Annotated in this window: 106 protein-coding genes (1 of these 106 only partly in view); 44 read left to right on the top strand and 62 right to left on the bottom strand. The window is 67.9% G+C overall.

Features of this window, described 5'->3' with window-relative positions; genetic code table 11:
* From HWX09_RS14570 to HWX09_RS14550, 5 genes are all read right to left on the bottom strand, one after another.
* Positions 1-130, bottom strand: partial view of a GNAT family N-acetyltransferase gene (locus tag HWX09_RS14570; RefSeq protein WP_027781680.1) — the 5' end (the start) only. 2,228 nt of this gene lie to the left of the window's left edge; the window shows 130 of its 2,358 coding nt (coding positions 1-130); the start codon lies at positions 128-130; the stop codon falls past the left edge of the window.
* Positions 131-710: 580 nt separating this feature from the next.
* On the bottom strand, positions 711-1,007 hold the full coding sequence (locus HWX09_RS14565) for an H-NS histone family protein (RefSeq protein WP_027781681.1): 297 nt from the start codon (positions 1,005-1,007) through the stop codon (positions 711-713).
* A gap of 102 nt (positions 1,008-1,109) precedes the next feature.
* Complete coding sequence (locus tag HWX09_RS14560) at positions 1,110-1,382, bottom strand: hypothetical protein (RefSeq protein ID WP_063831192.1); 273 nt, start codon at positions 1,380-1,382, stop codon at positions 1,110-1,112.
* A 61-nt stretch (positions 1,383-1,443) separates the two neighbouring features.
* On the bottom strand, positions 1,444-1,971 hold the full coding sequence (locus HWX09_RS14555; RefSeq protein ID WP_027781683.1) for a BON domain-containing protein: 528 nt from the start codon (positions 1,969-1,971) through the stop codon (positions 1,444-1,446).
* Positions 1,972-2,025: 54 nt separating this feature from the next.
* The gene (locus tag HWX09_RS14550; RefSeq protein ID WP_027781684.1) at positions 2,026-3,513 is read right to left on the bottom strand and encodes a sigma-54-dependent Fis family transcriptional regulator; all 1,488 of its coding nucleotides are present in this window, start codon (positions 3,511-3,513) and stop codon (positions 2,026-2,028) included.
* 316 nt (positions 3,514-3,829) lie between these two features.
* Between HWX09_RS14550 and HWX09_RS14545 the strand changes: the two genes are divergently transcribed.
* Together HWX09_RS14545 and HWX09_RS14540 are read left to right on the top strand one after the other, a co-directional pair.
* The gene (locus tag HWX09_RS14545; RefSeq protein WP_027781685.1) at positions 3,830-5,233 is read left to right on the top strand and encodes a GntP family permease; all 1,404 of its coding nucleotides are present in this window, start codon (positions 3,830-3,832) and stop codon (positions 5,231-5,233) included.
* Between the two features lie 309 nt (positions 5,234-5,542).
* On the top strand, positions 5,543-5,794 hold the full coding sequence (locus HWX09_RS14540; protein WP_027781686.1) for a DUF4148 domain-containing protein: 252 nt from the start codon (positions 5,543-5,545) through the stop codon (positions 5,792-5,794).
* Positions 5,795-5,842: 48 nt separating this feature from the next.
* On the opposite strand, the gene HWX09_RS14535 is transcribed toward HWX09_RS14540, so the two are convergent.
* Both HWX09_RS14535 and HWX09_RS14530 read right to left on the bottom strand, forming a co-directional pair.
* Entirely contained in the window at positions 5,843-7,441 is a 1,599-nt protein-coding gene (locus HWX09_RS14535; protein ID WP_027781687.1) for a thioredoxin family protein, read from the bottom strand.
* A gap of 255 nt (positions 7,442-7,696) precedes the next feature.
* Positions 7,697-8,197, bottom strand: coding sequence for a GNAT family N-acetyltransferase (locus HWX09_RS14530; protein WP_027781688.1), 501 nt, complete (start codon positions 8,195-8,197; stop codon positions 7,697-7,699).
* A 549-nt stretch (positions 8,198-8,746) separates the two neighbouring features.
* Here HWX09_RS14530 and HWX09_RS14525 point away from each other — a divergent pair.
* The 3 genes from HWX09_RS14525 to HWX09_RS14515 all read left to right on the top strand — a co-directional run bounded on the left by HWX09_RS14525 (position 8,747) and on the right by HWX09_RS14515 (position 12,789).
* Positions 8,747-11,098, top strand: a complete 2,352-nt coding sequence (locus tag HWX09_RS14525) for a phospholipase C, phosphocholine-specific (RefSeq protein ID WP_027781689.1) — start codon at positions 8,747-8,749, stop codon at positions 11,096-11,098.
* 271 nt (positions 11,099-11,369) lie between these two features.
* Complete coding sequence (locus tag HWX09_RS14520) at positions 11,370-11,639, top strand: hypothetical protein (RefSeq protein WP_006480304.1); 270 nt, start codon at positions 11,370-11,372, stop codon at positions 11,637-11,639.
* Positions 11,640-11,793: 154 nt separating this feature from the next.
* Positions 11,794-12,789, top strand: coding sequence for a DedA family protein/thiosulfate sulfurtransferase GlpE (locus tag HWX09_RS14515; protein WP_027781690.1), 996 nt, complete (start codon positions 11,794-11,796; stop codon positions 12,787-12,789).
* Positions 12,790-12,841: 52 nt separating this feature from the next.
* On the opposite strand, the gene HWX09_RS14510 is transcribed toward HWX09_RS14515, so the two are convergent.
* From HWX09_RS14510 to HWX09_RS14480, 7 genes are all read right to left on the bottom strand, one after another.
* Entirely contained in the window at positions 12,842-14,323 is a 1,482-nt protein-coding gene (locus tag HWX09_RS14510) for an OprD family outer membrane porin (protein WP_027781691.1), read from the bottom strand.
* Positions 14,324-14,488: 165 nt separating this feature from the next.
* The gene (locus HWX09_RS14505; protein WP_027781692.1) at positions 14,489-15,508 is read right to left on the bottom strand and encodes an oligopeptide/dipeptide ABC transporter ATP-binding protein; all 1,020 of its coding nucleotides are present in this window, start codon (positions 15,506-15,508) and stop codon (positions 14,489-14,491) included.
* Positions 15,505-16,497, bottom strand: coding sequence for an ABC transporter ATP-binding protein (locus HWX09_RS14500; RefSeq protein WP_027781693.1), 993 nt, complete (start codon positions 16,495-16,497; stop codon positions 15,505-15,507). The genes HWX09_RS14505 and HWX09_RS14500 overlap by 4 nt, the downstream gene beginning before the upstream one ends.
* An 85-nt stretch (positions 16,498-16,582) precedes the next feature.
* The gene (locus HWX09_RS14495; protein WP_027781694.1) at positions 16,583-17,485 is read right to left on the bottom strand and encodes an ABC transporter permease subunit; all 903 of its coding nucleotides are present in this window, start codon (positions 17,483-17,485) and stop codon (positions 16,583-16,585) included.
* A gap of 13 nt (positions 17,486-17,498) precedes the next feature.
* Positions 17,499-18,437, bottom strand: a complete 939-nt coding sequence (locus HWX09_RS14490; protein WP_027781695.1) for an ABC transporter permease subunit — start codon at positions 18,435-18,437, stop codon at positions 17,499-17,501.
* Positions 18,438-18,448: 11 nt separating this feature from the next.
* Complete coding sequence (locus HWX09_RS14485; RefSeq protein WP_027781696.1) at positions 18,449-20,062, bottom strand: peptide ABC transporter substrate-binding protein; 1,614 nt, start codon at positions 20,060-20,062, stop codon at positions 18,449-18,451.
* Between the two features lie 179 nt (positions 20,063-20,241).
* Positions 20,242-20,820 carry a cupin domain-containing protein gene (locus HWX09_RS14480; RefSeq protein WP_027781697.1) on the bottom strand — a complete coding sequence of 193 codons (579 nt, stop codon included), beginning with the start codon at positions 20,818-20,820 and terminating at the stop codon, positions 20,242-20,244.
* Positions 20,821-21,317: 497 nt separating this feature from the next.
* Here HWX09_RS14480 and HWX09_RS14475 point away from each other — a divergent pair, with 497 nt between their 5' ends.
* Positions 21,318-22,835, top strand: a complete 1,518-nt coding sequence (locus HWX09_RS14475) for a peptide MFS transporter (RefSeq protein WP_027781698.1) — start codon at positions 21,318-21,320, stop codon at positions 22,833-22,835.
* Between the two features lie 120 nt (positions 22,836-22,955).
* A complete protein-coding gene (locus HWX09_RS14470) occupies positions 22,956-23,162 on the top strand; it encodes a hypothetical protein (RefSeq protein WP_027781699.1) in 207 nt (68 codons plus the stop codon).
* Positions 23,163-23,205: 43 nt separating this feature from the next.
* Here HWX09_RS14470 and HWX09_RS14465 read toward each other — a convergent pair whose 3' ends face one another.
* From HWX09_RS14465 to HWX09_RS14455, 3 genes are all read right to left on the bottom strand, one after another.
* Positions 23,206-24,330 carry an OpgC domain-containing protein gene (locus tag HWX09_RS14465; protein WP_027781700.1) on the bottom strand — a complete coding sequence of 375 codons (1,125 nt, stop codon included), beginning with the start codon at positions 24,328-24,330 and terminating at the stop codon, positions 23,206-23,208.
* A 409-nt stretch (positions 24,331-24,739) separates the two neighbouring features.
* A complete protein-coding gene (gene rarD / locus HWX09_RS14460) occupies positions 24,740-25,639 on the bottom strand; it encodes an EamA family transporter RarD (RefSeq protein ID WP_027781701.1) in 900 nt (299 codons plus the stop codon).
* A 16-nt stretch (positions 25,640-25,655) separates the two neighbouring features.
* Entirely contained in the window at positions 25,656-25,952 is a 297-nt protein-coding gene (locus HWX09_RS14455; protein ID WP_027781702.1) for an acylphosphatase, read from the bottom strand.
* Between the two features lie 152 nt (positions 25,953-26,104).
* On the opposite strand from HWX09_RS14455, the gene hpnA reads away from it, so the two are divergent.
* Entirely contained in the window at positions 26,105-27,112 is a 1,008-nt protein-coding gene (gene hpnA / locus HWX09_RS14450; RefSeq protein ID WP_011659815.1) for a hopanoid-associated sugar epimerase, read from the top strand.
* A gap of 108 nt (positions 27,113-27,220) precedes the next feature.
* Positions 27,221-28,627 (top strand): hypothetical protein, encoded by a 1,407-nt coding sequence (locus HWX09_RS14445; protein WP_027781703.1) that lies wholly within the window; start codon positions 27,221-27,223, stop codon positions 28,625-28,627.
* A 109-nt stretch (positions 28,628-28,736) separates the two neighbouring features.
* Here the strand turns inward: HWX09_RS14445 and HWX09_RS14440 are convergent, their stop codons facing one another.
* A complete protein-coding gene (locus HWX09_RS14440) occupies positions 28,737-29,924 on the bottom strand; it encodes a glycosyltransferase (RefSeq protein WP_027781704.1) in 1,188 nt (395 codons plus the stop codon).
* 401 nt (positions 29,925-30,325) lie between these two features.
* Between HWX09_RS14440 and ispH the strand changes: the two genes are divergently transcribed.
* Positions 30,326-31,267 (top strand): 4-hydroxy-3-methylbut-2-enyl diphosphate reductase, encoded by a 942-nt coding sequence (ispH, locus tag HWX09_RS14435; RefSeq protein ID WP_027781705.1) that lies wholly within the window; start codon positions 30,326-30,328, stop codon positions 31,265-31,267.
* A gap of 12 nt (positions 31,268-31,279) precedes the next feature.
* A complete protein-coding gene (gene hpnH / locus HWX09_RS14430; protein ID WP_027781706.1) occupies positions 31,280-32,440 on the top strand; it encodes an adenosyl-hopene transferase HpnH in 1,161 nt (386 codons plus the stop codon).
* Positions 32,441-32,589: 149 nt separating this feature from the next.
* Here the strand turns inward: hpnH and HWX09_RS14425 are convergent, their stop codons facing one another.
* The 3 genes from HWX09_RS14425 to HWX09_RS14415 all read right to left on the bottom strand — a co-directional run bounded on the left by HWX09_RS14425 (position 32,590) and on the right by HWX09_RS14415 (position 34,096).
* Positions 32,590-32,850, bottom strand: coding sequence for a hypothetical protein (locus tag HWX09_RS14425; protein ID WP_027781707.1), 261 nt, complete (start codon positions 32,848-32,850; stop codon positions 32,590-32,592).
* A gap of 165 nt (positions 32,851-33,015) precedes the next feature.
* Positions 33,016-33,495, bottom strand: coding sequence for a hypothetical protein (locus HWX09_RS14420; protein ID WP_027781708.1), 480 nt, complete (start codon positions 33,493-33,495; stop codon positions 33,016-33,018).
* A gap of 223 nt (positions 33,496-33,718) precedes the next feature.
* Positions 33,719-34,096, bottom strand: a complete 378-nt coding sequence (locus tag HWX09_RS14415) for a hypothetical protein (protein ID WP_027781709.1) — start codon at positions 34,094-34,096, stop codon at positions 33,719-33,721.
* A gap of 495 nt (positions 34,097-34,591) precedes the next feature.
* On the opposite strand from HWX09_RS14415, the gene HWX09_RS14410 reads away from it, so the two are divergent.
* The 3 genes from HWX09_RS14410 (at position 34,592) to HWX09_RS14400 (ending at position 36,917) form a co-directional block, all read left to right on the top strand.
* Positions 34,592-34,945: a DOPA 4,5-dioxygenase family protein gene (locus HWX09_RS14410; RefSeq protein WP_027781710.1), complete on the top strand. Its 354-nt coding sequence runs from the start codon at positions 34,592-34,594 to the stop codon at positions 34,943-34,945.
* Positions 34,946-35,064: 119 nt separating this feature from the next.
* Entirely contained in the window at positions 35,065-35,508 is a 444-nt protein-coding gene (locus HWX09_RS14405) for a nuclear transport factor 2 family protein (RefSeq protein ID WP_027781711.1), read from the top strand.
* On the top strand, positions 35,505-36,917 hold the full coding sequence (locus tag HWX09_RS14400) for an MFS transporter (RefSeq protein ID WP_027781712.1): 1,413 nt from the start codon (positions 35,505-35,507) through the stop codon (positions 36,915-36,917). The genes HWX09_RS14405 and HWX09_RS14400 overlap by 4 nt, the downstream gene beginning before the upstream one ends.
* A gap of 59 nt (positions 36,918-36,976) precedes the next feature.
* On the opposite strand, the gene HWX09_RS14395 is transcribed toward HWX09_RS14400, so the two are convergent.
* The 4 genes from HWX09_RS14395 to HWX09_RS33625 form a co-directional block, all read right to left on the bottom strand.
* On the bottom strand, positions 36,977-37,597 hold the full coding sequence (locus tag HWX09_RS14395) for a hemolysin III family protein (RefSeq protein WP_027781713.1): 621 nt from the start codon (positions 37,595-37,597) through the stop codon (positions 36,977-36,979).
* Between the two features lie 208 nt (positions 37,598-37,805).
* On the bottom strand, positions 37,806-38,012 hold the full coding sequence (locus tag HWX09_RS14390) for a YbdD/YjiX family protein (RefSeq protein ID WP_027781714.1): 207 nt from the start codon (positions 38,010-38,012) through the stop codon (positions 37,806-37,808).
* A 12-nt stretch (positions 38,013-38,024) separates the two neighbouring features.
* A complete protein-coding gene (locus HWX09_RS14385) occupies positions 38,025-40,103 on the bottom strand; it encodes a carbon starvation CstA family protein (protein WP_027781715.1) in 2,079 nt (692 codons plus the stop codon).
* Between the two features lie 133 nt (positions 40,104-40,236).
* On the bottom strand, positions 40,237-40,500 hold the full coding sequence (locus HWX09_RS33625; RefSeq protein ID WP_230469105.1) for a hypothetical protein: 264 nt from the start codon (positions 40,498-40,500) through the stop codon (positions 40,237-40,239).
* Between HWX09_RS33625 and dapF the strand changes: the two genes are divergently transcribed.
* The 7 genes from dapF to HWX09_RS14350 all read left to right on the top strand — a co-directional run bounded on the left by dapF (position 40,393) and on the right by HWX09_RS14350 (position 45,822).
* Positions 40,393-41,184 (top strand): diaminopimelate epimerase, encoded by a 792-nt coding sequence (dapF, locus tag HWX09_RS14380; RefSeq protein ID WP_230469048.1) that lies wholly within the window; start codon positions 40,393-40,395, stop codon positions 41,182-41,184. The genes HWX09_RS33625 and dapF overlap by 108 nt on opposite strands.
* The gene (locus HWX09_RS14375; protein WP_027781717.1) at positions 41,181-42,065 is read left to right on the top strand and encodes an RNA polymerase sigma-70 factor; all 885 of its coding nucleotides are present in this window, start codon (positions 41,181-41,183) and stop codon (positions 42,063-42,065) included. Before dapF ends, HWX09_RS14375 begins: the two co-directional genes overlap by 4 nt.
* A gap of 191 nt (positions 42,066-42,256) precedes the next feature.
* Positions 42,257-42,736, top strand: a complete 480-nt coding sequence (locus tag HWX09_RS14370; protein ID WP_027781718.1) for a carboxymuconolactone decarboxylase family protein — start codon at positions 42,257-42,259, stop codon at positions 42,734-42,736.
* A 64-nt stretch (positions 42,737-42,800) separates the two neighbouring features.
* Entirely contained in the window at positions 42,801-43,205 is a 405-nt protein-coding gene (locus HWX09_RS14365) for a cupin domain-containing protein (RefSeq protein ID WP_027781719.1), read from the top strand.
* Between the two features lie 110 nt (positions 43,206-43,315).
* A complete protein-coding gene (locus HWX09_RS14360; protein WP_027781720.1) occupies positions 43,316-44,320 on the top strand; it encodes a LysR family transcriptional regulator in 1,005 nt (334 codons plus the stop codon).
* Between the two features lie 205 nt (positions 44,321-44,525).
* Positions 44,526-45,281 carry an SDR family oxidoreductase gene (locus tag HWX09_RS14355; RefSeq protein WP_027781721.1) on the top strand — a complete coding sequence of 252 codons (756 nt, stop codon included), beginning with the start codon at positions 44,526-44,528 and terminating at the stop codon, positions 45,279-45,281.
* 25 nt (positions 45,282-45,306) lie between these two features.
* A complete protein-coding gene (locus HWX09_RS14350) occupies positions 45,307-45,822 on the top strand; it encodes an Ohr family peroxiredoxin (protein WP_027781722.1) in 516 nt (171 codons plus the stop codon).
* 61 nt (positions 45,823-45,883) lie between these two features.
* Here HWX09_RS14350 and HWX09_RS14345 read toward each other — a convergent pair whose 3' ends face one another.
* The 3 genes from HWX09_RS14345 to HWX09_RS14335 form a co-directional block, all read right to left on the bottom strand.
* Complete coding sequence (locus HWX09_RS14345) at positions 45,884-46,312, bottom strand: PRC-barrel domain-containing protein (protein WP_027781723.1); 429 nt, start codon at positions 46,310-46,312, stop codon at positions 45,884-45,886.
* Positions 46,313-46,740: 428 nt separating this feature from the next.
* Positions 46,741-47,871, bottom strand: coding sequence for a 3-deoxy-7-phosphoheptulonate synthase (locus HWX09_RS14340; protein ID WP_027781724.1), 1,131 nt, complete (start codon positions 47,869-47,871; stop codon positions 46,741-46,743).
* Between the two features lie 194 nt (positions 47,872-48,065).
* Positions 48,066-49,382, bottom strand: a complete 1,317-nt coding sequence (locus HWX09_RS14335; protein ID WP_027781725.1) for a lipase family protein — start codon at positions 49,380-49,382, stop codon at positions 48,066-48,068.
* Positions 49,383-49,785: 403 nt separating this feature from the next.
* Here HWX09_RS14335 and HWX09_RS14330 point away from each other — a divergent pair, with 403 nt between their 5' ends.
* Positions 49,786-50,340, top strand: coding sequence for a hypothetical protein (locus tag HWX09_RS14330; RefSeq protein WP_027781726.1), 555 nt, complete (start codon positions 49,786-49,788; stop codon positions 50,338-50,340).
* Position 50,341: 1 nt separating this feature from the next.
* Positions 50,342-50,794: a hypothetical protein gene (locus HWX09_RS14325; protein WP_230469049.1), complete on the top strand. Its 453-nt coding sequence runs from the start codon at positions 50,342-50,344 to the stop codon at positions 50,792-50,794.
* Between the two features lie 77 nt (positions 50,795-50,871).
* Here HWX09_RS14325 and HWX09_RS14320 read toward each other — a convergent pair whose 3' ends face one another.
* Positions 50,872-51,579, bottom strand: a complete 708-nt coding sequence (locus tag HWX09_RS14320) for a YceH family protein (protein ID WP_027781728.1) — start codon at positions 51,577-51,579, stop codon at positions 50,872-50,874.
* Positions 51,580-51,981: 402 nt separating this feature from the next.
* On the opposite strand from HWX09_RS14320, the gene HWX09_RS14315 reads away from it, so the two are divergent.
* The gene (locus tag HWX09_RS14315; protein WP_027781729.1) at positions 51,982-52,743 is read left to right on the top strand and encodes an SDR family oxidoreductase; all 762 of its coding nucleotides are present in this window, start codon (positions 51,982-51,984) and stop codon (positions 52,741-52,743) included.
* A gap of 17 nt (positions 52,744-52,760) precedes the next feature.
* Here the strand turns inward: HWX09_RS14315 and HWX09_RS14310 are convergent, their stop codons facing one another.
* The 3 genes from HWX09_RS14310 to HWX09_RS14300 are packed head-to-tail and all read right to left on the bottom strand — an operon-like array spanning position 52,761 to position 55,188.
* A complete protein-coding gene (locus HWX09_RS14310; protein ID WP_027781730.1) occupies positions 52,761-53,465 on the bottom strand; it encodes an MOSC domain-containing protein in 705 nt (234 codons plus the stop codon).
* Positions 53,462-54,358 carry a dihydrodipicolinate synthase family protein gene (locus HWX09_RS14305; protein WP_027781731.1) on the bottom strand — a complete coding sequence of 299 codons (897 nt, stop codon included), beginning with the start codon at positions 54,356-54,358 and terminating at the stop codon, positions 53,462-53,464. Before HWX09_RS14305 ends, HWX09_RS14310 begins: the two co-directional genes overlap by 4 nt.
* 47 nt (positions 54,359-54,405) lie before the next feature.
* Positions 54,406-55,188: an aldolase gene (locus HWX09_RS14300; protein WP_027781732.1), complete on the bottom strand. Its 783-nt coding sequence runs from the start codon at positions 55,186-55,188 to the stop codon at positions 54,406-54,408.
* A 133-nt stretch (positions 55,189-55,321) separates the two neighbouring features.
* Between HWX09_RS14300 and HWX09_RS14295 the strand changes: the two genes are divergently transcribed.
* Entirely contained in the window at positions 55,322-55,864 is a 543-nt protein-coding gene (locus HWX09_RS14295; protein WP_027781733.1) for an XRE family transcriptional regulator, read from the top strand.
* A 31-nt stretch (positions 55,865-55,895) separates the two neighbouring features.
* A complete protein-coding gene (hutC, locus tag HWX09_RS14290) occupies positions 55,896-56,633 on the top strand; it encodes a histidine utilization repressor (RefSeq protein WP_027781734.1) in 738 nt (245 codons plus the stop codon).
* A gap of 78 nt (positions 56,634-56,711) precedes the next feature.
* Here the strand turns inward: hutC and HWX09_RS14285 are convergent, their stop codons facing one another.
* Both HWX09_RS14285 and HWX09_RS14280 read right to left on the bottom strand, forming a co-directional pair.
* On the bottom strand, positions 56,712-57,560 hold the full coding sequence (locus HWX09_RS14285) for a phytanoyl-CoA dioxygenase family protein (protein WP_027781735.1): 849 nt from the start codon (positions 57,558-57,560) through the stop codon (positions 56,712-56,714).
* Between the two features lie 39 nt (positions 57,561-57,599).
* Entirely contained in the window at positions 57,600-58,403 is an 804-nt protein-coding gene (locus tag HWX09_RS14280; RefSeq protein ID WP_027781736.1) for an ABC transporter substrate-binding protein, read from the bottom strand.
* A 544-nt stretch (positions 58,404-58,947) separates the two neighbouring features.
* Here HWX09_RS14280 and HWX09_RS14275 point away from each other — a divergent pair.
* Entirely contained in the window at positions 58,948-59,811 is an 864-nt protein-coding gene (locus HWX09_RS14275) for a LysR family transcriptional regulator (protein WP_027781737.1), read from the top strand.
* A 54-nt stretch (positions 59,812-59,865) separates the two neighbouring features.
* Here HWX09_RS14275 and HWX09_RS14270 read toward each other — a convergent pair whose 3' ends face one another.
* The 3 genes from HWX09_RS14270 to HWX09_RS14260 all read right to left on the bottom strand — a co-directional run bounded on the left by HWX09_RS14270 (position 59,866) and on the right by HWX09_RS14260 (position 62,847).
* Entirely contained in the window at positions 59,866-60,339 is a 474-nt protein-coding gene (locus tag HWX09_RS14270) for a nuclear transport factor 2 family protein (RefSeq protein ID WP_027781738.1), read from the bottom strand.
* 56 nt (positions 60,340-60,395) lie between these two features.
* The gene (locus HWX09_RS14265; protein WP_027781739.1) at positions 60,396-61,580 is read right to left on the bottom strand and encodes an amidohydrolase family protein; all 1,185 of its coding nucleotides are present in this window, start codon (positions 61,578-61,580) and stop codon (positions 60,396-60,398) included.
* 67 nt (positions 61,581-61,647) lie between these two features.
* Positions 61,648-62,847 (bottom strand): amidohydrolase family protein, encoded by a 1,200-nt coding sequence (locus tag HWX09_RS14260; protein WP_027781740.1) that lies wholly within the window; start codon positions 62,845-62,847, stop codon positions 61,648-61,650.
* Between the two features lie 538 nt (positions 62,848-63,385).
* Between HWX09_RS14260 and HWX09_RS14255 the strand changes: the two genes are divergently transcribed.
* Both HWX09_RS14255 and HWX09_RS14250 read left to right on the top strand, forming a co-directional pair.
* Positions 63,386-64,036 carry a glycine zipper 2TM domain-containing protein gene (locus HWX09_RS14255; RefSeq protein ID WP_027781741.1) on the top strand — a complete coding sequence of 217 codons (651 nt, stop codon included), beginning with the start codon at positions 63,386-63,388 and terminating at the stop codon, positions 64,034-64,036.
* 266 nt (positions 64,037-64,302) lie between these two features.
* The gene (locus HWX09_RS14250) at positions 64,303-64,812 is read left to right on the top strand and encodes a GNAT family N-acetyltransferase (RefSeq protein ID WP_027781742.1); all 510 of its coding nucleotides are present in this window, start codon (positions 64,303-64,305) and stop codon (positions 64,810-64,812) included.
* Between the two features lie 63 nt (positions 64,813-64,875).
* Here the strand turns inward: HWX09_RS14250 and HWX09_RS14245 are convergent, their stop codons facing one another.
* Positions 64,876-66,873, bottom strand: a complete 1,998-nt coding sequence (locus HWX09_RS14245) for a glycoside hydrolase family 28 protein (RefSeq protein WP_027781743.1) — start codon at positions 66,871-66,873, stop codon at positions 64,876-64,878.
* 357 nt (positions 66,874-67,230) lie between these two features.
* Here HWX09_RS14245 and HWX09_RS14240 point away from each other — a divergent pair, with 357 nt between their 5' ends.
* The gene (locus HWX09_RS14240) at positions 67,231-68,589 is read left to right on the top strand and encodes an aspartate aminotransferase family protein (RefSeq protein ID WP_027781744.1); all 1,359 of its coding nucleotides are present in this window, start codon (positions 67,231-67,233) and stop codon (positions 68,587-68,589) included.
* A 55-nt stretch (positions 68,590-68,644) separates the two neighbouring features.
* On the opposite strand, the gene HWX09_RS14235 is transcribed toward HWX09_RS14240, so the two are convergent.
* Together HWX09_RS14235 and HWX09_RS14230 are read right to left on the bottom strand one after the other, a co-directional pair.
* Entirely contained in the window at positions 68,645-69,829 is a 1,185-nt protein-coding gene (locus HWX09_RS14235; RefSeq protein ID WP_027781745.1) for a M20 aminoacylase family protein, read from the bottom strand.
* Between the two features lie 29 nt (positions 69,830-69,858).
* Positions 69,859-71,091, bottom strand: a complete 1,233-nt coding sequence (locus HWX09_RS14230) for a diaminopropionate ammonia-lyase (RefSeq protein WP_027781746.1) — start codon at positions 71,089-71,091, stop codon at positions 69,859-69,861.
* Positions 71,092-71,269: 178 nt separating this feature from the next.
* Between HWX09_RS14230 and HWX09_RS14225 the strand changes: the two genes are divergently transcribed.
* The gene (locus tag HWX09_RS14225) at positions 71,270-71,746 is read left to right on the top strand and encodes an Lrp/AsnC family transcriptional regulator (RefSeq protein ID WP_027781747.1); all 477 of its coding nucleotides are present in this window, start codon (positions 71,270-71,272) and stop codon (positions 71,744-71,746) included.
* 63 nt (positions 71,747-71,809) lie between these two features.
* On the opposite strand, the gene HWX09_RS14220 is transcribed toward HWX09_RS14225, so the two are convergent.
* The 15 genes from HWX09_RS14220 to HWX09_RS14150 all read right to left on the bottom strand — a co-directional run bounded on the left by HWX09_RS14220 (position 71,810) and on the right by HWX09_RS14150 (position 91,280).
* Positions 71,810-73,534 carry a tannase/feruloyl esterase family alpha/beta hydrolase gene (locus HWX09_RS14220; RefSeq protein ID WP_027781748.1) on the bottom strand — a complete coding sequence of 575 codons (1,725 nt, stop codon included), beginning with the start codon at positions 73,532-73,534 and terminating at the stop codon, positions 71,810-71,812.
* Positions 73,535-73,567: 33 nt separating this feature from the next.
* Positions 73,568-74,716, bottom strand: coding sequence for a porin (locus HWX09_RS14215; RefSeq protein ID WP_027781749.1), 1,149 nt, complete (start codon positions 74,714-74,716; stop codon positions 73,568-73,570).
* A 61-nt stretch (positions 74,717-74,777) separates the two neighbouring features.
* Positions 74,778-75,983 (bottom strand): 3-(3-hydroxy-phenyl)propionate transporter MhpT, encoded by a 1,206-nt coding sequence (mhpT, locus tag HWX09_RS14210; RefSeq protein ID WP_027781750.1) that lies wholly within the window; start codon positions 75,981-75,983, stop codon positions 74,778-74,780.
* Between the two features lie 221 nt (positions 75,984-76,204).
* Entirely contained in the window at positions 76,205-78,109 is a 1,905-nt protein-coding gene (locus tag HWX09_RS14205; RefSeq protein WP_105132657.1) for a feruloyl-CoA synthase, read from the bottom strand.
* Positions 78,110-78,120: 11 nt separating this feature from the next.
* Positions 78,121-79,569 (bottom strand): aldehyde dehydrogenase, encoded by a 1,449-nt coding sequence (locus tag HWX09_RS14200; protein ID WP_027781752.1) that lies wholly within the window; start codon positions 79,567-79,569, stop codon positions 78,121-78,123.
* 71 nt (positions 79,570-79,640) lie between these two features.
* Positions 79,641-80,471: a p-hydroxycinnamoyl CoA hydratase/lyase gene (locus tag HWX09_RS14195; protein ID WP_027781753.1), complete on the bottom strand. Its 831-nt coding sequence runs from the start codon at positions 80,469-80,471 to the stop codon at positions 79,641-79,643.
* Between the two features lie 232 nt (positions 80,472-80,703).
* Positions 80,704-81,207, bottom strand: a complete 504-nt coding sequence (locus HWX09_RS14190; RefSeq protein ID WP_027781754.1) for a MarR family winged helix-turn-helix transcriptional regulator — start codon at positions 81,205-81,207, stop codon at positions 80,704-80,706.
* Between the two features lie 178 nt (positions 81,208-81,385).
* The gene (locus HWX09_RS14185) at positions 81,386-82,288 is read right to left on the bottom strand and encodes an SMP-30/gluconolactonase/LRE family protein (protein WP_027781755.1); all 903 of its coding nucleotides are present in this window, start codon (positions 82,286-82,288) and stop codon (positions 81,386-81,388) included.
* 48 nt (positions 82,289-82,336) lie between these two features.
* A complete protein-coding gene (gene araH, locus HWX09_RS14180) occupies positions 82,337-83,356 on the bottom strand; it encodes an L-arabinose ABC transporter permease AraH (protein ID WP_027781756.1) in 1,020 nt (339 codons plus the stop codon).
* A 30-nt stretch (positions 83,357-83,386) separates the two neighbouring features.
* Entirely contained in the window at positions 83,387-84,934 is a 1,548-nt protein-coding gene (gene araG, locus HWX09_RS14175; protein WP_027781757.1) for an L-arabinose ABC transporter ATP-binding protein AraG, read from the bottom strand.
* Positions 84,935-84,955: 21 nt separating this feature from the next.
* Complete coding sequence (locus HWX09_RS14170; protein ID WP_027781758.1) at positions 84,956-85,960, bottom strand: arabinose ABC transporter substrate-binding protein; 1,005 nt, start codon at positions 85,958-85,960, stop codon at positions 84,956-84,958.
* Positions 85,961-86,053: 93 nt separating this feature from the next.
* The gene (locus tag HWX09_RS14165; RefSeq protein WP_027781759.1) at positions 86,054-86,983 is read right to left on the bottom strand and encodes a Gfo/Idh/MocA family oxidoreductase; all 930 of its coding nucleotides are present in this window, start codon (positions 86,981-86,983) and stop codon (positions 86,054-86,056) included.
* 25 nt (positions 86,984-87,008) lie between these two features.
* The gene (locus HWX09_RS14160; protein ID WP_027781760.1) at positions 87,009-87,938 is read right to left on the bottom strand and encodes a dihydrodipicolinate synthase family protein; all 930 of its coding nucleotides are present in this window, start codon (positions 87,936-87,938) and stop codon (positions 87,009-87,011) included.
* A gap of 49 nt (positions 87,939-87,987) precedes the next feature.
* A complete protein-coding gene (locus tag HWX09_RS14155; RefSeq protein WP_027781761.1) occupies positions 87,988-89,346 on the bottom strand; it encodes an MFS transporter in 1,359 nt (452 codons plus the stop codon).
* A gap of 182 nt (positions 89,347-89,528) precedes the next feature.
* A complete protein-coding gene (locus HWX09_RS14150) occupies positions 89,529-91,280 on the bottom strand; it encodes an IlvD/Edd family dehydratase (protein ID WP_027781762.1) in 1,752 nt (583 codons plus the stop codon).
* Positions 91,281-91,394: 114 nt separating this feature from the next.
* Here HWX09_RS14150 and HWX09_RS14145 point away from each other — a divergent pair, with 114 nt between their 5' ends.
* Positions 91,395-92,345, top strand: coding sequence for a LysR family transcriptional regulator (locus HWX09_RS14145; protein WP_027781763.1), 951 nt, complete (start codon positions 91,395-91,397; stop codon positions 92,343-92,345).
* Positions 92,346-92,363: 18 nt separating this feature from the next.
* Here HWX09_RS14145 and HWX09_RS14140 read toward each other — a convergent pair whose 3' ends face one another.
* A complete protein-coding gene (locus tag HWX09_RS14140; protein WP_027781764.1) occupies positions 92,364-92,840 on the bottom strand; it encodes an OsmC family protein in 477 nt (158 codons plus the stop codon).
* Between the two features lie 130 nt (positions 92,841-92,970).
* Here HWX09_RS14140 and HWX09_RS14135 point away from each other — a divergent pair, with 130 nt between their 5' ends.
* Positions 92,971-93,612: a GntR family transcriptional regulator gene (locus tag HWX09_RS14135; RefSeq protein WP_027781765.1), complete on the top strand. Its 642-nt coding sequence runs from the start codon at positions 92,971-92,973 to the stop codon at positions 93,610-93,612.
* A 105-nt stretch (positions 93,613-93,717) separates the two neighbouring features.
* Here the strand turns inward: HWX09_RS14135 and HWX09_RS14130 are convergent, their stop codons facing one another.
* Complete coding sequence (locus tag HWX09_RS14130; RefSeq protein WP_027781766.1) at positions 93,718-94,752, bottom strand: LacI family DNA-binding transcriptional regulator; 1,035 nt, start codon at positions 94,750-94,752, stop codon at positions 93,718-93,720.
* 189 nt (positions 94,753-94,941) lie between these two features.
* Between HWX09_RS14130 and ugpC the strand changes: the two genes are divergently transcribed.
* The 5 genes from ugpC (at position 94,942) to HWX09_RS14105 (ending at position 101,289) form a co-directional block, all read left to right on the top strand.
* Positions 94,942-96,099 (top strand): sn-glycerol-3-phosphate ABC transporter ATP-binding protein UgpC, encoded by a 1,158-nt coding sequence (gene ugpC / locus HWX09_RS14125; RefSeq protein WP_027781767.1) that lies wholly within the window; start codon positions 94,942-94,944, stop codon positions 96,097-96,099.
* An 8-nt stretch (positions 96,100-96,107) separates the two neighbouring features.
* On the top strand, positions 96,108-98,099 hold the full coding sequence (locus HWX09_RS14120) for a beta-galactosidase (protein ID WP_027781768.1): 1,992 nt from the start codon (positions 96,108-96,110) through the stop codon (positions 98,097-98,099).
* A gap of 61 nt (positions 98,100-98,160) precedes the next feature.
* Positions 98,161-99,420 (top strand): extracellular solute-binding protein, encoded by a 1,260-nt coding sequence (locus tag HWX09_RS14115; protein ID WP_027781769.1) that lies wholly within the window; start codon positions 98,161-98,163, stop codon positions 99,418-99,420.
* A 54-nt stretch (positions 99,421-99,474) separates the two neighbouring features.
* Positions 99,475-100,416: a sugar ABC transporter permease gene (locus tag HWX09_RS14110; RefSeq protein WP_027781770.1), complete on the top strand. Its 942-nt coding sequence runs from the start codon at positions 99,475-99,477 to the stop codon at positions 100,414-100,416.
* Positions 100,417-100,437: 21 nt separating this feature from the next.
* Positions 100,438-101,289: a carbohydrate ABC transporter permease gene (locus HWX09_RS14105; RefSeq protein ID WP_027781771.1), complete on the top strand. Its 852-nt coding sequence runs from the start codon at positions 100,438-100,440 to the stop codon at positions 101,287-101,289.
* A gap of 189 nt (positions 101,290-101,478) precedes the next feature.
* On the opposite strand, the gene HWX09_RS14100 is transcribed toward HWX09_RS14105, so the two are convergent.
* Complete coding sequence (locus HWX09_RS14100; RefSeq protein WP_027781772.1) at positions 101,479-101,877, bottom strand: nuclear transport factor 2 family protein; 399 nt, start codon at positions 101,875-101,877, stop codon at positions 101,479-101,481.
* Positions 101,878-101,959: 82 nt separating this feature from the next.
* On the opposite strand from HWX09_RS14100, the gene HWX09_RS14095 reads away from it, so the two are divergent.
* Complete coding sequence (locus tag HWX09_RS14095; RefSeq protein ID WP_027781773.1) at positions 101,960-102,901, top strand: LysR substrate-binding domain-containing protein; 942 nt, start codon at positions 101,960-101,962, stop codon at positions 102,899-102,901.
* A 79-nt stretch (positions 102,902-102,980) separates the two neighbouring features.
* Here the strand turns inward: HWX09_RS14095 and HWX09_RS14090 are convergent, their stop codons facing one another.
* The 4 genes from HWX09_RS14090 to glcC form a co-directional block, all read right to left on the bottom strand.
* Positions 102,981-103,364 carry a hypothetical protein gene (locus tag HWX09_RS14090; RefSeq protein ID WP_027781774.1) on the bottom strand — a complete coding sequence of 128 codons (384 nt, stop codon included), beginning with the start codon at positions 103,362-103,364 and terminating at the stop codon, positions 102,981-102,983.
* A gap of 174 nt (positions 103,365-103,538) precedes the next feature.
* Positions 103,539-104,981: a DEAD/DEAH box helicase gene (locus HWX09_RS14085; protein ID WP_027781775.1), complete on the bottom strand. Its 1,443-nt coding sequence runs from the start codon at positions 104,979-104,981 to the stop codon at positions 103,539-103,541.
* 35 nt (positions 104,982-105,016) lie between these two features.
* Positions 105,017-106,519 carry a nitronate monooxygenase gene (locus HWX09_RS14080; protein WP_027781776.1) on the bottom strand — a complete coding sequence of 501 codons (1,503 nt, stop codon included), beginning with the start codon at positions 106,517-106,519 and terminating at the stop codon, positions 105,017-105,019.
* Positions 106,520-106,715: 196 nt separating this feature from the next.
* Positions 106,716-107,486, bottom strand: a complete 771-nt coding sequence (glcC, locus tag HWX09_RS14075) for a transcriptional regulator GlcC (RefSeq protein WP_027781777.1) — start codon at positions 107,484-107,486, stop codon at positions 106,716-106,718.
* Positions 107,487-107,709: 223 nt separating this feature from the next.
* On the opposite strand from glcC, the gene glcD reads away from it, so the two are divergent.
* Genes glcD through HWX09_RS14050 form a run of 5 tightly spaced genes read left to right on the top strand, consistent with a single transcriptional unit; the run spans position 107,710 to position 114,171 of the window.
* Entirely contained in the window at positions 107,710-109,209 is a 1,500-nt protein-coding gene (gene glcD / locus HWX09_RS14070) for a glycolate oxidase subunit GlcD (protein WP_027781778.1), read from the top strand.
* The gene (gene glcE / locus HWX09_RS14065; protein WP_027781779.1) at positions 109,209-110,285 is read left to right on the top strand and encodes a glycolate oxidase subunit GlcE; all 1,077 of its coding nucleotides are present in this window, start codon (positions 109,209-109,211) and stop codon (positions 110,283-110,285) included. The genes glcD and glcE overlap by 1 nt, the downstream gene beginning before the upstream one ends.
* 24 nt (positions 110,286-110,309) lie before the next feature.
* A complete protein-coding gene (gene glcF, locus HWX09_RS14060; RefSeq protein WP_027781780.1) occupies positions 110,310-111,530 on the top strand; it encodes a glycolate oxidase subunit GlcF in 1,221 nt (406 codons plus the stop codon).
* A gap of 22 nt (positions 111,531-111,552) precedes the next feature.
* Positions 111,553-111,957 (top strand): heme-binding protein, encoded by a 405-nt coding sequence (locus tag HWX09_RS14055; RefSeq protein ID WP_027781781.1) that lies wholly within the window; start codon positions 111,553-111,555, stop codon positions 111,955-111,957.
* 39 nt (positions 111,958-111,996) lie between these two features.
* On the top strand, positions 111,997-114,171 hold the full coding sequence (locus tag HWX09_RS14050) for a malate synthase G (RefSeq protein WP_027781782.1): 2,175 nt from the start codon (positions 111,997-111,999) through the stop codon (positions 114,169-114,171).
* Positions 114,172-114,373: the final 202 nt, after the last annotated feature.

The following is a 114,373-nucleotide window of genomic DNA, read 5'->3' as shown; positions in this document are numbered from 1 at the left end:
CGGGCCCCTGGAACGCACCGTCGAGCACACGCGACCACACCATCGCGCCGATACTGCCCGCGCGCGACGACGCGCCGACGACCGCAACGGACTTGGGCTGGAACAACGCATCGAGATGGCGAACGGTCACATCGGCTCCCTGCGGTGACGAAAGACGACACGATCGGCATGCGGCCACGCAGGCCGTGCGCCGATCGACGCGAACCCCAAGCATAGGCGAAGCGCCTGCGACTGCCTATATGCCGAACGGCCGACTGTTCGACGAGCGTCAATGCTCGCACCATGGACTGCAACCCACGCGGGCAGGCATCGCCGCGCCGCTCGCACGATGCACGCAACGCGGCACGACGCTGCAGCCGCTTTCTCAGAGGTGAGGATTTACAGGAGCCATGGTGAGTATCTTCGGGAATCGCACGACACACTGCGCAAACACGCGAAAGGTGATGAAAATCCGCGTCGGGCATGCACCGCGAAAAACGCGAATGCCAATGCGCGTGCATTGCGCCATTACGCGGTTGTTTACGGGAATTCCCCGCAATATGCGGCCGGATCGCAGCGAATTCGCAAAACGGAATCCGTCAATTGCGCGGCATCGCACTTCCATTCGCCAGGGAAAATCGCATGACGATTGCGCCAAAACAAAACGGTGCGAACGCCGCATGGCCGTTCGCACCGTCAGTCGGCACACGAAAGGTGAGGATTTTCGGGAGTCAGTCCTTGATCAGGAAACGTCCGCGATTCTTGCCCAGCCATGCCGGCGCCCGCCCGCGGCCGCTCCAGGTTTCGCCCGTCTTCGGGTTCAGGTACTTCGGCGGCAAGGTCCGCTTCGGCTTCGCGGCGGCGGCCGATCCTGCCGGGAGAAAACCGAGCTCTTCCGGCGTAATGTCGTATTCGTCGATTTTCGCGCGGATATCCGCAATCGCGTCGGCAATCGCCTTTTCACGTTCCTTGTCGATTTTTTGCTGGAGCCGTTCGAGCTGCGCGCTCAGTTGCCTGTAGGTCGCCATATGGATGGGACTCCGTGAGTGTTATTCGTGAAAAACAAGTGACTCAAAGCAAACAGAAAAGCGCTTCCCCGATCGTGGTCTCCTCAGCCGGTCATTTCGGGATCAATAGCCGCTCTTCTTCTTGCATGCGAAGAGAAGATTTCGCACGGCGTCATCCGTCGATTGCTGGATCACTTCGAAATCGCCGTTGCACATGGCCCGGGCATTGTCCGTGCAATTGCTCCAGTCGCTGCCGGTGCATTGCACCTGAGTGGTCGGGCGCCCGTCCGAAGTGAACAGCGGAGCACTGCCACCGCACCCGCCGAGCCCTGCAACCAGAGCCAACATCACGGCCGCCCGAGGCCACCGACAGACCGACGCAAGCATGTGTTTCATTGTTCTTCCCGTCAACCTTTTTTTGAATGTCGCGAGTATGCCATGGGCAGCCCTTCGGCCGTCAGTCCGGCGTGCGGTCGGGTTGCCCGCGCGCCTTGTACGGCAAGCGCTTGCGCGGATCATCGGTGATGCGAACGAAAACCTGCTCGACGTCCGGAAGCGCCTCGAATTCGCGTTGCAGCGCCTGGCTATCGAACGTCGTATTCGCGCATCCTTCGACGTAGATAAACCGTCGCTGCACGGTGATCCACAGGCTCGTGCCGCGCAGGCGATCGGAACCGGCGAAGCGCGCCTTCGCCGCCTCGGCGATCGACGCGTCATACATATACGAGTTCGGCTTCGTGCAGCGATGGGCGAGCCAGCAGGTCGTGCCGCGTTCGGCGCGGTAGTGCGCATCGTCCGTCATCTCGGCGCGCGTCATCCACGGGCCGAGCGGCAACGGGCATTCGGCCACGTCCTGCGACAGCGCGACGAACGGATCGTTGTACCAGTTGCGCCGCGCTTCGGGCGCATCGGCGTCGCCGGCCTGAGCGAGTACGGAACTCGCCAGCAACATGGTGAGCCATCCTGCAATGCCGATCCGCTTCATCGTGACCTCCTGTTCGATGCGTTACGTCGAGCCGCATCGGCATCGCCGATCGGCCTACCGGTCGATACCGAGCGCCGCCAGTTTCTTGTACAGCGTCGCGCGGCCGATCCCGATACGCGCGGCCGCTTCAATTACCTTCCCGTCACAGGCCGCCAGCGCATCGGTCAGGAACTGGCGCTCCCACGCCGCCAGTGCATCGGCATACGACGCGGCCGACGCACCGGATGCCGTCGACGCATCGCCCGCGCGCTGCTCGGCCGGCACCGCGGCAACCCGCTGTGCCGGCCCCGCGCCGTCCGGCGAGACACGCACCGGCCCGAGAAACGGCGCGAGCGCGCGCGCATCGATCACCGAACGGTCCGACAGCATCAGCGCGCGTTCGAGCGTATTGCGCAACTCGCGCACGTTGCCGGGCCACGGATACGCGCACAGCATCCGCAGCGCATCGTCGGTCAGCTCGCAGTGCGCGGCGCGCCCGTGCTGGGCCGCCAGCTCCTCGAGCGTCGCGTAGACGAGCGCCGCGATGTCGGAGGCGCGCTCGCGCAACGGCGGCGCATGAATCGTCAGCACGTTCAGCCGGTAATAGAGATCCGCGCGAAACCGCCCGGCCGCCACGAGCGCCGGCAGGTCGGCCGACGTGGCGGCAATGATGCGCACGTCCGCGCGCACGATCCGGTTCGAGCCGACCGGCTCGAACTCCTTGTCCTGCAGCACACGCAGCAGCTTGCCCTGCAACGGCAGCGGCATGTCGCCGATCTCGTCGAGAAACAGCGTGCCGCGATCGGCCAGCTCGAATTTTCCGACGCGCCCCTTGCGATCGGCGCCGGTGTACGCACCGGGCGCCGCGCCGAAGAATTCGGTTTCGAGCAGCGTGTCGGGAATCGCGGCGACGTTGACGGTCACGAGCGGCTGGAGCGCACGCGCCGACGCCGCGTGAATCGCGTGGGCGAGCAGCTCCTTGCCGGTGCCCGTCTCGCCGAGCAGCAGCACCGGCGAATCGACCTGCGCCGCGCGGCGCGCCTGGCGCTTGGTCTCGAGGCTCGCGGCACTCGTGCCGACGAAGCTCGCGAACGTGTATTTCGCGCGGCGCGCCTGGGCGAGCGAGCGCTGCGTCGCGATCAGTTGCTGCTGAAGCTGCGCGTAGCGGGAAAAAATCGGCGTGAGCGTCTTCAACTGGTCGAACAGCGCGAAGCCAATCGCACCGACCGTCTCGCCGGCCTCGTTCTTCAACGGCAGGCGCGTGACGACGAGCGGCTCGCGGCCCGTCTCCATGATGTCGAGCAGGATCGGCTGCCCGGTCGACACGACCTCGCGCATCAGGCTGTTCGGGATCACGGCCTCGCAGTCGAGGCCGACGGCCTGCTGCGGATCGGCGAAACCGAAGCGTGCCGCGTAACGCTCGTTCATCCACACGACGCGCGCGTCGCGATCGACGACCACCGTGCCCGCACTCGAATCCTCGAAGGTCCGGAACAGCGACTCGGCAGCGCGCCGCAGCACGTCGCCGTAGTTCACGGGCAGGCGGATCCAGTCGTTCATCATCGTGTCTTCGTCTCCATGTATCGTCGGCCGGATGTCTCCGGAACGAGACGGATTATCTCACTCTGGAGACTCGCCGCAATGCGTTGTCCGGGAAAGCCCGGCACGATTTCGACGGGTGACCGGACGGCTAAAACGTCTCCAGATGGAGACGTTTTATGTAGAATCGTCAGACCTGCACCGGCGCGGGCCCGCCGGCTGCCGGCGGACCCCTGTCCGGCGGCGCAATCCGGCCGATGGCACGAAACCTGCACTAACCTGAGCTGGTCCGCGACGCACCGCGCGATCGAACAACAACCAAAGCCATTAGGAGACTCCCTTGTCTTTCGTGATCGTCCTCGCCGCGCTGGCGTTCCTGATGTTTGCCGCGTATCGCGGCTACAGCGTGATCCTGTTCGCGCCGATCGCCGCGCTCGGCGCGGTGCTCCTGACCGAACCCGCCGCCGTCGCACCGGTCTTCTCCGGCATCTTCATGGAGAAGATGGTCGGCTTCGTCAAACTGTATTTCCCGGTCTTCATGCTCGGCGCCGTGTTCGGCAAGGTGATCGAACTGTCCGGGTTCTCCGAGTCGATCGTCCATGCGGCGATCCGCTACATCGGCCGCTCGCGCGCGAATGCGGTGATCGTCGCGGTGTGCGCGCTGCTCACCTATGGCGGCGTATCGCTGTTCGTCGTGGTGTTCGCGGTCTATCCGTTCGCGGCCGAACTCTATCGTCAGAGCAACATCCCGAAACGGCTGATGCCCGGCGCGATTGCACTCGGCGCGTTCTCGTTCACGATGGATTCGCTGCCCGGCACGCCGCAGATCCAGAACATCATCCCGACCACGTTCTTCAAGACGACTGCCTGGGCCGCGCCCGCGCTCGGCACGATCGGCTCGCTGTTCATCATCGTCATCGGCCTCACGTATCTCGAATGGCGCCGCCGTTCGGCGATGGCGAAGGGCGAGGGCTACGGCACGTCGCTCGTCAACGAGCCGGAGCGCGTCGAGGCAAAGGCGCTGCCGCACCCCGCGCTGGCGATCCTGCCGCTGATCCTCGTCGGCGTGTCGAACTTCGCGTTCACGAAGCTGATCCCGCAGTGGTACGGCGCCGCGTCGTACACGGTCGCGCCGGAAGTGCTGCCGGGCGTGCATGCGCCGATCACGACGTCGATCAAGACGGTCGTCGCGATCTGGTCGGTCGAGGCCGCGCTGCTGCTCGGTATCGTGCTGGTCTTGCTGACCGCGTTCAAGCGCGTCAGCGGCCGCTTCGCGACAGGCTCGAAGGCCGCCGTCGCCGGCGCGCTGCTCGCCGCGATGAATACCGCGTCGGAATACGGCTTCGGCGGCGTGATCGCCGCGCTGCCGGGCTTCCTCGTCGTCAGCGACGCGCTGAAGAGCATCCCGAACCCGCTCGTCAACGCAGCCGTGTCGGTCAGCTCGCTCGCGGGCATCACGGGCTCCGCGTCCGGCGGCATGAGCATCGCGCTCGCCGCGATGTCGGACCTGTTCATCAAGGGCGCGCAAGCGGCCAACATCCCGATGGACGTGCTGCACCGGGTCGTCGCGATGGCGAGCGGCGGCATGGACACGCTGCCGCACAACGGCGCGGTCATCACGCTGCTCGCCGTCACGGGCCTCACGCACCGCGAGTCGTATCGCGACATCTTCGCGGTCACCGTCATCAAGACGCTCGCGGTATTCTTCGTGATCGCCGTGTACTACGCGACGGGGCTCGTGTAAACATTGGCATCAGGGCGGCGTTTCGCGCGCCGCCTTCTCGTCTTTCGAGATCGGACCGCATGCGCACCGGAACGGATTCCGGCACGCGCATCCGGTCCGATTTCATTTCCCTACGCCAAATCGACACGCCGGCAGTCGTCCGAGCCGTCACTCGCCCGGCCGCCACCCATTGTTGCCCGCAGCAAAACACTGCGTTGGGCGCGATCGCATTTTTCGCACGCCCGCGCCGGCCTACACTGGTTTCGACATCGCGCGACGCTTCGACGAACGACGCGCCGCGATTCACCGGAAATCGTGGAGGTCCGCATCATGAAGCGCCTGATCCAAGCCATTGCCATCGCCCTGGCCGTCTCGGCCCCGTTCGCCGCGCAGGCCCAGTCGAACCCGCCGCTCACACGCGCGCAGGTCCACGCCGAAGTCAAGGCGCTCAAGCAGGCCGGCTTCCAGTCGAGCGACTGGTTCTATCCGGCCAGCATCGTATCCGCCGAAGCGAAGATCGCCCGTCAGCACGATGCCGGATACGGCAGCGATCGCGGCGCGTCGTCGGAGTCGGGCCGCTAATCCGGCGTCGGCCCGCTCGACGCTCCCTCGGCCCCCCTCGGCGCGCCGTTACGCCTTCACGGGCTGGATCAGCTTCGCGCACGCCGCCGCCTGCGGATCGCCCGTCGGCAGCTTCCCGCACACGCCGTCGAACTGCTTCACGACCGACCTCACCGACGCATCGTGCGCGCCGCTGCCACGCCAGCGGTTCAGCTGCGTGACGACCTTGGTCAGCGCGCGCAGGTTCGCACCGTAGAACGCGTCGCGGGTCTTGTCGGCCTGCGCGAGCACACTGGCCGCAATCCCTTCGATGCGCGCCGAATCGTCCGGCGCCAGTTCGACCGCATTCGCAAAGTAAGTCGCGCCCCAGCGCAGCTTCGTCGCCGGCCCGCTCGCCGCGTCGTACGCCTTGCGATACCAGTCGAGCGCGGCCGCCTTGTCGCCGCGCGCCTTCGCGTTCGCGGCGAGCCCCGACATGAAGTAGTACGGCGTGGACGAACGCGGCAGCTCGGCCTTCAGCAACGCATCCGATTCGTCGTACAGCCCCGCGTCGGTGAGCGTGTCCGCGCCTTCGCTGACGAGCGCCTGCCGCTCGTACGCGTTCGCCGCGCCCTGCACCGACGCGGCGATCTGTTTGCGCGCGGTTTCGGCGAGCGCCGGTGCGGCGGGCGGTGCGCCCTTGCGGGCGTCGCCGCGCGCGAGCAGCACGCGGCCGTGCAGCGCCATCAGCCGGTCGATCGACGACAGCGTGCCGTCGGTCGACAGGCGCGCCAGCGCCGTGTCGTACGCGCCGCGCAACTTCGTGCGCTGCGCGTCGCCGCCGCCGCCGAGATACGCGACCACGCGTGCCGGCGCCGCGACCAGCACGTCCGAATCAGCCCGCGACAGCGCGGGATCGTGCAGCACCGCGCGCAGCGAATCGGCCAGCGCGGCCTTGTCGAGCGCACCGGCCTGCGCCGGGTCGTCCGACGCGGCGACCACCGCCGACTTCAGCGCGAAGCGCGCCGATTCGGCTTTCGCCCCCACCGCCCGTGCGCGTTGCGCGAGCGACTGCAGCGTCTCGGCGACGCGATCGGCCGGCACCGGCAGCGCACCGTCGGTATCCCATGAATAGTCGGCCAGCAGGCGCCATTCGTCCGGCGTCAGCGACGCGCCGTTCTTCAGCGCCGTCGCGAGCGTCTGCCGCACCGGATGCGCGGCCGTCATCCCGAGCGACAGCGCCTGCATGTAGCGGTCGAGATCGGCTTCGCCCGGCAGCCGCGTGACTTCGGTGCCGTCGGGGCGGAACAGGATCATCGTCGGATAGCCGTGCACCTTGAACCGCTCGCCGAGCTTCTGCGCGCTTTCGGTATCGCCGTCGAGATACACGGGCACGAAGAACGACGAACGTGTCTTGAATGCCTGCTGGCTGAAGATCGTCGACTTCACCTGGTTGCACGACGGACACCATACCGCGCCCCAGTACAGCAGCAGCGGCTTGCCCTCGCGCTTCGCGAGCGCGAACGCGGCATCGACGTCGCCGTGTTGCCACGCGATGCCGGGCGGCAGATGCGCACCGTCGGGCGATGCGTTCGCCACCGGGGCGCCGGTGGGCGCGGCAGCGGCAAGCGCCGCACCGGCGGCAGCGAACAGGCAGGCGGCGGTGAGATTGCGGAGTACGGTTTTCATCGAAGCGGGTTCCGTTGAAAAAGACGGTTTCAGGGGATGCCGCGTACGCAACGAGGGCCGTGATGCGACGACGATGAAGCCGGCCGACATGCGGTGCCGCGCATGCATCGATACGGAAAACGAAGCCGGCCGCGGCGACCGGCAAATCGTTCGACGATACGACGGGTACAGCCGAAGGAAAACGAACGAATTCTCGATTGAATATGACGCGCGGCGTCGCGGCCGCGTGCCGTCACGTCCGCGACGGCCAGCCCTTCATTGCCGCGCCTTGATCCGGGCCATGTGATACACGGACGCATGCACGCCGTCGCGCAACGCGTAACCCGGCGATTCGCCTTCGATGCGGAAACCGTGTTTCTCGTAAAGCGCGATCGCCGCGCGGTTGTCGACAAACACGGTCAGCTCGAGACGCGTGATGTTCAGCCAGTTCTCCGCGAGATCGATCGCGGCCGCGAGCAGCCGGCCGCCGATGCCGCGCCCATGACGAGTCGCGTCGACCATCATGCCGAGCGCCGCCGCGTGGCGCCGGCGGGGATTCGGCTCGGGATGCAGGCCGAGATGGCCGACCACCGTGCCGTCGATGTCGGCGACGAGGCTCACGCCGTGCTCGCGCACGTCGTCGAGCCGCTTCCGCCATTTTTCGAGCGACGGAAAAGGAAGCTGCAACGTATTCATGTACACCGCGGGATGCGCGGCGATCTGCCGGATCGCGTCGACGTCGTGCGTCTCGCTGTGCCGGATCCTGATATCGGTCATGGGTGGGCCGGTTCCGAAAAGTCGCGCCACAGGCGCGGACTGCGCAGGCGCGCAGCAATGCATCGAGCTTAGCCGATTTCACGCATTCGAAACACGGGTGTCACACCGCCGCCCGTCAGGTTGCATCCGCAACGAAACGCGCACGCGCCACCCCCGCAAAATCCGGAAAATTCTGACCGATCACATCTGCGAAGATCGGTAATTTCTTACCATTTTCGACCTCGCATTCGCCCTTGAGCGAATCGTTGCGCGCGCAACGTCACGTACGCGACATGCGATGTCATTTCTTCATCATGTCGACGTCATGCCGCCTCCCTAGACTGGGCGCCGCCCCAGCCCGGCATACGCCGGCCCGATGTGTGCCGCCCCTGGCCCGCGCATCACGAGCGTGCGGTGCGCAGGATCGCGACGGCGAGGCCGCTGCATCCGCGCGACGCGCAGCCGATGCCCCGAACGCGCACGCATCGCGAATCGTCCCGGGGCGGGACGACGCCCGGGCGCCGCCAGACGAACTCACGAACGCTCCCACCCTCACAGGATCCGAACGCCATGACGTCACGCCGCAAATTCCTTCAGCAGACCGCCGGCTCCGGCCTCGCCGCCGCCGCGCTGTCCGCGTTTCCGCCGAGCATTCGCCGCGCGCTCGCCATTCCCGCCTTCCACGAAACGGGAACCATCCAGGACGTCAAGCACGTCGTGCTGCTGATGATGGAGAACCGCGCGTTCGACAGCTACTTCGGCACGTTCAAGGGCGTGCGCGGCTATGGCGACCGTTTCGCGGTGCCGTCGCCGAACGGCCGCGACGTGTTCCATCAGGCGTACACGAAGGCGACGCCCGCCGCGATCGTGACACCGTATCACCTGGACGCGCGCCAGGGCAACGCGCAGCGCGCGGGCGGCACGCCGCACACGTGGGCCGATGCGCAGGCCGCGTGGGATCACGGCCGGATGAACCGCTGGCCCGACGCGAAGACGCCGCTGTCGATGGGCTATTACGACGCGGCCGAAGTGCCGTTCCAGCGCGCGCTCGCCGATGCGTTCACGCTGTGCGACCACTACCACTGCGGGATGCACACGGGCACGATCGCGAACCGCCTGTTCTACTGGAGCGGCACCAACGGCCCGAACGGCGTCAGCCCGGCCGACGGCAACCGCGTGAAGATCGCCGCGCTGAACAACCAGTTCAACGGCGGCAACGACATCGGCCCGTCGAGCCAGGGCTGGACCTGGACGACCTATGCCGACCGGCTGCAACAGGCGGGCGTGAACTGGAAGGTCTACCAGAGCCTGATCGACAACTTCGGCTGCAACGAGATGATGAGCTTCCGCCACTGGCGCGCGGCGATCGAGCAGATGCCGGCCGCGCGCCGGCCCGCGTACGTCGCGTCGACCGATATCACGCAGCCGGTGACGGCGGCCGGCGCGTTCTACGACCCCGCGATCGACGATCCGCTGAGCCCGCTCGCGAAGGGCTTCGGCAACACGATGCCGTACGGCTTTCTCGAAACGTTCCGCGACGACATCCGCGACGGCAAGCTGCCGGAAGTGTCGTGGATCATCCCGCCGTCCGCGTACAGCGAGCACCCGGGGCCGTCGAGCCCCGCGCAGGGCGGCTGGTACGTGCAGGCCGTGCTCGACGCGCTGACGGCGAACCCGGAGGTCTGGAGCAAGACCGTGCTGCTGGTCAACTACGACGAGAACGACGGCTTCTTCGACCACATGCCGTCGCCGGCCGTGCCGTCGCGCAACGCCGACGGCACGCTCGCGGGCGGCCATACGCTGTCGGCCGCCGACGTCGCGGTCGAGTACCACGACTTCACGCCGGCCACGTCGAGCCAGCCGGCAGCCGACGGCCGCCCGTACGGCCCCGGCCCGCGCGTGCCGATGTGGATCGTGTCGCCGTGGAGCCGCGGCGGCTGGGTCAACTCGCAGGTGTTCGACCATACGTCGACGCTGCGCTTCCTCGAGACGCGCTTCGGCGTCGCGGAGCCGCAGATCAGCGCGTACCGCCGCGCGGTGTGCGGCGACCTGACGAGCGCGTTCAATTTCCGCACGCCGAACGACGAGCCGCTGCCGACGCTCGCGGGCCGTACGACGAAAAGCCAGGTCGACGCGCTGAGCGCCGCGCAGCAAACCGCGCCGAAGATCGTGCCGCCCGCCACGCCCGCGCTGCCCGCGCAGGCAACCGGCGTGCGCCCGTCGCGCGCCCTGCCGTACGAACTGCACGCGAGCGCGCGCACCGATGCCGGCGCCGGCACGGTCACGCTGAAGTTCGCGAACACCGGCCGCGCCGCCGCCGTGTTCCACGTCTACGACAAGCTGCACCTCGACCGGCTGCCGCAACGCTACGTCGTCGAGCCCGGCAAGACGCTGCACGGCGACTGGGCCGCGCGCGCCGACGACGGCGGTAAATATGACCTGTGGGTGCTCGGTCCGAACGGCTATCACCGCCGCTTCACCGGCGACCTGAGCCGCCTGGCCGGCGCTCGCGCGCCGCATCCGGAAGTCCGCGTCGGCTATGCGGGCGCGAGCGGCAACCTCCACCTGCGGCTGCGCAACGACGGCGGCGGCACGGTGCGTTTCACGGTGAAGTCGAACCAGGTCTACGGGCCGCTGTCCGGGCGCGGCGGAAACGACGGCCACGGCCATGGCCACGACAATGAAAACGATCACGCCCAGGACCAGGGCAACGGCCATGGCACCGGCACCACGTGGACCGTCGCGGTGCGCGCCGGCGACCAGTCCGAACTGCACTGGAAGCTCGACTCAACCGGCCACTGGTACGACTTCATCGTCACCGCCGACAGCGACGCGAGCTTCTCGCGCCGCGTGGCCGGCCGCGTCGAAACCGGCCGCCACTCGGTCAGCGACCCGGCGATGGGGCTCGCCGACCGCTTCTGACGCCGCCGCGGCGACGCGCGGCGCAGCGCGTGTCGCCGCCCGCGTCGGCGTGGCCGCGAACGCCGCTCGGGCACCGGTTTCGGCCGGCGCCCGATCCGGCGCAGACGCCCGCCCGGCGCGGCTCAAACATCAGAAGGATCGGTGGTTCAGCCCTCATTTCACCCCCTCGAAAATGCTCCGTTTTGCGGCCTGTTCGCGTTAAACTGCGTCAAGCTGTATTCAACAAAGACATCCTTGCCGCCAAGGCACCCACGACACGAGGATAGGTTCGATGCGCACTACCGGCTCATCCGGGGCAATGACCCTGCTCACCGAACACGACGCGGCCGACGGCCGCGAACTGCGCTCGCTCCGGCTCGAAGCGACCGGCGACGGCAAGAGCGTGCTGCTGATCGAGATCGACGAACGCAAGCCCGGCATCCACCGCGAGGTCCGCTACGAGATCACGCCGGCCGAACTGATCGCGGCGATCCGCTCGCACGGCGCCGAGCTGCCCGGCGAAAACCACGGCGCCGCATCGCTCGCCCGCACGCCCTCGTGATTCCGAACGGTGAGCCGCGCGCCATGCGCCGGCTCACCCGCATCTCCCTGCCGCCGTCAGGCGCTTTGCATCATTCCCGCCGCTGTGTCGAAAAAGGCCGATAATCGGCCCATCTGCATTTCCCGCCCACGCGTTTCCTTTTCGGCCAGCCGTCATGCTCCTACGTGACCTCGTCGCCCAATACGGGCCGCTTCTCGTGTTCGCCAACGTGCTCGCGGCGGCGATCGGCCTGCCGGTGCCCGCGATGCCGACGCTCGTGCTGTTCGGCGCGATGTCGGCGATGCATCCGGCGATGATCGGCTCGCAGCTCGTGACGGTCGTGGTGCTGTCGGTGCTCGGCGCGCTGATCGGCGACACGGTCTGGTACGTCGCCGGGCGGCGTTACGGCGGCACCACGCTGAAGACGATCTGTCGGCTGTCGCTGTCGCGCGATACCTGCGTGAAAAAGACCGAACGCTTCTTCGGCCGCTACGGCGTGCGCGTGCTCGCGGTCGCGCGTTTCATTCCGGGATTGTCGCTGGTGTCGGTGCCGATGGCCGGTGCGCTCGGCACACGCTATCGCACGTTCGCCGGCTACGACGCGCTCGGCGCCGCGCTGTGGACGATCGTCGGGCTGCTGGCCGGCCTCGTGTTCTACCGGCAGATCGACTGGCTGTTCGCCGGCGCGAGCCGTCTCGGCCGTGCGGTGCTGCTGATCATCGTCGCGCTGCTCGCAATCTATGCGGCCGTGCGGTGGATGCGCCGCCGTGCGCTGATCCGCCAGCTCGCGAACGCGCGGATCGGCGTCGACGAGCTCGACGTGCTGCTGCGCGACACCGCCGCCCCGGTGGTGCTCGACGTCCGCTCGCCCGAGCACCGCAAGCTCGACCCGTTCACGATTCCCGGTGCGCAGTTCGCCGACGAGCGCCGGATCGCCGACATCGTCGCGCGCTATCCGCTCACGCAGAAGTTCGTCGTGTATTGCTCGTGCCCGAACGAGGTGACGGCCGCACTGATGGCGAAGCGCCTGCTCGATGCAGGGTTCACCGACGCGCTCGCGCTGCGCGGTGGCCTCGACGCATGGCGCGATACGGGTCGCCAGCTCACGTCGCTCGTGGAGGAAACGCCTGCCGCGAGCGAGCCGGTCGCGGGATGGCACAAACCGGCCTGATCGCACCGATCGCGGGCCGGCTGCGAGACAGGGGGCATTGCGCCCCCTTCCATCAGAACGCGTGCAGCGGCAGGTTCACGACCAGACGGTACTCGGTGTTCGTCGCGTCCGAGTAGTGCGCCGAACCGGCGTGCCACATCGCGATGAACGTGACCTTCGTGTTCTTCAGCTTGCCGCTCTGGAACGTGTACGACGGGATGAAGCCGAACTCGTGGTGACGGCCCTGCACCGGCGCACCGTTGCTCCAGTAGATGCTCGACTTGCTCGGGTCGTTCGCCGCGCCGGCGCTGCCGTCCGCACCCCAGCCCGTCACGCCCCACACCATCGCCTTGAAGCCCGGCAGGCCCGCTTCCTTGCCGTAGAACGTGTAACGCAGCTGCAGCGATTTTTCGTGCGGCGCGTTGTAGTCGACGTCCATCGAGTTGGTCAGGAAGATGCCGTTCGTTTCGTTCAGGTAGTCGAAGAACTGATCGCCGAGCACCTGCTGGAAGCCGAGCAGCAGCTCGTGCGGGCCGTGCTGCGCGGTCAGCGACAGGCTGTACGCGTTGTTGTTGATCTTGCCCTGCAGCGCATCGCCCGTGTCGTGCGTCGAGTAGACGTTGCCGAAGCCGGTCCACTTGATCGTCTGCGGGCTGCCGATGCTGTGCTTCACCGACGCGTAGTACTGGTGCCACACGTCGTCGGCCTGGTTCGCGTACAGCGCGACTTCGCCGTTCGGCGAGTAGTCCCACGTGCCGCCGACGTAAGTCAGGCGATTGATGCGCGTGCCGCCGTATTGCGTCGTCAGGTTGGTGAGCGTCGTATGGCCGCGCGCGTCGGTCTTTGTGAAGCTGCCGCCCTCGAGCATCACGTTCTTGAATTCGTTGCTGACGATCGTCGCGCCGAGGAACGTCGGCGGCAGCGCGCGGTTGTCGTGCTGCTCCATGAACGGGTTGTCGACGGCCTGCAGACCGTACTTGACCACCGTGTTCGAGATGCGCGCCTTGATGTCGTAGATGCCCGGATAGGCCCACGCGAGCTGGTTGCCGCCGCCGCCACCCTTCGCGATGTGCACCATGCTGCCGGCGCCCTGCCCGCCGTCGAGCTTCAGCGCCGCATACAACGACGCATCGAAGCCGATCCCGATCAGGCCGGTCGTATAGCCAGACTCGAAGTTCGCCATCGCGCCCTGGACCCACGCATGGCGATGCGGCCCGCCCTTGTTGTCGAGCACGTCCGCATAGTTGCGGAACAGGAAGTCGAGATGGCTGTCGGCAATGAAGCCGTTCGATTTCGACTGCGCCGACGGCTCGTCGGGTGGCGTGACGGCCTGGGTCGCCTCGGCGTTGACAATGGCGTTCGGGGTCGTTGCCTGCGCAACGGTTGCGCCCGATCCGGCGGCCGGCGCGGCCGGCGCGGCCTGCGCGACCGTCAGCGGCGCCGGCGCCGCGTCGTCGGCGTGCGCGACGCCCGTCAGCGACACGCCGGCGAGCGCCGGTAGTCCCCATGCAAGCAGCATCTTCGATGCCGTCCCGATCGTCTTCTGCTTTTTCATCGTGATTCTCGTCTTGTGTTGATGTCGTCCACGCCGGTTGCGATCCGCTTCCAGCCCCCCGGCGAGCCCGGCTAAGGACGCGCCTGTACCCGCGGCGCGAAGATCGTTCGCGCCGCACCTACCCCTGTTGACCTGCCTTGGTTATGTTTGCTGCGTCACTTCAAATCACGCCGCGCCCGCGCGGATACACGCGACGCGCGCCGCCGACCCCTGCCGCACTTCCGGCAGCGGCACGTCCTGCGCGCACGCGTCGATCGCGACCGGACAGCGCGTGCGGAACGCGCAGCCGGACGGCGGGTTGAGCGGCGAGGGCATCTCGCCCGCCAGCAGCATCGGACGGCGAGCACGCTCGCGCGCCGGCTCCGGCGTCGGCGCCGCATCGAGCAGCGCCTTCGTGTACGGGTGTTGCGGCACGCCGTACACGTCATGCCGCGTGCCGAACTCCATCACGCGGCCGAGATACATCACGAGCACGCGCTGGCTGATGGCCTTCACCACCGCCAGGTCGTGCGCGACGAACAGATAGGACAACGACAGGTCGCGCTGCAGATCGCGCAGCAGGTTCACGATCTGCGCCTGGATCGACACGTCGAGCGCCGATACTGGCTCGTCGCAGATCACGAGCTTCGGCTCGCCGATCAGCGCGCGCGCGATGCCGACGCGCTGGCACTGCCCGCCGGAAAATTCATGCGGGTAACGCAGCAGGTGATGCGCGTTCAGGCCGACGCGTTCGAGCATCGAGACCACGCGGCGGCGCACTTCGGCGCGGCCGAGGCCGGGCTGGTGCGTGACGAGCGGCTCCGCGACGACCTGCTCGATCGTCATGCGCGGATCGAGCGACGCGAGCGGATCCTGGAAGATCATCTGCACTTCGCTGCGCATCGCGGTGCCGCGCAGGTGATCGGGCGCCACGGCCTGGCCGCGCCATTTCACGGTGCCGGCCGTCATCGGCACGAGGCCGATCAACGCGCGAGCGAGCGTCGATTTCCCGCAGCCCGATTCGCCGACGAGCCCGACCGTCTCGCCGCGCCTGACGTCGAACGACACGCCGTCGACCGCGCGCAGCGTGCCCTTCGGCGACCACGGATAGCCGCCGAGCGGCACGCGAAAATGCACCTTCAGATTCTCGACGGACAGCAGCGTGTCGTCCGTCGCGCCGGCTTGGCGGCGTTCATCGACGCTCATCGCAGACCTCCCGTCAGATCGGCCACGGGCCGGTGGCACGCGCGCACCGCGCCCACGGCGCCATAGGTTTCGAGCGCGGGGCGCGCGGCGCCGCAGCGTTCTTCCGCATACGTGCAGCGCTTCGCGAACGCACAGCCGGCCGGCGCGGTGCCGGGCATCGGCGGGTTGCCGGGAATCGCGACGAGCGGCGCATCGTCCGCGTCGGTCAGGCGCGGCAGCGCGTTGAGCAGGCCGATCGTGTACGGATGCGACGGCGCCGCGAAGATCGATTCGGCCGGCGCGTATTCGACGGTGCGGCCCGCGTACATGACCATCACGTCGTCGGCGAGGCCGGCGACCACGCCCATGTCGTGCGTGATCAGCACGATCGCGGTGCCGCGCTCGCGGTTCAGCTCGCGCAGCAGGTCGATGATCTGCGCCTGCACGGTCACGTCGAGCGCGGTGGTGGGCTCGTCCGCGATCAGGATTTCCGGCTCGGACAGCAACGCCATCGCGATCATCACGCGCTGGCGCATGCCGCCCGAGAACTCGTGCGGATACATGCGGATGCGGCGCGCCGCGTCGGGAATGCGCACCGATTCGAGCGCCTCGATCGCGCGCTTGACGGCTGCCTTGCGCGACAGCTTGCGATGCAGCTGCAGCGTTTCGGTCATCTGCCGCTCGATCGTCAGGAACGGATTGAGCGACGTCATCGGATCCTGGAAGATCATCGCGATCCGGTCGCCGCGCACCGCGTTCAGCGCGCGCGTATTCATGTCGAGCAAGTTGTCGCCGCGATAGCGCGCGGTGCCGGTCGTCGTGCCGTTGGCGGCCAGGAGGCCGAGCATCGCCATCACGGTCTGGCTCTTGCCCGAGCCCGATTCGCCGACGATGCCGAGCGTCTTGCCGGCTTCGACCGAGAACGACACGCCGTTTACGGCATCGATCGGCGGGGCGTCCTTGCGCGTGAAGCGCACGCCGAGGTTGTCGACTTCGAGTAGTGCGGTCATGTCAGTCTCCGCCGGGCCGCCCCAAGGAGGCTGACCGCCCCTTCCGGGGGCAGCGAGCAACGTGAGCGTGGGGGTTGTTTCATAGTCAGCGATCCTTCGGGTCGAGCGCGTCACGCAGGCCGTCGCCGACGAAGTTCACGCAGTAGAGCGTCACGCACAGCATGACGGCCGGGGCCAGCAGCAGCCACGGCATCGATTCCAGTTTCTGCGCGCCGTCCTGGATCAGCACGCCCCAGCTCGTCATCGGTTCCTGCACGCCGAGGCCGAGGAACGACAGCACCGATTCGGTCAGCACGATATTCGGCACCGAGACCGTCGCGTACACGACGACCACGCCGAGCAGGTTCGGCACGACGTGGCGCCGCACGATCGACGCCGGCGACACGCCGATCGCACGCGCCGCATCGACGAACTCGCGATTGCGCAGCGACAGCGTCTGGCCGCGCACGACGCGCGCCATGTCGATCCACGAGAACGCGCTGATGGTCAGCACGACCAGCATGAACGAGCGGCCGAACAGGGTCATCATCAGGATCGCGATCAGCAGGTACGGGATCGCGTACATCATGTCGACGACGCGCATCATCACGGAGTCGACGCGGCCGCCCGCGAAGCCCGCGGTCGCGCCCCACGCGACGCCGAACAGGCCCGACACGAGCGTGCCGAGCAGGCCGACCTCGATCGATACGCGGCCGCCGATCAGCGTGCGCACCAGCAGGTCGCGGCCGAGCTCGTCGGTGCCGAACCAGTGCTGGTTCGCCCAGGTCGGCGGCAGGCTGATCGAGCCCCAGTCGCTCGCGGCGGGATCGGCCGCGAGCAGCCACGGGCCGGCGAAGCAGGCGAGCGTGATCAACGCGAGCAGCACGAGGCTGAACACGGCCGCGCGGTTGTGAAGGAAGCGCGCGAACGCCAGCTCGAGCGGCGAGCGCGAACGCGGCGGCGAATCGGTCTGCACGGGCAGACCGACGACGGGAGTGGTCGGAGTCATCGCTATGCCTCGCTCAATAACGGATGCGCGGGTCGAGCCACGCGTACGCGAGGTCGACCAGCAGGTTGAACAGCACCGCGAAGACGGTCGTCAGCACGACGAGGCCGAGCACCAGCGTGTAGTCGCGGTTGATGGCGCCGTTCACGACGAGCTGCCCGAGGCCCGGCAGCGCGAACACCGATTCGGTGACGACGGCCGCCGTGATCGACGTGATGCAGACCGTGCCGAACAGCGACACGACCGGCATGAGTGCGGGCTTCAGCGCGTGGCGCAGCACGATCGTCGAGCCCGGCAGGCCCTTCGCGCGCGCGGTGCGGATGTAGTTGCTCGACAGCGTCTCGATCATCGAGCCGCGCATCACGCGCGCGAGCAGCGACACGTTGATGAAGGTGAGCAGCACGATCGGCAGCAGCCGGTACTGCCAGCCGCCATCGCCCCAGCCGCCCGCCGGCAGCCAGCCGTTGCCGGCCGACGTCTTCAACAGGATCGCGAAGATCCACACCAGCACCGGGCCGAGCACGAACGGCGGCACGACGTTGCCGAAGTTGCCGATCAGCATCACGAAGCGATCGATCACGCTGTCGCGGCGCACGGCCGCGACGGTGCCGAGCAGCACGCCGACCACGATCGAGATCGGGATCGACACGCCGCCCACGCCGAGGCTCACGGGCAGCGCCTTCTTCACGAGATCGTTCACCGACCAGTCGACGTAGCGGAACGACGGGCCGAGATCACCGTGCAGCAGCGAACCGAGATACAGCAGGTACTGCTTCCACAGCGGCTCGTCGAGGTGGTACTTCGCGTTCAGGTTCGCGAGCGTCGCGGCGGACAGCTGCTTCTCCGTATCGAACGGGCCGCCGGGCGTGAAATGCAGCAGCAGGTAGCAGACGGTGATGACCGCGAGGATCGTCGGCACCGCCCACAACGTGCGCCTCAGTGCGTAGGCCAGCATGATCGCTCCGCTCAGTGCTTGATCAGGTACAGGTCCTGCGAAGCACGCATGTCGATCACGTTCTTCAGCGAATAGCCGCCCACGTAGGGCTTCACGAGACGGTCGGCCGAATACTGGAACAGCGGCACCATCGGCGTGTCGTTCATCGCCATGTCGTGCGCCTGCGTGAGCAGCGCGGCGCGCGCCTTGTCGTCGAGCTTCTGGTTGCCTTCGTCGACGAGCGCGTCCATCTGCTTGTTGCAATAGCCGACGGTGTTCTGCGAGCTGCCGCAGCGGATCAGGTCGAAGAAGGTCATCGCGTCGTTGTAGTCGGCGAACCAGCCGTCGCGCGCGATCTGCACCTTGCCGTCATGCCGCTCCTTCATCAGCACCTTGAATTCGACGTTCTCGAGTTTCGTGGTGATGCCGAGCTTCGTGCGCCATTCCGAGGCGGTGAACAGCGCGACCTTCTTGTGCAGGTCGTTGGTGTTGTACGTGAGCGTGAACGACAGCGGCTTCGCGTCCGAATAGCCGGCCTGCTTCAGCAGGTCCTTCGCGGTCGCAATGCGCTTGGCCATCGGCCACGACGCCCATTCCGGCGTGAACGGCTGCACGCCCTTCGTGCCGTTCGGCATCAGCCCGTACATCGGCTTCTCGCCGGCCTGCGTGAGCTTCGACGTGAGCACGTCGCGATCGATCACCATCGACAGCGCCTGGCGCACGCGCTTGTCCTTCAGCGCCGCGTCGCTGTTGTTCAGGTAGTAGTAGTAGGTCGCGAGCTGCAGGCCCGGGCGCAGTTCGCCGCCGAACTGCTTGCTCACCTGCTGGAAGATGCCCGACGGAATCGAGTAGCTGTAGTCGATCTGGCCGGCCTGGTACATGCGCATCGCGGTTTCGTCGCTTTCGATCGGCAGGTACGTGACCTTGTTGATCACGACCTTCGACGCGTTCCAGTACTTCGTGTCCTTCGTCGCCACGATGCGGTTGTTCGGCTGCCAGTCGACGAGCTGGTACGCGCCGTTGCTGACGATGTTGCCCGGGCGCGTCCATGCGTCGCCGAACTTCGCGACCACGTCCTTGTTCACCGGCGCGAGCGGCGCCATCGCGGTCAGCTCGGGGAAGAATGCGACGGGCACGTCGGTCGTCACCTCGAGCGTGTACGGATCGACGGCGCGCACGCCGAGCGTCGACGATGCGGCCTTGCCGGCGATGATGTCCTTCGAGTTCTTGATGAACTCGACGAGGATCGTGTATTTCGAGCCCGTCTTCGGATCGACGAGGCGCTGCCACGAATAGACGAAATCGGCGGCCGTCACCGGCTGGCCGTTGCTCCACTTCGCGTCGCGGCGAAGCTTGAAGATCCACGTCTGCGGCGTCTTGCGTTCCCACGACAGCGCGACGCCCGGCACGACCTGGCCGGCCGCATCAATGCGCGCGAGCCCTTCGAACAGGTCGAGGCCGATCGTGTTGCCGGTCCACGATTCGATGTGCGCCGGATCGAGCGACTCGACTTCGGCCGGCACCTGTCGCGTCAGGTCCTGTTGCGGAGCGAGCGCGACGTTCGACGGAACGGTTACGGCGTGGGCGACGGGCGTCGTCAGGGCGAGCGCGGCCAGCACGGCCGACATGGCATGCAAGGATTTCATCGTGGCAGTCTTGAGAAAGTGTGTTCGGTGAGCGTCGCGCGGCGGATGCCGCGGATTACGCGTGAGACGCTGACGGGTGCAGCGATCGAGGAGGCCCGTGGTTCTCGTATTGCATGTTAGTATTCCTTACGTTTCTTTCGACAGGCATCCCGTCGAAGAAACGAAGGAATACCCGTGCGTTAGAACAGTCGCGGCGTACCGACCCAGACCACCACCGACTCGATCTTCGCGGTGTTGACCCAGCTGTGCGGCACCGTCGACTGATAGTGCGAACTGTCGCCGGCCTGCAGGACGAACGTCTTGCCTTCCAGCGTCAGCGACACTTCCCCTTCAATCACGTACAGGAACTCCTCTCCTGCATGTGTCGTCACCTCGGACCGTTTCTGCCCCGGCGGCATCCTCACGAGGATCGCCTCCAGCTGGCGCCCTTCGGACACGTTCGTCAGCCGCGCGAACAGGTTCGCCGAATCGGCAAACCCGAAGAAGCGCAACTGATCGCCTCGGCAAACCGAGCGTTCCTCGCTCGGCGTATCCACGAAGTACTGCACCGTCACACCGAGCGCGTGTGCGATACCGGCCAGCGACGTCAGCGACGGCGACGCGAGCCCGCGCTCGACTTGAGACAGAAACGGCTTCGAAATCCCCGCGGCGGTAGCGGTGTCGTCGAGCGTGCGCTTCAAACGTTGGCGCAACGCGCGAATCTTGCCGCCAAGTGCGACAGCGTCTGCCGATCGCGAGTTTTCAGTGGGGGGAACCATAGCAGGCCGAAAAGTGGTCGTCAAAAAATGTTTGATGGAAAGTAACTAAGTTAATTCGAGATAGCTTAATCTTCGGGTTCGCACACGTCTTCGGCATTGAGCCCGGTGCACTAAACAGGGCCCGAAGCGAGCGAAACGACGCGCTATCTTGCCAGACTCGCCGGCTTCACAGGCAAGCTGCAAGCGGCTCTCCGGGAATCTGCGGAGAACGGGCGTCAAGCTTACAAGTAAATGATGAGACGAATATTCCTGAAAGCTGCTGCCATATCGGGAGTTTCCCTGAGTGGCGCGCACCTGACGCACCGGACCGGCAAACGTTACCATTCGCGCGCCGGTCGGGGCCTCGCTCCGCCTCGTAGGGCGGAGTCCGTCCCCGGCCCGGGCTAACCGCCCGACTGCTCCATCGCCGACGCAAGCCTATCCGGCCACAGTGTTCCGGCGCCAGTTCGACCCCCAAGGCGACGCGCGATCCGCGCCGTCCGTTTCAAACGAGATTGATGATGCACGCACCTGTTTCACAGACCCGATCGTTTACGACGGTCTTCCTCATCGAAATGTGGGAGCGCTTCGGCTACTACGGCATGGCCGCGCTCCTGGTCCTCTTCATGGTCGACCGGCTCGGCTTCACCGACAGCCACGCGAACCTGACCTGGGGGGCATTCACCGCACTCGTCTACGCCGCGCCGTCGATCGGCGGCTGGATCGGCGACAAGGTGCTCGGCGCGCGCCGCACGATGATCATCGGCGCGTCCGTGCTGTGCGCCGGCTACCTGATGCTCGCGGTGCCGAACGATCACCTGACGTACATGTACGCGTCGCTCGGCGTGATCGTCGTCGGCAACGGCCTGTTCAAGGCCAACGCGGCAAACCTCGTGCGCCGCATCTACGAAGGCGACGACGCGCGCATCGACAGCGCGTTCACGATCTACTACATGGCGGTCAACATCGGCTCGACGGTGTCGATGCTCGCGACGCCGTGGATCAAGGATCACTGGGGCTGGCACACCGCGTTCGCGGTCTGCTGCGGCGGCATGCTGCTCGCGATCCTCAACTTCATGCTGATGCACCGTACGCTCGCGCACGTCGGCTCGCAGCCGGATGACGAACCGATCCGCTGGAAGCGCCTCGGCGCGGTCGCGGCCGGTGGCGTCGCGCTCGCGCTGATCACGCTGTACGTGCTGCAGCACAAGCAGCTCGCGGTCGCCAGCGTGTGGACGGCCGCGTTCGCGATCCTCGCGATCTTCGCGTACATGATCGCGAAGTCGGAGCGCTCGGAGCGCGCGGGCCTGATCGCGGCGCTCGTGCTGATCGGCCAGGTGATCCTGTTCTTCATCTTCTACGTGCAGATGTCGACGTCGCTGACGCTGTTCGCGCTGCGCAACGTCGACCCGCGCTTCATGCTGTTCGGCACGACGCTGTTCACGTGGAGCGCCGCGCAGTTCCAGGCGCTGAACCCGATCTGGATCATGCTGCTGAGCCCGGTGCTCGTGTGGGTCTACAACGCCGTCGCGAAGGGCGGCCGCGACCTGCCGGTCGCCGCGAAGTACGCGCTCGGTTTCGGTGCGGTCGCCGCGGGCTACCTGGTGTTCACGATCAGCGGCCGCTACGCGGTCGACGGCCGCGTGTCGTCGTGGTTCATGGTGTGGGGCTACGGCCTGTACTCGCTCGGCGAACTGCTGGTGAGCGGCCTCGGCCTCGCGATGATCGCCCGCTACGTGCCGGCGCGCATGAGCGGCTTCATGATGGGCGCGTATTTCGTCGCGACGGGCGTGTCGCAGTATCTGGGCAGCGTCGTCGCGAACTTCGCGCAGATGCCGTCGCACGAACTGCCGGCCACCGAATCGCTGCCGCTCTACCTGTCGCTGTTCGAGAAGCTCGGCTGGCTCGCCGCGATCGGCATGCTGCTCGCGCTGCTGCTGCTGCCGCTGATGAACCGCCTGTCGCGCCAGCATCAGCGCTGCGTGGAAGAGCGCCGCGACGAAGCGCTGCAGGCGCAGGCCGCCGCCGCGCAGTAAGTACTATCCCTCGGCGTGCGGCTTGCACGCCACATTCTCCCGCCAGGCGCGCGAACGCGTCCTACACTGGTTGCAGGCAATGCATCCGCTTCGCGAGATGCGCACTGGCTGGAGAGCACGATGAAAAACAAGACGACGCGGCTTTTGAGGATCCTGTCGGACATCCGGCATGCGCAGCGCTGCACCGCGATGCGCGCCGCCCGGGCCGCGGCCGAAGCCGATGCGGTCCTCGCGGAGCGCGACGACCCGGCGCAGGACGAACGCGACGACGCCGAAGCCGACGACGCCACCGCCACGCCCCGCTCCCGTATCGGCTCACCTCACTGATGCCGCGCGGCGCCTGCCGCGCCGCCTGCCCCCTCGCGCGCGCCTATGCCGCCGCGCCGCGCCATCGCGCGAACCACGTTCCCGAACCGGCCACCGCCATCATCAGCCCGACCGCGCACGCGTCGGCCGCGAGGCCCACGCCGACATGCCGCAGATCGGCGCTGCGCACGACCGGATGCAGCAGCGAATCGATCACGAGCGAAATCGCCGCGCCCGCGACGAAGCAGATCAGCCCGCGCTGGCCGACCGCCACGATGGGCCGCACGCCCTGCGCGATCCGCGCGATCCAGCCGAAGCGCACGCAATCGGCCATCAGCCACGCAACGGCCGCGAAGCTCACGACGCGCGGCAGCGCGAGATCCCGCTTGAGCACGCCTTCCGGCACCGGCAGCCCCGAGAACAGCTTGTAGCTCGCGCAGCCGAGCACGATCGCGAACGCGAGCCCGGTCGCGGCGGCGCCCCAGCGGCCGAGCGCGATGCGCCGGTAGAACGGCTGGCAGCGTGCAAGCACGCCGGCGACGAACATCAGTTGCCACGCGAACGGGTTGAAGCTCCAGCGGAAGCCGTCGGTGTCGAGCAGCTCCGGGCCGAGCCAGCCCGCGGCGAGCCACGACGCGGCGCTGACCGCGACGAGCAGCCACGGATGGCGCCGCGCGAACGGCACCAGCACCGGCGACGCGAGCGCGAACAGCACGTACATCGGCAGCACCGACGCGAGATACGGCTGGCGCTGGAACGTCAGCAGCTCGGCCGCGCCCGTGAGCGGCGACGCGAGCATCACGCTGACGTCGTCGAGCGCGAGGTTCGGCGCATCGATTCCGTAGTGGTCGAGCACGGCCGACACGACGAGCATCAGCGTCGACGTCGCGAGAAACGCGCGGTAGATCTGCATCGCGCGCCGCACGAAACGCCGCTGCGCGGCGCGTGCGCCGTGCCGCTCGGCGATCGCGCCGTACGCGCTCGCGGTCGCGAAACCGCCGAGGAACACGAACACCTCGGCCGCATCGCACAGCGCGAACGCGTGCAGCGTCACGCGCGACAGCACGCTCGCGCCGATGTGATCGACGACGATCATCAACAGCACGAGCCCGCGGAAGAAATCGATTTCGATCAGGCGGCCGCCGCGCGACGGCGGCGCCGTGGCGGAAGGCAGCGGGCTCAACGACATGAGCGCACCTGTGCGGCGGCGGTGCGACGCGCACCGGGGAAGGAATCGGGAACAAGCAGGCGAGCGCGATCGGCGGCGATACGCGTATGCTCGCATCGCGCCAACCCGGCCGGCCCGGCACGGAGATGACCGTTCATTGAAAAGCTGCATACGAAGGGAAGTCGGTCAGCTCAGTCTAATGGCCGATCAGGGGTGACCCTAAGTAACAAAGTGCAACCGAATCTTCTCTTCGATTACAAGCGCGAGCGTTGCGCGGAGAAGCGGGCAGCGTCGCCAGATTCGCGTCAGCGCCGCGCCAGTTGGCGGTCAGTATCGAGGGATTCGGCAGAGAAACGAGCGCGGTTGGATGGTCGCTGATGCACGCGATGCGCGGCACGTTCCGCACGGCCGGCGCATCGCGATGGCGCGGCTATTTGCGCGCGGGCAGGCGCCGCATCAGCATTGCGCTGTGCCACGCGGTCAGCGCGACGGCGACCCAGATCGGTCCGTACGTCGCGAGCTGCGCGACGCTGAGCGTCTCGCCGAGCAGCAGCAGCGACACCACGACGAGCAGCACGGGCTCGACGTAGCCGAGAATTCCGAACAGCGCCATCGGCAGCATCCGGCTCGCCTTCAGGTAGCTCGCGAGCGCGAGCGTGCTGAGGATGCCGAGCCCCGGCAGCAACGCGGCCCACAGCAGCGGATGGCCGGCGACACGCGTCGTGCTCGTCGCGACCATCGCCAACGCGATCGGGCACAGCAGCACGATCTCGATCGCGAAGGCGGCCAGCGAATCGGCGTTGATGCGCCGGCGCAGCACGAAATACGGCGGATAGCCGAGCGCGACGACCAGCGTCGGCCACGCGAACGCGCGCGTCGCCCACACCTCGTGCGCGACGCCGAGCGCCGCGCACGCGACCGCAGCCCACTGAAGCGGGTCAAGCCGTTCGTGATAGTAGAAGCGGCCGACGAGCACCATCGTCAGCGGCAGCAGGAAATAGCCGAGCGACACTTCGAGCATCCGGCCGTGCAGCGGCGCCCACAGGAACAGCCACAGCTGCACGCCGAGCAGCGCCGCGCTCACCGGCAGCGCGATCAGCAGGCGCCAGTCGCGCGCGCTGCGCCGCGCAAGCTCGACGAGCGCCGGCCAGCGGCCGCGCAGCGCGATCAGCGCGAGCGCCCCCGGCGCGGTCCACACGACGCGCCACGCGAAGATGTCGAGCCCCGTGAGCGGCGCGAGCAGTTTCGCGTAAGCCGACATCAGCGCGAACAGCGTCGACGCCATCACCGACAGCATGAGGCCGCGCCCGGCTTCCGGATACCCCGTCATGATCGTTCCGTGCCGCTTACTGCTGCTGGAAGCGCTCGAAGCGCCGCTCGGTCCGGCGTTCCTCGAATGTCACCTCGGTCACGCGCGCGGCGGGCGGCCCGTGACGCAGCCACGCGAGCATCCGGTCGATCTGCGCGCCGGGGCCCTGGATCATCGCCTCGACGGTGCCGTCCTCGAGATTCGCGACCCAGCCGCGCAGCTTCAGCGCATGCGCTTCGCGCACCGTCGCATGACGAAAGCCGACGCCCTGCACGACGCCGCGCACCCGCACGTAGTAGGTCTCGATCCGTTCGTCCAGTTCATTGCGGCTCATCGCGTCGCCCTCCCGTTGCATTCAAGCCCGGCATTGTAGTCGGGTCGGCCGCTTCGCACACGCGCCGGCCGGGCGTCGCCGCGCGCGCCGACCACGTACAATCTCGCCGATGCCCAACCGCCGCGCCGCCCGCGTGGCCCCGAAGGAAACGCATGACTGATACTTCCCGCGATCTCGTTCTCGTCACCGGCGCGTCCGGTTTCGTCGGCTCGGCCGTCGCGCGCATCGCGCAGCAGAAAGGCTATGCGGTGCGCGTGCTCGTGCGCCCCACCAGCCCGCGCACGAACGTCGCGGATCTCGATGCCGAGATCGTCACCGGCGACATGCGCGACGAGGCGTCGATGCGCGCCGCGCTGCGCGGCGTGCGCTACCTGCTGCATGTGGCGGCCGACTACCGGCTGTGGGCGCCCGACCCCGACGAGATCGAGCGCGCGAACCTCGAAGGCGCGGTCGCGACGATGCGCGCCGCCCGCGCGGAAGGCGTCGAGCGGATCGTCTACACGAGCAGCGTCGCGACGCTGAAGGTGACGAGCGCCGGCGACCCGTCCGACGAGAACCGGCCGCTCACGGCCGAGCAGGCGATCGGTGTCTACAAGCGCAGCAAGGTGCTCGCGGAGCGCGCGGTCGAACGGATGATCGCCGACGAAGGGCTGCCCGCCGTGATCGTCAATCCGTCGACGCCGATCGGCCCGCGCGACGTCAAGCCGACGCCGACCGGCCGCATCATCGTCGAGGCCGCGCTCGGCAAGATTCCCGCGTTCGTCGACACGGGGCTGAACCTCGTGCACGTCGACGACGTCGCGCACGGCCACTTCCTCGCGCTCGAGCGCGGCCGGATCGGCGAGCGCTACATCCTCGGCGGCGAGAACCTGCCGCTGCAGCAGATGCTCGCGGACATCGCGCAGATGACGGGCCGCAAGGCGCCGACGATCGCGCTGCCGCGCTGGCCGCTGTATCCGCTCGCGCTCGGCGCCGAAGCGGTCGCGAAATTCACGAAGAAGGAGCCGTTCGTCACCGTGGACGGGCTGCGGATGTCGAAGAACAAGATGTATTTCACGTCGGCGAAGGCCGAGCGCGAGCTCGGCTACCGGGCGCGCCCGTATCGCGAAGGGCTGCGCGATGCGCTCGACTGGTTCGGCTCGGCGGGCTACCTGAAGTAACACAAAGCGGCGCACCTCGCGCCGCTTCGCGCACTTTGTTACACGTCGCGCACGGACCGGCATCGGCGCAGCGGTTAAAATCGCGGGTCTTACGCAGAGAAGACACGCATGAACCTGAACGATCAGATCGCTTCGCTCGCCACGGGCGTCGATCAGCTCCTCCACGATCACCACGCCGCGCAACAGGCGGCACGCAGCGCGGAAGCCTTCGCGCGCGCCGCGGCAGCGGAAGCCCGGGCCGCGGCCGAGCGTCACGCGGCGGCGGAAGCCGAAGCGCAGGCCGCCGCGCAGCGCCACACGGCTGCTGCCGTCGACGCCGAAGCCGCGCAGCGGCGCCACGCCGACGCCACCGCCGCCGCCGAAGCAGCCGCCCAACGTCATACGGATGCGGCCACGCAAGCCGAAGCCGCGTCGCAGCGCCATGCGGAAGCCACCGCGCTGACCGAAGCGCTCGCGCAACGTCACGCGGATGCCGAAGCCGCATCGCAGCGCCACGCGGCGGCGATCGCCGAAGCCGAGGCCGCCGCGCAGCGTCATCATGCCGCCGCGACCGAGGCCGAAGCGGCCGCGCAACGTCATGCCGCGGCGACCGTCGAAGCCGAAGCCGCCGCGAAGCGCCACGCGGAAGCGACCGCCGAAGCCGAAGCCGCCGCGCAACGCCACGCGGCCGCGATCGCCGAGGCCGAGGCGCTCGCCCGGCGTCACACGCAGGCGCTGGCCGACACGCAGGCCGCCGCCCAGCGCCACGCCGAAGCCACCGCGGAGGCCGAAGCCATCACGCGGCGTCACGCCGAAGCGATCGCCCAGGCCGAAGCCGCCGCGCAACGCCACGCCGAAGCCACCGCCGAGGCCGAAGCCATTACGCAGCGCCATACCGAAGCGATCGCCCAGGCCGAAGCGGCCGCGCAGCACCACGCCAAGGCCATCGCCGACGCCGAAGCGCTGGTCGAGGCCGTCGTCAAGGAAGCCGCGACGAGTGCGGCGGCGACCGCCGTGGCGGCCGAAGCCGTAGAACCGGCACCCGCGGACACGCCGGCGGTGGAGCCGGCCGTACACGCGGTCGCACCGGTTGCTGCCGAAGCAGCCGAGGTGTCGACCTCAGCCGCCGACGCCGAAACCGCGATCGTCCCGGCGGCGCGCACCGACTCCGCGGCTGAAACCGACACCGATACCGCCGCCGCGCCGGCCGACAAGGCGACGCTGCATGTCGCGCGCCCGTCCCAGAACGAACTCACGCTGACCATCAACGGTGAGTCGATCACGCTGCATCCGGAGCAACTGGGCCAACTGATCGAGGAACTCGCGCACGCGCGCGCCTCGATGCAGCCGGAGCCGCCGCCCGGCATTCCGGCCGGCTGGCGTTTCGTGACGACGAAGAACCCGATGATGGCCGTGCAGAAGCAGGCGAACGGCGACCGCCTGCTAGTCGCCCGCCATACGGGCTACGGCTGGGTGCCGTTTACGTTCTCGCCGGACGTCGTGATCCAGATGTACATGATGCTGACGCAGCGGTAAGCGCCGGCATCGGCAAACGACGCCGCCGAAAACGAAACAGCCCGATCGGTCCGCACCGATCGGGCTGTTTGCTTTCCGGCTGCCGGGAGGCACGCCTCCCGGAACACACTCAGCGCTCCACCGGCGCCTGCACGCGCGCCTTCCACTGGCCGCCCTTGCCGCGCCAGTAACGCCATGCGGAAGCGAACGTCGCGCCGACGTAGAACAGCGCGACGAGCGGCAGCGCGGGCGCCCACAGCGGCGAGCGACGGTAGTAGCGCAGCATCGGCGCATAGGCGGCGCACATCGACGCCCACGCGAGCCACGCCGGCCACGCGCGCGCGCCGTAGGCGAGCGCGGCGACGGGCGGCGCCAGGTAGATGATCGTCATCCCGAGCAGCGTGCCGGCCAGCAGCAGCGGCGAATAGTGCAGCTGGGTGAACGCGGTGCGCGCGATCATGTTCCAGATGTCGCGCCAGCTGTCGTACGGGCGCAGCGACACGCTGCGATCGGCGAGATCGAGCCGGATCGGATGGCGGCCGGTGCCGCGATGCTTGATCTGCGCGGCGAGGCTGCAGTCGTCGATCAGCGCGCCGCGAATCGATTCAATGCCGCCCGCTTCCTCGAGCGCCGTGCGCTTCACGAGCATGCAGCCGCCCGCCGCGCCGGCCGTCCGGTTGCGCGGATTGTTGATCCACGAGAACGGGTACAGCTTCGCGAAGAAGAACACGAACGCCGGGATCAACGCCTTTTCCCAGAACGAGTCGCAGCGCAGCCGCACCATCAGCGACACGAGATCGCGATTCTCGGCCTGCGCGCGCGTGACGAGCTGGGCGACGGCGTCGGGCGGATGGCCGATGTCGGCATCCGTCAGCAGCAGGTAATCGGCCGGCAGGCCGAGCGTCTGCACCGCCGCGATCCCCTGCGACTGCGCCCACACCTTGCCCGACCAGCCGGCCGGCAGCGGCTTCGCGGTCAGCACCGTCAGCCGGTCGGCGCGGTTGATCGCGAGCGCGGCCGCGCGGGCCGCGTCGGCGGTGCCGTCGTCGCTGTGGTCGTCGACGATGATCAGATGGAAGTCGCCCGGATAGTTCTGCTCGAGCAGCGAAGTCGCCGCGCGGGCGATCACGTCGGCTTCGTTGCGCGCCGGCACGACCGCCACGACGGCAGGCCAGCCGGCTTCGGCCGCGGCGCCGCGCGCATCGGGCGGCAGCGGCCGCGCGGGCTGCGCGCGCCAGAAGCCGCCGCGCGCGACGAGCAGCACGATCCAGATCACCAGCGACAGGCCGGACACCAGAAAAGCGATCGCCAGCATCATCGGCATGCCTCCTGCCGTGCGCCAGCGCATTCGGTATGAATAGGGGTCAGAAACGAAACACCCGACGCCGCATGGTCGGACGGGCAATACGCGTAAGAATCGACGGTCATCGAATGGCCTTGAAATGAGCGCGATGGCGGGCAGCCGGAGCGGCCGACCGCGAAACCGCGCAGTTTACCGGGTTCCGCGCGCGCCAGCGCCGACGCGGCTCTCCCGCAATTGCAACGATGCCGATACGGCACCGAAGCAAGGACGGCGCGATAGGGTTAAAATGCGCGATTAATTCGGGGTTCCGGGGCCTGGCCGGCCGGTTCGTTCCTGCCTTCATAACATCAAGCCGGGGCGAGCGAGCAGTGCCAGCTCCTCGAACCCCGGTATCTGTCGTCGGAGTTCGCTCACTTATGCGAGTCATCCTTGCCCAGCCCCGCGGCTTCTGTGCGGGGGTTGTCCGTGCGATCGAGATCGTCGATCGCGCGCTGCAACAGCACGGTGCGCCGGTCTATGTGCGTCATGAGATCGTGCATAACCGGCATGTCGTCGAAAATCTGCGAAATAAAGGGGCACGATTCGTTGAGGAACTCGACGAGGTGCCGCACGGCGCTGTCGCGATCTTCAGCGCGCACGGTGTCGCCCAGACGGTCGAGCACGACGCGCAAGCGCGCGGGCTCGACGTGCTCGACGCGACCTGCCCGCTCGTCACGAAAGTGCACGTGCAGGGCCGCCAGTATGTCGCGGCGGGCCGCCGGCTGATCCTGATCGGCCACGCGGGCCACCCGGAAGTCGAGGGTACGATCGGCCAGATTCCGGCCGAGGTGATCCTCGTGCAGAGCGAAGCCGAAGTCGATACGCTGACGCTGCCCGTCGATACGCCGGTCGCGTACATCACGCAGACCACGCTGTCGGTCGACGACACGCGCGGCATCATCGAAGCGCTGCAGCGCCGGTTCACCGACCTCGTCGGCCCGGACACGCGCGACATCTGCTATGCCACGCAGAATCGCCAGGCCGCCGTGCGCGAGCTGAGCGAACAGGTTGACGTGCTGCTCGTCGTCGGTGCGACGAACAGTTCGAACTCGAACCGCCTGCGCGAGATCGGCACCGAAAGCGGTGTGCCGAGCTATCTCGTCGCCGACGGCTCGGAAGTGAAGGCCGAATGGTTCGCGGGCGTGCAGACGGTCGGCCTGACCGCCGGCGCGTCGGCGCCCGAGGAAATGGTCGAGGATGTAATCGGCGCGCTGCGCGCGCTGGGGCCCGTCGATGTCGCGACGATGGCGGGCCGTGAAGAAAAAGTCGAATTCAAGTTGCCGGCGAAGCTCATGCAAGCTGTCGCCCGCGAAGTTTAAGGAGGACATACCTTGTCTATTCCGCTGCTCCAGCAAGTTCGTGTCGGCGCCTACATCGTGCGCCAGCACCTGTCCGGCAACAAACGCTATCCGCTCGCGCTGATGCTCGAGCCGCTGTTCCGCTGCAACCTCGCGTGCAACGGCTGCGGCAAGATCGATTATCCGGATCCGATCCTGAACCAGCGTCTTTCCGTCGAGGAATGCCTGCAGGCCGTCGACGAGTGCGGCGCGCCCGTCGTGTCGATCGCAGGCGGCGAGCCGCTGCTCCACAAGGAGATGCCGGAAATCGTCAAGGGCATCACGAAGCGCAAGAAGTTCGTGTACCTGTGCACGAACGCGCTGCTGATGGAAAAGAAGATGGACGACTACGCGCCGAGCCCGTATTTCGTCTGGTCGGTCCACCTCGACGGCGACAAGGAAGCACACGATCACTCGGTGTCGCAGGAAGGCGTGTACGACAAGGCCGTCGCGGCGATCAAGGAAGCGAAGCGCCGCGGCTTCCGCGTGAACATCAACTGCACGCTGTTCAACGATGCGGTGCCGGAGCGCGTCGCGAAGTTCTTCGACACGCTGGGCCCGATCGGCGTCGACGGCATCACCGTGTCGCCGGGCTACGCGTACGAGCGCGCGCCGGATCAGCAGCACTTCCTGAACCGCGACAAGACGAAGAACCTGTTCCGCGAAATCCTGAAGCGCGGCGAAGGCGGCAAGCGCTGGTCGTTCAGCCAGTCGTCGCTGTTCCTCGACTTCCTGGCCGGCAACCAGACGTACAAGTGCACGCCGTGGGGCAACCCGGCGCGTACGGTGTTCGGCTGGCAGAAGCCGTGCTACCTGGTCGGCGAAGGTTACGTGAAGACCTTCAAGGAACTGATGGAAACGACGGAGTGGGACAACTACGGCGTCGGCAACTACGAGAAGTGCGCCGACTGCATGGTCCACTGCGGCTTCGAGGCCACGGCCGTGATGGACACGATCTCGAACCCGCTGAAGGCGCTGCGCGTGAGCCGCAAGGGCATCAAGACCGACGGCCCGTTCGCACCGGACATCTCGATCGCGAAGCAGCGTCCGGCCGAGTACGTGTTCTCGCGCCACGTCGAGATCAAGCTCGAGGAAATCCAGCGCGCCGGCAAGGGCAAGCTGCAGAAGCCGGCGAAGTCGGCGACGGCGGCTTAAGCGCGTTTCGCCGCGCGAAGGTTCACGCCTTCAGCGGCCACGCATCGAAAAAGCGCCACGGGGTTCGCTCCGCGGCGCTTTTTGTTTTGATGGACGCCGTGTGACGCATCGCGCTTGCGCGCCTGCGTGCGGGGGCGGCCGTCGGTTGCCTAGCTTCGCGATTCCGCCGCGGCAATGAGTTGCCAGGCAGTCGGCCCCCGATCGAGCAGCGGGTCGGACGGCGGATCGAGATCGTGCGGATGCGCTTCCTCGGCCGGCAACGTCTGCGATTTCGCAATACCGATTTCGTCGCCGCACACGGTGCATCGATAGATGCCCGCCACCGTCACCTTGCTGCCCGGCGGCAGGTTCTCGCTGAATGCGCGGCCACTTCCGCACGTGAAGTAGCCACCGCTCCTGTATAGCGCCATCGCTCCTCCTGACTGAAATGCGCTCGCGTCGACATGCACGTTCGCCGCCAACGCGACGATGGATCGTCGTCGCCCGGACTCGCCGGGTTCCAGTCATGTCATTAGACGGTGCACGGCCGCGCGATGGAATGGGACGCGTACGAAACACGGCCCACCGGCAGCCATTCAGTGCAGAACGGCCGGCTCTTGCATCTTCGCCGCGGCCTGCGCGACCAGCCCCGGCTGTTCGGCGCAAGCAAACGTGCAGACATGACGCCACAATTCCGCCAGCCGATGCCGCGTGAGCGTCGCGACGCATGCGTCGTGCGCGGCGAGCACGCGTTCGAGCACCGCGCATTCGTCGTCGTGCAGCGTCCAGGCACCGGTTTGCGCGGCGCGCGCCACGCTCGCGTCCAGCACGCGCTCCGCGTCGACGCACAGGTCGATGGTCGCGTCGGGGGAGACCGCATCGTCGAGCGCGAGGAACACCAGATACGCGCTCGTGCGCAGCCGCATCAGCAAGGTTTCGCTACCGTGCCCGCCGCGCAGCGCGACCAGCGCCATATGGCATTTCAGCGAGATGTCGCGTGCATGCGCGGGCGGCAGCGGCAGCAGCCATTCGCGTGTCAACGGCGGATGGCGACGTCCTTTTCGGGTAGCTTTCATGATTCGCCCTCGTTCGCGGACGCGTCGTCCTCCGCCGCCCCGGGCCACCCACCGCGGCACATGACGGCGCTGCGGCCCGCGTCGCTCAATGTGTTCGCCCGGCGTCGCATGCCGTGCACATCAGCGCGCCGTCGCGCCGCACACGTCTCGGGCAGCCTGCGTATCGGCGACGCACGTAACACGCGGGACCATCGGTCGGGGCATGCCATGTTCGTCTCCTGCATCAAAACGTGTTCTCGCCCTTCAGGTAGTACGCGGTTTTCACGAAGAACGCCTTCACCGGATGGCCGCTCCGCGCGTCGCGGGCCGCCCGCGCTTGCATCGCGGCCTTGTCGTCGCGCCACCGGTCGGGTATCGGGTTGTTCACGCGCTCGAGCGCCCGCTGCATCGCGAGCGGATAGTTCTGGTTGCCGGCCGTCGTCGCGCGATAGCCGGCACGCGTCATCTGCATCAGTTGCACATTGGTTTCGGCACGCGCCGCCGCCCAGGTCAACGACGCGGCATGCGGCGTGCCGCCGGCACCGCTCGACTGCGCGAAGCTGACGGCCGGCAGCGCAGCGAGTGTGCAGGAAAGAACGGCAACGGGAACGAGGGATCGCATAATGGCCTCCAGATGGTTGTCCCCGCATCGATCCATCATCGATGCGTTGAAATCATCGTATGTCGCGCCACATGCCGCTTGAATAGCCGAATCCGCAATTATTATTTTCAGCCGCGCATTCGGTGTGCGAACGGCGCCATTCGCGAATCCCTTCGCAATGGAATTTCTTTATTTCATTCAACGATCTGATCGGATTTTTACCAGCGATCCGGTGAGATGCTCACCCCGCTCTTTCAATTTCCGAAACGACGTGTTGCCTGTTCGGTTCCGGTCAGCGCACCTGCCCACAAGGCGCCGACGTGATATCGCGCACGCGGATACCGGAATACCGCCGAAACGGCTTCATCGGATCGGCCGATTCTTCCGATATAGGACAAGTCATCGCATCGGCTTGCCGGATTGAGACACGACGCAATCGGCAAGGACGCGCGATAATCAAGCATCGGCCGTTTCGCACGGCATCTCAGGCATTCCCCTTTTTAATCGAGTCTTCCCATGGCCGCCCTCGACACTACCTCCATCGACAGCTGGCACGCGCACGTCTATTTCGATGCGGCGAGCCGCGACGCGGCCTGGGCGTTTCGCCAGGTCGTCGACGCGCGGTTCGGCGCGGTCATCGCACTCGGCCGCTTTCACGAACGCCTCGTCGGCCCGCATCCGGCCTGGTCGTACCAGATCGCGTTCGACGCCGCGCGATTCGACGACATCGTGCCGTGGCTCGTGCTGAACCACGGCGCGCTCGACATCTTCCTGCATCCGAATACCGGCGACGACCTGCGCGATCATCGCGATTCGGCGGTGTGGATCGGCAAGTCGTATGTGCTGAATCTCGACGCGCTGGCCGGCTGAGGGGCGAACGCCCGAACGCCCTTGCCGCGACGAGGCATCCACGTTTCGGGTCGACGTGAAACGTCTCGCGGCGGCGCGCCCCTACAGTGGTTTCCGTGATCCCCCTCCGGAAACCCGCCATGACACCCGCAGATACCGACGCCGACGCCGACGCCCGGCGCGTCCATCAAGACTGGCACGCGGCCGTCGGCGCGCGCGACCTCGACGCACTGATGGCGCTGTATGCCGACGACGCGGTGCTCGAAACGCCGCTCCTCGTCGCCACGCTGCCCAAGCACGGCTCGGGCGTGCTGCACGGCAAGGCCGCGATCGGCGCATTCTTCGCGGCCGGCTTGCGCAATCCGCAAAACAGGCTCGGGCGCTGGTACCGGACCGGGCTGTTCTTCTCGAACGGCCGCCAGCTCGCCTGGGAATACCCTCGCGAGACGCCGGACGGCGATCAGGTGGATCTCGTCGAAGTAATGGATCTCCGCGACGGGTTGATCGCGCATCATCGTGTGTATTGGGGATGGGTCGGCTTTCTCGCGCTGCAGGCCGCCGCGTCGGCGTCCGACCACACATGACAGCCGCCGCGCCGAACCGGTCGGCGGGCCGCCGCGTGCTCGCCACGACCTGCGTGAGCTACACGCTCGTGCTGCTCGACGCGTCCATCGTCAACGTCGCGCTCACCGACATCGCGCACACGTTCGGCAGCCACGTGGCCGGCTTGCAATGGATCGTGAACGCGTACACGCTGGCGTTCGCGAGCCTGCTGATGACGGGCGGCACGCTCGGTGACCGGCTCGGCGACCGCACCGTCTATGTCGCGGGGCTGGCGGTGTTCGTCGCCGCGTCGACGCTGTGCGGCGTCGCGCCGACTCTCGCGGCGCTTGCCGCCGCCCGTGCACTGCAAGGCGTCGGCAGCGCGATGCTGGTGCCCTGCTCGCTCGCGCTGATCAACCGCACCTTCCCCGAACCGGCCGCGCGCGCGTCGGCGATCAGCGTGTGGATGGGTTGCGGCGGCATTGCGATGGCGTCGGGCCCGCTGATCGGCGGCCTGCTGATCCATCTGTTCGGGTGGCGGAGCCTCTTCTTCGTGAACCTGCCGCTCGGGCTCGCCGGCATCTGGCTCGGCCGCACGGTCGCACGCGCCGCCGTCGACGTCGACGCATCGCGGCATGTCGATTGGGGCGGTCAGGCGGCGGCCATCGTCGCGATCGCGGCGCTGATCGGCACGCTGATCGAAGGCCCGTCGCTCGGCTGGCGCTCGGCGCCGATCGTCGGCGGCGCGGTGACGAGCGTCGTCGCGTGGATCGCGTTCATCGCGATCGAAGCGCGGCGCCGCGAGCCGATGCTGCCGCTCGCATTCTTCCGCAATCGGCTGTTCGCGGGATCGACGTTCGTGTCGATGGCATCGGCATTCGTGTTCTACGGATTGCTGTTCGTGCTCAGCCTGTTCTATCGGCAGATTCGCGGCGCCAGCCCGCTCGACACGGGGCTCGCGTTCCTGCCGATGACCGCGATGGTCGCGCTCGGCGGGCTGTGCTCGGGGCGGGTCGTGGCGCGCTTCGGCGCGCGCGGAACGATGTGTGCGGCGTTCGGGCTCTATGCGGCCGGCGCGCTCGGCATGACGAGCATGGGTGCGACGACACCCGCGTGGCTCGCCGTCGCGCCGATGCTCGCGATCGGCTTCGCATCGGGGTTCATCTCGCCGGCCGCGACGTCGCCGGCGCTCGGGACGGTCGACCGGCGCCGCGCCGGCGTGGCGGCGGCCGCGCTGAACGCAGCGCGGCAGAGCGGGTCGGCGCTCGGGGTGGCGATCTTCGGTGCGTGCATCGCGACGCTGCAGCCGTTTCCGGCCGCCATGCGGGCGGCGCTGGGCATGGCGACCGGCGTGTCCGCGCTCGCCGCGGCGACGTGGTGGATCACGGCTCGGGCGACATCGGCAACCGGCGACCCGGACGCGCACCTGCAGGCCGCCACGCGCCGGTAGCGAATGCGTCGGCAGACGCGCGCATGGCGCGTCGTCAGAGGGTCAACGCCGCATTCCCTTCACGCGACATACATCGCCACACTGACGAACTGGCACAGGCTGCCGGCCAGCACGAACAGATGCCAGATGCCGTGCCCGTGGCGAATGCGTTCGTCGTTGATGAAGAAGTAGATCCCCGCGCTGTAGATCACGCCGCCGGCCACGAGCCATGCGGTGCCGGTCGGGGGCAGCGCATGGATCAGCGGCCGCACGGCGACGAGCGCGAGCCAGCCCATCAGCACGTACAGGATCATCGACAGCAGGCGCGTACGGCGCCCGAGCGTGAGCTCCTGCACGATGCCGAACACGGCGAGCCCCCAGCTCACGCCGAACAGCGACCAGCCCCACGGGCCGCGCAGCGTGACCAGCGTGAACGGCGTGTAGCTGCCGGCGATCAGCAGGTAGATCGCCGAATGGTCGCATTTTTGCAGGATCGCCTTCAGGCGCGGGTTGCGCACGCTGTGATACGCCGTCGAGATCGCGTAGAGCAGGATCAGCATCGCGCCGTACACGCTGAAGCTCACCACCTTGTACGGATCGCCTTCGAGCGCGCCCATCGTCACGAGCGCGACGAGACCTGCCACCGACAGCACCGCGCCGACGAGATGGGAAATGCTGTTGAAACGCTCACCGACATGCACGACGTGTTCTCCTGCGGTCCATCGGGAAAAGAAATAGCCCTCATGATACCGGCGGCCGGATGCGGCCGTGCCGCGCCTGGGCAAACGGCGCGCGGGCGCCGCGCGATGCGCGCGGCCGGCCCGCCAAAGAAAAAGCGCCGCGATGGCCATCGCGGCGCTTTCCGTTTCGATACCGAACCGATTCGTCAGTTCATTGCGACGGCCCGGTTCAGCAACACTTCCCTGCTCCCGACCCGTACCGCGCATTCTGACGCTCGCGGAAGAATTCCTCGTACGTCATCGGCTCGCGGTCCGGATGGGTTTCGCGCATGTGCGCGACGTAGGTATCGTAGTCGGGCAGGCCGACCATCAGCCGCAACGCCTGCCCGAGGTAACGCCCCGCGCTGCGCAGGTCGCTGCCAAGATCGGTGAACATCGCGGCCTCCCCTTAACGTCCGCTGCCGAGCGCCTGCGCGGCCGGCATCGCTTCGTACGGCGTCTCGCGCACGGTCGGCTTCGACTCGCGGCGCGCGCGCAGCACGGCGATCACGCCGTACACCGCGATCGCCACGACGACGAAGATAAACAGCCCGGCCAGCGCCGCATCGATGTAGTCGTTGAAGATGATGCGCTTCATCTGCGCGATCGACTTCGCCGGCGCGAGCACCTTGCCTTCGTCCACCGCGGCCTGCAGCTTCGCGGCATGCGCGAGGAAGCTGACCTTCGGGTTCGCGTCGAAAATCTTCTGCCAGCCGGCCGTCAGCGTGCAGATCAGCAGCCACACGGTCGGCACGATCGTCACCCACGCATAGCGCTCGCGCTTCATCTTGAACAGCACGACGGTGCCGAGCACCAGCGCGATCGCGGCGAGCATCTGGTTCGAGATGCCGAACAGCGGCCACAGCGTGTTGATGCCACCGAGCGGATCGACCACGCCCTGGTACAGGAAGTAGCCCCACGCGGCCACGCACAGCGCGGTGGCGACGAGGTTCGCGGGCAGCGACTCGGTGCGCTTGAGCGCCGGGTGGAACGTGCCGAGCAGATCCTGCAGCATGAAGCGGCCCGCGCGCGTGCCTGCATCGACGGCCGTCAGGATGAACAGCGCCTCGAACAGGATCGCGAAGTGATACCAGAACGCCATCATCGCTTCGCCGCCGATCACCTGATGCAGGATGTGCGCCATGCCGACGGCCAGCGTCGGCGCGCCGCCCGCGCGCGCGATGATCGTCGTTTCGCCGACGGCCTTCGCGGTCTGCGTGAGCATGTCGGGCGTCAGCACGAAGCCCCATTGCGTGACGGTGTTCGCGACGGCTTCCGGCGTCGAGCCGAGCACGGCGGCCGGTGCGTTCATCGCGAAGTAGATGCCCGGCTCGATCACGCACGCGGCGACCAGCGCCATGATCGCGACGAACGATTCCATCAGCATCGCCCCATAACCGATGAAGCGCGCGTTGGTTTCGTTGTCGATCAGTTTCGGCGTCGTGCCCGACGAGATCAGCGCGTGGAAGCCCGACACCGCGCCGCACGCGATCGTGATGAACAGGAACGGGAACAGGTTGCCCGACCACACCGGACCCGTGCCGTCAACGAACTTCGTCAGCGCGGGCATCTTCAGTTCCGGCGCGACGACCAGGATGCCGATCGCGAGGCCGAGGATCGTGCCGATCTTCAGGAACGTCGACAGATAGTCGCGCGGCGCGAGCAGCAGCCACACCGGCAGCACCGACGCGACGAAGCCGTAGCCGATCAGGATCCACGTGAGCTGCGTGCCGTTGAACGTGAACCATGCGGCGAGCGCCGGCGAGTCGTGCACGGTCTGGCCGAACGCGATCGACGCCATCAGCAGCACGAAGCCGATGATCGATACTTCGCCGATGCGGCCCGGGCGGATGTAGCGCGTATAGATGCCCATGAACAGCGCGATCGGAATCGTCGCGGCGACGGTGAACGTGCCCCACGGCGAATTGGTCAGCGCCTTCACGACGATCAGCGCGAGCACCGCGAGGATGATCACCATGATCAGGAACGCGCCGAACAGTGCGATCACGCCGGGCACCGTGCCGAGCTCCATCTTGACGAGGTCGCCGAGCGAACGGCCGTCGCGGCGCGTCGAGATGAACAGCACGATGAAGTCCTGCACCGCGCCGGCGAACACGACGCCGGCCAGGATCCACAGCATGCCGGGCGTGTAGCCCATCTGCGCGGCGAGCACGGGGCCGACGAGCGGCCCGGCGCCGGCGATCGCGGCGAAGTGATGGCCGAACAGCACGTACTTGTTGGTCGGCACGTAGTCGAGGCCGTCGTTGTACTTGACCGCCGGCGTCATCCGCAGCCCGTCGAGCTGCATGACCTTGCTGGCGATGAAACGGCTGTAGAAGCGATACGCGATCAGATACACGCAGACTGCGGCGATCACGATCCAGAGGGCACTGACGCGCTCGCCGTGCGCGAGTGCGATCGTGCCGAATGCGAACGCGCCGAGCAGCGCGACCGCGATCCAGAGCAGGGTACTGGAAGCCCGATTCATGGCGTCTCCTGGTCTCCAATGTGTTTTTGAGTGGATGCGGCGAAGGGCCGAACCCGCGTGACGTCGATGCGTCGAACCGCGTCTCGTGGAAGCCGCGGCGGTGGGCCGTAGTATTCCGCGCGACGGGGGAGGCTTACAAGCGCACAACTACGTACGATGAGCTACGTAGAATTACGTAGATGCCTGTCGCCTGCACGCCATCAGGCCGCGATTGCTCGCGATCGGCGAGCCACGTACAGTATTCGCCTGCCTCCATTCCGGAACCGCCATGCCGATCGGATTTCAAAAGATGAACGCGAATGGCGATGACTTCGTCATCGTCGACCTGCGCGGTCGGGAAAGCGATCCAGCGTTGCGCATCGATCGCGATCTCGTGCGGCGCATGGGCGATCGGCATCGCGGCATCGGCTTCAACCAGCTCGCGGTTGTGTCGGACTGTGACGAGGCAGCCGCGCGCGTCGCGTTCTGGAATCCCGACGGCTCGGCGCTCGATACCTGCGGCAGCGCGACGCGCGGCGTCGCATGGAAGCTGATGCGGGAAACCGGTGCGGCGTCGGTCGTGCTGCGCACGAATCGCGGGCGGCTGCACTGTGCGCAGCAGGCGGACGGGCTGATCACCGTCGAGATGGGCGCGCCGGGGCTCGACTGGCAGGACGTGCCGGTCGCGGAAGCCGTCGACACGCTCGCGCTGCCGCTGCCCGGTGCGCCGGCCGCATGCAGCATGGGCAATCCGCACTGCACGTTCTTCGTCGACGATGTCGCCGCGCTCGACATCGAAGCGCTCGGCCCGGCGATCGAAGCGCATCCGCTGTTTCCGCTGAAGACCAACGTCCATTTCGTGCAGGTCGTCAGCCGCACGCACATTCGTCTACGTATCTGGGAACGCGGCGGCGGCGTGCCGCTCGGCTCCGGCTCGTGTTCGTGCGGCGCGGTGGTCAACGGCATCGGGCGCGGGCTGCTCGACGACACCGTGCGGGTGACGTGCGATGGCGGCGACGTCATCGTTCGATGGGACGGCGCCGGCAGCGCGTTCCTGAGCGGGCCCGTGACGTTCGGGTTCAGCGGAGTATGGCTGCGATGACCAACGACGCACAAATTTTCCACGCGCTGCGCCCGCGCCTGCAGAAGATCGCGTACCGGATGCTCGGCTCCGTCGCGGATGCCGAGGACATCGTGCAGGACGTGTGGCTGCGCTGGCACGACGCGGCGCGCGACAGCATCGAGAACGCCGAGGCGTGGCTCGTCGCGGTCACGACGCGGACGTCGATCGATCGCCTGCGCGCGGCGAAGCTCCGGCGCGAGCACTATGCGGGTATCTGGCTGCCCGAACCGGAGCTCGGCGAATCGCCCGCGACGCCCGAGGAAATGACGGAGCGCGCGAACGACGTGTCGGTTGCGTACCTGCTGTTGCTCGAACGGCTGACGCCGGAAGCGCGCGCGGCGTTCCTGCTGCATGAAGTCTTCGAGTTCGACTACGACCGGATCGCCGACGCGATCGGCAAGACCGAAGCCGCGTGCCGGCAGCTCGTCAGCCGGGCCCGGGCGCGGCTGCGCGACGATACCCTGCCGCGGCACGCGGTGCCGCACGAAACGCATCGCCGGCTGCTGAAGACGTTCACGCAGGCGCTGGCGCAAGGCGACTTCCCGTCGATCCAGGCGCTGCTCGCCGAAGACGCAATACTGATCGGCGACGGCGGCGGTCACGTCCAGAGCTTCCCGAAACCGATGGTCGGCGGCCGGCGGATCGCTCAACTGTTCTATGCGACGTGGTTGCGGTGCGGCAGCGGTGTCGAGATGCGGCCGGTCGTGCTGAACGGCCAGTGGGCGATGCTGCGCTTCATCGGCGGACAACTCGAAGCGGCGATGTCGTTCGAGACCGACGGTACGTGCATCGGCCGGATTCTCGTGCAGCGCAACCCCGACAAGCTCGCCCGGATCGCGACCGCCTGCGCGGCCGGCTGACGCGCGCATCGCACGCCGGCGCCGGCCGCGGCCGCGGTCGGGCGCGGATTGGTGCAGCGCGCGCAACACGATGCGTCCCTGTGCGTGGCTACCGCGCACCGGCGCACACTCCTAAGATGATTTCGCGCGGCGCCCTGCCGCCCACGACACCCGCGCAGCGCGGGCCAGCCTCTTCGTCGCCAGGAGAAATCATGACGCAGCGTATCAACTACATTCAACAGTCGCCCGAGCTGTTCCGGAAATTCCTCGAACTCAGCAACCAGCTGCGCAGCAGCGCGATCGAGGAATCGATCCGGGATCTCGTGTCGCTCCGGGCGTCCCAGATCAACGGCTGCGCGTTCTGCGTCGACATGCACGTGAAGGAAGCGCGCATCCACGGCGAGCGCGAGCTGCGCCTGCACCATCTGGCGGCGTGGCGCGAATCGACGCTCTTCTCGCCGCGCGAGCGGGCCGCGCTCGCATGGACCGAAGCGCTGACGACACTGGCCGCGCACGGCGTGCCGGACGATCTCTACGACCGCGTGCGCGGCCAGTTCTCCGAAAAGGAATTGTCGGACCTGACGTTCGAAGTGATGGCGATCAACGGCTGGAACCGCGCGAACGTCGCGTTCCGGACCGTGCCGGGGTCGTCCGACAAGGCGTTCGGCCTCGACAAGGCGAACCTCGCCTGACGACCGCCCACCGCCCTCCCTTCGCTGCCGGCCGTCGGCCGGCGGCCCACCGGAAGCCACCACCATGATTCGCATGAAACACGTGATCGCGTCCGCGCTCGTCGTCGCGGGCGCCGCGATCGGCGCCGTTCGCGCGGCGCCCTCGGCCGTCGTCACGCCGCTGATGACGAAGCCGCTCGACGCATACCCGGGCAAGGAAGCGCTGATGATCTCGGTCGAGTATCCGCCCGGCGCGGTCGACCCCGTCCACCGCCACCACGCCGAAGCGTTCGTCTACGTGGTCGAGGGTTCGATCGTGATGCAGGTGAAGGGCGGCGAGCCCGTCACGCTGAAGCCGGGCGAGACCTTCTACGAGGGCCCGAACGACCTGCACACGGTTGGACGCAACGCGAGCCGGACCCGGCCCGCGAAGTTCATCGTGCTGCTGTTGAAGGACAAGGGCGCGCCCGTGCTCGTGCCGGAAAAATAGCCGGCCCGCACGCCGCCCACGCCTTTTTTGAAAAAATGCGGCGGGCGGTGTCACAGGCGGCAGCGCTGAAACGTCTAGTCGCATACGGACACTACGATTCCAGCGCCCCCATGCCCGACACCTCCATTCGCCGCCCCGATGCCGACGATCCGTTCGCGCGCAGTTTTTCGACCTGCTATGCCGGCGTGGTCACCTTTCTGGCCGTCGTCACCGAGGGCAGCTTCGCGCGCGCCGCCGATCGCCTCGGCGTCGGACGCTCGTCCGTCAGCCGCCACGTGCAACGGCTCGAGGACCGGCTCGACGCACGCCTGTTCCAGCGCACGACCCGCAGCATGTCGCTGACGCGCGAGGGCGAGCTCTTCTACGAAAACTGCCGGCCCGGCATCGAGCATCTGGCGCAGGCGCTCGACGACATGCGCGAGCTGCGCAGCGGGCCGCCGAGCGGGCACCTGCGCATCGGCTCGACGCCGGGCTTCGGCCGCAAGGTCATCGCGCCGCTGCTGCGCGATTTCCATGCGCAATATCCGGACATCACGCTCGACCTGCTGTTGAACGACCGGCCGGCCGACTTCTCCGCCGATCGCATCGACGTCGCGTTTCGCGACGGCCGCATGGAGGACAGCGCGATCGTCGCGCGCCGGCTGATTCCGATGCAGATGATCGTCTGTGCGTCGCCGTCGTACGCGCACCGGTACGGCTTGCCGCGCCACGTCGACGACCTCGCCCGGCATCGCTGCATCAACCTGTGCACCGCGTCGGGCCGCGTGACGGAATGGGAATTCAGGATCGACGGACTGACGCAGCAGCGCCAGCTCGCCGCGCATCACACGTTCAACGACATCGATCTCGTCGTGCGCGCGGCGCTCGACGGGCTCGGCATCGCGCAACTGCCCGCGTACCAGGTGTGCGACCTGCTCGCCGACGGTCGGCTGGTGAGCTGTCTCGGCCAGCACGCGCCGGACGACGGCGGCCACTATCTCTGCTACCTGAGCCGCAAGCACCTGCCCACGCGCATCCGCGTGTTCATCGACTACATGATCGAACAGACGCGTGCGCGCGACCTGCAGTGCCTGACCACGATGACGACGATGGCGCCGCTGGAGACGGTCGATTGATGCATTCGCGGCAACATGGTGAGGGCTTGCAGGCCTCTACCGGATCACGCGACGCACGCCTACGATGCGGGCTGTTCGATAGACACGCGAATACGGCGCCGTTCGGCAAGGTACGGGCCCGATCGCGCGAGCGCGATGAGCGCCGGTTTCGGCAGGTTCAGTTAAAGCGGCGCGCATGTCGCGCGCCCGTTCAAGGAGAGCAATCGTGAAGATCGTCGTGATTGGTGGTACCGGCCTGATCGGCAGCAAGGTCGTCAGGAACCTGATCGCACGCGGCCACGACGCGGTGGCGGCCGCGCCGTCGACCGGCGTCGATACGATCACGGGCAAGGGACTGGACGACGCGCTCGCCGGCGCGGACGTCGTCGTCGATCTCGCGAATTCCCCGTCGTTCGAGGAAGCGGCCGTGAAGGCATTCTTCGAGGCGTCGGGGCGCAACCTGTTCGCCGCGGAGCGCGCGGCCGGCGTGCGCCATCACGTCGCGCTGTCGGTGGTCGGCACCGACCGGCTGCAGCAGAGCGCGTATTTCCGCGGCAAGATCATTCAGGAAAACCTGATCCGCGAAGCAGGCGTGCCGTACACGATCGTGCGCTCGACGCAGTTCTTCGAATTCGTCGGGGCGATCGCGCAGGCCGGCGCGCAAGGCGATACGATCCGGTTGAGCACCGCGCACTTCCAGCCGATCGCATCGGACGACGTCGCGGCCGCCGTGACCGACTTCGCGCTCGACGCGCCGCGCAACGGCATCGCCGAAATCGGCGGCCCCGAGCGCGTGCGGATCGCGGATCTGGTCGAGCGGTTCCTGTCGGCCACGCACGACGCGCGTACGGTGACGCCCGATGCGGGCGCCGACTACTTCGGCGCGGTGCTGCAGGACGACACGCTCGTGCCGGCGCCCGGTGCACGGCTCGGCGCGACGACCTTCGACGCGTGGTTCCGGCAGAACGCGCTCGTGCGCTGAACGCCGCAGCCGGATCACGCACGCCATGACGCCGCTGCACCCGCCGCCGCTGTCGCTGCTCGACCGGTATCGCGGCCGGGAACCGCAGACGCTGTACTCGACGACCGTGACCGTCACGGGCGGGGCGGCGGAGCACGGCCGCGCATCGGGCGTCGCGCGTTCCGACGACGGGTGCCTGGATGTCGAGCTCCGCCTGCCCGCCGCGCTGGGCGGGCCCGGCGACGGCCCGAACCCGGAGCAGTTGTTCGCCGCCAGCTATGCGGCGTGCTTTCACGGCGCGCTGAGCCTGCTGGCTGCACGGGCGGGCGTGTCGGTCGCCGGCGCGTCGGTAGCCGCATCGATCGACTTCTGTCGCGATCCGGTGGACGGGCTGTTCATGCTGAACGCGAACATTCGCGTACGGCTGCCGGGCGTCGAACGCGCGGTGGCGGAAGAGCTCGTTCGCAATACGGAGCGTTTCTGTCCGTATACGAAGATGGCGCATGAAGGGATTCGCCACATCGTCGCGCTCGCGCCGGCGGACGACACATCGAAGCGTTGAGCGAAAATGACAATGCGGCGCCCGCCGCATCGCGCAACGGGCGCCGCATCGATACGACGGATCAGTGCTTTTCGTCGAGCTTCTTCGGCTTCGGCGGCGACGGCACCTTCGCGTACTGGAACGCCGGCGTGGCCTTCAGCGCATCCTTGGTCGCACCGGGCAAATAGATGTTGCCGTTGCGCACGTCGAGCGATGCGATCGGCACCGCGACGTCGTGCGCGGCCACGCCGAGGAAGCCGCCGGCCGACACGATCGCGGCCGACACCGAGCCGTCCGGCGCGACGATCAGGTCGCGCACCTTGCCGACTTTCTGGTTCTCGTCGTTGTACACGGTCTTGCCGAGCACGCTCTTCTTCACGCTCCAGCCTTCGAGCAGCGCCTGCGATTGCTCGACGGTCACGCTGATCGGCTGCGCGCCCGCGATCTGCGCGTGCGCGCTGACGCTCGAGGCGAGAACGGTTGCTGCGAGAAGGGTCTTGTAGAACTTCATGTGGAATGCACTCCGGTTCGGTTGTTGTTGATTTCGGGAGCGAAGCGACGCAGGCGCAACGGCTGATCGGTGAGCGCCCCGCGGATGGCCGCCCCGCGGATGGCCGCCCCACGGATGGCCGCCCCGCGCTTCGTCGGTCGCGTGGCGGACGGCCGCGCCGCCACGGCGTGTATGCGTGGCGGACCGGCGTGGCCGGGCCGCGGCGAGCAACACGTGTTCATGGTAGCGGCATTCGCCGGATCGTGCGTTGAGCGTGCGACGTGGCAACCGGGGCGACCCGATCGGGATCAATGATCGTGCAGACGGTTGGGGCGCGCGGCGCGAAAAAAATGGCGCCGCCGACCATCGATCAGGACAACCTCACGGACGAGCACCCGATCTTCTCGGTACATCGAACGATGCGGCGAGCTGCGTGCCGCCCCGCCGCGTCATGCATTCCGCGAATACACCCTGCGATGCCGCACCGCTTCCGCCAGCACGTCGAGCACGGGCTCCGTCTGCGTCCAGCTCAGACACGCATCGGTAATCGACACGCCGTACTGCAACGGCACGCCCGGCTTCAGATCCTGGCGCCCGGCCTCGAGATGGCTCTCCACCATCACGCCGACGATCCGGTGCTCGCCCTGCGACAGTTGCCGTGCGAGATCCTGCGCCACTTCGATCTGCCGCTCGTGCGACTTGTTCGAGTTCGCATGCGAGCAGTCGACCATCACCTGCTCGCGCAAGCCGGCCTTGCGCAGCACCGCGCAGCTCGCTTCGACGTGCTCCGCATCGTAGTTCGGCCCGTTCTTGCCGCCGCGCAGGATCACGTGCGCATCGTCGTTGCCGCGCGTCTCGAAGATCGCGGCCATCCCCATCTTCGTCATCCCCATGAAGGCATGGCTCGCGGCCGCGGCGACGATCGCGTCCGACGCGACCTGCACGCCGCCGTCGGTGCCGTTCTTGAAGCCGATCGGGCAGCTCAGGCCCGACGCGAGCTGGCGATGGCTCTGGCTCTCGGTCGTGCGCGCGCCGATCGCGCCCCACGCGATCAGATCGGCGATGTACTGCGGGCTCAGCAGGTCGAGGAATTCGGTCGACGCCGGCAGACCGAGCGCGTTGATGTCGAGCAGCAGTTGCCGCGCGGCGCGCAGCCCTTCGTTGATGCGGAAGCTGCCGTCGAGGCGCGGATCGTTGATGTAGCCCTTCCAGCCGACCGTCGTGCGCGGCTTCTCGAAGTAGACGCGCATCGTGATCAGCAGGTCGTCCTTCAGCGCATCGGCCGCAACTTTCAGGCGGCGCGCGTAATCGAGCGCCTGGTCGTGATCGTGGATCGAGCACGGGCCGACGACGAGCAGCAGCCGGTCGTCGCGGCCGTGCAGGATATCGCCGATCGCGCGGCGCGTATCCTCGACGAGCGTCTGCGTGCCGGCCGGCACCGGCAGTTCGTCGAGCAGCAACGCCGGCGAAATCAGCGGACGCACGGCGCCGATGCGGACGTCGTCGATGCGCGCGGTGTCCTGCGTCGCGTCGGCGCTGCCTACCTCGCGATCGTGGGAAGGATTGTCGAGGTTCTGCATGGTGATTCTCCGGGGGACGTCTATCTGGAATGATGGCCAGGCTCGATTATGGCACCGGGGAGAGGTGGTAGCCGGGTACGGCGGGGATGCGGGGCGACTGCGGTCAGGTAAATCCGACAGACGGAGAAACGCGGGATGAAAAAAGGGCGATCCGCGGCGGATCGCCCTGCCCTCCATTGCGCCGCCCGGCGCGTCTAGTGCGGCGTCTCGGGCGCCAGCGAATTGCTCGGCAGCAGCGCCGTCAGCCAGCAATTGCTCGGCGCGGCTTTCCCGTTGAAGCGGTCGTAGAGCCACGGCAGCATGCCGGCCACCCAAGGCGCGATCGCGCCCACATGTTCGAGCGGATACTCGGTGTACGTGACCGGCGTGCCGCTGGCGCAGAACTTCTGCGCCAGCGCGCGCACGTCGTACGCCAGCATCACGCCGTCGCCCACCTGGCTGCCGAACGTGCCGTCGAGCGCGCCCGCCGTGCCCTGGCCGATGAACATCGGGATCGTCGGCGACGCGGCCAGCCCCGCATTCACCTTGTTCGCGTACGTCACATACACCGGAATGCCGTTGATGTCGTTCGCGTATTGCGGCTTGAACAGCGTCGCCCAGTGCAGGCCCGTGTACTTCGGCAGGATGTACGCGAGCGACTGGCTCTGGATGTCCTTGAACACGGCAACGCCGGTGTCGCTGAGATAGGGTGTCAGGTCGAAGCCGTAGCCGCGCGACAGCCCGGCGAGCGCGGCCGCGGCGACGCCGCCCCAGACGATACTGCCGTCCACATAGCGCAGATTGTGTGCGGGGTCGACCAGCACGCCGCCTTCCGCCGCGCCGACGAGTTGCCTGTTGACGTCGGGCGCATAGCTCGGCGCGAGTTGCGCGGCCCAGTTCGTCGCGATCGCACCGCCGGAATAGCCGATCATCGCGATCTTGCTCGACGGATTCAGGCCGGTCGATGGCGTATTGAGCGCCGCGCGGATCGAATCGAGCGTCGTCATCCCGTATTCGGGGCCGGCGGCGAAGTCTGCCGTCTGGCCTTCCGTATCGGGCACGATGATGTTGTAGCCCAGCAGCAGCAGTGTCGACAGCGGAACCGATTCCGCGCTGTAGAGCAACGTGCCGACGTTGACGACCTTGGTCACGTTGCGGTCGCCGGCGATCACCTGCGACGGTTCGTCGTACGGGTTCAGCGAATCGTAGGCCGACTGGTACGAGATGGCCTGGCCGTTGCTGACCTGACTCCGGATCACGGACGTCACGTTGACGACGGGCTGGTTCCGCGCGTCGTTGGTGCGATACAGCAGTTGCTGCGCGGTCAGCGCGGTCGGAATGCCGGCCACGTGATAGGTGACATTGCGCGTCTTCAGCACCGTGCCCGGTGAAATCGATGCCAATGGCGTGGCGCCGGTGTACGTATAGAACGGATCGGACACGGCCGGCGCGCCGGCGCTGGCCGGCGGAGCAACGATGCCCAGCGCGGCGGACACGGCAGCCGCGGCAATCATCGAACGTCTGGAGGACATGGGTGGGGGCCCCTTGGATAACCTGCTTTCATCGAAGGAAGTTCGGCGGTGTTTCAGACCATCGCGATTGCCACTTCAAAAGCGTTTCCGTGCCATCGACTGTCTCCTGTGAATGAATGATCCGGCTTGTTCTGAATCTGTAATTTAGTAGGAGTACAAACCGGATGAATTGAAGCACAACGAGAACGCGTTCGATGCACGTTTTCCGTTGTTTGAAGGTAAACGTCTAAAGCCGCCGCAACGCGATGCGGCCGCCCCGGCCGTTCGGCCGACTGCCCGCCTCCGGATGAAGTACCGTACGATCACGGCTGTCCGTTACCGAAGCGGCCCGTCTTGCGAGGCGGGCCGCGCGGCCCACCGCCTGCCTGCGACCGATCGTTTCCTGCTCAACCGACACGCCACGATGACCGTATCCGAACTGCTCCGTGCCATCCGCCAACCCTATATCGACCTGCTCGCGCAAGCGGCAGCGCAACCGGCGGTGACCGTCGAACCGGCCTACCGGCAGGCCGACGGCGCGCTGGCCGCCGAAGGGCCGCTCGCGCTGCCGTGCCGGGCCGACACGATCCCGGCCGAAGGCGACGCGGCGGGCCAGCCGTCGATGGTCGATTCGACCTCGCAACTGGATTTCGAATCGTTCGCGTTCGACCTCGAAACGGCGGCCGTGTCGATCCGCCCGTTCGTGTGGGACTGGGCCGCGATCGAGGCCGACGGTCTCGACGAAAGCGCAGCGGTCGACGCTTTCAAGACGTGGTTCCTCGCGTGGTTCGATGTGGACGACGAGAATACGCCGGCCGAAGACGGGCTGCATGGCGTCGTCCACTACCTGTCGGAACCGGTTCGCACGGAACAAGGGTGGCGCGTCAATGCCGACCTCGGCTCCGCGCCCGAGACGGCCGTCGAGGATCTGCTGTTCCGGCTCGTCGATGCGGGGGCTACGCGGATCAGTGTCGGTTGAAATGTCGCTTTATCTCTTGCACACCACCCTCATGAAAAAAGCACTTGCCGTGGTACTGCTCTGTATTTCGTTGCCGGCGCTCGCCAAGGTTTCCACCGACGTGTTCTGCTTCAGATCGGATGGCGACAAACCCGTGCGCTTCGAGATGCGCACCTACTACGACGATGCGGTCGATTGGACGGGCGGCATGGTCCGGTATGCGAAATCGAAAACGGCCCTCCCGCTGGTGATCGAACACGAAGAGGACGAAGTGCTCGCCGAAGATCGTCCGCATCAGTTCACGACGACCTGGGTCGAAATGGTCGACGGCAAGATCAACGGGAGATACGAAATGATGTCCCAGGGCGCCAACGTCTATTCGATGACGTACACCAATGCGCGCACCGGCAAGAAAACCGCGTTCGGCAGGGCGGTGGATGTCGACGTTTCGCCGCAATCGGGGTGCCGCTGGTAGCGATGACGTCGCGGCGCCCGATGCCCGCTGCGCTGCGCGCGTGCACGCGTCGGCACCGCGTCGCATCGCCCCGTGGATCAGCCCGCGTCGCCCGGCACGTCGACGTCGATCCCCAGTTCGCTGGCCATCCGCTGAACCAGCGCATTCAGCCGCGCCACTTCATCCGCGAGGCGCTTCTGTTCTGCCTTCAGCGCTTCGAATTCGGAAGGCGGCACCGAATCCGCGCCGCCGGCATCCGCGCTCGCGAAGTCGGCCAGGTTCACCTCGCCGCACATCAGGTGCATCCAGCGATTCTCGCGCGCGCCCGGTGCACGCGGCAGCCGGACGACGAGCGGCTGTGCGCGCGCCGCGAGTTCGTCGAGAAACGCCTCGACCGACGAGATATCCGCGAAACCATGCAGGCGCGCGCTGTTCAGGCGCAGCTCGGCGGCCGTCTGCGGGCCGCGCAGCAACAGGATCGTCAGCAGCGCGATTGCCTGGCTCGGGATGCCGAGCACGCGGTTCATGTTGTGCTCGAAGCGCGGCACGCGGCTGCTGCTGCCCTCCATCACGAGACTCAAGTGCTTCAGCCCGTCGAGCGCGGTCGTGACTTCGTCCTCGCTGACGTTCATCACCGGCGCGCGCGCGGTTTTCTGGTTGCAGCCCGCGGTCAGCGCGTTCAGCGACAGCGGGTAGGTATCCGGCACCGTGTGCTGTTTCTCGACGAGCACACCGAGAATGCGGGCCTCGAGGGGCGTGAGTTCGCGAAGGGTGCGGGGCGTGGGCGTATCCGGCGTGGTGTTCATGATGGCTTCGCAGCGTGCAGCAAATGAGGGGAAACGGTCGCGGCCCGTCCGGCGTCGCGAACGGGGGAGCCATATGATAGCTCGCGAAGCATGGCCCGGCGCCGCTCGCCGCACCGAAGTGCGCACTTGTCGCAGCGGGCTTTCGTCCGACGTAGCAGCGCGCCCGGCAGCACGCGGCGCAACGCGGCGATGCATGCACGCGCTGCGAATTCCTCCCGCACGCACGCCCCGGCGTTTGCGCGATGCACATGCCAGCGCTACGATATACGTTCGTCCCGATATCCGCGGCGCCGCGTGCGACCTCTTCGCACGTCGATACCACGCATCACCCGCCCTGAATGCGCTGCCGCCGTGCGTGCGCGCCGCTCGTCAACTCCGTTCACTCCTCATCGGTTCACCACCATGACTGCATCTTCTACCGCACCCGTGCGCGCCATCGTCACCGGACACACGCGCGGCGTCGGCGCGGCGCTCGCCGAACACCTGCTGCAGGAAGGCATCGCCGTGCTCGGCGTGTCGCGCAGCCGTCATCCGTCGCTCGGGTCGCAGGCCGGCGAACGCTTCGCCGAAGTCGAACTCGACCTGTCGGACTCCACGGCCGTCGCCGCCTGGCTGGCCGGCGACACGCTGCGCCGCTTCGTCGACGGCGCGTCCCTCGTGCTGCTGTTCAACAACGCGGGTATCGTCGATCCGATCGGCCCGCTCACCGCGCAGGATCCGGCGATCGTCGCCCGCGCGGTCGGCCTGAACGTCGCCGCGCCGCTGATGCTGTCGGCCGCGCTCGCACAGGCCGCCTCGGCCGCGACCGAATGCCGGATCGTGCACCTGTCGAGCGGCGCTGCCCGCAACGCGTATGCGGGCTGGAGCATCTACTGCGCGACCAAGGCCGCGCTCGATCACCACGCGCGCGCCGTCGCGCTCGACGCGAACGGCGCGCTGCGCATCTGCAGCGTCGCGCCGGGCGTCGTCGATACGGGCATGCAGGCCACGATCCGCGCGACCGACGAAGACAATTTCCCGATGCGCGAGAAGTTCGACCAGTTGAAGTCGAGCGGCGCACTCGCCACGCCCGAGGCAACCGCCCGACTACTGATCGGCTATACGCTGAGCGACGCGTTCGGCACCGAGCCGACGGCCGACGTGCGCAACCTGCCGACGAAGTAAGCGTCGGACGCGGCCCGTCATCCTTCGAGCCGCTTCGTCAAGTCTTCGACCTGCCGCTCCGTCCGGCGCTTTTCGAGCATCTTGCGCCAGGCGGGCGGCAGCACCGGCACGTCGCACAGCGCATCGAGCGCGGCCATGTCGAGCGTGCGTCGATACAGCACGTCGAGCACCGTCGACAGCGGCCATTGCGGGTGGCGGCGCTCATGCAGCGCGAGCACGTCGCCCGCCCCCACCCAGCCTTCCTGCAGCACGCGGTAGTACCAGCCGGTCCGGCCGCTTTGCTGCACGAGCGCCGCCATCCGCGGATGATCGAAACGCGCGTTGAGCTTCCAGCACGGCTGCCGCGACTGCGAGACCTGGAGCACCGCACCGCCCAGCGTGAACACGTCGCCGAGACACACGTCGTGTTCGGTGATGCCGCGTGTCGACAGGTTCTCGCCGAACGCGCCCGGTTGGGCGAGCACGTCGCGCGCGCCGATCTGCGCGGCCCACCATGCATAGTGATCGTGTGCATAGTGGTGAACGGCCTTGTCGGGACCGCCGTGATGCCGCGCATCGGCCTGGGCGTCGCCGGCAAAGCCGAGCGCGCCCAGCCACAGGCGTGTATCCACCGGCTGCTTGTCGATCGCGCTTGCGTGCGGCGTGCCGGCGAGCGGCCGGCTCGTGCCGATCCGCACCGCGCTGATGGCAGCCGCGATCGCAGGCCGGGCGTCGTCGCTCATGCGGCCACACCGTCCGGCAGCGCCGCGAGCAGTTGCTCGAGTTCGCGCGTGCGTGCATCGCCGAGCGGCAGCAGAGGCCGCCTCGGTTCGCCGGCGTCGAAGCCGCGCAGTCTCAGCCCGGCCTTCACGGTCACCGGCAACCCGCCGTTGACGATGAACTGCAGCAACGGCAACTGCGCGTGAAAGACCGATCTGGCGCGTGCGAGGTCGCCGGTGCGCATCGCGTCGAACAACGCGAGCGGCAACGCGGCGTTCAGGTTCGGCGCGGCCGTGCACCATCCGGACGCGCCCGCGGCCAGCGCGGCGAGCGCCATCGGATTGCTGCCGTTGTAGAACGGGATCGTCCCGTCGCTCAATTGCGCGAGCCGGTGCATCCGGCCGATGTCGCCGGTGCTCTCCTTGACCATCGTCACGTTGTCGACTGCGCGGCAGATCGTCGCGATCAGGTCCGGCGACATGTCGACGCCGCTCGTCGCCGGATTGTTGTACAGCATGATCGGGATGCCAATGGCGTCGCCGATCGCGCGATAGTGCGCGACGATCTCGTCGTGGCCGAGCTTCCAGTACGACACCGGCAGCACCATCACCGCATCGGCGCCGGCCTGCTCGGCGAAGCGGGCACGGCGCACCGCGCCCGCCGTGGTGAGATCGGAAATCCCGACGACGGTCGGCACGCGCCGGCGCACCGCGCGAATCGATGCGGTGGCGACGGCCTCCCATTCGGCGTCGGACAGGTAGGCGCTTTCGCCGGTACTGCCCAGCGGCGCGATCGCGTGAACGCCGCCGGCGATCAGGCGCTCGATCAGCGCATCGAGCGCTTTCAGGTCGACGCCGCCGTCGACGGAGAACGGCGTGACGGGGTAGGCAATGATGCCCTTCAGAAGGATGGACACGATTTGTATTCCTCAATGATTGTCCGACAACATCGGAACGGCACGACTTATGCGACGCAGTCCCGATGCGTGCGCAACGCGCGGCGCGCGTAGTAGTCGAACGTCACTGCATCGCGCTTCGGTTTCGAGATCCAGTCGTGCGCTTCTCGCGCGAGCGCCGGCGGCACCGGCTTGATCTCGCCGGCCGACATCGCGAGCAGTTGCAGCTTCGCGGCGCGCTCGATCAACAGCGCGAGAATGCAAGCCTCCTCGATCGTCTTGCCGACCACGAGCTGGCCGTGATGCGACAGCAGGATCGCGCGCTTGCTGCCGAGCGCCTTCGAGATGATCTCGCCCTCCTCGTTGCCGACCGGCACGCCCGGCCAGTCCTTCAGGAACGCGCAATCGTCGTACAGCGGGCAGATGTCCATGTGCGACACGACGAGCGGCTGCTCGAGCATCGACAGCGCCGCGACATGCGCCGGATGCGTGTGGATGATGCAGTTCACGTCCGGGCGCTCGCGATAGATCCACGTATGGAACCGGTTGGCCGGGTTCGGAATGCCTTCGCCATCGACGACGTCGAGATCCTCGTTGACGCGCAGCAGGTTCGCGGCCGAGATCTCGTCGAAGCCGAGCCCGAGCCGCTGCGTGTAGTACGTGCCGGCCGCATCCGCGCGGCAGGTGATCTGCCCGGCCAGGCCCGAGTCGTGGCCGGCGTCGAACAGGATCCGGCACGTCAGCGCGAGCTTTTGCCGCGCGGACCAGCCGCTGTCGCCCACTTCGTTTTCAAGACGCCGCTCCGCCAGCGCGACCAGCGCTTCCTTCGTCAAATTCAGCGTTTCCGCCATGTTCGCCTCCTGAATGAACCGGGCCTGCCGCGCCGTCCGCAGCCGTTTGCCCGTCGCACGTGACACACGATACACCGAATGACACTTTGTGTCATGCGTTACAATCGGTTTTTCGAAGGACACCCGGCGCCCCATGACGATTCGCCTGAAGCTGCTCAGAAAACAGAAAGGCTGGACGCTCGACGTGCTGGCCGGCGAGACCGGCCTCACCAAGAGCTATCTGTCGAAAGTCGAGCGCGGCCTGAGCGTGCCGTCGATCGCGGTCGCGCTGAAGCTGTCGAAGGCGCTGAACGTCGACGTCGAGCAACTGTTCTCGGAAAGCCGCAACCGCGAGCTGATCGCGATCACGCGCGCCGGCGAGCGCACGGCGATGGGCGGGGCGGCCGACAGCCACGCGCACCGTTTCGAAAGCATCGCGGCCGGCGTCGCGCCGAAGAAGATGCTGCCGTTCGTCGTGCATCCGCCGCACGAATTCGTCGCGTCGACGTTCCGCGAGCACGAAGGCGAGGAATTCCTGTTCGTGCACAAGGGGCGCGTGGAAATCGAATTTCCGAACGAGACGGTGCAACTCAGGGCCGGCGATTCAGTCTATTTCAACGCACTCATCCCCCACCGCACGCGCAGCCTCGGCACCGCGCAGGCGGAGATCCTGGTCATCGTCAGCCACGACGACTAGCCTCGTCACTTCTTCGCGCAAGGATCTTCCGATGGTCACCAAGGCCACCGCACCGTTCCAGCAGATCAAGACGCTCGTTCGCCAGAACGTCGAATCCGGCGACTGGCGCCCCGGCGACCGCATCCCGTCCGAACTCGATCTCGCCGCCCGGTTCGGCGTCGCGCGCATGACGGTCAACCGCGCACTGCGCGAGCTGACCGAGGAAGGCGTGCTGAAGCGCATCGCGGGCGTCGGCACCTTCGTCGCGGAGGTCAAGCCGCAGTCGAACCTGCTGATGATCGCGCATATTCGCGACGAGATCCGTGCGCGCGGGCACGAGTACCGCTGCCGCGTGCTCAGCCGGTCGCGCGAGCCCGCGTCGTTCGACGTCGCGGCCGCGTTCGGCCTGCCGGTCAACACGCCGGTCTTTCACGTGGTGTGCGTGCACGAGGAAAACGGCCGCCCGATCCAGCTAGAGGATCGCTACGTGAACCCGGCGGCCGCGCCCGGCTTCATCGATCAGGATTTCCAGACCGAACCGCCGTCCGAGTACCTGTACAACAACGTGTCGCACTACGAACTGGAAATCGAGCACGTCGTCGACGCGTCGCTGCCGACCGGCGAGCAGGCGCGGCTGCTCGACATGCGCGCCGACGAGCCGTGCCTCACGCTCACGCGCCGCACGTGGACGGACGGGCTGCCCGTCACGTTCGTGCACTTCCTGCACCCGGGCAACCGCTACCGGCTCGGCTCGCGCTTCAAGCCGGGCGCGGGGCGCCACCCGACCTGATCGTTCGTCGCACGCCCCCGACACGCACGGCGGCCGTTTCGTCATGAAACGGCCGCCGTGTTCATTCGTTACGTCGGGTCAGATCGCCCCAACCTGCCCCGCGTCGCGCGACCATACGACCGGAAACAGCGGGTGATCGAGCGGCGCGCCGTCGGCGAGCTGTTCCGCGAGCCCGGGAAAATCGGGCGACGTTTTCCAGCGGCGCGGCGCGTGACGGACATCGTCGCCGACGAAGCGGATCGAGAACGCGCGCCGGCGGTTCTGTGTGCCGCCCGACGCGTGCAGCGTAAGCATCCGGAAGCACACCATGTCGCCGGGTTCGAGCGCCCAGTGGCGGATCGGGAAGGCCGTGCGGTCGGCTTCGATGTCGGGCAGATCGGCGAGGCTGCCTTCCGGAAACCACTTCGCCTCCTTGTCCATGAACGTGCGCGGCATCAGCCACGGCCCGCGATGCGAGCCGGCGACGAATTCGAGCGTCGATTCGAGCGGCACCGGATCGACCGGAATCCACATGCTGACGTTGTCGTCGCCTTCGATGTTGTAGTACGGCTGGTCCTGGTGCCACGGCGTACGCTGCCGCGTGCCGGGCTCCTTCACGAGCAGGTGGTCGTGATGCAGCCGCACGTTGTCCGTGCCCATCAGCGCGGCGGCGACCGACGGCGCCGGCGAGCGCACGATGAAGTCGCGATACGCGTCGTTGTGCTGCCAGTTGCAGAAATCCTCGAAGAACCAGCCCGGATCGTCGGGCCGACTCGCGACTTTCGCGCGTTCGCTCGGCTGCGCGAGGTTCGCGTCGATGCCGGCCCGCAGCGCGGCCACTTCGTCGGGCGAAAAGATGCCCTTGATGCAGACCGCACCTTCCTCGCGGAACGCGGCGATCAGTTCGGGCGTCACGGCTTGCGCGACGCGCTCGTGGATACTCGTCATGGTGTGCCTGTCGATCGAATGAGTCACGGAATCACGGAATCACGGCGCCGAAGTCAGTTGCTGCTTCGCGCCGTAGATGTCGAAGTCGAAGTACTTCGCGGCGATCTTCTGGTACGTGCCGTTCGCGCGAATCGCGACGATCGCGTCGTTCAGCCGCTTCTTCATGTCGGCGTCGCCCTTGCGCAACCCCATCGCGACGCCGTAGCCGGTGATCCGCACATCGGTCACGTCCGGGCCCGCGAACGCGTAGCCCTTGCCGCGCGGCGTCTTCAGGAACGAGTAGCCGGCCTGCGTCTTGTCCTGGAAGGTCGCGTCGAGGCGACCGTTGACGAGATCCTGATACACCTGGTCCTGATTCTGGTACGAGACGATCGTCACGCCCTTGGTCGCCCATTCGGCCTTCGCGTACGCCTCCTGCGTCGTGCCCTGGTCGATCCCGACGCGCTTGCCGGCCAGCGACGCCGCGGTCGGCAGCAGCTTCGAGCCGACCGGCGCGACGAGCGCGCCCGGCGACGCATACAGCTTGTTCGAGAAGTCGATCTGCTTGAGCCGCTCGTCGGTGGCCGTCATCGCGGACATGATCACGTCGAACTTGCGCGCGCGCAGCGCCGGAATCATCCCGTCGAAGCCCTGCTCGACCCACACGCACTTCGCACGCAGTTGCTCGCAGATCGCATTGCGCAGGTCGATGTCGAAGCCGGCGAGCGAGCCGTCGGGCTGCTTCGCCTCGAACGGCGGATACGTCGGATCGATACCCCAGCGGATCGTCGACGTGTCCTGCGCGAACGATGCGAGCGGCGCGAACGCCAGCGCGGTAACGAGGAACTTGGCAGTACGGTTCATGGCGTGTCCTTGTGGTCTCGACGCGGCGGGGAAGCGCCGGCGTCCGGTGGGGAGCGTCGTGCCGGCATGCCCGGCGCGGTACGCGAAAGACGGGACTTCGATGAAACTGCGGTGCAGTCTAGACCGCTAGATTTTCGAGCGCAAGCGGGGGTATGACGGAGTGCGGCGGATTGAAGAGAGGCGGGAGACGGGAGGGCGGGCAGATGCCTGATCCACGGCCTTTTTACGGGGTTTTCAGGTGTTTACCCTGCGCGACGCACGTTTGCCACAGAGCGTGTTTTTCCGGATGTTCGTGAAATGTAGAGGTCTATACCGGAAGCTACGGCGACGTGTCGCCCGATCTTCCACCGACCGTACGGTAATGCGCCCCTGGCGTGCCCGCGCTCGCCGCTGCGCGGCCGATAAGATGCGTCACGCGCTTCAAAGGCGCCGCGCGACGCCGCGCCGAATCCGGCGAAACCGCGATTGCCCGCGGCGTCCGGCCATGTTAAAAGTCGCCGCACGCATTTGGAAATGAAATGATCGAATCCACAGAAGTGCAGAAATGAATAGACCCCTGTTCGACATCGACCTGCTGCGCGCGCTGGTGATGGTCGCCGACTGCGGCAGTTTCACGACGGCTTCCGCGCGCCTGCATTCGACGCAGTCGACCGTCAGCCAGAAGGTGCGCCGGCTCGAGGAAATCGCCGGCCACCGCCTGCTCGACCGCGGCGCGCGCGACGTGCGGCCGACCGACGCGGGCGTGACGGTGCTCAGCTATGCGCGGCGCATGCTCGCGCTCAACGACGAGATGCTGGAGGCGCTGTCGGGCGCGACGGTCGCGCTGACGATCCGGCTCGGCGTGCCCGACGATTTCGCGGCGGGTCGCACGACGCACGCGCTCGCGGCGTTCAAGCGCGAGCATCCGCAGGTGAAGCTCGAAGTGACGTGCGGGCTGAGCCGCGACATCAGCGCCGCGTACGATCGCGGCGAACTCGACCTCGTGCTGATCAAGCAGCGACGCGACAGCCGCGAGGCGGTCGTGCGCTGGCCCGAGAAGCTGCGCTGGATCGACAGCGCGAAGCATCCGTCGATCGATCTCGACCCGGTGCCGATCGTCGTGTTCCCGCCGCGCGGGCTCTACCGCGACGACATGATCAAGGCGATCGAGGAGCGCGGCCGCCGCTGGCGGATCAGCTTCACGACGTCTAGCCTGAGCGGGATCCAGGCGGCCGTCGCGGACGGGCTCGGCATCAGCGTGCTGCCCGCGCGCGTGGTGACGGACGAGCATGTGGTGCTGACCGCGAAGCAGGGCTTCGCGCCGATCGAGCACATGGACATCGCGATCCTGCACCGGCCGACGGCCGACCCGATGGTCAGCGAACTGACGAAGACGCTCGCGGCGATGCTGGAACTCGAAGGGCGGTAAGCGAAGCGGGTTTCATCCGCAGCAGGGAACGGGGCACGGCGTGCCGCGCATGCGTCAGAACATCGTGTTGCCGTTCGCCGCCTGCTCGGGCACCGGCTGGTTGACGTCCCAGTGTTCGACGATCTTGCCGTGCTCGAGCCGGAAGATGTCCATGATCGCGCTGCCGCGCGTACCGGGTTCGCGCACCGCGTGCACGTGCAGGATCACGTAGTCGCCGTCGACGAACGAGCGTTTGATCTCGCTGTGCGATTGCGGATATGTGTCGCGCAGGAACGCGACGAACTTGCGGAAGCCGTCGCGCCCGTCGGCCGCGTTCGGGTTGTGCTGCACGTAGCGATCGCCGACATACGCGAGCGCAGCGTCCGCATCCTTCTCGTTCAAGCCTTTTTCGTAGAACGCCAGCACCGTGCGCCGGTTGGCCTCCTGCCGCGCGTCGGCCGGGCCGGCCGCCCCCGCATGCGTGGCGGTCACGGCGAACAGGGCCACCGCCATCCATCGTGCGGCCCGTGCCGCGGTCGTGCGTCGCATCGTCGTCTCCTCGGAAATCCGGCCGAAAACCGGATCATACCGGCGCGACGCGGCGTTCAGACCAGTGCGCCGTCGCGCGCGACGACCTTCCCGGACGACACGACGAGACGCCGCACCGGCCGCGCGACGACGGCCTCGGCGAACGTCAGCGCATCGACGAGCACCACGTCCGCGCGGTGACCCGGCTGCAGGCCGTAATCCGCGAAACCGCAGCCGCGCGCCGCGCCGTGCGTCACGCAGTCGAGCGCGACTTCGAGTGCATCGTCGCGGCGGAAATCGTTGCGCATGGCGATCAGCATCGCGCGCTCGAGCATGTCGGGCGAGCCGTACGGCGTCCACGTATCGCGCACGCCGTCGTTGCCGCCGACCACGGTCACGCCCGCCGCACGGCACGCGGCCACCGGCGGCACCGGCACCGCGGCCGTCGCGGTCGTGACGATCGCGACGCCGAGCTCGGCCATCCGCGCGAGCAGCGCATCGCGCTCGCGTTCGGCGATATCGCCGAGGCAGAAACCATGGCTGATCGTGACCTTTCCCTGCATGCCGAGCGCCGCCGTGCGCTGCAGGATCAGGTCGAGCGAGTACGCACCCATCGACCCGCGCTCGTGCAGATGGATATCGAGCCCGCGGCCGTGGCGCCCGGCGATCGCGAACAGCACGTCCACCGCCTCGACCGGATCGCCTTCGATCGCGCACGGATCGAGCCCGCCGAGCAGGTCGGCGCCGGCGCCGAGCGCGTCGGACAGCAGCGCATCGGTGCCCGGCCGCTTGAGCACGCCCGATTGCGGAAACGCGACGATCTGGATCTCGACCTGCCCGCGCAGCGTCTCGCGCGTGGCCAGCACGCCGTGCAGGTGGCGCAGCCCGGCTTCGGTATCGACGTCGACGTGCGTCCGGATGCGCGTCGTGCCGGCCGCGAGGAAGGCACGCGCCAGCGCGAGCGAGGCGGCGCCCGCGTCATGGCCGCTCGTCGCGCGATAGTGGCGTTCGTTCTCGATGCGGTCGACGAGGCGCGGCCCGACCTGGTTGCGATACCACGGCATCCCCCAGTGGGTCTTGTCGAGATGCGTATGGCCTTCGACGAGGCCGGGCAGCGCCAACGCGCCCGCGCCGTCCTCGATCGCGCAGCCGGCGGGCGCGTCGAGCGACGGGCCGACGCGCGCGATGCGATCGCCTTCGATCAGGATATCGAGCGCAGCGTCGGCGTTCGTGCGGACATTGCGGATCAGCAGGTTCGTCATGTCGGGTCCGGTCGGGTCGGTCGGTGCAAGGCGGGCACGGCGCGTGCCGTGCCGCCGGTCATGTGGTTCAGCGCGTAAAGCGCAGCGACGGGGCGAACGGTGCGTCCGTATCGCTTTCGCCGCGGCGAAATACCCAGCGCTCGGCCGGCACGCCCGCGACAGCCGCCGCCGCATTCGGCGCGCGCACCGCGACGAAGCTTGCGTCGCATCCGACCGCGATTCCGTAGTTATCCTTGCCGATTGCGCGCGCGCCGGCGTGCGTCGCCATGTCGAGCGCGATGCCGAGCGCTTCGTCGGTGTAGAAGCCCGACCGGTAGCCGATCATCATCGCGCGCTGCAACATGTCGCCGTTGCCGTACGGCCACCACGCGTCGCGGATGTTGTCGTTGCCCGCGAACACGTGCACGCCCGCGTCGCGCAGCCGTCGCACCGGCGGGAACGCGCAGTCGCCCGGCGCATTCGTCAGGATCGATACGCCGGCTTCGGCCAAAGCCGCGGCCGTACGCTGCACGTCGTCATCGCTCACCTGGCCGAGCGCGTACGCATGGCTCACGTTCACGCGCCCGCCGAGTCCGACCGCGCGCGTGCGCGCCGCGATCCGCAGCAGTTGCGCAATGCCCGTTGCCCCCGGCTCGTGCAGGTGGATGTCGATTTTCGCGCCGCGCTTCTCGGCAATGCCGAACACGATGTCGAGCTGGCCGTCCGCGTCGCCGTCGAGCGTCGTCGGGTCGATCCCGCCGACCACGTCCGCGCCTTCGCGCACGGCGGCATCGAGTATCTCGGCGGTGCCCGGGCACGTGATCACGCCGGCCTGCGGAAACGCGACCAGTTCGATGTCGACGATCCCGCGCCATCGTTCGCGCGCGGCCATCACGGCGTGCAGGTTCGACAGGCCCGTCGTCGCATCGACGTCGACGTGGCTGCGCATCGCGATCGTGCCGAACGCGGCGGCCTGCGCGATCAGCGCGTCCGCGCGCTCGACGATCGACGGCGCGGCCGCGAGCTGGCGCTTCTCGACCGCGAGCCGCTCGCGCAGCGAGCCGACCGGTTCGTGCGGCACCCAGCGATCGCCGACGAAGCTCTTGTCGAGATGGATATGGCCGTCGACGAAACCGGGCAGCACGACACGGCCGTCGAGGTCGATCGTCTGCGCGCCCGGCGCGGCTGCGCAATCGGCGCCAATCGCGGCGAAGCGGCCGTCGCGGACGACGAGGTTGACGGGCTGGCCGCCGGCGTCGACGGCGTTGATGAAGAGTCGTTCGGTCATGGCTCGGAATGTGGGGCGGTCGCGGCGCGACACCGGCGCGGACAGGGGAAGGAACCGCGGCCGGCGCGGCGCGGCGACCATTGGCAGGGAATCCGGCCACGATATCGGACGCCGCCGGCCGAGGCCAATTAAATGTCGCGATGCCGTGCATTCGATTTCGCGATGTGCGGCGCAGACGCCACGCCAGCAAGATGCGACGGCGGGGTCCGATCTCGTCGGAGACGGCCTGCCTGCATTGGCCCGTCGGGCGACGTCGCGGAAGCCGAGGTTTCGGGCGCCTGCATCGAGGCGCCGACTGCCTCGGAAGACACTCCGCCGGACCGCTATCGATGCGCGCCGTCGACACTGCCGAACGGCCGCCGCCCTTCCCGGCCATTGCGCGATCGCCCCGCGCAAGCCGCGATTTACGCGGCAACAGACTTTACACGTTGTTACCCGGCCGCACCGGACGCGCATCCGGCCATTCCTTATACTCACGCCGAGTTCGCCACCCGTGTCGGGAATCCATCGGCGAACACGTTGCCGATGCAGGAAACACATGATGCGCATGCCTTCCACGAAGACCGTTCTGTTCGCCTCGCTCGTCGCCGTGGCGGCGCTTCCGCTCACCGCGTGCGTCGCGCCCGGCTACTACGGCGCGCAGCCGGGTTATCCGCAGCAGCAGCAATACGCGACGCCCGGCTATGCGCAGCCCGCGTATTCGCAACCGGGCTACGTGCAGCAGCAACCGGCGTATCCGAACCAGGCGCCGCAACCGTACGATCAATACGGCAACCCGACGCAATACGGCTCGCAGCCGTATGACCAGTACGGCAATCAGCAACAGCAATACGCGACCCCGTACGGCACGCAATACGGCACCGTCTCGAACATCCAGCCGGTCAACGGCTCGGTCGGCCCGTCGGGTGTCGCCGGCACCGTCGTCGGTGCGCTGGTCGGCGGCCTGGTGGGCAACCAGTTCGGCCGCGGTCATGGCCGCGATGCGGCGACGGTGATCGGCGCGCTCGGCGGCGCGGTGGCGGGCAACCAGATCGGCCAGCAGATGGGCGCCGCACAAGGCCCCAGCAGCTACCGGATCGACGTGCAGGTCAGCGACGGCTCGATGCGCTCGTTCGACGTGCAGTCGCCGGGCAACCTGCGTCCGGGCGACCGCGTGCAGATCAACGGCAACCAACTGTCGCGCTATTGATTCCAGTGGCGTGCGCGTGAGCCGATCTCGCGCATGTCGAGCATTCGACGACGGGTGCCGGTTCGACGCAACGGCACACGCGCCTGGCGTCCCCTCGTCGATGGCGGCACGACCCGCCGCCATCATCGTCTTCTCCGTTCACGATCGTGCCCGCACCGGGCATTGCCCCGCGACATCCGGATTCCCATTAGGATAAGGACGATGCATCCCGCGCCCGCGGCAGCGGCGCGCGCCGGCATGCACGCCCCTCGACCGGAATGCCCCCGATGACGATCACGATCCGCCTGCTCGACGCGGCCGACGCCGCCTGTTTCCGCACCGTCCGCCTGCGTGCGGTCGACACCGCGCCCCTATCCTTCCTGCCGACGCTCGACGAAGAATCCCAGGTGCCGGTCGACGAATTCGCGAAGCGCCTCACGCCGACGCAGGTACAGGCCGTGTTCGGCGCGTTCGACGGCGAGACGCTCGTCGGCATCACCGGCGTGCGCCGCGATGCGCGCACGAAGATCGCGCACAAGGCGACGATCTGGGGCGTGTACGTCGACGCCGCGTATCGCGGGCAACGCATCGCGCAAGCGCTGCTCGACAGCGCGACCGGGCATGCGGCGAACGCGTGGGGATGCAGCCAACTGATGCTGTCCGTGAACGAGGTCAACCACACCGCCGAGCGGCTGTATGCATCGCAGGGGTTCGTGCGGTTCGGCACGGAGCCGCGCTCGCTGTTCGTCGATGGCCGCTTCTACGACGAGCACTACATGATCAAGACGCTGGCATGACGCGTCGGCGTTCGCGTGCAGGCACCGACCGGCTGCACGCGAACGCCGTGGCGTTACGTCATCTCACCGCTTGTCGGTGATCGTCGCGTTGACGACCTGCCCGGCGATCGTCACGTTCGTCAGCGTCATCGCGCTCACGTTGAACGCATAGATCGGCCCCGGCGACGTGACCGTCGGCGTGCCCGACGCCACCGGCGTGCCGAAGTCGCAATCGGTGATCGTCACGCCGGAGATCGGCTGCACCGCGGGCGTGGGCGGCGTGCCGTTGTAGTCGAACGCGACCGGCCCCTGCGCGACGATCGCCTGGAAGCACGATGCGGTCACGCCGTTCAGCGTCACGTTGCTCGCTTTCACGTCGGCGATCGTCACGTTCTGCACGACCGGCGCGCGCGTGCGCACCGCATCGTTCGCCGGCTGATAGTCGCAGTCGAACGTGACGATGCCGCCCTGCGCCGCCGATGGATTGCCTGCCGACGGCGTGACGACGCCGAGCGGCACGCTCGCATTGACCGGGCTGCCCGCGAGCAACGCACTGCCGTAGCCGCCGCCCTTCAGCGTCACACCGTTCGGCAGCGTGACGCCCTTCACGTGGAAATCCTTCACGTAGCCGCCACGGTTCATGTTGGTCTTCACGCGAATCGCGATGTTCAGCGGGTTGGTCTGCCAGTTCGCGTTCAGCATCGACAGGTTCGTCGCATAGATCTGCTCGACGCCGCCGCCCATCTCGCTGCCGAGCGTGATCCCGCCGTGCCCGCTGTTCATCGTGCAGTTGCGGATCAGGTGCCGTTTCGCGGGCCCGTATTCGGTGTCGCGGTCCTTGCCCGACTTGATCGCGATGCAGTCGTCGCCGGTGTTGAACGTGCAGTCCTCGCACAGCACGTCGGTGCACGCGTCCGGATCGAAGCCGTCGTTGTTCGGGCCGATGCTGTTGGTCGTCACGCCGCGGATCACGACGTTGCGGCTCGCGGTCGGATGGTGCTGCCAGAACGGCGTGTTCTGGGTCTGGTAGTTCGCCATCAGCACGTTCGTGCAGCCGATGAATTCGACCATGCATGGCCGCAGATAGTGACCAAGGCCGAAGATGCGCTTCTCCACCGGCACACCGGCCTCGGACAGCGCGGGCAGGTAGTTCTGATCCTGCTGCCACGGCGTGACGGGCGACGTCAGCAGCGCATAGAGCGCGTCGGAAATCGCGGGCGCGACGATCCGCAGATCGACGTTGTTCGGGTTCGCGTAGTTCTGGGCCGGCACCGTCGCGCCCGCGCCGTACGCGCCCGACGAGCCCTTGTAGGTCCACCAGCAGACGCTGTTCGCGCCGCTGCCGGAGAACGGCGTCATCGCCTGCCCGTTGAGCACCGACGTCGGGCCTTCGCCGGTCAGCGCGATGTTCGTCGCGTTGCGCGCGTAGACGGGCGCGCCGTAGTTCAGGCAATCGTTCGCCTGCCAGCGGCTGTAGTACAGCCGGCCGTTCGCGCCGCAATCGACCGGGCCGTCCTTCGCGTAATCGGCCGGGTTCGGGCTGAAGTAGATCGTGCAGTTCGCGCTCAGGTGGAACGTGACGTTGCTCTGCAGCACGATCGGCCCCGCGCAGTACCAGGTGCCGGACGGCACGACGACCCGGCCGCCGCCTTCACGCCGGCATGCGTCGATCGCCGCGAGAAACGCCGGGCGCGAATCGAACGCGCCGGGCGCGGCTGTCATATCGGAACCGGGGCTGACGGGCGATTTCGCTGTCGGGTACGGCGACGTCTGCGCGACCGTCGCGCACCGGCGCGCGCCGTAGTGCGTCACGTCGAGGTCGCGCCCGCGCCGCGCGAGCCGCGACACGTGCGCGAGCGATGCGGCGATGCGCGCCGCCGCGCCGTGCTCGCCCCACACGAGATCGACCGCCGACGCATTGGGCGTCGCGGCCGCCGCCAGCGCCCGGGTGGCCGCGAACGGACCGCCGAGCATCGCGCCGCCGGCGAGCGCGCCGGTCCAGCCGATGAAAGCGCGGCGCGATACCCGTTTCGATGCGGACGATCGGGCGGACGAAGACGAACGGCGGCGATGGGCGGCCATGGGCACTCCTTCAGGGTAGGGATATCGATGCGCCGAGCGGCGCAGCGTTATTTATACGTCGTCGTACTACATTGCAAAGTCTAGACGCGATTGGAGCAACGCATGTATTTGTCGTTTACCCTGTTTTCTCCGACTTCATGTGGCGTATGTGTGCACACACTCACATCGACGAATGCGCTTTCAGAGATATGTTGTCGTATGTTTATGCGCAAAAACTTCGACTCAATCCCGCAATCTGTCCATCGAAAACGGGTTCCCAGCGCGTCCACTGCCAGCCCGCTTCGGTAATTCCGCCTCTGGTCAGCCCCGCGCCGCCCGCGCTATCGTTTCGCCATCCCCACAGCCCAGGAGCTGCCTTTGCCTACCCGCCACGGAGTCGACCTCATCCGCGCCCGCGCGCTGTTCGATCGCGAGCGCCAGACGTTCACCGAAGCCATGCCGGTGTCCCGTGCGCTGTCCGCGGAAGCGTCCGAGCACTTGATGTTCGGCGTGCCGTTGCACTGGATGCAGGACTGGTCGACCCCGTTCTCGCTATACGTGAAGGAAGCCCGCGGCGCGACGTTCACCGACGTCGACGGTCATCGCTACGTCGATTTCTGCCTCGGCGATACGGGCGCGATGTTCGGCCATGCGCCCGAACCCGTCGCCCGCGCGCTCGTCGAGCAGGCCACGCGCGGCTACACGACGATGCTGCCGAGCGAGGACGCCGCCTGGGTGTCGCGCGAACTCGCGCGGCGCTTCCGGTTGCCGGTCTGGCAATTCGCATTGAGCGCGAGCGACGCGAACCGCTTCGTGCTGCGCTGGGCGCGCGCGGCCACCGGCCGCAACACGATCGTCGTGTTCAACGGCTGCTATCACGGCACGGTCGACGACGTATTCGTCGATCTCGTCGACGGCCGACCGGTGCAGCGCGACAGCCTGCTCGGGCAGTCGTACGACCTGCTCGCGAACACACGCGTCGTCGAATTCAACGATCTCGACGCGCTCGAAGCGGCGCTGAAGGATGGGGATGTCGCGTGCGTGCTCGCCGAGCCCGCGATGACGAACATCGGCATGGTGCTGCCCGACCCGGGCTTTTGGGAGGCCGCGCGCGAACTGACGCGCCGCACCGGCACGCTGCTCGTGATCGACGAGACGCACACGATCAGCAGCGGCCCCGGCGGCTACGCGGTCGCGCACGGTCTCGAACCGGACATGCTGGTGGTCGGCAAGCCGATCGCGGGCGGCGTGCCGTGCGCGGTGTACGGGTTCAGCGCCGAATTCGCGGAACGCGCGAAGCAGGCGAAGCTGAACGCGCCGCCCGGCCACTCGGGCATCGGCACGACGCTCACCGCGAACATGCTTGCGATGCATGCGATGCGCGCGACGCTCGCCGAAGTCGCGACCGACGCCGCGTATGCGCACATGTTCGCACTCGCCGCGCGGCTCGCGACGGGCCTCGAACACGCGATCGCGAAACACGGGCTGCCGTGGTGCGTGACGCGCATCGGCGCGCGCACCGAGTTTCAGTTCGCGCCCGTCCCGCCGCGCAACGGCACGCTGGCCGGCGCGCAGCTCGACAGTGAACTCGAGCACATCGTGCACCTGTACCTGCTGAATCGCGGCGTGCTGATCACGCCGTTCCACAACATGATGCTCGTGTGCCCGCAAACGACCGCCGACGATGTCGACCGGCTCGTCGCGCAGTTCGATGCGTGTCTGGGCGAACTGGTGTGAGGCGCTGATGCAAGGCCCGGTACTCGCGCAAGCGCGTGCCGGGCCCTCCCGCCCGCTACGCGGCCCGCAACGCGCGCCGCGCCACTTCCGCGAAATACCGCGCGCCGATCGGCAAAATCTCGTCGTTGAAATCGTACGTCGCGTTGTGCAGCGGCACGCCGCCCCGCCCGGCCGCTTCGCCGTTGCCGATGAACACGAAATTGCCCGGCACCGCCTGCAGGAACGCGCCGAAATCCTCCGAGATCATCATCGGCTGCACGTCGGCGTTCACCGCGTCGGCGCCCGCGACCTGCGCGGCGGCCTGCACGGCCGTCTCCACCCATTCCGGTGAATTCACCGTCGGCGCGAACTCGTGCGTGTACTCGAACGTGCAGGTCGCGCCATGCGTGCGGCAGATCCCTTCGCCGATTTCGCGCATTCGCGTGGCCAGCAACGTCTGCACGTCGCGCGAATAGCTGCGCGTGTCGCCCTTGATCGTCACGGTCGACGGCAGCACGTTGCGCAGCCCGTCGGTGATGAATTCCGTGCACGAGATCACCGCCTGTTGGCCCGGGTCGAGATTGCGGGACACGATCGTCTGCAGCGCGAGCACGATCTGCGAGCCGATCACGATCGGATCGATGCCCATGTGCGGCCGCGCCGCGTGCGTGCCGCGCCCGTCGATCCGGATCACGAAATTGTCTTCGCTCGCCATGATGCCGCCCGCACGCGTCGAGAACGTGCCCGCGCGCATGCCCGGCATGTTGTGCGCGCCGAAGATCGCGTCGACCGGAAAGCGCTCGAACAGCCCGTCGGCCATCATCGCCTTCGCGCCGCGGCCGTGCTCTTCCGCCGGCTGGAAAATGAAGCGCACGGTGCCGTCGAAATCCTTGCGCTCGGCCAGCAATTGCGCGGCGCCGAGCACCATCGACATGTGGCCGTCGTGCCCGCACGCATGCATCTTGCCCGGCGTGCGCGACACGTGTTCGCGGCCCGGCGCGTGCTCGGCGATGTTCAGCGCGTCCATGTCCGCGCGAATGCCGATCGCGCGCCGGCCCGTGCCGGCCGTCAGATTCGCGACGAGCCCGGTGCCGCCGATGCCGCGATGCACGTCGAGCCCGAGCGTGGTCAGGATGCGCGCGACGTAGTCCGACGTGCTCACCTCTTCGAAACCCGTCTCCGGATACCGGTGCAGATGGCGGCGCCAGGTCTTCAGTTGCCCGTGCAGCGGGCTTGCTTCGATTGCGTCGGTTTCGTCCATCGCGTTCGCCTCGTCGGTCGTCATGTCGTTCAGGCCGCCACCGCCGCGCGGCTCAGCCACTCACGCTGGCGCGCGAGCACCGCGTCGGACGTCTCGCCGACGCAATTCCGGTACACGGACGGCGCGGTCGCCCCTTCCGTGTTGATCGCCAGCACGCGCGCATTCGCATCGAGCCCGACCCGCCGCGCGAGCGCCGGGTCGCGCATCAGCACGTCCAGCCCCGCCACGCCGGCCGCACCCGATTCGCCGGCGACGAGCGGCACGTCGCGTTCGCTGCCGGCCGCGAGGCCGCGCATCGCCTGCACCGCGTCTTCGTCGTCGATCAGCATGAAGTGATCGATGCACGTCTCGAGGAAATCCCACGCGAGCGGCGACGCCTCGCCGCACGCCAGGCCGGCCATCACCGAATCGACGCTGCCGGTGGCCTTCGTCGCGCGCCCGGCCAGCGCGCTCTGATACAGACAATCGGCCTGGCGCGGCTCGACGACGACGAAGTGCGGCCGCTGCACGCCGCCGCGCTCCCACAGGTAGCTCGCGACGCCCGCGGCGAGGCCGCCCACGCCGCCCTGCAGGAATACGTGCGTGAACGGTTGCCCGTCGTCCGCTGCCGCCTGCGCGGCCGCTTCGGCGGCGATCACGCCGTAGCCCTGCATCACGTCGCGCGGAATCGTTTCGTAGCCGTCGTACGACGTATCCGACACGACGTACCAGCCGTTCGCCTGCGCGAGCTGCGCCGCGCAGACGACCGATTCGTCGTAGTTCCCCGCGATGCGCACGATCCGCGCGCCGTACGCCGAGATCGCGCGTTCGCGCTCGGCGTCGACGTTCGCGTGCAGCACGATCACGCACCCGCAGCCGATCGCGCGCGCGGCGGCGGCCAGCGCGCGGCCGTGATTGCCGTCGGTCGCGCTGATCACCGTCAGGTCGGCCAGCTCCGCCGCATGGCGGCCGGTGACGAGCTCCCGCGGATCGAGTTCCTGCTTGCGCCGCAGCCGCTTCACGAGCCGCACCAGCGCGATCGGCGCGCCGAGCGCCTTGAAGCTGCCGAGCGGCGAGCGGCACGATTCGTCCTTCACGCTGACGCTCGCGACACCGAGCCGTGCGGCCAGATCGGGCAGCGCACGCAGCGGCGTGCGCGCATGGCCGACGAGCGGCCAGTGCGACAGCCACGCGCCGCTTTCGTCGGCCGATGCGACGTTCATCACGCGGCGCAGTGCGTCGGGATAGGGCGTGCGCGACGCGCGCGGGTTGGCGATCAGCATGACCAAGGCTCCGGTGGGGGACGGCGCGGGCAGTCCGTCAAGTGGGTCGGATCGGGCAGGCGCGGGTTGCGCTCGCCGTCGAATGGAAAATAATATTGCGCATGCCGGTCTAAAAAATCGCCAAATTGCCGGCGTAGACGCAAAAATTTCTCATTCTTTCGAGGTTTGACACGCCATCATGACGTCCCCTCTCGATGCGTTCGATCGCAAGCTGTTGATGGAAGTCCAGCGCGACGCGCAGACCCCGCAGGCCGAACTCGGCGCACGCGTCAACCTGTCGACCGCCGCCGTGAACCGGCGGCTGCGGCGCCTCGCGGAAGACGGCGTGATCGAGCGCTATACGGCCGTCGTCGCGCCGGACAAGGTCGACCATCCGCTGACGATCGTCGTGAACGTCGAGGTCGAAAGCGAGCAGATCGACCAGCTCGACGCGATGAAGCGCACGTTCGAGCGCTGCCCGCAGATCCAGCAGTGCTACTACGTGACCGGGGAATGGGATTTCGTGCTGATCCTCGCGGTGCGCAACATGGATCAGTACAACGCGCTCACGCGCGAGCTGTTCTTCGCGAACAACAACGTGAAGCGGTTCAAGACGCTGGTGAGCATGAGCCGCGTGAAGGTCGGGCTCGACGTGCCGGTCGATTCCGGCGAGTGAACGCAGCGATGAGGCGGCCGGCGCACGACTGCCCGCGCCGGCCGCTTCCCATCGACGGCTACGTCAGCGGCAACTGAAGCTCGCCGCCGAATTCAGGTCGCCCGAGCCGTTGTAGCGCGCGATCTGCGGATACGGGCACAGCGGCCGCGTGCGCCCCGCGCCCCACGACGCGGGCACGTCCGCGTTCGGCACCGCGTTCGTCGTGTCGCGCGCGGCAGCAACGACCGCCGTCGGCGCCTGCCCCTGCTCGACCCACGCCACGAGCGGCGTCAGCATGTCGAACTGGTCGGCGGCCGGCCCGCCCGCGCAGTGATTCATGCCGGGCACCGGATAGAAGCGTGCAAAGCTCGACGCATCGCCGCCGTTCGCCTGCGCGACCTGCGCGTACCAGTCGCGCGTGTCGTTGAACGAGAACACCGGGTCGCCCGTGCCGTGATAGACGAGCAGCTTCGCGCCGCGCGTCTTCAGCGCGGACAGGTTCGTCTCGTCGGGCGGCGTCATGAACGACCACGACGATTGCGTGTACACGCCGTTCGTCGCGAAGATCGCCGGCGCATCGTTGTCCATGTCGAAGCCGAGTGCGAACCCGGGCAGGTTCGCGAGCGCTGCGGCAGTTTTCGGCGGCGTCATGAAGGTGAACGCCATCGCGGCCGGATCGAGCGTGATCGACGCCGATTGCTTCCACGACGCCCAGCCGCCGGCAGCCACGCCCGGATCGTACGGAAAGCTCGCGTACAGCGCCGTGCCCGCGCTGTTGCGTGCACCGGCGAACACGTTCTCCAGCGCGGTTTTCTGCGCGGGCGTCAGGCAGGCGCCCGTGCGCGCGCCGTTCGCGCAGGTCGGGATATCGGCATCGACGCTGAAGTGCGCCTGGCACGCGGCGACGTCCTGCACCATCCCGTCGGCCGCGCCGTCGAGCGCATCGCATTTGTCGAGGATCCTCGCGCCGACGAGCTGGCGCTCCGCATCGTTGAAGCCGCTGCGGATATCCGGCAACCCGTTCGATCCGGTGGCCGACGCGATCTTCGCGAACTGCTGCGCGCCATACATCTCGCCGATCGCCGCCTTCGGCAGATGGAAGCCCGGGTCGCCCGCGATGATGCCGTCGTAGTCGGCCGGGTTGCGCACCGCCGTGACCATCGCGTGACGGCCGCCGTTCGAGCAGCCGCCGAAATAGCTGCGATCGGGCGCCTTGCCGTACGCGAGCCGGATCACCTGCTTCGCCATCGGCGTCAGCGCATCGACGGCGCCGTAGCCGTAGTCGATCCGCGCCTGCGGATCGAGGCCGAACAGCGGATTCTGCGCGGCGCCGTGCCCGGAATCCGAGCTGATCACCGCGAAACCCTGGTTCAGCGCGTTGGTCTGCGGCCCGCCGCCGCCGATCTCGCCGGTCGCGGTCACGACGTTGCCGTCGAGCCCGCCGTTCGCCTGGTAGAAGAAGCGGCCGTTCCACGCTTTCGGCAAGCGCATCTCGAAGCCGATCGCATAGGTCTTGCCGTCCACCGCGCTCACGCGCTCGTTCATCTTCCCCGTGATCACGCAGTGCTCGGCGACCGGCTTGCCGGCCACCGTCAGCGCGCCGGCAGCCGCGGTCGTCACCGACGTGAACGACGTGTTCGCATACGCGAGCTTCGCGGCGAGCGCGTCGCAGGTCTGCGCCATCGCGGCCGGCGTCGCGGCGCTCAGGTGAGTGGGCGCGGCACTGATCGAATCGTCGCCGCCGCAACCGGCGAGCATGGCGGCGGCGGACAGCGGCGCAATACAGAGGATTGCAGATTTCCTGTTCAAGATAACTCCCGTTCGGTTCGTCACGTCGGTGAATCAGAACATGTGCCGCACGCCGACCATCGCGCCGAGTTGCCCCATCCCTGCGCCGGGCGTCGTGCCTGGCCCGCCGCCGCTGACCGAGTAGCGTGCATGCGCGCTGTTCCACAGATACGACGACTGCGCGTAGACGGCCGTGCGCTTGCTCAGCAGATAGGTCGCGCGCAGCGTCGCCATCGTCGCGCGCGTGTCGTGCGCGCTGTTGACGATCCGGTAGCCTTCGCCGTCGACGACGAAATCGGGCTTCACCGCATACGACGCACCGAGGAAGAACAGGTCCGAATGCGCGCCGGCCGCGGCCGGCGAACCGGTCGACACGCGCCGCCCGATCCAGCCCGCGCCGATCCGTGCGCCGGCCGCCTGCGCATACGCGCTCACATGCGTGCGCGCGTCCTTGCCGCCGCTGCTCGTGAAGGGAACGGGCGCGACGCCGTCGAAGAAGTTCGCGGCCGCGCCGGTGCCGCCGCGCTGCTCCTCGTACGACGCCGCCGCACCGAAATACGCGCTGTCGTACTTGAGCATCACCGACCAGTTGCGGCACTGCACCGCGTCGCCCGGCACCTGCCCCGCGCACGTGCCCTGCCCCGGCGAGTTGCCGGTGCCCGCGCCGTCGCGGCCAAACGAATACGCGGCGCCGAGCGTCACGCCGCGATACGTGCCGACGTAGGTCACCGCGTTGTCGGCGCGTCCGTTCGGCACGTACGCGTCGAACGAGCCGAGCCCGTAGATGTCGGGGCCGATGATGTCCGCGCCCTGCAGCGCGAGATAGGTCATCGTGTACTGACGGCCGAACGCGAGCGTGCCGAAGCCGCTCTTCAGGCCGACGAACGCCTGCCGCCCGAACAGCCGGCCGCCCTGCCCGAGATCGCCGCCGCGCACGTTGAAGCCGCTTTCGAGCGTGAACACCGCCTGGTAGCCGCCGCCGAGATCCTCGGTGCCGCGCAGGCCCCAGCGCGACGGCAACTCGCCCGTCACGCCCGGCATCCGCACCACGTGGTCGCCGGCCGCGTTCGCGTGCGACACGAATTCGACGCCCGTATCGATGATCCCGTACAGCGTCACGCTCGACTGGGCGTGTGCGCCCGGCGCGGCGAGCGCGCAGCACGCGCCGGCGGCCAGCAGGCCGTTCCTTGTCTTCGTTTTCATGTCGTCTCCAGACCTTGTTGAATCGCGCGCTCTGACGGCGCGCATTGAAAAAATCGAACCGTCAGTCGCCGGCTTGCGGGCGGCGAATCAGCACGAATGCAGCGAAGGCCGCGACGAGCGTGACGGGGATGCTCGCGCCGATCACGACGGGCGCGCTGCGGCCGGCGGCCAGCAGCGTCGCGGCCGCGAGCGGCCCGACGACGGAGCCGAGCCGGCCGACCGCCACCGCCGCGCCGACGCCGGTTCCGCGCATCGCGGTCGGGTAGTAGATCGCCGCGAGCGCATACAGCACCGACTGCCCGCCGACCACGAACATCCCCGCCGCGAACGCGGCCGCCGCGAGCGACGCGAAACCGGGCGCGGCCGCGAGCGCGGCGAGCGACAGCACGATCCCGACATACATGCCGCCGACCACGCGCGACGCGCGCATCCGGTCGAGCGCCGCACCGATGCCGAGCGCGCCGAGCCCCGCGCCCACGTTGAACGCGATCTGCACGAGGCCGACGTGGGCGCGATCGAGCCCGCGCGCGGCCATCAGCGACGGCAGCCAGTTCAGCAGGAAGTAGAGGACGATCAGCGTGCAGAAGTAGCTGACCCACAGTGCGACCGTCGACGTCGTGCGGCCGTCGCCGAACAGCGTCCGGGCGACACTGGACCGCGCGGCAGGCGTGCCCGCGACGTCGAGATACGCGCGCGATTCGGGCAGGAACCACACGAGCAGCGGCACGAGCAGCAGCGGCCCCACGCCGCCGACGTAGAAGATGTGCCGCCATTCGGTATCGCCGGCGAGCAGCACGCCGATCACCGACGCGATCACGCCGCCGAACGGGATCCCGCAGTACATCGTCGCGACCGCGCTGCTGCGCGAGCGCGGCTCGACCGCTTCGGACGACAGCGCGATCAGGTTCGGCATCGCGCCGCCAAGGCCGATGCCGGTCAGCACGCGCACGACGACGAGCATCGCGAAGCTCGAGACCTGCGCGGTCGCGATCGACAGCAGCCCGAACAGCACGGTCGATGCGATCAGCACGCGCTTGCGGCCGATCCGGTCGGCGAGCCGCCCGCCGAGCATCGCGCCCGGCAGCAGCCCGAAGGTGCCCGCGCTGAACGCGATGCCCATCTGCGACACGGACAGCCCGAATTCGCGCGCCATCCGCGGCGCGGCGACGCCGACCGACTGCAGGTCGAGCCCTTCGAGGAGTGCGATCGCGAAACACAGCGCGAGCGTGGTCGCGACCGTGGGTTTTTCGGCAACGTAGGTGTTCATTCTGTCTCCAGTCCCATGTCTTGTAGTCGGTCGGCCGTGCAACGACCGCCGCGCGCCGCCGCCGGCCAGGGGCGGTTCGGCGCGCGAGGTATCGCATGAACCGGCGCCTTTATCAGGCAACCTGATTCACTGGCCGCAAGCGTGCCTGCCGGTGTCGCGGCCGGCCGGTCGTTGTGTCTGCTCGTTGCTGCTCGTTGCTGCTTACTGCTAGCGCGTACTGCTTACGCGTAAATCACGTCGGGATCGCGCCGCGCCGGGTCGTACAGCGCGTCGATCATCGCCGCGCGATGCTTCTGCACGGCCGCCTGGTTCAGCGAACCCTTGTCGGTCGCTTCGCCGAGATCGAGCGACGGCGGCGTGTCGACCAGCCGGATCCGCGCGACGAACGTCGAGCCGCCGCTCGCGTTCCGGTTCAGCACGGCGAGCCACGCCGCGAACGCCGCGCGCACGGCCGGCGCGCGCAGCACGTCGGTCACGGATGCATCGGCGGCGAGCCCCGCGAGCGCACGGCATGCATCGACGCGCGGGAACACCAGCAAGCCGATATCGTCGCGATCGATCCCGGTCACGACCACGTCCTGCACGTACGGGGCCCCCGTCGACACCGCATTCGCGCGCAACGGCCCGACGCTGACGAACGTGCCGCTGCTCAGCTTGAAGTCCTCGGTCAGCCGCCCGTCGAACAGCAGCCCGAGTTCCGGCCGTTCCGGGTCGGCGAACGCGGCCGCGTCGCCGCTGCGGTAATAGCCTTCTTCGTCGAACACGTCGCGCGGATCGACGTCCGCATGCCAGTAGCCGCGCATCACGTTCGGCCCCTTGAAGCGCACTTCGAGCTTGCCGCCGCACGGCACGAGCTTCGCGTCGCAGCCGGGCGCGGGCAGGCCGATATAGCCGGCGCGCATCAGCGGCCCGGTCGTGAACAGGCACGACGGCGACGCCTCCGTCATCCCGAGGCCGGCCATGATCCGGATGCGCTCGCCGCAATGCGCTTCGGTCACGCGGTCGAGCCGGTCCCACGCGGCTTGCGACAGCCCCGCGCCGCCGAAGAAATACAGCTTCACGCGCGAGAAGAACGTGTCGCGCAGCTCGGCATCGCGTTCGAGCGCGGCGGCCAGCTCCTCCCAGCCCTTCGGCACGTTGAAGTAGATCGTCGGTGCGATCTCGCGCAGGTTGCGCACGGTTTCGTCGAAGCGGCCGGGCATCGGGCGGCCGTCGTCGATATACAGCGTGCCGCCGTTGTACAGCGCGATGCCGAGGTTGTGACTGCCGCCGAACGTGTGATTCCACGGCAGCCAGTCGACTAGCACCGGCGGTTCGCGCGTGAGTTCGGGCATCGTCTGGCGCAGCATCTGCTGGTTGCTGCACAGCATCCGGTGCGTGGTCGGCACGGCCTTCGGCTGCTTCGTCGAACCGGACGTAAACAGGATCTTCGCGAGATGGTCGGGGCCGACCGCGTCGTGGATGGCGTCGATCGTGCGCGGGACGGTAGCGAGCAAACGCGACAGCGGCACCGCGCGCCCGTTGCCGCCGGTGCCGTCATCCTCCTGGGCATCGGCATCGCGGGCGACGATCAGCGTCGCATCGGCCGGCAGCGTCGCGTCGAGCGCACGCGCGAACGGCGCGCGCTCCGCGACGAACACCGCACCCGGCCGCAGCACGCCGAGCGTGTGACGCAGCTTGCCGTAGTCGGTCGACACCAGCGAATACGCGGGCGAGATCGGCGAGTACGGCACGCCGGCCAGCATCGCCGCGAACATCAGCTGCAGATGCTCGAGATCGTTGCCGGACAGCACCGCGAGCGGACGCTCGGCCGACAGCCCGAGATCGACGAGCCCCTGGCCGAGCGCGCGCGCGCGTTCGAGCATCCGCGCGTACGTGATCTCGATCCAGCGACCATCGGCGCCGCGCCGCGCGGCGAGTACGCGGTCCGGATGCGCTTGCGCGCCGCGTACCAGGCAGTCGGTGATGCGCGTCGGATAATCGCCGAGCGGCTCGCGCGAGCGCAGGTACCAGGTACCGTCGTCCGCGCGGCGAATCTCGGCCGCGCCGACCGCGACGGCGGCCGCGCGATAGCGCACGGCGTCGGCGTGTTGGCCGACCTGAAGCGGCGCCTTCTCTGCATTCATCGTCGGCTCGCTCATATCGGGTAATGGCGCGGCGTGGTCTGCACGGTGATCCAGCGCAGCTCGGTGAATTCGGCGATCGACGCGCGGCTGCCGAAGCGGCCGTAGCCGCTCGCCTTCGTGCCGCCGAACGGCATCTGCGCTTCGTCGTGCACGGTCGGCCCGTTGATGTGGCAAATCCCCGATTCGATCCGCCGTGCAACCGCCATCGCACGTGCGACGTCGCGGCTGAACACGCTCGCCGACAGCCCGAATTCGCTGTCGTTCGCGAGCGCGACCGCTTCGTCGTCGCTATCCGCGCGCAGGATGGCGACGACCGGCGCGAAGGACTCCTCGCGATAGAGCCGCATGTCGCGCGTGACGCCGTCGACGATCGCGGGCTGCATCGTCGCGCCTTCCACACGGCATCCGAGCGGCAGGTGCGCGCCATGCGCACGCGCATCCTCGACCAGCGACGCCGCGCGCGCGGCGGCCGACGCATCGACCATCGTGCCGAGCGGATGGCCGGCCAGCGGATCGCCCGCGACCAGCGTGCGCGCCTTCGCGGCGAGCCGCTCGACGAGCGCATCGGCGATCGGCCGCGCGGCGATCACGCGCTCGGTCGACATGCAGATCTGCCCCTGGTTGAAGAATGCACCGAACGCGATCGCGTCGACGGCCGCATCGAGATCCGCGTCGTCGAGCACCAGCACCGGCGCCTTGCCGCCGAGTTCGAGCAGCACGGGCTTCAGGTGCGTGGCCGCGTGGCGCGCGATGATGCGGCCGACGTGCGTCGACCCGGTGAAGTTGATCCGCTTCACGTGCGGATGCGCGATCATCCGCTCGACGAGTTCGGGTGCGTCGGCCGCCGCGTGCGTGATCACGTTCACCACGCCCGCACCGAGCCCTGCTTCGTCCAGCACCGCGCCGATCAGCGCATGCACGCCCGGGCATGCCTCGGACGCCTTCAGCACGACCGTGTTGCCGCACGCGAGCGGCATCGCCAGCGCACGCGTGCCGAGGATCACCGGCGCGTTCCACGGCGCGATGCCGAGCACCACGCCGCACGGCACGCGCATCGCGAGCGCGAGATTGCCCGGTACGTCGGACGGGATCACGTCGCCGGCGATCTGCGTCGTCATCGACGCGGCCTCGCGCAGCATGTTCGCCGCGAGCGTCACGTTGAAGCCGAGCCAGCCGGGCGTCGCGCCCGTTTCGGCGACACCGGTCGCGACGATCTCGTCGATACGCGCATCCATCTGGTCGGCCGCCTTCAGCAGCCGGCGGCGCCGCTCGGTCGGCGCGAGCGCTGCCCAGGCGGGGAACGCGCGGTGCGCGGCGTCGATGGCCGCGTCGGCGTCGGCCGTACCGGCCGCCGGCGCGCGCGACGCGAGCGCGCCCGTCGCGGGGTTGAAGCGGTCGAAGGTTCGCCCGTCGCGGGCGGTGCACCACTCGCCGCCGATCAGCATCCGTCTGTCGGTCATGTCGTCTCCTGCCTTGCCTGTCTCTTGCGATTACGCCGGCGGTAATGCCGGCGGCTGCGTCGGCGCTCGTATCAGCGCTTGTATGCCTGCAGGCCCGGCTTGATCGTCTTGTCGTCGAGGAACTGCTTCAGCCCCTGCTCGCGGCCGCGCTCCGGGTCGCGCAGCTGCGCCTGGTCGAGCTTCGCATACAGGTAATCCTCGCACTGTTCCCACGTGAGCTCGCGCGAACGCTTGAAGCCGTGCTTCGCCGCGCGCAGCACGACCGGGTTCTTGTCCATCAGCCGCGCGGCGAGCGCGATCGTCGCGTCGCGCAGCTCGGCGAGCGGCACGCTGCTGTTCACGAGGCCCATTTCCGCCGCTTGCGCGCCGGTGAACGTATCGCCGGTCATGATGTAGTGCAGCGCGCGGCGATGCCCGACCGTGTCCGCCATCGCCTTGCTGACGAGGTTGCCCGGCGGGATGCCCCAGTTGATTTCCGACAGCCCGAACACCGCGTCGTCCGCCGCGATCGCGAGGTCGCACGCGACGAGCGGCGAGAATCCGCCGCCGAAACACCAGCCGTTCACCATCGCGATGGTCGGCTTGTTGTACATCCGCAGGCGGCGCCACTGCCAATCCGATGCGTCGCGGCGCACCTTTTCCTGCAGCGCGTCGGAGCCGCCGTCGATCTCGCGGAAATATTCCTTCAGATCCATGCCGGCCGTCCACGCGGCGCCCGCGCCGGTCAGCACCAGCACCTTCGCCTCGTCGTCGAACTCGACCGCGTCGAGGACGTCCAGCATCTCCCGGTTCAGCGTCGGGCTCATGGCGTTGCGCTTCTCGGGGCGATTCAGCGTCACCCACGCGATGCCGGCCTCCACTTTCACTTCAACGGTCTGCCAGCGGTTGTCGTACTTGCTCATGTCTGTTCCTGTCGTTCGTTCCAGTGCGATTCGGTGCGCAGCATGCCTGCTGCGGACGACCTCATTTAATATCAGGCTACCTGATATTGCAAGCGGCACGAACGCCGGTGTAAACCCGGAGCGGAAGGCGGAGAAAGCACCGGAAAATCAGGGAGCGGTCGGACGAGCGCCGAAGGCGCGTACGAAGCGAGCGCGGGCCGGGCGGCGCCGCGCCGTGAAATCGGGGAAGCAGTCAGCCGCGCAGGTTGCGCGAGAACAGTTCGAGCGCGCGCTGCACGTGCGCGGCGTCGTCGGTCGAGATGTCGCCGAGCATGCGTGCCTCGAGCGGGCGCAGCACGGTTTCGCATTCGCGCAGCATCGCCGCCCCTGCGTCGGTCAGCGTCAGCAGGATGATGCGGCCGTGCGACGGGTCGGCTTCGCGCGTGACGAAACCGCGGGCGGCCATCACGCTCATCACCTCGTTCGCCGATTGCGGCGTGATCCACGAGCGCTCGGCCAACTGCGCGTTCGACGATGCGCCGCGCGCCTCGAGCACCGACAGCGCCGTGTATTGCGCGAGCGTGATGCCGAGCGGCGCGAGCGCGTCGGTCATGTGACGGCGCAGCAGCCGGTCGAGGCCGCCGATCACGTAGGTCAGGCGTTGTTGCACGCGCGCTTTCGGCTTGTCGCCCGTCGCGCGGGCGGCGCTTTTCGCGGCGTTCTTCGGATTCGCGGGCTTGGTCGGTGCGGAACTCATGGTGCGGGCAGGATGGAATTGCGGGCCATCTTACCAGCAGGTGGGGAGATGAACGGATGTTCGGGGAAGACGGACGGCCGCCGTGCGCTCGCGCACGTGCGGCGGCTCGCGAGCCTGACCGCGAAGTCCGCCGCGTCAGCCCGATCCCATGAACGGGAACCCGTATCCGACGACGCGATCAACCGCGCGGCGTGCCCGCGAATCGTGCGGTCGGCAGCCCCGCATGCCGCGTCCGCGCGACGAACACGCCGCCCGCGTGCGCGTCGCCGGCCAGCGCGTCGTCGCTCAACCCGACACGCGCACTCGTCACGTACAACCGGCCGTCACCGTCGATCGCGACGCAACTCGGCTGCGCGGTCGGCACCTCGACGCGGTCGGTCTCGATCCCGTCCGGCCCATAACGCACCACGCGGCGGCCGCCCCATTGCGCGTTCCACAGCCCGCCGTCGCGATCGACGGTCGAGCCGTCCGGGTCGCCGTCCACATCCGTCAGCCGCGCGAACGGCCGCACGTTCGCGACGTCGCCGCCCGCACGGTAATCGCACACGAAAATCTCGCGCACCAGCGAATCGCAGAAATACAGCTTCGTGCCGTCCGGCGAGAATGCGATGCTGTTCGCGATCGCGGCCGCCGGCAATGCAAGCCGTTCGAGCGCGAGATCGCGATTGAGTCGATAGAACCCACCAATCGCACGCGGCGGCTCGGCGCCTTCGTCCTTCATCCCGAACACGAAAGCACCGAACGGATCGCAGCGCCCGTCGTTCAGCCGCGTGGGCAGATCGGGTTCGACGTCGACGATCCGCGTGAACGCACCGCGGCTCAGGTCGAAGAACGCGAGATGCGTCGCGAGCCCGACGAGCAGCACGTCCGGATCGTCGGTCAGCGCGAAGCACGCGAGCCGTTCGGGCATCGCCCATTGCGCGAGGTCCGAACCGTCCGCGCGGCAGCGCCACAGCTGCGCGCCCTCGATGTCCACCCAGTACAGCGCGTGCGTCCTGTCGCACCACGTCGCGCCTTCGCCGAGCGTGTTGCGGCTGTCGGCCAGCAGCGTCGCCGACGCGGCCGGAGGAGTCTGTTGCATGCCGTCTCCCGATATTCGTCGTATTTGCAGGCGGCCGCGCGATCGAAATCAGATCTTCATCGCGCGCCGCTGGTTGCGACGATACTGGTCGAACAGCACCGCGAGCAACAGAATTCCGCCGCGTATCAGATATTGGTAAAAGGTCGGCACGTTCAGCAGGCTCATCGCGTCCTGCACGGAGCCCATGATCAGCACGCCGACCAGCACGCCGGAGATCGTCGCGACGCCGCCCGTCAGCGACACGCCGCCGAGCACGCACGCGGAAATCACGCCGAGCTCGAGGCCGACCGACGTCTTCGGATCGCCGAGGCTCATCCGCGACGCGAGCATCACGCCGGCAAAGCCCGTCACGAGCCCCTGCAGCACGAACACGGCGATCTTGATGCGCATCACCGGCAGACCCGCGAGCAGCGCGGCCTCGCCGTTGCCGCCGACCGCCAGCACGTTCTTGCCGAACACCGTCTTGCGCAGCAGGAAGCCGAACACGACGAAGCCGATGATGTTGCTCCAGATCGGATACGAGATGCCGAGGAACGACCCGCCGCCGAGATCGAAGAAGCGTTCCTCGGAGATCATCACCGCGTCGCCGTTCGACGTGATGAACGCGAGCCCGCGCACGACTTCCATCATCGCGAGCGTGACGATCAGCGAGTTGATCCGGTAGCGCGCGATCAGCACGCCGTTCACGAGCCCGACCGCGCCGCCCGCGAGCACGCCGCCCGCGATACCGAGCACGACGCTGTGCGTCGCGGTGATCAGCGTCGACGCGACGACGCCCGAGAACGCGACGATCGACGCGACCGACAGGTCGACCTCGCCGAGCGCGAGCACGAACATCATCGTCACCGCGATCGAGCCGATCAGCGTGACCGACAGCAGCAGGCCCTGGATGTTGCGCGACGTGAGGAAGTCCGGCACCGTCAGCGACAGCGTCGCGAACAGCACGAGAAACACCATCACGATGCCGGAGCGGTTGATCATCTGCCACACGCCGCCGCGCGCACGGGCGGGCACGGCGGGGGTATCCGGGGATGGGGACGTACGTTGGGGTTGCATTGCCTGGCTCATAACGTTTGCTTTCCGGTTGACTGCGGGCCGCTAGCGCGGCAGCGCGAGCTTGATCAGCGCGTCGGGCGTCGCGTGCGCCTTCGCGACCTCGCCCGCGATCCGTCCTTCCTTCATCACGATGATGCGGTCCGACACGCCGATCACCTCGGCCAGATCGCTCGACACGAGGATCACCGTGCGGCCCGCTTCCGCGAGTTCGTAGAACAGGTTGTAGATTTCCGCGCGCGCGCCGACGTCGATGCCGCGCGTCGGCTCGTCCATCAGGAACACGTCGATGCGCTCGGCCAGCCAGCGCGCGAGCACGACCTTCTGCTGGTTGCCGCCCGACAGCGCGCCGATCGGCGTTTCGCCGTCGCGGGTCTTGATCGCGAGCCGCTCGATGTATTTTTGCGCGAGCTCGCGTTCGCGCCGCCCGTCGAGCAGCACGCGCGCCGGGCTGAAATGACGGCGCGCGCTGATGTTGAGGTTGTCGGCCACCGACGCGATCGCGACGATGCCTTCCTGCTTGCGGTCTTCCGGGCACAGCGCGATGCCGGCGCGCACCGCGTCGCGCGGGCTGCCGAACGCCACCCGCTTGCCGTTCAGCTCGACGTGCCCGGCGCTCGGCCGCACCGCGCCGTACAGCAGCTTCATCAGTTCCGAGCGGCCCGCGCCGACGAGCCCGAAGAAGCCGACGATCTCGCCGCGCCGCGCGGTAAACGACACGGGCTCGGCCAGCCCCGGCCCCGTCAGTCCCTTCGCTTCGATCAGCACGTCGCCGGCCGGGCGCGATCGATAGCCGTACACGTCCTCGATCGAACGGCCGACCATGCAGCCGATCAGCCGGTCGCGGTCGAGATCGGCGACGGAATCGAACGTGTCGATGCGGCGGCCGTCGCGAAACACCGTCACGCGGTCGCACAGTTCGTAGACTTCCTCCATCCGGTGCGTGACGTAGATGATCGCGCGGCCTTCCGCGCGCAACGCGCGGATGATCCGGAACAGTTGCGTGGTTTCGCGCGCGGACAGCGAACTCGTCGGTTCGTCGAACGCGATCACGCGCGCGTCGCGCATCAGCGCCTTGCCGATCTCGATCATCTGGCGCTGGCCGATCGACAGGTATTTCACCGGGATGCCCGGATCGATGTGCTCGCCGAGCCGCTCCAGCGCATCGAGCGCGCGCGCGGCGAGCGTACGCTCGTCGACCACGCCGAGCCGGCTGGGCAATTGCCCGAGCATCAGGTTTTCCGCGACCGTCAGCTCGGGCACCAGATGCAGCTCCTGGTAGATGATCGCGATGCCGGCCTCGAGCGCCGCGCGCGTCGACGCGAAGCGCTGCACCGTGCCGTTCAGCGTCAGCGTGCCGGCCTGCGGCTGGTTCACGCCGGACAGCACCTTCAGCAGCGTCGACTTCCCCGCGCCGTTCTCGCCCATCAGCCCGTGCACTTCGCCCGCGCGCACCGACAGCGACACCGCGTCGAGTGCACGCACGCCGGGAAACGTCACGGTGATGCCGTCGAGCGCGAGCAGTGCGCCATCCGGCGGCGCGCCCGCTTCGGCGTCGTGGCCGGACACGGCCGTCATCGTCTGCATCGTCATTACGTTCTCGCCTCGCCCCGCTCAGATACCGAGTTCGGCGCGCACGGCCTGCCAGTTCGCGCGCGTCATCAGCTTGCCGCTCGTCTGCGTGTCGGCCGGCGGCGTCTTGCCGTTGCGGATCCAGTCGACGAGGTTCTGCGTGCTGTCCTTGCCGTGGTTCGTCGAGCTGACCGCGATCGTCCCGTAGAAGCCGGTCGGCTCCTTCTTCTGGAACTCGGCGAACGCCTCGCCCGCACCGTTGATGCCGACGCCGATCACGTCCGCCGCCGGGATGTGCAGCTGCTCCGTCGCGCGTACCGCGCCGAGCACCGTTTCCTCGTTCAGCGCGTACACCACCCATTTCTTCACGTTCGGATGGCGCGCGAGCACCGGCGCCGCGGCGCTGAAGCCGCCTTCGTCGTCGGTCGTCTTCTGCGGCGCGTCGAAGATGTTTTCCTTGCGGAAGCCGTTCGCGAGCAGCGCCTGCGTCGCGCCGTCGGTGCGCAGCTTCGCGGTCGGCAGCTCGTTGTTCGTGATCCGCAGCGCGCCGACTTCTTCCGGCTTCCAGCCGCGCCGCTTCATCTCGTCGGAGATCGCCTGGCCGACCTGGTTGCCGATCTTGGTCGCCGACATCCCGAGGTGCGGCACGTTCGGCAGCGGCTTGCCGGTCGAGTCGACGAGCTGGTCGTCGACCGTCACGAACTTCATGTTGTAGCGCTTCGCGCGCGACGCGATCGCCGGCCCGAGGCGCACGTCCGGCGCGCAGATCACGAAGCCCTGCGCGCCCTGCGAGCCGAGGTTGTCGATCGCGGCCAGCACCTTCTCGCCGTCCGGCGTGCCGATCTTCACGACCGAGAAGTTCTCCTTCTGGCCGAGCGCGGACGCAGCGTTCTGCTCGTTGATGAACCACGCCTGCTCCGGCATCTTCACGAGGAAACCGATCTTCAGCGGCGTATCGGCGCGTGCGGCGCCCTGCATGCCGAGCGGCGCGATGCAGAGCGCGGCCAGCAGCGCGCGCAGGGTATGTCGACGAATCGTGCGGTTCATGGGTGTCTCCTTTGTATCGGCTGATGCCGTGATGTGTGTCGTAGTCAATCAATCACGCGTCGCGCGCTTCGGGCCGAAGCGCGCGACGCAGGTTCAGCGGCCGAACGCGTCGGTCTGCACGCGTCGGCCGAACAGGAAGGCATCGGCGACGAGCCGCAGCGGCCGCGCGTCGACGTCGCTTTCGCCACGCGCGATCAGCGCATGGAAGTGCGCATACAGCGCCGGATACTCGCGTTCGGGCCCGATCTCGACCGGCTCGCCCGCGATCGACAGTTGCGCGCCGCCGCGGCTGATCGCGAGCACGCCGTCGGCCGTGTCGACCGCGATCTCCCATTGCTCGACCGGGCCGTGCCGCCAGTCGAACTCCGCGTGCACCGGCACGCCGTCGGTATCCGCGCAATCGAGTTCGGCCGCGATCGGCATCTGTGCGTCGCTCGGCACGAACAGCGTCGCCTCGCGCAGCACGAGCTCGCGCGGCAGGATTCGCGTGACGATCGACAGCGCGTTGATGCCCGGATCGAACACGCCGAGGCCGCCCGGCTCCCAGATCCACTGCTGCCCCGGATGCCAGCGCCGCACGTCTTCCTTCCAGCGCACCTGCACCGCCCGGATCGTGCGCTGCGCGAGCCACGCGCGCGCCGGCTCGACCGCGCTCGCGCAACGCGAATGCCAGGTCGCGAACAGCGTGAGGCCGCGCTCGCGCGCCAGCGCGTCCAGCGCGGCCACTTCGCCGAGCGTCGCGCCCGGCGGCTTCTCGAGCATCACGTGCTTGCCGGCTTCGAGCGCGGCGCGCGCCTGCGCGTAGCGCACCTGCGGCGGCGCGCACAACGATACCGCATCGAGCTCGCGCTCGGCGGCCAGCAGCGCGTTCAGATCAGGATAATTGCGCACGCCGTTGACTTCCGCATGACGGCTCGCACAGGCGGTCAACGCGAAACCCGGTTCGGCGGCGATCGCCGGCAAATGCTGGTCGCGCGCGATCTTGCCGATCCCGACGACGCCCAACGAAATCACATCGCTCATCGTGCTTTCCTCCTTCGCCACTCGTTCAGTGCGCCCAGCGCAGCACGAGCGGATCGAGCCGGCGCGCGATCGCGAGCAATTCCGCGCGCGTGTCCGGGTGCAGTTCCGGCATCGGATGCCGCGGCCGCTCGCACGCGATCACGCCGCCGGCGCGCATCAGCGCCTTCGCGGTGAGGATCCCGGACTGGCGGTTCTCGTGATTGATCAGCGGCAGCCACGTCTGGTAATGCGCGAACGCATCGTCGTGCCGGCCTTCGCGGAACGCTTCGAGGATCGGCCGGATGCCGTCCGGAAAGCCGCCGCCCGTCATCGCGCCGGTCGCGCCCGCATGGAGATCGGCGAGCAGCGTGATCGCCTCCTCGCCGTCCCACGGCCCCTCGATCGCGTCGCCGCCGAGCCGGATCAGCTCGCGCAGCTTGTTCGCGGCGCCGGGCGTCTCGATCTTGAAGTACGCGACCTGCTCGATCTCGCGCGCCATCCGCGCGAGGAACGGCGCGGACAGCGCGGTGCCGCTCGCGGGCGCGTCCTGGATCATGATCGGGATGTCGATCGCATCCGACACGCGCGCAAAGAAATCGAAGATTTGCGCTTCCGGCACACGGAACGTCGCGCCATGATACGGCGGCATCGCCATCACCATCGCCGCGCCGAGCTGCTGCGCGCGCAGGCTGCGCGCGGCACACACCTGCGTGCTGTAGTGCGACGTCGTGACGATCACCGGCACACGGCCCGCGACGTGTTCGAGGATCGTGCGCGTGAGTACGTCGCGTTCGTCGTCGGTGATCGCGAACTGCTCGGAGAAATTCGCGAGGATGCACAGCCCGTCCGAGCCGGCGTCGATCATGAAATCGACCGCGCGCTTCTGGCTCGCGAGGTCGAGCTCGCCGGTCTCGGCAAAGGTCGTCGGGACGACCGGGAAAATGCCGCGATAGCGCGGCGTGCTGCTCGATGTCATGGTGGGTCCTGCGTCAGTCGAATCGGCGTTCAGCCGGAAAACAAGGCGTTCAGGATTCGCCGGCGAATGTGCCGGCGGCCGGCTCGGGCGCGCGCAGCGCGGCCCGGACCACGAACGTCATCAGCACGGCGAACAGCAGCGTCGCCGCGAGGAAATACAGGCCGGCCGCGAGACTGCCGGTCGATGCCTTGATCAGGCCGATCCCGTACGGCCCGAAGTAGCCGCCGAGATTCGCGAGCGAATTGATCGCGGCGATGCCGACCGCGGCGCTCGTGCCGGTCAGGAATTCGCCGGGCAGCGCCCACACGACGGCCTGGATCGAATAGAGCGAAAACGCGGTGAGGCAGATGAACATGAATTGCAGCGCGGGCTGCCGTACCCACGCGCTCGCGGCCATCGTCACGGCGGCCGCCGCCGACACGACGACGATGTGCCAGTAGCGCTCGCGCTTGCGGTCCGAGTGGCGCGGCACGACGAGCAGGCCGACCACCGCGAACAGGTATGGCACGGCGGACAGCAGACCGGTCGTCGCATCGCCGGTACCGAACGCGTGAATGATCGTCGGCAGCCACAACGACAATCCGTAGATGCACAGCGGGAACGGCAGGAACAGCGCGGCGAGCAGCAGCACGCGGCGGTCGCGCAACGTGGCGAGCGGATTGCCGTGCGAATCGGGGCGATAGGTGTCGCGATCGGCGGCGAGTTGCCGGGCGATCCAGCGGCGTTGGCCGTCGTTCAGCCAGCGCGCATGCGCGGGCGACTCGGGCAACAGCCGCAGCGTCGGCCACGCGAGCAGCACGGCCGGCAAGCCGCTGACGACGAACAGCGTCTGCCAGTCCGACAGGCCGAACCATCCGTGCGTCGACAGCAGCCATCCGGCGAGCGGCCCGGTCACGATACCGGCGAGCGGTTGCGCGAGCACGAGCAGGCCGATCACGCGCGCGCGGTCGCGCATCGGGAACCATTGCGTGAGGAAGTACAGGATGCCGGGATAGAGGCCGGCTTCGGCCGCGCCGAGCAGGAAGCGCAGCACGTAGAAGCTGGTCGGCCCCTGTACGAGCGCCATGGCCATCGTGATCGCGCCCCAGGTCGCGAGGATGCGCGCGAACCACACGCGTGCGCCGAAGCGGCCGAGTGCGAGGTTGCTCGGCACCTCGCACAGGAAGTAGCCGATGAAGAACAGTCCCGCGCCGAGCCCGTACGCGGCGTCGCCGAGGCCGATCGCCGCGTTCATGTGAAGCTTCGCGAAGCCGACGACGGTACGGTCGACGTAGGCGACCACGTAGATCAGCGCGAGGAACGGCACCAGCTTGCGCGTGAGCAGGCGGGTCAGTTGCCGTTCGTCGACGGCTGCCGTCGAATCGGACTGTTCCGCCGCGGCGTGCGCGCTCGTGTACTGCGTCGTCATCTTGTCTCCTGTCGATCCCACGTTAGCGCTTTAGCGCTTACGTGGGTCCCATGCACCGCGGTCGATCCCACGTTGGCGCTTCAGCGCTTACGTGGGTCCCATGCTTCGCGGTCGATCCACGTTGGCGCTTCAGCGCTTACGCGGGCCGTGTCTCTGCACAACCGCCCATTACCGCCCGCCGCTCAATGCGAATGACTCGGCACGTCCGCGCCGCGCATGCCGACCAGGAAGTCGAGGTCGCACCCCTCGTCGGCCTGCAGCACGTGATCGATGTACAGCCGTGCGTAGCCGCCCTTGCCGAGCTGGCCGGCCACGCCCGGTGCCGCGGTCGGATCGACGTCCGACAGGCGGCGCTGCAGCTCTTCGTCCGTAATGTCGAGATGCAGCGTGCCGGCCTCGCAGTCGAGCTCGATCCAGTCGCCGTTGCGCACGGCCGCGAGCGGCCCGCCGGCCGCGGCTTCCGGCGCGACGTGCAGCACGACCGTGCCGTACGCGGTGCCGCTCATCCGCGCGTCGGAAATCCGCACCATGTCCTTCACGCCCTGGCGCAGCAACTTCGGCGGCAGCCCCATGTTGCCGACCTCGGCCATGCCCGGATAACCGCGCGGCCCGCAGTTCTTCAGCACCATCACCGAGCTGGCGTCGATGTCGAGCGCTTCGTCGTTGATCGTCGCCTTGTAGTGGTCGAGATTCTCGAACACCACTGCGCGGCCGCGATGCTTGAGCAGTTCGGGGCTCGCCGCCGACGGTTTCAGCACCGCGCCGCGCGGCGCGAGATTGCCGCGCAGGATGCAGATCCCGCCGTCCGCGATCAGCGGCCGGTCGAGCGGGCGAATCACCTCTTCGTCGTAGTTCGGCGCTTCGCGCACGTTGTCCCACAGCGACTTGCCGTTGACCGTCAGCGCATCCGGGTGCGGCAGCAGCCCGCCTTCGCCGAGCCGGCGCAGCACGGCCGGCAACCCGCCCGCGTAATAGAACTCCTCCATCAGGAAGCGCCCCGACGGCATCAGGTCGACGATCGTCGGCGTGTCGCGGCCGATGCGCATCCAGTCTTCCAGTTCGAGCGGCACGCCGATGCGGCCGGCGATCGCCTTCAGGTGAATCACGGCATTCGTCGAGCCGCCGATCGCCGCGTTCGCGCGGATCGCGTTCTCGAACGCCGCGCGCGTCAGGATCTTCGACAGCACGAGCCCTTCGAGCGCCATCTCGACGATCCGGATGCCCGACATGTGCGCGAGCACGTAGCGGCGCGAATCGACGGCCGGAATCGCCGCGTTGTGCGGCAGCGCGACGCCGAGCGCCTCGGCCATGCACGCCATCGTCGATGCGGTGCCCATCGTGTTGCAGGTGCCGGCCGAGCGCGACATGCCGGCTTCGGCCGACAGGAAGTGATGCACGTCGATCTCGCCGGCCTTCAACGCTTCGTGCAACTGCCACACGGCCGTGCCCGAGCCGATGTTCTTGCCTTCGAGCTTGCCGTTCAGCATCGGGCCGCCCGACACGACGATCGCCGGCACGTCGCAGCTTGCCGCGCCCATCAGCAGCGCGGGCGTCGTCTTGTCGCAGCCGGCGAGCAGCACGACCGCGTCGATCGGGTTACCGCGGATCGCTTCCTCGACGTCCATCGACGCGAGGTTGCGCGTGAGCATCGCCGACGGCCGCAGGTTCGATTCGCCGTTCGAGAACACCGGGAACTCGACCGGGAAGCCGCCCGCCTCGGAGATCCCGCGCTTCACGTGCTCGGCGAGCTTGCGGAAGTGCGCGTTGCACGGCGTCAGTTCGGACCACGTGTTGCAGATGCCGATGATCGGCCGGCCGTCGAATTCGTGATCGGGAATGCCTTGGTTCTTCATCCAGCTCCGGTACATGAAGCCGTTCTTGTCGTTCGTGCCGAACCATTGGGCAGAGCGCAGCCTGGGTTTTGTTGCCGACATCGTCAGTCCTGTGGTGACGGGATACCGGCGCAGTCTAGGCAGAATTTTGATAACTGGCTAATGACGATTTAGGCGATTACGATATCCATTCCGATATCGATATAAACCCGTACGATGCCCGAAGCCAGTCCATGGGGAAACCGCGCCCGCCTGAAGACGCGCCAGTTGCTGCTGCTCGTCGCGCTCGCCGACGAAGGCAGCATTCACCGCGCGGCGGCCGCGCTGAACATGACGCAGCCGGCTGCGTCGAAGCTGCTGCGCGAACTCGAGGAATCGATCGGCGCGGTGCTGTTCGAGCGCCTGCCGCGCGGGATGCGGCCGACGCTGTACGGCGACGCGCTGATCCGCCACGCGCGCGCGGCGCTCGGCAGCCTCGACCAGGCGCGCGAGGAGCTGGCCGCGTTGAAGGCCGGCCATCTCGGCCACGTGGCGGTCGGTGCGATCACGTCGCCGGCCCTGCGGCTCGTGCCGCCTGCCGTCGCCGCCGTGAAAGGCACGCATGCGGGCCTGCACGTATCGGTCGAGATCGATACCAGCAACGTGCTGCTCGAACACCTCGCGCAGGAAAAGATCGACATCGTGCTCGGCCGGCTGTCCGCCGAACACGACAAGCTGCGCCTGCGCTACGAGCCGCTGATCGGCGAAACGGTGGCGGCGGTCGTGCGGCCCGGCCATCCGCTGCTCGCGCATGCGCCGCTGTCGCTCGCGGACGTGCAGCGCGCGGCGTGGGTCGTGCCGCCGGCCGGCAGCGTGCTGCGCCATCGCTTCGAACTCGTGTTCCAGCGCGCAAGCCTCGCGCCGCCGGCGAACCTGGTCGAGACGTCCGCGCTGCTGTTCATCACGCAGTTGCTCGAACAGAGCGACATGATCGCGGTGCTGGCCGAGGACGTCGCGCGCTACTACGCACGACACGGGATCGTCACGGTGCTGCCGCTGGAGATGGATTGCCGGATGGACGATTTCGGGATCATCACGCGCACCGACCGGCTGCATTCGCCGGCGGTGACGGTGATGGTCGATGCGATTCGGGCGGCCGCGCGGGGGGTGTACGACGTGGTGCTGTGACGACGCAGCCGCGGTTTCTTACTCGGGGGCAAACTCGATCACCGGCTCACAGCGAATCGGGAAGTTGACCGAATTCGCGATATAGCATTTCGCATGCGCGTCGTGATGCAGATGCGCCGCCCGTTCACGATCGTCGCCGGCCCGGATCGTCACCTGCGGACGCAGCACGATTTCGGTGAAGCGCCCCGCTTCGGCGCCGTCGAGCATCGTGCCTTCCGCGTGGTCGACGTAGGCCAGCACGCGAATGCCGGCCTCGGAACACAGGTGCAGATACCAGAGCTTGTGGCATGCCGACGCCGAGGCGAGCAGCAGATCCTCGGGGTTCCAGCGCGCCGCGTCGCCGCGGAACGCCGGGTCCGACGAACCGGGAATATCCGGCTTGGCTCCCGCCCGGATCACATGCTCCCGCCCATATTCGCGATATCCCGACGTGCCGGTTCCCCGGTTGCCCGTCCACTCCACCGCGACGCGATACGTGTGTTCGCCCGATGCCATCTCGCTCTCCCTTGATGTCCGTGTCTCGACCGGCCCGAGCGCCGTTGCGTGACGTCCGCCAGTGGCCGCCATTGTGGCACCGGATTGCCATTTGGTATACCATTATTCCAAAATGACGGAACAGGCAGGCATGGAAACCAGACTCGACTCCACGGCGGACGCGGTCGCCGCATCGCTGCGCGACATGATCATCAACGGCGAGCTGGCGGCCGGCGAGCGGCTCGTCGAGCGCGAACTGGCTGATCGGTTCGGCATCAGCCGGATTCCGATGCGCGAAGCCATCCAGCGCCTGGAACGCGAAGGGCTGCTCGATATCTTCAGGAACCGCGGCGCCGTCGTGCGCATGCTGAGCGCGTCGGACGTGCAGGAAATCTACGACTTGCGCGTGCTGCTCGAAGGCGATGCGATCTACCGCAGCGTGAAGCGGCTCGACGACGAAACGCTCGCGCGCGCCGAACTCGTGCATCGGCTGCTCGGCGACGCAACCGTGCCGCGCCGGCAAGGTGAGCTGAACCGCGAATTCCACGCGCTGCTGTATTCGTGCTGCGGCAACGCGCGGCAGTTGAAGTCGATCGCCGAACTGCGCGGCCAGGTCGAGCGCTACGAGCGCCTGCAGGCCACGCTGCTCGCGGATACGCCATCGTTCCAGGTCGAGCACGAAGACATCCTGGCGGCGTGCCGCGAGCGCAATGCGCGCGTCGCCCGTTCGATGACGGTCGCCCATCTCGAATCGGCTCGGCGCATCGTCATGCGGCGCGTCGAAGGCGGCTGAGGCCGGCGCCGCACTTGCCGGCTTCCACATCGCACGCGGCTGCGCGCCGGGCCGCGCCGATTGCGTCGGCAAACCCGAAGCACGCGGCGCCGCCCCGCGCGATATTTACCGCGGCGCGCGCTCACTCCGCACGCGGCCGGTCGTGCCGCGCACCACCAGCCGCGGCAGCGACGCCGTCCGCACGCGCGACGCATCGTCGAAACGGCCACCTGCCTCGCGCAGCGCGTTGAGCAATTCGACCGCGATTCCGGCCGCTTCGGCGGTGGGGATTGCGACGGTCGTCAGCGTGGGCCGCGTGTCGCGGGCGAGATGGATGTCGGTGATGCCGACGATCGACAGATCGTCGGGCACGCGCCTGCCGCGATCGGCTGCCGCGTGCATGGCGCCGATCGCCGGCAGGTCGTTGGTGGCGACGAGCGCGGTCAGCCGCGGATGCGCATCGAGCAGCCGGCCCGCCGCGCGCACGCCGCCCTCGATCGAATCGTGATCGGCCGCGACGATCGACGCGTCGAGCCCCGCTTCGCGCATCACGTCGACGAAGCCGTCATAGCGCGCCGCCTGCACGCCGCTCGCCGCCCCGCCGACGATCACACCGATGCGCTCGTGTCCGAGTTCGAGCAGATGCCGCGTCGCGATCCGCCCCGCTTCGCGCAAATCGATGGCCACGCACGGCAATCCGTCGGGCGGCGCGTCGGGCCGCTCCCACAGGCACAGCACGACCGGCACGCCGCGCCGCGCGACGTCGAGCAGATCCGGCAGGTGCAGGTTCGCATTGGTCACGAGAATCCCCTCGGAAATCGTGCCGGCGATCTGGTCGAGATACGCGCGCCCCTGCAGCGGATCCTCGTTCGTATTGCAGACGATCAGGAACTGCCCGTTGCGGCGCACCGCACGCTCGACCGCCAGCGCGAACTCCGGATAGAACGGGTTCGCGATGCTCGACACCATCAGCGCGATCGTCGGCGCACGCCCTTCCGCCAGCGCCCGCGCGGCGAGATGCGGCCGATACCCGAGCGCGTCGACCGCTTCGAGCACCCGGGCCCGCGTCGCGTCGCCGACCCGGCCGCGGTCGCGCAGCACGTTCGATACCGTCGCGGCCGTCACGCCGGCGCGGCGCGCCACTTCATCCAGTGTTGCCATCGCTTGCTCACTATATGAGACGTCGATCCAGTATTTGCTTCGCTCACCGAAGCGGCGCACTATCGCCGCACACCTTGCCGCCCGACCGACGGGTGCGACTCGGCCGCGATCGCATCGCCTCTTTTTTTGATCGCGGTGATTAAGCGCTTAATCACGCAGTATGGCGCATTAAAACATGGAGCGGAGACAATGGCGAGCATCTCGATGCGACGCGTGCAAAAAGCCTATGGCGAGCACGCGCCGGTCATTCGCGACGTCGATCTGGAGATCGGCGCGCACGAGTTCTGCGTGTTTCTCGGGCCGTCCGGATGCGGGAAATCGACGCTGCTGCGCATGATCGCCGGGCTCGAGGATCTGAGCGCGGGCGAGCTGTCGATCGATGGCCGCCGGGTCGACGACGTGCCGGCCGCCGAGCGCGGCGTCGCGATGGTGTTCCAGAGCTACGCGCTGTTTCCGCACATGACGGTGTACGAGAACATGGCGTTCGGGCTGAAGATCGCGCGCGTGCCGAAGGCCGAGATCGACCGGAAGGTGCGCGACGCCGCGCGGATCCTGCAGCTCGACACGCTGCTCGAACGCAAGCCGAAGGCGCTGTCGGGCGGCCAGCGGCAGCGCGTCGCGATCGGCCGCGCGATCGTGCGCGAGCCCGGCGTGTTCCTGTTCGACGAACCGCTGTCGAATCTCGACGCGGCGCTGCGCGGCCAGACCCGCATCGAGATCGCGCGGCTGCACCGGCAGTTCGAACGCGCGAGCGTCGTCTACGTGACGCACGACCAGACCGAGGCGATGACGCTCGCCGACAAGATCGTGCTGCTGCACGCCGGCGCGGATACCGCGCAGCACGGCAGCATCGCGCAGGTCGGCGCGCCGCTCGACCTCTACCATCACCCCGCCAGCCGCTTCGTCGCGGGCTTCATCGGCTCGCCGCGCATGAACTTCCTGCCGGCCGTCGTGACCGCGTGCGACGCGCATCGCACGACCGTCTCGCTCGTGCCGTCCGGCGAAATCTTCGTGCTGCCGCGCGACGGCTCGGCGTTCGGCGCCGGCGCCGCCGTGACGCTCGGCATCCGCCCCGAACACCTGACGCTCGGCGCCGCGCCCGACGCGACGACGCTCGCGCGCGACGTCGCGCTCGTCGAACGCCTGGGCGAGCAGACCTACGTGCACCTCGATCCGTGCGGCCAGCCCGACGCGACGCCGCTGATCGCGAAGGTACCGGGCGACGCGCAGGTGCACAGCGGCGAACGCGTGCACGTGCACGCGCCGGCCGCGGCCTGCCATCTGTTCACCGAAGACGGCCGCGCGGTGCCCGCGTGCGCCGACGTCCACGTTCACCACTACGCATAAGGATCGGCATGCGCCTCGGAGTCTGCTACTACCCGGAACACTGGCCGGAATCGATGTGGGCCGACGACGCCCGCCGGATGAAAGCGCTCGGCATCGCGCAGGTGCGGATCGCCGAATTCGCGTGGAGCCGCATCGAGCCGTCGCCGGGCGAATACGACTGGGGCTGGCTCGACCGTGCGGTCGACGTGCTCGGCGCGGCCGGCCTCGAGATCGTGATGTGCACGCCGACCGCCACGCCGCCGAAATGGCTGGTCGACCGCCATCCCGACATCCTCGCGATCGGCGCCGACGGCCGGCCGCGCGCGTTCGGTTCGCGCCGCCACTACGATTTCTCGTCGCCGACCTATCTCGAAGCGTCGCGCCAGATCTGCACGGCGGTCGCCGAACGCTACGGCCGCCACCCGGCCGTGCGCTACTGGCAAACCGACAACGAGCTGGGCTGCCACCAGACCGTCGTCAGCTACTCGCCGGCCGCGCTCGTGCGCTTCCGTGCGTGGCTGCAGACGCGCTACGGCACGATCGACGCGCTGAACCGCGCGTGGGGCACCGTGTTCTGGAGCATGGAGTATCGTCATTTCGACGAAGTGGATGCGCCCGTGGGCACGGTGACCGAAGCCCATCCGTCGCATCGCCTCGACTACCGGCGCTTCGCGTCCGACGAGCTCGCGCGCTATCACCGGATGCAGGTCGACGTGATCCGTGCGCACTCGCCGGGCCGGCCGGTCGCGCACAACTTCATGCAGCTGTTCACCGAGTTCGATCACTACGAAGTCGCGCGCGACCTCGACGTCGCGACGTGGGACAGCTACCCGCTCGGCGCGCTCGAGGAGCTGTGGTTCGCGCCCGACGTGAAGGCGCGCTGGCTGCGCACCGGCCATCCCGATTTCGCGTCGTTCAATCACGACCTGTACCGCGGCATGTCGAAGCTGCCGTTCTGGGTGATGGAACAGCAGCCGGGCCCCGTGAACTGGGCGCACTGGAACCCCGCGCCGCTGCCGGGCATGGTGCGGCTGTGGAGCTGGGAAGCGTTCGCGCACGGCGCCGGCTGCGTGTCGTACTTCCGCTGGCGGCAGGCGCCGTTCGCGCAGGAACAGATGCACGCGGGCCTGCACACCCCCGACGACAAGCTCGACGAAGGCGGCCGCGAAGCGCAGCGCGTCGCGCGCGAGATCGCGGCCGTGCACGACGCCGGCGCGGACGCGGACGCAGACGGCGCGGTGCGCGCACCGGTCGCGCTGGTCTTCGACTACGAGGCGAAGTGGCTGTTCGAAGTGCAGCCGCAGGGCGCCGATTTCCACTACCCGCGTTTCGCGTTCGAGTACTACTCGGCGCTGCGCTCGCTCGGCCTCGACGTCGACATCGTGTCGGCGCACGCGCCGCTCGACGGCTACCGTCTCGTCGTCGTGCCGCCGCTGCCGATCGTGCCGGACGATTTCGCGTCGCGGCTCGCCGCGTCGGGCGCCCACGCGGTGTTCGGGCCGCGCACCGGCTCCAAGACCGCCGACCTGCAGATCCCGCCGGCGCTGCCGCCCGGCCCGCTCGCGTCGATCCTGCCGGTGCGTGTGTGGCGCGCCGAATCGCTGCGGCCGAACGTGATCGAACGAATCGACGGCACGTTGCGCGACGGCGCGCCGCTCGCGGGCGAAGCGCGTCACTGGCGCGATCTCGTCGAGCTGCAGGACGACACGCGCAGCATCGTGCACGCGCGCTTCGCCGACCGTCATCCGGCCTGCATCTCGCACGGTACGCTGCACTACTGGGCCGCGCTGTTCGACGATGCGACCACCGTGCGCCTGTTCGCCGACGTCGCGGCCGAAGCGGGCCTCGCGCCGACGCCGCTCGCCGACGGCGTACGCGTGAGCCGGCGCGGCGGCCTGACTTACGTGTTCAACTACGCGAGCACACCGCACACGATCGACGCGGTGCCGCCGTCCGCGTTCGTGGTCGGCGCCGCGCAGGTCGAGCCGCAAGGCGTCGCCGTGTATCGAAGCCGTTCGTAACCCCTCCACCGGCGCCGCGACGCGCCGGTCACGCACAACGACACACAGGACTGGAGACACCATGACACATCGCCCCCTTCGCGCCGCCGCCCGGCTCGCCACGGCCGCCGCCGTCGCCTTCGCATCGCTCGGCATGACGGCGCCCGCCGATGCCGGCACGCTGACGATCAACATCGCGTTCAAGGGCGCGAGCCAGCGCGCCGTGTGGCAGTCGACGATCGAAGCGTTCCACAAGGCCCATCCCGACATCGACGTGAAGCCGACCTTCGTCGACGAGGAAGCGTACAAGGTGCAGCTCCCCGCATGGCTCACGACCGTCGCGCCGGACGTCGTGAACTGGCACGCGGGCGAGCGGATGGCGTACTACGCGAAGCGCGGGCTGTTCGAGGACCTGAGCGGCGACTGGGCGAAGAACGGCTGGGACGCGATGTACGCGTCGACGCGCAGCGCATCGTCGTACAACGGCAAGCAGTACGCGGCGCCGACCGTCTACTACTCGTGGGGGCTGTTCTACCGCAAGGACCTGTTCCGCAAGGTCGGCATCGCCGACGAACCGAAGACGTGGGACCAGTTTCTCGATGCATGCAAGAAGCTGAAGGCTGCCGGCATCACGCCGGTCGCGATCGGCGGCCGCGACGCATGGACGCTCGCCGGCTGGTTCGACTATCTCGACCTGCGTCTGAACGGCAACGCGTTCCACCAGCAACTGATGGCCGGCGACGTGTCGTACACCGACCCGCGCGTGAAGAAGGTCTACACGACCTGGAAATCGCTGATCGATTCTGGCTACTTCATCGACAACGCACTGTCCTACGATCTCGACGGCGCGCAGCCGTTCCTGTTCCAGGGCAAGGCCGCGATGATGCTGATGGGCACCTTCATCGCGGCGGGCTTCCCGCCGAACGTGAAGCAGGAAATGGGCTACTACCGCTTCCCGATCATCGACCCGAAGGTGCCGACCGCGGAGGACGGCCCGGTCGAATCGCTGCACATCCCGGCCAAGGCGAAGAACAAGGCCGACGCGCACACGTTCCTCGCGTTCGTCGAAACGCCCGAGATGGGCGCGAAGCTCGCCGAAGGGCTCGGCTCGCTGTCGGCCAACAGCAAGTCGCCGGAGCCCGCCGATCCGATCTCGCGCATCGGCTTCCGGATCCTCGCCGACACGAAGGGCGGCGTCGCGCAGTTCTACGATCGCGACATGACCAAGGAAATGGCCGACGAAGGGATGAAGGGCATGCAGCAGTTCCTCGCGAATCCCGCGCAACTCGATACGGTGCTCGCGCAGCTCGAACAGACCCGCAAGCGTATCTACAAGAAGTGACCGCGTGACCCCACCGGCGGCCGCGCGCCGCCGTGTCCGTTCAGGAGGCTTGCCGTGTCCAGTCCGATCGCGTCCCCCCCGCCCGCCGGCACCGCGCCGCCGCGCGGCCCATCCGCCACCACGCTGCCCGCGCGCCGCCCGTCGCCCGCCGTGCGGCGGCAACGGCGCGCCGCGTGGCTCTTTCTCGCGCCGGCCTGCGCGATGGTTGCCGTCTATGTGATCTGGCCGATCCTGTCGACGCTGTGGCTGAGCCTGTACAACTGGGACGGGATGACCGAGCGCACCTTCGTCGGTCTCGCAAACTACGCGGAGTTGCTGCACGCGCCGACGTTCTACACGGCGCTGCGCAACAACGTGATCTGGCTCGTGCTGTTCATGCTCGCGCCGCCGCTCGGCCTCGCGCTCGCGCTGTACCTGAACCAGGCGGTCGGCGGCATCCGGCTCGTGAAGTCGCTGTTCTTCGCGCCGTTCGTGCTGTCGGGCGTGGTCGTCGGGCTGATCTTCTCGTGGTTCTACGATCCGACCTTCGGCTTGCTTGCGCTGCTCGCCGGGCATGGCATCCCGGTGCTCGGCGACGCGCGCTATGCGACGTTCGGCATCGTGTTCGCCGCGCTGTGGCCGCAAACGGCGTACTGCATGATCCTGTATCTGACCGGCCTCACGTCGGTCAATCCGGAACAGATCGAGGCCGCGCGGATGGAAGGCGCACGCGGCTTCGCGCTGCTGTGGCACGTCGTGCTGCCGCAACTGCGGCCGACCACCTTCATGGCGATCGTCGTCACGGTGATCGGCGCGCTGCGCAGCTTCGACCTGATCTCGGTGATGACGGGCGGCGGCCCGTTCGAAAGCTCGACCGTGCTCGCGTATTACATGTACGACCAGGCGATCAAGTACTACCGGCTCGGCTATTCCGCGTCGATCGCGGTCGTGCTGTTCGCGATCATGCTCGTCTACATCGTGTTCCAGTTGCGCCGCATGCTGCGCAACGAGCAGTGACCTTTCGGGAGTTCATTCATCATGTTTCCGACACCCGTTGCCCACTGGAAGCCGGTATCGCGCCGGCTATACAAGCTGTCGCTGCCCGTCGCGCTGCTCGTCTGGCTGCTGCCGATGATCGCGGTGTTCGTCACGTCGGTGCGCTCGACCGAGGAACTCGTCGAAGGTCACTACTGGGGCTGGCCGCGCCGCTTCGCGATGATCGAGAACTATCGCGACGCGCTGACCACGTCGCCGATGCTGCATTACTTCTGGAACAGCGTGCAGATCACCGTGCCCTCGGTCATCGGCTCGATCGCGCTGGCGGCGATGGCCGGCTTCGCGCTCGCGACCTACCGGTTTCGCGGCAATACCGCGCTGTTCGGCACGTTCGTCGCCGGCAATTTCGTGCCGGTGCAGGTGCTGATGATTCCGGTGCGCGACCTGTCGCTGCGGCTCGGCGTGTTCAATACCGTCGAAGCGCTGATCCTGTTTCACGTCGCGTTCCAGACCGGCTTCTGCACGCTGTTCCTGCGCAACTTCATCAAGCAGTTGCCGTTCGAGCTGATCGAGGCCGCGCGCATCGAAGGCGCGGGCGAATGGACGGTGTTCTGGCGAATCGTGCTGCCGCTGATCCGGCCGGCGCTGGCCGCGCTCGCGATTCTCGTGTTCACGTTCGTGTGGAACGATTACTTCTGGGCGCTGTGTCTCACGCAAGGCGACGAGGCGGCGCCGATCACGGCGGGTGTCGCGGCGCTGAAGGGGCAATGGACGACGTCGTGGAACCTCGTATCGGCCGGGTCGATTCTCGCCGCGCTGCCGTCGGTCGCGATGTTCTTCGCGATGCAGAAGCATTTCGTCGCGGGGCTCACGTTCGGCGCGACGAAAGGCTGAACGCGCGCCAGCTGCGTCTTCGTATCTCCCCCTCCGCATCGTGAGGTTGCCCGCTTCGGCGGGCTTTTTTCATGCTTCGCGGGGTTGGTGGATGTCGGTTGGCAAGCCTGGGCGTGCGCGGAAGTTTGGCGTCGTGCGCAGCCGCCCTCCGCAAACGCCAGCCTTCGGTATCGAACGACAGCGATTCGGCTACGCGTACTTGTCGCCGACGGTACTGCGAATGGGATGGGTGTCGTAGACGATGACCATCCGTTCGATGAGCCCCGCGGTGTCGAACTCGAACACGTCGACGCACTCGAAGCGCGCCACCGAACCGTCTTTCAGGCCCCAGTCGTAGATGAAGTAACCTGTCGCACGTCGAGCCCCACTCGTGCTGACGCAGATGTCGATCGGTGTAATCTTGCTTTCTCCCGATGCGGCAGCGACCTTCGAAAAGAAGGGCCCCGGATGCATCCAGCCAAGAAATGGCGAGAAAATCCGCGCGTCCGGCGTAAATAGCGCGCAGATGGCGCCGACATCGCCTCGCTCCAGCTCCCGAAGGTAAGCGCGAACCTGTTCCGTGTAGAGTGATTCCGACGTTGAGCCCAAAATTATCCTCCGATCATTCGTTGACAACCCCGTTCATTCGCAAGAACAGGGCATCCGGCAGACGCACGATAGCGAGGCACCGATGACCGGACAATCGAAAAATTTGCAACCCGGGTATGCGGCGCATGCATATCCGCTGGCTGACCTGACGCGGCCGCTGCCGCCGCTGGCCGCGATTCAGTCGTTCGTCGCGGCGGCGCAGCTGGGTAGCGTCAGCAAGGCCGCGGATCATCTATGCCGCACGCAAGGTGCGGTGAGCCGCCAGATACAGCAGTTGGAAACGCATTATCGATGCGCACTGTTTGTGCGCCATGTATCGGGGCTGACGTTGACGCCAGAAGGCAATGCACTGCTGATGGTCGCGGTCAACGTGCTCACGCAATTGGTCCAGCACGCGGATTCCCATGCACGGGCGACCTCGGTGCTCACGTTGAAGTTGCCGTCCACGTTCGCCGTTCGCTGGTTGCTCCCGCGGCTGCCGGACATTCATCGCGCGATGAGCGGGACGGAGCTGCGTATTTCCACATCCGCGGACGACACGCCGGATTTCACGACGTCCGACGTCGACGCCATCATCGTGCGAGGCACGGGACAGTGGACCGGTATGGAAGCAGTACGGCTGTTTCCCGAGAGGCTCACGCCGATGTGCGCGCCGGCATTGGCGACATCGCTGCGATCCGTAGCCGACCTTGCGCATGTCGATTTGCTCCATCCCGGGCCCAGCCGCGCAGAGTGGCGATGCTGGCTCGATCACGTTGGGGCACGCCAGATCGATGCGGGACGTGGGCTCGTATTCGATACCCTCGAATTGACGCTCGCGGCATCGATGGAAGGACACGGAATTGCAATCGGCGACCCGCGAATGGCGAGAGACCGACTCCGTGCCGGATCGCTCGTGACACCGTTCGAGGATGTGGCGGAAGACGGCCTTTCCTACTTCCTCGTCTATCCGCCCCAACGTGCGGCACAACCGAAAATTCGGGCCCTCGCCGATATCTTGCTACGACTTGCGCGAGAAGATTGAGTGACAGGCGTGTCCGATATCTGTTGCGGAGCCGACGTTCAAATGGCGCACCCAACCTACCGACGAATGACGGGCCTGGTCAGAGATCGCCGCGCACTTCACCGGTTCCCAGCGCGCTGCGCTGCCGGTTGACTTCCGCCCAAAGCTCATCGCTGTCGTCATGGCGCAGCACGACCATGCAGTCCAGCTGATCGTCGGTCACCTCGAAGTATTCCAGGATTTCGCGCCGGACCCCATCGATGAACTCCGCGTATTCCGGGGTGGCCTCTGCCCGCGCGTGCAAGGCGTCGTATTCTGCATCGTCCGCGCCGCCACCGTGCTCGTCGATATAGCGCGAGATCCACTTGTCTCGTTCATGGTCGTAATCAGCCTCGGCGCGCATTGCTTGCACAGCGGTGTAGAAATCCAGTTGGGCAAACGCGGCGATCGCCGCCGTTGTCGCCTCGTCGAATGTCGTCGTCATTCCATCTCTCACTTCAGTCATCGCATATCGTCGGTCGCGCCGCGAAACCTCTATCGCGGGCGGTTTCATTAGGTCGTTGACGAGAAAACAGCAGCGCTGTTCCGAACCGTCCGTATTCGTTCACTCGTCGGACGGTTCAATCGTATCGGGTACGTTGAACCGGAAGGATTCAGTCTATCTCGACGGTTTGCCGGGTTTGCCGCGACCGCCGGCGGATTTGCCGGCAGCCTTCCCCGCAGCCGGCTTGCCACGCGGCTTCTGCGCACTGAACGGGCTACCGATGGTGTAGTCCCGGCCTTTACCGGCACCAGCGGCCGTCGCATGCGGCGCCGCAGCCTTGCGCTTGCCTTCGCCACCTTGCGCATGCGGCTTCTTGCCCGGCCCTTGTTTGGCGACCGGCACGGCTTGCTGCACCTTGGGCTTCTTCGGCTTTTTCGGCTTCTTGATGATCTGACCCGTCGCGCTGGTTTCCGGCACGCGGTGTTCGGCTTCGAAACCCGGCTCTTCTTCCCGCCGCAGCGTCTGCCGGATCAGTGCCTCGATCGCGGCCAGTTGCGGCGCTTCATCGGCGCACACGAGCGACACCGCCACACCGCTGGCGCCCGCGCGGCCGGTGCGCCCGATACGGTGCACGTAGTCTTGCGCGACGATCGGCAGATCGACGTTGATCACCAGCGGCAGATCGTCGATATCCAGCCCGCGCGCCGCCACATCGGTGGCGACCAGCATCTGCACTTCACCCGCCTTGAAACGCTCCAGCGCGCGCATACGCGCGGGTTGCGGCTTGTCGCCGTGGATCGTATCGACCGCATAGCCCGCTTTCTCCAGCATGATCGCCAGATAATCGACGCCATTGCGGGTCTTGACGAAGACCAGCGCGTGCTCCCACTTGTTCCGGGCCACCAGGTGCAGGAAGAGATCGGGCTTGTTCCGCTTGTCGACCGGCACCACCCATTGCTTGATCTTGCTCGCCGTGGCGTTGGGCGGGCTGACGCTGATATCGATCGGGCTGCGCAGGATGCCCGCCGCCATCGTGCGGATTTCGTCGGAGAACGTGGCCGAGAACAGCAGCGTCTGGCGCCTGGCGGGCAGCGCGGCAAAGACCGCATCGAGTTCGCGCGCAAAGCCGAGATCCAGCATGCGGTCGGCTTCATCCAGCACCAGCGTCTGCACCTGATCGAACTGCACGGCGTTCTGGCGATTGAGGTCGAGCAAGCGGCCCGGCGTGGCAACGAGCACGTCCACGCCCTTGCGCAGCTTCATCATCTGAGGATTGATGCTCACCCCGCCGTAGGCGGCGAGAAACCGCAGATCGAGCCCTTTGCCGTACTCGACGAAGCTTTGCAGCACCTGTTCGGCCAGTTCGCGCGTGGGCACCAGCACCAGCACGCGCGCGCGGTTGCTGGACACCGCCGGGCCGTGTTGCACCAGCCGTTGCAACAGCGGCAGCGCGAAGCCGGCCGTCTTGCCGGTGCCGGTCTGCGCCGCGGCCATGACGTCCTTGCCGCCAAGCACGGCGGGAATCGCCTTGGCCTGCACCGGCGTGGGTGTCTGGTAATTGAGGCCCTGCACATTACGCAGCAACGGCTCGATCAGGCCAAGCGAGGCAAAAGACATGGACGTATTCCGGACGAAAACCGCAATTCTAGCGGTTAGCGCGCCGGTTGCGCCCCATCCGCGCCGCCGCGCAACCGCCCATCCACCGTCCCGATATTCTTCTCGTGCGCCACCAGCATCAGCGACAGCGCATGATGCATATCCCGATCGGCGAGCGTCGGCAGCAAGGTCTGCAGCTTGCGCACGACCCAGCGCTGGCCGCGATTCAGGAACGCCATGCGCTCCGCGAGATCGTCGATCGCCATCGCCTTCTCGTAAAACGCGCCGGTCGCCCGCGTCGGGACCGCGCCGAGCGAGCGGATCGCGTCGACGAGCACACTGCACCAGTGCGCCTCGTCCTGGCGGATATGGGCGATCAGCCGATGCAGTTCGGGATCGTCGGTCACCTCGGCCGCCGTCTCGGACGCGACGCGCGCGCCCGCGCGCTCGGCTTCCAGCAATTCGTCGAGCGCAGCCAGCAACGCGGCGCGGCGTTCTTGTTCGCGTTCGTCGACAGCAGCGGCCGACGGCGCCGGGCCGCCTTTGTCGAGCATCGCGGCCGCACCGGCGACGATCCGGTGCAGCACGTCGCCGGCCATCTCGATTGCATCGATTCGCCCCGCACCCGTGCCCGCATACAGCGCCATCGCCTCGAAATCGCCGGTCATCGTGCGCAGCGGCGAATCGGTGCTGAACAGGTAGATCGGCCGCCCTTCCTCGTCGCCGATCACGGTGCGCGCGTCGCCGAACGGATCGCCGCGTTCGCCGCGCGTCACGCTCGACGGCAGCACGCGCACCATCGCGCCGCGCGGCCAGTTGATGTGGAAGATGTCGGTCAGCAGCGTATCGCCTTCGCGCGCCTCGACGATGCGCTGCTTGTGATACGCATGCGCGAACGATTCGTGCGTCGCGATGAAGGCCGTGCCGATCACCGCGCCCTGCGCGCCGAGCGCCATCGCGGCCGCCACGCCCGCACCGTCGACGATCCCGCCCGCCGCCAGTACCGGCACGTTCGCTGCGCCGATCACGTCCGGCAGCAACGCGGCAAGCGGCCGGTCGCCGCGTACGTGGCCGCCCGCCTCCCGTCCCTGCACGATCAGCGCCTGCGCGCCGGCCGCCTCGGCCGCGCGCGCATCGTCGAGCGAGCCGACCTGATGCACCACGCACACGCCTGCGTCGCGCAGGCGCCGCACGACGGCCGGCATCACGTCCCAGAACAGCGCGACGACGGGCACACGCAGCTCGATGCATGCGTCGAGCTGGGCATCGAGCAGATCGAGCGGCGTCGACGCGGGAATCAGGTTGATGCCGAACGGGCGATCCGTCGCCGCGCGCACTTGCTGAACCTCGCTGCGCATCAGCGCGACCGGCTCGCGCACCATGCCGAGAAAACCGAAGCCGCCGGCCGCGCTCACGGCGCCCGCAAGCTCCGCACGCGCGACCCCGCCCATACCCGCGAGGACGATCGGCCACGTGCAACCGAGCAGGTCGCAGATGGGGCGATGCAGAATCTGGACGGCGCGGGCGTCGTGCCCGTCGCCACGCGTCGGAATCGACATGCAGCATCCTCCTGTCAGAATCGGGACCGGTGACGTATCACGCTCGACGGTACACGGCGCGTGTTGCATTCACATGCACGAGCGATGACAAGCCATCCGTTCCAATAGATCACATTGCGATATATTCGATCGTGGCGCCGCATCTTCGGCGCAATCTGCATGACTTACGTCAACGTGCAAGCGAACTGCCGCCCGCTCACGTCCACCCTTCGAGCCGCAACGTCGAACGCACGAGCCGCTGTTCCTCCTGCTCGATCTCGCGCAGATAGTCTACGCACTGACGGATATGTTCGCTCGCGGCCTTGCGCGCCTGATCGGGCAGCCGCCCCGTGACCGCGTTGTAGAGCCGCGCATGCTGGCGATCGATCTGCTTCTTCAGCGGTTCGCGGTGATAGAGGTTGTTCACCGACGCGAACACCGAACTGAGCAGCAGATCGGTCAGCGACTGCAGCGTATTGACGAGCACGGGGTTGTGCGAGGCCTCGCAGATCGCGAGATGAAACGCGTGGTCGAGCTTCGCGCGCGCGGCGGGGTCGAGATCCTGCGCGTCGGCCGCCGTCATTTCCTCGTAGCGGCGCCGGATCAGGATGAAATCGGCCGGCGTGCCACGCAGCGCCGCGAGCCGGGCGGCCTCGGCCTCGAGCATCCCGCGCACCTCGAACAGGTCGTACAGCGTGCGCGGCTGCGAGCCGAGCAGATGCATCATCGGCGTGATCGCGCGCTGCGGGGTCAGGCTCGCGACGAACGAACCCTTGCCGTGCGCGGTGTCGATGATCCCGCGCGCGTGCAGTAGCTTCATGCCTTCGCGCACGGCCGTGCGCGACACGCCGAGCTTTTCGGTCAGCCGCCGCTCGGACGGCAGCGCCTGACCGGCCTTCAGCACGCCGTCGACGATCAACTGCTCGATCCGCTCGGCGACGACGTCGGCCACGCGCCGCGCCGGCCCCTCTCGATTCTGCATTTCCATACTGGTATGACCACTTTGGATGGATGCCGTCGATTTTCGCACAAAGCCTTGTGGAGACTAGGTTTTATCGAACCTCCGAGCATGCGTGATCAGCAGCATCGAAAAAACTGGTACGACCACCTTCGCGACGTCTGGACAGGCCCGCGCGCCCCGCCAAGAATGCGTGCCATCCGGCGTGCCGCGCGTCGCGCGGCCGCCTGCATGGTGGAGACGGAGACACACGATGAGTTTCATCTACGACGAACGGATCGACGGCCCGCTGGCGACCGTCGACCGCGCCACGCTCGTCGCCGCGCTGCACGCGGCGGCGCCCGGCCTCGACGTGCTGCACGAACGCGAGGCGCTCAAGCCGTTCGAATGCGACGGGCTGGCCGCGTACCGCACGGTGCCGCTCGCGGTCGTGCTGCCCGATACGGTCGAGCAGGTGCGCGCGGTGCTGCGCGTCGCGGCCGCGCACGGCGTGCCGGTCGTCGCGCGCGGCGCGGGCACCGGGCTGTCGGGCGGCGCGATGCCGCTCGAAAAAGGCATCCTGCTGGTGATGGCGAAGTTCAACCGGATTCTCGACATCGACCCCGATGCCGGCATCGCGCGCGTGCAGCCCGGCGTGCGCAACCTCGCAATCTCGCAGGCCGCCGCGCCATACGGCCTCTACTACGCGCCCGATCCGTCGTCGCAGATCGCGTGCTCGATCGGCGGCAACGTCGCCGAGAACGCGGGCGGCGTGCACTGCCTGAAATACGGGCTCACGGTCCACAACATCCTGAAGGTCGAGATCCTGACGATCGACGGCGACACGCTCATGCTCGGCGCCGACGCGCTCGATGCACCGGGCTTCGACCTGCTCGCGCTGTTCACCGGCTCCGAAGGGATGCTCGGCATCGTGACCGAAGTGACCGTGAAGCTGCTGCCCAAGCCGCCGAGCGTGAAGGTGCTGATGGCGAGCTTCGACGACGTCGCCGAGGCGGGCGCCGCGGTCGCGCGGATCATCGGCGCGGGCGTGATCCCCGGCGGCCTCGAGATGATGGACAACCTCGCGATCCGCGCGGCCGAGGATTTCATCCACGCGGGCTATCCGGTCGACGCGCAGGCAATCCTGCTGTGCGAACTCGACGGTGCGGCGAGCGACGTCGACGAGGACGCCGACCGCGTCGCCGCGCTGCTGCGCGACGCGGGCGCGAGCGAGATTCGCGTCGCGCGCGACGAGGCCGAGCGCCAGCGCTTCTGGGCCGGCCGCAAGAATGCGTTCCCGGCGGTCGGCCGGATGTCGGCCGACTACTACTGCATGGACGGCACGATCCCGCGCCGCGAACTGCCGCGCGTGCTCGAAGGGATCGCCGCGCTGTCCGCCGAATACGGGCTGCCGGTCGCGAACGTGTTCCACGCGGGCGACGGCAACATGCATCCGCTGATCCTGTTCGATGCGAACCGGCCCGGCGAACTCGACCGCGCGGAAGCGCTCGGCGGCAGGATCCTCGAGCTGTGCGTCGCGGCGGGCGGCAGCATCACCGGCGAGCACGGCGTCGGGCGCGAGAAGATCAACCAGATGTGCGTGCAGTTCAACGCCGACGAAATCACGTTCTTCCACGCTGTGAAGGCCGCGTTCGATCCGCAGCGCCTGCTCAATCCCGGCAAGAACATCCCGACGCTGCACCGCTGCGCCGAATTCGGCGCGATGCACGTTCATCACGGCAAGCTGCCGTTTCCCGAACTGGAGCGCTTCTGATGCGACGCGACATCGAATCGATCGACGACAGCGCGGCGCTCGTCGCACAGGTCGACGCCGCGATCCACGATCGCCAGCCGCTGCACATCCGCGGCGCCGGTACGAAGGCGTTCGTCGGCCGCCCGGTCGAAGGCCGGACGCTCGACGTGCGCACACATCGCGGCGTCGTGTCGTACGACCCGACCGAGCTCGTCATCACCGCGCGCGCGGGCACGCCGCTCGCCGATCTCGACGCGATGCTCGACGCGGCCGGCCAGATGCTGCCGTGCGAGCCGCCGTCGTTCGGCGGCGCGGCGACGGTCGGCGGCATGTTCGCGGCGGCGCTGTCGGGCCCGCGCCGGCCTTGGGCCGGTGCGGTGCGCGACTTCGTGCTCGGCTGCCGCGTGATCACCGGCCATGCGAAACATCTGCGCTTCGGCGGCGTGGTGATGAAGAACGTTGCGGGCTACGACGTGTCGCGGCTGCTCGCGGGCAGTTTCGGCTGCCTTGGCGTCGTGACCGAGGTGTCGCTGAAGGTGCTGCCGAAGCCGCGCTCGACTGGCGATCTCGCGTTGACGCTCACGGCGAGCGAAGCCGTGCAGCGCGTCGCCGCGTGGCGTCGCGCGGGGTTGCCGCTCGCGGGTGCGTGCCACGGGGATGGCGTGCTGCGCGTGCGGATCGAAGGCGGAGAAGGCTCGGTGAAGGCCGCGCGCGACACGATCGGCGGCGAACGGATGGACGAGCGCGACGACGCGTTCTGGGCACGTCTGCGCGACCTGTCGCTGCCGTTCTTCGACGATCCGCGCCCGCTCTGGCGCGTGTCGGTGCCGGCCGCCGCGCCGCTCGACGCATGGCCCGGCGCGCAACTCGTCGACTGGGGCGGCGCACAGCGCTGGCTGAAGACCGACGCCGCGCCGGCCGACGTGCAGCGCATCGCCGCGCAGTGCGGCGGCCATGCGACCTGCCTCACGCCGGGCACGACACGGGAGCCGTTCCAGCCGCTGCCGCCTGCGCTGTTGCGCGTGCATCGGCAGCTCAAGGCGCAGCTCGACCCGCACGCGATTTTCAATCCCGGCCGGCTCTACGCCGATTTCTGACGCGAACCCGATCCCGATCCGCCGATGCAAACCAATCTCAGCGAAGCAAGCAAGGCCCTCGCCCGGGCCGACGAAGCGGAAGCGATCCTGCGCGCGTGCGTGCACTGCGGCTTCTGCAATGCGACCTGCCCGACCTACCAGGTGGTCGGCAACGAGCTCGACGGGCCGCGCGGGCGCATCTACCTGATCAAGCAACTGCTCGAAGGCGAGCCATGCGGCGAACGCACGCAGCAACATCTCGACCGCTGCCTGACATGCCGCAACTGCGAGACGACCTGCCCGTCCGGCGTGCGCTATCACACGCTGCTCGACATCGGCCGCGCGGAAGCCGAGAAGCGCGTGCAGCGGCCGGCGCGCGAGCGCCTGCTGCGCGCGGGGTTGCGTCACGTGGTGCCGCGCCCGGCGACGTTCGCCGCGCTGCTGAAGGTCGGCCGCGCGCTGCGACCGCTGCTGCCCGGCACGCTGCAGGACAAGATCCCGGCCGCCGTTCCCGCGGCCGCGCCGCGCCCGGCCGTGCGTCATGTGCGACGCGTGCTGATGCTCGAAGGCTGCGTGCAGCCGTCGCTGTCGCCGAACACCAATGCGGCCGCCGCGCGCGTGCTCGACCGGCTCGGCATCAGCGTGAGCCCGGCGCGCGAAGCCGGCTGCTGCGGCGCGACCGAATACCACCTGAACGCGCAGGACGCGGGCCTTCATCGCGCGCGCCGCAACATCGACGCGTGGTGGCCCGCGATCGAGGCCGGTGCGGAAGCGATCGTGCTGACCGCGAGCGGCTGCGGCGCGTTCGTGAAGGAGTACGGCGACCTGCTGCGCTCCGACCCCGTCTATGCGGACAAGGCGCGGCGCGTCAGCGCGCTCGCGCGCGATCTTGCCGAAGTGATCGCGGCCGAGCCGCTCGACGCGCTCATCGATGCGACGCCACGGCGCGTCGCGGTCCACTGCCCGTGCACGCTGCAACACGCGCAGCGCCTCGGCGGCGCGGTCGAAAGCATCCTGACGCGGCTCGGCTTCGATCTGACGAATGTCGCCGACGGCCATCTGTGCTGCGGCTCGGCGGGCACCTATTCGCTGACGCAGCCCGAACTCGCGACGACCCTGCGCGACAACAAGCTCGATGCGCTCGAAGCCGCGCAGCCGGACCTGATTGTCACCGCCAACGTCGGCTGCCAGACTCATCTGAACGGCGCGGGCCGCACGCCCGTGCGCCACTGGATCGAGCTCGTCGACAACCGGCTGGTCAACTGACCGCCGATTCCGGAGGAAAGCCATGCAAACGAAACCCGAACTCGAACTGGCCGATGCCGAGCGCATGCTCGCCGCCGCCCGCGCGGAAGCGGAACGCCACGGCTGGGCCGTGTCGATCGCCGTCGTCGACGACGGCGGCCACCTGCTCGCGTTCGCGCGGCTGAACGGCGCATCGCCGGCCAGCAGCACCATCGCGCAGGACAAGGCCCGCGCGGCGGCGCTCGGCCGTCGCGAGACGAAGGCGTATGAGGATATGATCAACGGTGGCCGCACGGCGTTTCTGAGCGCGCCGCTGACGGGATTGCTCGAAGGCGGCGTGCCGGTCACGGTCGGCGGCCGGATAGCGGGCGCGATCGGTGTGTCTGGCGTAAAGTCCGAACAGGACGCGCAGATCGCCCGCGCCGGCACACGAAGCGTCGCGGAATAACCAGCCAAGCCGCACGCATTTTTCCCGGGAGGATTCACGATGATCGACCAAGCAGGACTGCAAGTCGCGCCAGCGCTGAGCCAGTTCATTGAAAACGAAGCGCTGCCGGGCACCGGCATCGACAAGGCCGCGTTCTGGAGCGGTTTCTCGGCCCTGGTGCACGACCTCGCGCCGCGCAACCGCGAGCTGCTCGCCGAACGCGACCGCCTGCAGCAGGAACTCGACGCGTGGCATCGCGCGCACCCCGGCCCGGTACGCGACCACGCCGCGTATCGCGCATTCCTCGAACGAATCGGCTACCTCGTGCCGGTCCCGTCGAACGTCGCGGCAGCCACCGCGAACGTCGACAGCGAGATCGCCACGCAGGCCGGCCCGCAGCTCGTCGTGCCGCTGTCGAACGCGCGCTATGCGCTGAACGCCGCGAACGCGCGCTGGGGCAGCCTGTACGACGCGCTGTACGGCACCGACGCGCTGCCGGAAGACGGCGGCGCCGAACGCACCGCGGCCTACAACCCCACGCGCGGTCAGCGCGTGATCGACTACGCGCGCAACGTGCTCGACAACGCGGCGCCGCTCGCGAGCGGCTCGCACCGCGATGCGCTGCGCTACCGCGTGCAGGACGGCCAGCTTGCGGTCGAAACCGCGAAGGGCGTCGTGCATCTCGCGCAGCCGGCGCAGTTCGTCGGCTACCAGGGCGCGGCCGGTGCGCCGTCCGCGATCCTGCTGAAGCACAACGGCCTGCATCTCGAGATCCAGATCGATGCGTCGACGCCGATCGGCCGCGCCGATCTCGCGAACGTGAAGGACGTCGTGCTCGAAGCCGCGGTCAGCACGATCATCGACTGCGAGGATTCGGTCGCGGCGGTCGACGCCGACGACAAGGTCCAGCTCTACCGCAACTGGCTCGGCCTGATGCAGGGCACGCTGGTCGAGGAAGTCGCGAAGGGCGGCAAGATCTTCACGCGCCGCCTGAACGCCGATCGCGAGTACACGACGCCGGCCGGCGGCACGCTGTCGCTGCACGGCCGCTCGCTGCTGTTCGTGCGCAACGTCGGCCACCTGATGAACAACGGCGCGGTGCTCGACCGCGACGGCAACGAAATCCCGGAAGGGATCCTCGACGGCGTCGTCACGACGCTGTGCGCGCTGCACGACCTGAAGGCCAAGCGCAATTCGCGCACGGGCTCGATCTACATCGTGAAGCCGAAGATGCACGGGCCGGCCGAAGTCGCGTTCGCCGACACGCTGTTCGCGCGCATCGAAGATCTGCTCGGCCTGCCGCGCAACACGCTGAAGATGGGCATCATGGACGAGGAGCGCCGCACCAGCGTGAACCTCGCCGCGTGTATCGCCTCCGCTGCCGCGCGCGTCGCGTTCATCAACACCGGCTTCCTCGACCGCACCGGCGACGAGATGCACACTGCGATGGAAGCGGGCCCGATGATCCGCAAGGGCGACATGAAGTCGTCGGCGTGGATCCAGTCGTACGAGCGCAACAACGTGCTCGCGGGCCTGTCGGCCGGCCTGCGCGGCCGCGCGCAGATCGGCAAGGGCATGTGGGCGATGCCGGACCTGATGCACGCGATGCTCGAGCAGAAGATCGCGCATCCGCGCGCCGGCGCGAACACCGCATGGGTGCCGTCGCCGACCGCCGCGACGCTGCACGCGCTGCACTACCACCTCGTCGACGTGCAGGCCGTCCAGCAGGAACTCGAGAAGACGCCGTACGCGAGCGAGCGCGACGCGCTGCTCGAAGGGCTGCTGACCGTGCCAGTCGTCGAGCGCGCCGCGTGGAGCGAGGCCGAGATCCTGAGCGAGGTCGAGAACAACGCGCAGGGCATACTCGGCTACGTCGTGCGCTGGGTCGAACAGGGCGTCGGCTGCTCGAAGGTGCCGGACATCCACGACGTCGGCCTGATGGAAGATCGCGCGACGCTGCGCATTTCGAGCCAGCACATCGCGAACTGGCTGCGCCACGGCGTGATCACCGAGGCGTTCGTGCTCGACGTGTTCAAGCGGATGGCCCGCGTCGTCGACCAGCAGAACGCCGGCGACCCGAACTATCGCCCGATGGCGCCCGGCTACGACCAGTCGACCGCGTTCCAGGCCGCTTGCGCGCTCGCGCTGCAAGGCACGTCGCAGCCGAGCGGCTATACCGAGCCGCTGCTGCATCGGTTCCGGCTCGCGTTCAAGGCGCAACGGCACGGCGCATGAAGCTGCGCATGCGGGCGCGCCCCGCATGCCGTGAAACGGGCGGCCATTGCGGCTGCCCGTTTTCATATTCACGTTTATCCGACCGTTGAAACCGATAATCGGTGCATATCGCGCGCTTTCGCGTGCGACGCCCAGCCGCCGTCGATTCGCCGGTATCCGCCGCCGTATACCGTGCGATCCTGCCACCGCCCCGCAAAGCCTT

This window comes from Burkholderia sp. BCC1208, assembly GCF_902833095.1.
In the GTDB taxonomy this organism is placed as follows: domain Bacteria; phylum Pseudomonadota; class Gammaproteobacteria; order Burkholderiales; family Burkholderiaceae; genus Burkholderia.
This window is presented reverse-complemented; position numbering and strand designations above follow the sequence as displayed.

Coding starts and splice junctions, on each gene's coding strand:
- HWX09_RS14565 (WP_027781681.1), bottom strand. CDS start 1,007: ATGGCGACCTACAGGCAACTGAGCGCGCAGCTCGAACGGCTCCAGCAA.
- HWX09_RS14560 (WP_063831192.1), bottom strand. CDS start 1,382: ATGAAACACATGCTTGCGTCGGTCTGTCGGTGGCCTCGGGCGGCCGTG.
- HWX09_RS14555 (WP_027781683.1), bottom strand. CDS start 1,971: ATGAAGCGGATCGGCATTGCAGGATGGCTCACCATGTTGCTGGCGAGT.
- HWX09_RS14550 (WP_027781684.1), bottom strand. CDS start 3,513: ATGATGAACGACTGGATCCGCCTGCCCGTGAACTACGGCGACGTGCTG.
- HWX09_RS14540 (WP_027781686.1), top strand. CDS start 5,543: ATGAAGCGCCTGATCCAAGCCATTGCCATCGCCCTGGCCGTCTCGGCC.
- HWX09_RS14535 (WP_027781687.1), bottom strand. CDS start 7,441: ATGAAAACCGTACTCCGCAATCTCACCGCCGCCTGCCTGTTCGCTGCC.
- HWX09_RS14530 (WP_027781688.1), bottom strand. CDS start 8,197: ATGACCGATATCAGGATCCGGCACAGCGAGACGCACGACGTCGACGCG.
- HWX09_RS14525 (WP_027781689.1), top strand. CDS start 8,747: ATGACGTCACGCCGCAAATTCCTTCAGCAGACCGCCGGCTCCGGCCTC.
- HWX09_RS14520 (WP_006480304.1), top strand. CDS start 11,370: ATGCGCACTACCGGCTCATCCGGGGCAATGACCCTGCTCACCGAACAC.
- HWX09_RS14515 (WP_027781690.1), top strand. CDS start 11,794: ATGCTCCTACGTGACCTCGTCGCCCAATACGGGCCGCTTCTCGTGTTC.
- HWX09_RS14510 (WP_027781691.1), bottom strand. CDS start 14,323: ATGAAAAAGCAGAAGACGATCGGGACGGCATCGAAGATGCTGCTTGCA.
- HWX09_RS14505 (WP_027781692.1), bottom strand. CDS start 15,508: ATGAGCGTCGATGAACGCCGCCAAGCCGGCGCGACGGACGACACGCTG.
- HWX09_RS14500 (WP_027781693.1), bottom strand. CDS start 16,497: ATGACCGCACTACTCGAAGTCGACAACCTCGGCGTGCGCTTCACGCGC.
- HWX09_RS14495 (WP_027781694.1), bottom strand. CDS start 17,485: ATGACTCCGACCACTCCCGTCGTCGGTCTGCCCGTGCAGACCGATTCG.
- HWX09_RS14490 (WP_027781695.1), bottom strand. CDS start 18,437: ATGCTGGCCTACGCACTGAGGCGCACGTTGTGGGCGGTGCCGACGATC.
- HWX09_RS14485 (WP_027781696.1), bottom strand. CDS start 20,062: ATGAAATCCTTGCATGCCATGTCGGCCGTGCTGGCCGCGCTCGCCCTG.
- HWX09_RS14480 (WP_027781697.1), bottom strand. CDS start 20,820: ATGGTTCCCCCCACTGAAAACTCGCGATCGGCAGACGCTGTCGCACTT.
- HWX09_RS14475 (WP_027781698.1), top strand. CDS start 21,318: ATGATGCACGCACCTGTTTCACAGACCCGATCGTTTACGACGGTCTTC.
- HWX09_RS14470 (WP_027781699.1), top strand. CDS start 22,956: ATGAAAAACAAGACGACGCGGCTTTTGAGGATCCTGTCGGACATCCGG.
- HWX09_RS14465 (WP_027781700.1), bottom strand. CDS start 24,330: ATGTCGTTGAGCCCGCTGCCTTCCGCCACGGCGCCGCCGTCGCGCGGC.
- rarD (WP_027781701.1), bottom strand. CDS start 25,639: ATGACGGGGTATCCGGAAGCCGGGCGCGGCCTCATGCTGTCGGTGATG.
- HWX09_RS14455 (WP_027781702.1), bottom strand. CDS start 25,952: ATGAGCCGCAATGAACTGGACGAACGGATCGAGACCTACTACGTGCGG.
- hpnA (WP_011659815.1), top strand. CDS start 26,105: ATGACTGATACTTCCCGCGATCTCGTTCTCGTCACCGGCGCGTCCGGT.
- HWX09_RS14445 (WP_027781703.1), top strand. CDS start 27,221: ATGAACCTGAACGATCAGATCGCTTCGCTCGCCACGGGCGTCGATCAG.
- HWX09_RS14440 (WP_027781704.1), bottom strand. CDS start 29,924: ATGATGCTGGCGATCGCTTTTCTGGTGTCCGGCCTGTCGCTGGTGATC.
- ispH (WP_027781705.1), top strand. CDS start 30,326: ATGCGAGTCATCCTTGCCCAGCCCCGCGGCTTCTGTGCGGGGGTTGTC.
- HWX09_RS14425 (WP_027781707.1), bottom strand. CDS start 32,850: ATGGCGCTATACAGGAGCGGTGGCTACTTCACGTGCGGAAGTGGCCGC.
- HWX09_RS14420 (WP_027781708.1), bottom strand. CDS start 33,495: ATGAAAGCTACCCGAAAAGGACGTCGCCATCCGCCGTTGACACGCGAA.
- HWX09_RS14415 (WP_027781709.1), bottom strand. CDS start 34,096: ATGCGATCCCTCGTTCCCGTTGCCGTTCTTTCCTGCACACTCGCTGCG.
- HWX09_RS14410 (WP_027781710.1), top strand. CDS start 34,592: ATGGCCGCCCTCGACACTACCTCCATCGACAGCTGGCACGCGCACGTC.
- HWX09_RS14405 (WP_027781711.1), top strand. CDS start 35,065: ATGACACCCGCAGATACCGACGCCGACGCCGACGCCCGGCGCGTCCAT.
- HWX09_RS14400 (WP_027781712.1), top strand. CDS start 35,505: ATGACAGCCGCCGCGCCGAACCGGTCGGCGGGCCGCCGCGTGCTCGCC.
- HWX09_RS14390 (WP_027781714.1), bottom strand. CDS start 38,012: ATGTTCACCGATCTTGGCAGCGACCTGCGCAGCGCGGGGCGTTACCTC.
- HWX09_RS14385 (WP_027781715.1), bottom strand. CDS start 40,103: ATGAATCGGGCTTCCAGTACCCTGCTCTGGATCGCGGTCGCGCTGCTC.
- dapF (WP_230469048.1), top strand. CDS start 40,393: ATGAACGCGAATGGCGATGACTTCGTCATCGTCGACCTGCGCGGTCGG.
- HWX09_RS33625 (WP_230469105.1), bottom strand. CDS start 40,500: ATGCCGATCGCCCATGCGCCGCACGAGATCGCGATCGATGCGCAACGC.
- HWX09_RS14375 (WP_027781717.1), top strand. CDS start 41,181: ATGACCAACGACGCACAAATTTTCCACGCGCTGCGCCCGCGCCTGCAG.
- HWX09_RS14370 (WP_027781718.1), top strand. CDS start 42,257: ATGACGCAGCGTATCAACTACATTCAACAGTCGCCCGAGCTGTTCCGG.
- HWX09_RS14365 (WP_027781719.1), top strand. CDS start 42,801: ATGATTCGCATGAAACACGTGATCGCGTCCGCGCTCGTCGTCGCGGGC.
- HWX09_RS14360 (WP_027781720.1), top strand. CDS start 43,316: ATGCCCGACACCTCCATTCGCCGCCCCGATGCCGACGATCCGTTCGCG.
- HWX09_RS14350 (WP_027781722.1), top strand. CDS start 45,307: ATGACGCCGCTGCACCCGCCGCCGCTGTCGCTGCTCGACCGGTATCGC.
- HWX09_RS14345 (WP_027781723.1), bottom strand. CDS start 46,312: ATGAAGTTCTACAAGACCCTTCTCGCAGCAACCGTTCTCGCCTCGAGC.
- HWX09_RS14340 (WP_027781724.1), bottom strand. CDS start 47,871: ATGCAGAACCTCGACAATCCTTCCCACGATCGCGAGGTAGGCAGCGCC.
- HWX09_RS14335 (WP_027781725.1), bottom strand. CDS start 49,382: ATGTCCTCCAGACGTTCGATGATTGCCGCGGCTGCCGTGTCCGCCGCG.
- HWX09_RS14330 (WP_027781726.1), top strand. CDS start 49,786: ATGACCGTATCCGAACTGCTCCGTGCCATCCGCCAACCCTATATCGAC.
- HWX09_RS14325 (WP_230469049.1), top strand. CDS start 50,342: ATGTCGCTTTATCTCTTGCACACCACCCTCATGAAAAAAGCACTTGCC.
- HWX09_RS14320 (WP_027781728.1), bottom strand. CDS start 51,579: ATGAACACCACGCCGGATACGCCCACGCCCCGCACCCTTCGCGAACTC.
- HWX09_RS14315 (WP_027781729.1), top strand. CDS start 51,982: ATGACTGCATCTTCTACCGCACCCGTGCGCGCCATCGTCACCGGACAC.
- HWX09_RS14310 (WP_027781730.1), bottom strand. CDS start 53,465: ATGAGCGACGACGCCCGGCCTGCGATCGCGGCTGCCATCAGCGCGGTG.
- HWX09_RS14300 (WP_027781732.1), bottom strand. CDS start 55,188: ATGGCGGAAACGCTGAATTTGACGAAGGAAGCGCTGGTCGCGCTGGCG.
- HWX09_RS14295 (WP_027781733.1), top strand. CDS start 55,322: ATGACGATTCGCCTGAAGCTGCTCAGAAAACAGAAAGGCTGGACGCTC.
- hutC (WP_027781734.1), top strand. CDS start 55,896: ATGGTCACCAAGGCCACCGCACCGTTCCAGCAGATCAAGACGCTCGTT.
- HWX09_RS14285 (WP_027781735.1), bottom strand. CDS start 57,560: ATGACGAGTATCCACGAGCGCGTCGCGCAAGCCGTGACGCCCGAACTG.
- HWX09_RS14280 (WP_027781736.1), bottom strand. CDS start 58,403: ATGAACCGTACTGCCAAGTTCCTCGTTACCGCGCTGGCGTTCGCGCCG.
- HWX09_RS14275 (WP_027781737.1), top strand. CDS start 58,948: ATGAATAGACCCCTGTTCGACATCGACCTGCTGCGCGCGCTGGTGATG.
- HWX09_RS14270 (WP_027781738.1), bottom strand. CDS start 60,339: ATGCGACGCACGACCGCGGCACGGGCCGCACGATGGATGGCGGTGGCC.
- HWX09_RS14265 (WP_027781739.1), bottom strand. CDS start 61,580: ATGACGAACCTGCTGATCCGCAATGTCCGCACGAACGCCGACGCTGCG.
- HWX09_RS14260 (WP_027781740.1), bottom strand. CDS start 62,847: ATGACCGAACGACTCTTCATCAACGCCGTCGACGCCGGCGGCCAGCCC.
- HWX09_RS14255 (WP_027781741.1), top strand. CDS start 63,386: ATGATGCGCATGCCTTCCACGAAGACCGTTCTGTTCGCCTCGCTCGTC.
- HWX09_RS14250 (WP_027781742.1), top strand. CDS start 64,303: ATGACGATCACGATCCGCCTGCTCGACGCGGCCGACGCCGCCTGTTTC.
- HWX09_RS14245 (WP_027781743.1), bottom strand. CDS start 66,873: ATGGCCGCCCATCGCCGCCGTTCGTCTTCGTCCGCCCGATCGTCCGCA.
- HWX09_RS14235 (WP_027781745.1), bottom strand. CDS start 69,829: ATGGACGAAACCGACGCAATCGAAGCAAGCCCGCTGCACGGGCAACTG.
- HWX09_RS14230 (WP_027781746.1), bottom strand. CDS start 71,091: ATGCTGATCGCCAACCCGCGCGCGTCGCGCACGCCCTATCCCGACGCA.
- HWX09_RS14225 (WP_027781747.1), top strand. CDS start 71,270: ATGACGTCCCCTCTCGATGCGTTCGATCGCAAGCTGTTGATGGAAGTC.
- HWX09_RS14215 (WP_027781749.1), bottom strand. CDS start 74,716: ATGAAAACGAAGACAAGGAACGGCCTGCTGGCCGCCGGCGCGTGCTGC.
- mhpT (WP_027781750.1), bottom strand. CDS start 75,983: ATGAACACCTACGTTGCCGAAAAACCCACGGTCGCGACCACGCTCGCG.
- HWX09_RS14205 (WP_105132657.1), bottom strand. CDS start 78,109: ATGAATGCAGAGAAGGCGCCGCTTCAGGTCGGCCAACACGCCGACGCC.
- HWX09_RS14200 (WP_027781752.1), bottom strand. CDS start 79,569: ATGACCGACAGACGGATGCTGATCGGCGGCGAGTGGTGCACCGCCCGC.
- HWX09_RS14195 (WP_027781753.1), bottom strand. CDS start 80,471: ATGAGCAAGTACGACAACCGCTGGCAGACCGTTGAAGTGAAAGTGGAG.
- HWX09_RS14190 (WP_027781754.1), bottom strand. CDS start 81,207: ATGAGTTCCGCACCGACCAAGCCCGCGAATCCGAAGAACGCCGCGAAA.
- HWX09_RS14185 (WP_027781755.1), bottom strand. CDS start 82,288: ATGCAACAGACTCCTCCGGCCGCGTCGGCGACGCTGCTGGCCGACAGC.
- araH (WP_027781756.1), bottom strand. CDS start 83,356: ATGAGCCAGGCAATGCAACCCCAACGTACGTCCCCATCCCCGGATACC.
- araG (WP_027781757.1), bottom strand. CDS start 84,934: ATGACGATGCAGACGATGACGGCCGTGTCCGGCCACGACGCCGAAGCG.
- HWX09_RS14170 (WP_027781758.1), bottom strand. CDS start 85,960: ATGAACCGCACGATTCGTCGACATACCCTGCGCGCGCTGCTGGCCGCG.
- HWX09_RS14165 (WP_027781759.1), bottom strand. CDS start 86,983: ATGAGCGATGTGATTTCGTTGGGCGTCGTCGGGATCGGCAAGATCGCG.
- HWX09_RS14160 (WP_027781760.1), bottom strand. CDS start 87,938: ATGACATCGAGCAGCACGCCGCGCTATCGCGGCATTTTCCCGGTCGTC.
- HWX09_RS14155 (WP_027781761.1), bottom strand. CDS start 89,346: ATGACGACGCAGTACACGAGCGCGCACGCCGCGGCGGAACAGTCCGAT.
- HWX09_RS14150 (WP_027781762.1), bottom strand. CDS start 91,280: ATGTCGGCAACAAAACCCAGGCTGCGCTCTGCCCAATGGTTCGGCACG.
- HWX09_RS14145 (WP_027781763.1), top strand. CDS start 91,395: ATGCCCGAAGCCAGTCCATGGGGAAACCGCGCCCGCCTGAAGACGCGC.
- HWX09_RS14140 (WP_027781764.1), bottom strand. CDS start 92,840: ATGGCATCGGGCGAACACACGTATCGCGTCGCGGTGGAGTGGACGGGC.
- HWX09_RS14135 (WP_027781765.1), top strand. CDS start 92,971: ATGGAAACCAGACTCGACTCCACGGCGGACGCGGTCGCCGCATCGCTG.
- HWX09_RS14130 (WP_027781766.1), bottom strand. CDS start 94,752: ATGGCAACACTGGATGAAGTGGCGCGCCGCGCCGGCGTGACGGCCGCG.
- ugpC (WP_027781767.1), top strand. CDS start 94,942: ATGGCGAGCATCTCGATGCGACGCGTGCAAAAAGCCTATGGCGAGCAC.
- HWX09_RS14120 (WP_027781768.1), top strand. CDS start 96,108: ATGCGCCTCGGAGTCTGCTACTACCCGGAACACTGGCCGGAATCGATG.
- HWX09_RS14115 (WP_027781769.1), top strand. CDS start 98,161: ATGACACATCGCCCCCTTCGCGCCGCCGCCCGGCTCGCCACGGCCGCC.
- HWX09_RS14105 (WP_027781771.1), top strand. CDS start 100,438: ATGTTTCCGACACCCGTTGCCCACTGGAAGCCGGTATCGCGCCGGCTA.
- HWX09_RS14095 (WP_027781773.1), top strand. CDS start 101,960: ATGACCGGACAATCGAAAAATTTGCAACCCGGGTATGCGGCGCATGCA.
- HWX09_RS14090 (WP_027781774.1), bottom strand. CDS start 103,364: ATGACGACGACATTCGACGAGGCGACAACGGCGGCGATCGCCGCGTTT.
- HWX09_RS14085 (WP_027781775.1), bottom strand. CDS start 104,981: ATGTCTTTTGCCTCGCTTGGCCTGATCGAGCCGTTGCTGCGTAATGTG.
- HWX09_RS14080 (WP_027781776.1), bottom strand. CDS start 106,519: ATGTCGATTCCGACGCGTGGCGACGGGCACGACGCCCGCGCCGTCCAG.
- glcC (WP_027781777.1), bottom strand. CDS start 107,486: ATGGAAATGCAGAATCGAGAGGGGCCGGCGCGGCGCGTGGCCGACGTC.
- glcD (WP_027781778.1), top strand. CDS start 107,710: ATGAGTTTCATCTACGACGAACGGATCGACGGCCCGCTGGCGACCGTC.
- glcE (WP_027781779.1), top strand. CDS start 109,209: ATGCGACGCGACATCGAATCGATCGACGACAGCGCGGCGCTCGTCGCA.
- glcF (WP_027781780.1), top strand. CDS start 110,310: ATGCAAACCAATCTCAGCGAAGCAAGCAAGGCCCTCGCCCGGGCCGAC.
- HWX09_RS14055 (WP_027781781.1), top strand. CDS start 111,553: ATGCAAACGAAACCCGAACTCGAACTGGCCGATGCCGAGCGCATGCTC.
- HWX09_RS14050 (WP_027781782.1), top strand. CDS start 111,997: ATGATCGACCAAGCAGGACTGCAAGTCGCGCCAGCGCTGAGCCAGTTC.